The following is a 112,367-nucleotide window of genomic DNA, read 5'->3' as shown; positions in this document are numbered from 1 at the left end:
CCGAGTTGACGTTGGTCGCGGTCAGCACGGCGCCGATCGCCGGGATCTTCCGCTTGGCGAGCTCGTCGGCCGCGCTCTGCGTCTCCGGCACGCTGACGCCCATGCCGGCGACGGCCACCAGCGGGTGGTCCCCGCCGGTCATGTCCGCCAGCCGTTCCACGACGGGCCGCCAGTGGAGCTGGTTCCTGCCCTCGCTGGCGAGGACCAGCTGGATCTGCGGGGTCCGCCCGTGGACGCCGGTGGCGTTCACGGCGGACAGGGACGGGCAGGCGTTGGCCCGGCACTGCGCGGTATAGGCGCCTTCGAGGCTGCTCTTGATCTCCTCGATGGGCAGCACGCTGCTGTCGCTCGCGGTCATCGGGGTCAGCAGGCCGACCTTGACGTAGGGGACGGGGGTCTTGCCGGCGCCGGGTTCCTCCCACTGGTCGCGCACGCGCCGGTTCTCCGCGGCGATCTTCTCGGTGACCTCCTTGAGCTCGGGGCTGAAGGCGTAGGCCGTCTCGTTGACGACGCCGACGCACTCGCGGTCCCTGCCGGAGCCGGCCCACACCAGGCCCGGCTGGTCGTCGGCGCAGCGGTCCTCCCCCTCGTCCGTGCGCAGCAGCCAGAAGGCGCCGCCGGCCAGGAGGGCCAGGACGAGGACCAGCGCGGCGAGCCCCTGCCACCCCTTCCACCAGGGGGGCAGCTCGTCGAGTCGTCCGGGGGTCACGGGCATGATGCGGGCTCCTTGCGGACGGCGGTGGTCACGCGCTGCCAGGGCGCGCTCAGATGTACTTCGCGGCCTCGTGCCTGAGCCCCACCCTGCGGGGGTCGGAGTGCATGGCCAGGCTCTGGAACATCGAGCCGATGGTGTCGTTGAGTTCGGGGCGCGCGGCGGGCAGCCGGTTGCGCGCGTCGCCCGCCAGCCACAGGGCGGCCACCAGCATGGTCAGGGCCCGGCGCTCGGCGAAGGAGCGGGGGGCCAGCTCCTCGGCGACCCGGTCCACGCGCAGCGTGGCCGTCCGCTCGGGCAGGACCGGCGTACGCAGCGGTGCGGCCGTGACCGCGTACAGCTCGTAGAGCCAGGCGTCGGTGTCGGGCAGTTCCGTCAGGCTGCGGGCGAGGTGGTCGACGACGTCGTCGAGCTGGCCGAGGGCGAGCGCGTGATAGCGCACGTCCAGGGGGTGGCCGTAGAGCATGTGCCAGACCTGCAGCTGTTCGTGGGTCTCGTCCCAGCGCGAGCGGCTGCGGGCCAGCTCCTGCAGGAGCAGCAGGCGCAGCCACGGGTGCAGGACGGGCCTGCCGGACAGCGGGCGCGGGTGGGAGTTCTCCAGGTATCCGGAGCCGCGGCCGCCGCGTGCGCCGGCGTCCTGGGGGACGGGACCGACGAGCCACAGCCGGGTGCCCGTCTCGCGGGCGAGGCTGTTGCGCGTGCGCAGGCTGAAGGACTCGAGCAGGTCGGCGTCCCAGGCGGCGTCGAACTCGCGGGCGGCGGAGCACACGACGAGCGCGGCGCGCTGCTCCTCGTTCATGCCGTCCAAGAGGTCGCGCAGGATGACGCGGTCGAGCGGCTCGGCCTCGGACCCGTCGTCGGAGGGGACGGGGGTGGCGAGGATCCCGCGCAGCAGGGCCTCGCTGTCGCCGCGGCCGGGTATGCGCGCCGCCGCCTCCAGCAGCCGGCCGGCGCTCCATGCGTGACCGCGCGTCAGCCGGTGGGCCAGCGGCGAGGCCTCGGGCAGGCGGTCGGCGATCCCGGCACCGAGCTGGGAGACCTCGGCCGCGGTCAGGTCGCGCAGCTGGACGCAGTACCAGTGCCAGGAGGCGTCGGGCGGCGGGTCGGGGACGGACTGCTCCCAGTCGGCGTAGGAGGCCTCCTCGGGCGAGCGGATCCACACCCCGGCCGGCCCGCGGGCGAAGGGGCCGGGTATCCGTCCGGTGTCGGAGGCGGTGGCGACGGCCAGCAGCGGGTCGGGGGCGCCGCTCTCGTCGCGCAGCCGCACGAGCAGGTCGAGGAAGTCCCGGCCGCCCTCGGCGTCGGCGTTGTCCAGGAGGACCACGCAGTTGCGGTCGCGGCGGCGGCGTGCGTACTCGCCGCGCAGGTCGGCGAGGAACGCCTCGCACAGCCGCCGGTCCACGGCGGCCCGGTCGACGTCGGTCCCGCTCTTGCTCAGCTGGTTGAGGGCGACGAGTTCGTCCACCGGGGCGTGCGGGCCCGCGTACCAGGAGAAGCCGGTGCGCCGGGCGACGCTGAGCGGGAGCCGCGGCGGGCGGCGGATCAGCCCGGCCAGCAGGCCGATGCCGGGGATCTGCAGGAGGTTGAGGTCCTGCAGGAGGCCGGCGACGTCGGCGGCCCGGTCGGCCGCGCCGGTGCTCTCGCGGGCCTCCTGCAGGGCGCGGCGCAGCTGGTGGCCCGCCCGCCGGGAGTCGTTGGCGTCCAGCGAGAGCCCGGGGTCGACGACGAGCAGGCCCAGGGTGAGGCGGGGGAAGAGCAGGGCGGGCTGGCGGGCGAAGCGGTGAGAGAGCCCGTAGGCGAGGCGGCCCGCGACCTCGTGCGGCCGGCGCGGCCCGGCGGAGGCGAAGTCGTAGAAGGCGTGGGGGCGGTGGGAGCCGAGGTAGCCGAGCCAGGCCAGCGCCGCGGTGCGGCCGCTGCCGCGGGTGCCGACGAGCACCAGCACGGGCAGCCCGCGCCCGCCCCGCCCCGCACGGCCGTCCTGGACCATGGTGCGGCATTCCTGGTAGAGCGCCTCGATGCCCTCGATCCCCAAGGGCCGTCTCACAGGCTCCGGCACGTCATCAGCCCCCCTCGGGCCGGCGCGTGTCACCGCCGGCCGTGCGGAAAATGCTGCCACGCGGGTGCGGTTCGCGGGAGCGTTCGGTCGCAACTGATAGAGCCGCAGCCGATGGAGGGGACCGGCGGTCGGCGCCCCCGGGCGGGGGCGCCGGACCGTCAGCTCCGTGCGCTGGTCTTCACCGTGTCCTCGACCACGGCTGCGGGGGCCGCGGCGGCCCGGCGCCGGCGGGCGAGCGGGTAGCCCAGGCCCAGCAGGACGAACCAGACGGCGATGACGTAGAGGGCCACGCGGGTGTCGGAGTCCCAGGCGACCAGGACCGTCACGAAGGCGAAGGCCGCGAGCGCGATCCAGTTCGTGTACGGGGCGCCGGGCATGCGGTAGGAGGAGGCGACCGCCCGGCCCTCCGCCACGGCCCGGCGGTAGCGCAGGTGCGTCACGAGGATGATGCTCCACACCGTGATGGCGCCACCGGTGGAGACCGCCGTGATGTAGGCGAACGCGTGCTCCGGGTCGATGGCGTTGACGAGCACGCCCAGGGCCATGACCAGCGCCGAGATGACGACAGCCGTGGCGGGCACGCCGCGCTTGCTGAGCCGGCCGAGGGCCGCGGGGCCGTGGCCGTTGAGTCCGGCGGTGCGCAGCATGCGCGCCGTGGCGTACAGTCCGCCCGCGTTGCACGAGGACAGCGCCGAGGTGAGGACGACGAAGTTGACGATGCCGGCCGCCGCCGGGATGCCGATCTTGGTGAAGGCGGCGACGAACGGGCTCGTCCCGGGCTGGAACTCCTGCCAGCTCACGACCGACAGGATGACGAAGAGCGCGCCGAGGTAGAACAGGCCGAAGCGCAGCGGCAGGCTGTTGATGGCGCGCGGGATGTTCTTCTCCGGGTCCTTGGTCTCGCCCGCGGTCACGCCGACGAGCTCGACGCCGAGGTAGGCGAAGAGGACGATCTGCAGGGTCATCAAGGAGTTCCACACGCCGTGGGGGGCGACTCCGCCGTCCGCCCACAGATGGCTGACCGACGCGGTGTCACCGGCGTCGCCGAAGCCGATGATGAGCACGCCGAGGCCGATGAGGATCATGCCGATGATGGCCGTGACCTTGATGATCGCGAACCAGAACTCCAGCTCGCCGAAGATCTTCACCGAGATCAGGTTGGCGCAGGCGAGCACCACGAGGGAGATCAGCGCCGTCTTCCACTGGGCGAAGCCGGGCGCCCAGTAGTTGACGTACTGCCCGGCCGCGGTGATCTCGGCCATGCCGGTGGTGACCCACATGATCCAGTACGTCCAGGCGGTGGCGTACCCCCAGAACGGGCCGAGGAAGCGGTGGGCGTAGTCGGCGAAGCTGCCGGAGACCGGGTTGTGGGTGAGCAGCTCGCCCAGGGCCCGCATGACGAGGAAGAGCACGACGCCGGCGGCGGCGTACCAGATGATGAGGCTGGGGCCGGCCTGCGATATCGCGGTGCCGGCGCCGAGGAAGAGGCCGGTGCCGATGGTGCCGCCGATGGCGATCATCTGCATCTGCCGGGAGCCCAGGGTGCGTTTGTACCCCTCGGTGCCGGCGCCCGGGTCCCCCGTGGTTCGCGAGCTCACAGTTGTGAGGTCCTCTCTTGCCGTGACGTGTCCGCAGCGCCGTGGCGCGCCGGACGTCCTGTCAGTAAACGATCTGTCAGTACAAGATCCCTCAGGAGCGCCGTGGTGACCAGCATGTTCACCGGCTTGATCTAGAAGTAGCCTTCGCGTTTGCGGTCCTCCATGGCGGCTTCGGAGAGTCTGTCGTCGGCTCTGGTGGCGCCGCGTTCGGTGAGGCGGGAGGAGGTGATCTCGGTGATGACCTCTTCGACGGTGGTGGCGTGGGAGTCGACGGCGCCGGTGCAGGACATGTCGCCGACGGTGCGGTAGCGCACGGTGCGTATCCGGCTCTCCTCGCCGTCGCGGGGGCCGCCCCAGGTGCCGGGGGCGAGCCACATGCCGTTGCGGGCGAAGACCTCGCGTTCGTGGGCGAAGTAGATCGCGGGCAGTTCGATCTTCTCGCGGGCGATGTACTGCCAGACGTCGAGTTCGGTGAAGTTGGACAGGGGGAAGACGCGGACGTGCTCGCCGGGGGCGTGGCGGCCGTTGTAGAGCTGCCACAGTTCGGGGCGCTGGCGGCGGGGGTCCCAGCCGCCGAATTCGTCGCGCAGGGAGAACACGCGTTCCTTGGCGCGGGCTTTCTCCTCGTCGCGGCGGCCGCCGCCGAAGACGGCGTCGAAGCGGTGGCGGGTGATGGCGTCGAGGAGGGGGACGGTCTGCAGGGGGTTGCGGGTGCCGTCGGGGCGCTCGCGGACGCGTCCGGTGTCGATGGCCTCCTGGACGGAGGCGATGTGCAGGCGCAGTCCGTGGCCGGCGACGGTGCGGTCGCGGTAGGCGAGGACTTCGGGGAAGTTGTGGCCGGTGTCGACGTGCAGCAGGGCGAAGGGCAGGGGCGCGGGGGCGAAGGCCTTCAGTGCCAGGTGCAGCATGACGATGGAGTCCTTGCCGCCCGAGAACAGCAGCACCGGCCGCTCGAACTCCCCCGCCACCTCACGGAAGACGTGCACCGCCTCCGACTCCAGCACCTCCAGGTGCGCCAGGTCCCGCGGACGGCCGCTCGCACACGTGTCCCCGGAGGGGTTCTCAGGCTCCATGCCGTCCATCCTGCCCGTGCTCACCCCTCGGCGAGCACGACCACGTGGTCCTCTTCGCCGAGGGTGAGGGCTGCGGCCTTGGGCGGGTTGAGGAAGACCCCGTAGAAGGGCGGCCGGTCGCTCAGCGCGTGGAGCCGGTAGCCGATGGCGGTCTCCCCGCACTGCCGTGCCGCCTCGATGACCGTCGCGAGGTTCGCCTCCGCACCCGGGTGCAGGTAGCGGGGCGCGGGCTTGAGGTAGATCTCGGAGCCGGCGGGGTCGAAGAGGTCGGCGAGCACGTCGTGGAGGCCGGGATTCTCGGCCAGCTGGGTCAGCAGCAGGCAGACGAGCTTGGTGCTGACGATGAAGTCGTCGGCCTTGGTGACCTGGGCCACCTCGCGGTTGCTGTCGTCGTTCATCTCCGTGACGATCGAGTACGGGTCGCCCAGGCGGACCTCGATGTCCCGCAGGTGGAGCAGGGTGACCAGGGTGCGGTCGTCGGCGAGGTCGGGCGGGACGCTGTCGTCCGAGAGGACGATGACGTGCTGGTAGCCGCCCGGGCCGAGGGACTCCAGCGACCTCCTGCTGGTGGGGTCGCAGGGGCGGTGGCGGACGGTGAGGTTCTCCCGTGGAGTGTCGAGGGCCCCCACGGGCCACCGGGGTGCGGCGATGTCGAGGACGGAGCCGGGCCGGACGAACTGGTCCAGCAGGCTGACGATCTTCGGGGCGCGGGAGTTCCAGCCGATGAGCAGGGTCCGGTCGGGGGCGGGCTGAGTGCCCGGGAGACAGGAGATGGCCGTGCGGACGACGGGGACGCAGGTGTCGGCGAGGCGGATGAGCAGGTCGTCCTCGGCGAGGACGGCCACGCTGTCCCCGTGCCGGATCACGGTGTCCATAGGGGGGTTGACCAGCACCTCGCCGCCGGGCCTGCGCAGGCCGATGGGGATGCCGAGCTCGTAGGCGTGCAGCGCCTGGCCGTAGGTCGTGCCGGTCAGTGCCGGTTCGGGCTGCAGGTAGATCTCGTTGCCGACGAAGCTGAGCAGCTCGTCGCAGACCGCGGAGAGCCCCGTCTGCCGGTGCGACTGGACGACGAGCCGGACGGCGAAGTCCTCTGCGTCGACGACCAGGCCGGTCTCCCCCGCCGCGAGGCGCGCCACGGAGAGGTTGTCCGAGTTCTGCACGGCCGCGACGACGTGGGGCCGGGGGCCGCGCCAGGTGCGGTTGTTCAGCAACAGCAGCACCTTGATGACGCTGGTGTCGCTGTCGTCCCCGCCGGGTGGCAGCACCATGACCGACCGGGCGGTGTCGGGGCTCACGAGCTCGAGGTCGGCCCGCTTGAGGGGGTTGCCGGAGCGGCAGATGACGTGCGTGCGGCCGGTGTCGGGGACGCGGGTGCGGATCCGGTCCTCCATGGCGACCTTGTCGCGGTCGGCGAGGATCACCACGCACGAGCGGCGCTTGCTCTGGTTGGCCTCGGCCAGCTCGGCGACCACCGTGAAGACCTGTTCCGACCAGCCCAGGATGATGGTGTGCCCGCGCTCGACGAGCCGTGAGCGGCCCTTGCGCAGCTGCTGGAGCCGGGTGTCCAGGCCGGTGGTCATGACGCCGATGAGCGCGCTGACGATGAAGATGCCGCCGATGGTCACCAGCAGCATCAGGACCAGGAACGCCGGTCCCCCGGTGTCGCCGCCCATCGTGCCCGGGTCGAGGGTGCGCAGCATGCTCATCCAGGCCACGCCGGCCCAGCCGCCGTTGGCCTCGGTGTCCTCGTCGGTGCACAGCACCACCAGGACGGTGGTCGAGGCGACCAGCAGCAGCGAGGCCAGGGCGAGCCAGCCGATGAGGGCGGGGGTCCCGCGGTCCATGGTGGCGTCGAACCAGTACCGCAGCCGTTCCCGCAGCGTCGTGCGCGTCATGTCCCGCTCCCCCCTCGCTCCGGACGGATCATCCCAGGCGGAAAGCGTCCCGGTGGCAGAATGGGAGCGTGGACCTCCTTCCCCATTTCCACCGTGAGGTACGGGCGTTCGAGGCCGCGGCCCGCCGGGCGGCCGGTGCCGGCGGGTCGCCTCCGGTCCCCTCCTGCCCCGGCTGGTCGGTGTCGGACCTGGTCGTGCACCTGGGCAGCGTGCACCGGGGTGTCGCACACATCGTCAGGGACCGGCTCACGGGCCCGCCGGACGCCTCCGACCCGGCCTTCTCCGCCGGGCTCCCCGAGGACACCGCGGACTGGCCGCGGCCGGAGCACGCGCCCAACCTCGGGCCGCTGCCGCAGAGCCTGGCCGACTGGTTCGCGGAGGGGGCGGCCGCGCTGGAGGCGCTGTTCCGCAGCCGCGCTCCGGAGGAGCCCGCGTGGACGTGGTCGCGGGAGCGGACCACCGGTTTCTGGCTGCGGGTCCAGACCATCGAGGCGGCCGTGCACCGCTGGGACGCGGAGAACGCCCTGGGGACGCCCGGGCTGGTCGACGCCACGCTCGCGGCGGAGGCCGTGGGCCACTCGTTCGAGGTGATGGTGCCGTGGAGCCGCGCCCGCACCGCCGCCCCGCCCGGCTCCGGGGAGCGGTACCGCTTCCGTCGGACGGACGGCACCGGAGTGTGGACGGTGCGCTTCGACGGGGACGACGTCCGGTACGGGGACGACGTCCGGTCCGGCGACGGCGCCGGCGAGCGGGAGGCCTGTGACGTCGAAGTGGCCGGTACGGCTTCGGAGCTGATGCTGTTCCTCTGGGGGCGGATCCCCGCCGACCGGCTCGCGGTGCAAGGTGACCGGGACGTCCTGGACCGCTATGCCGCCCTCGTACCCCCGGTCTGAAAGCCGCGTGCGGGCCCCTCGTTCCTTGACCCCGCCCAGTGGGGGCTGATAGACCCCCGGATACCTGAACGAACGCCGGGGCTGCGGGAGTTGGATGATGGAGATCATCGACGATTTCGGTCTTCCGGTCGCCATGGTCGGCGCCGGTGAGCTCGCCGCCGCACCCTGGACCCGGGCCGGCCCGAAGTCCGTGGCCGTCGTCCGGATGACCGACCCCCCGCCGGAGCTCCACGGTGAACTGGCCCGCCGCGGCTTTGTGCGCAAGCCCTCGACCGTGACGTGGCGGGCGGCCCTCGGCACCGGCGAGGAGGAGTTCCTGCGGCGCCTTCCCCGCAAGTCCCGGCAGCGCATCCACCAGGCGCGCCGGATGATCGCGCGGGACGGCCTGCGGGAAGTCGTCGAGGACCGGATATCGCCCGAGGGCCTCGACCTCTTCCTCGACCTCTACGAGGACCGGGTGGCGCGGATGCCGTACGGCGTGGCCTTCGCCCGCAGGCACCGGGAGACCATCCTGTACGGCCCGGAGAAGTACTTCGCCGTGTTCCTGTACCGCGGGGAGGCGCTGGAGGGCGGCACGCTCGCGCTGGAGTCCCCGGACGAGAGTGCGGTCAGGCTGCGCTGGTCCGCCGTCACCGAGGCGGCGCGGCGGGCGAGCCTCCCGCGCGCCCTCTACTGCGCGACGATGCGGGTGGCCCGCGAGAAGGGCTACGCGTGGGCCACGATGGGCGACGACCCCAACCTCTACGGGCACATCCCCCGCCCGGGGCTGTTCACGTTCAAGGCGAGCATGGCCTTCGAGGCGGTCCCGTCGCAGGACTTCGCTGATCCGGCGGGCTTCGACGAGGCCGATCTGGTGCTGTCGCTGGACGCCCTGACGGACCCGGTGCTCATGCTCGGCTACGCGGACGGCGGGAACGACGGGGCGAGCGACCCCGGGGACGGCCCGGCGGGGCGCGGGCTGCGGGCGTTCCTGGTGAGCGGCTCGCCGGTGGACACCGAGCCGTACGCCGCTCCCTTCCTGTCCGGCCCGGCCGTCGTGCGGCAGCTGCCGGGCGGGCTCAGGGGGTGATCCGGCCGCTGCCGCGACCCTGCGTCGCGTCGCACCAGGCGGGGCCGGTGCCGGTGCAGCGCCGGTACGGCGGGGCCGGGACGCCCCGGGCGCGCAGCCGGGCGCCGTCGTCGAGGTGGAAGTCGGGGCGGGGCCGGCTCTCGTCGTAATAGCGGTGGAAGACGGGGGTGAGCGCGCCCGACATGGGCGGGACGATCCACGACCAGTCCGCCGGGCAGCTGCGGCCGGCGAGCTCCTCCCTGGCCAGGTGGCGCAGGAAGCGGGCGGATTCGGTGTGGTGGTCGGCGATGGTGACACCGGCGGCGTCGAAGGAGTGCAGGACCGCGCGGTTGACCTCGACGAGCGCCTGGTCGCGCCAGAGGGTGCGGGTGCTGGAGGTGTCCAGGCCGAGCCTGCGGCCGACCTCGGGCAGGATGTCGTACCGGTCGGTGTCGCAGAGGTTGCGGACGCCGATCTCGGTGCCCATGTACCAGCCGTTGAAGGGGGCCGCGGAGTAGGAGATCCCGCCGATGCGCAGCCGCATGTGGGAGATGGCGGGGACGGCGTGCCAGCGCAGTCCGAGCTCCGCGAACCAGGGCAGGGCGGGGTGGCTCAGCGGGACCTCGAGCACGTCGTCCGGGGGGAGCTCGAACATCTGTAAGGCGTTCCCCCTGGTCTGGATGATCAGGGGCAGTACGTCGAAGCGGCCGCCCGCGCCCTCCCAGCCCAGCCGGGTCGCCAGCTCGGTCAGCCCGAAGCCGCCGGGGTCTCCGGTGTAGCCGCCCTCGAAGCGCAGGTAGCCGGCGTAGCGGACGAGCTGCTCGTTCCATATGAGGACGGGCGGGCCCTCGGCGTCGTCCTGCGGGAAGACGGTGACGACCGGTCTGATCCGCCCGGCGTTGGTGGCCGTCCGTAAGTGGGCGAGGCACTCGGCGGCGACGTCCGCGGCGTTCGTGACGTGCCGGCGGTCGCGGACCCGCAGGCTCTGCCAGTAGAGCCTGCCGATGCAGCGGGCGGAGTTGCGCCAGGCGACCTTGGCGCCGAAGGCGAGCTCTTCGGGGGTGTGGCGGTAGGTGCCGGTCTCGGCGACCTGCCGGCGTATCGCGATCAGCCGGGTGTGGAGGGCGCCGTCGTCCAGCCCGGACTCGTCGTGGAACTGCCGGACGAAACGTTCTGCTTCCCCCTCGTCCACCACGGCCCGCGGGTGCCGCCCGTTTCGCTGATCGGTCGTCATCGAGCCCCCACCTTGCGCCGGCCGCGGCCGGCTCCGGCCCGGACGGCCGGGAAAAAGACCTTCGGACATGCGCGCCGGGACATCGTATGCGGCGGCTTCGCGGCGGCCAAGGAGTCTGCGGAAAGGCCTCCGGGCCGCCCCATCACCATGTCCGATGACCGCCAGACAGGCGGGCGCGGCATGGGAACAATGACCACGTGCTCGACTTCGACAGCTACTACCGGGCCATGGCCAGCCGCGACGCGCGGTTCGACGGGTCCTTCTACGTCGCGGTGACGACCACCGGCGTCTACTGCCGCCCGGTGTGCGGTTCGCGGACGCCGAAGCCGGAGAACGTGCGCTTCTTCCGGATCGCCGCGGCGGCCGAGGCCGCGGGGTTCCGGGCGTGCCGCAGGTGCCGGCCCGAGGCGGCGCCCTCCTCCCCCGAGTGGAACGTGCGCGGCGACCTGGTGGCGCGGGCGCTGCGGCTGATCGCGGGCGGCGCGGTCGACGAGATCGGGGTGGCCGGGGTGGCCCGGCAGCTGGCGGTGAGCGAGCGCCACCTGCACCGGCAGCTGGTCGCGGAGGTCGGGGTCGGCCCCCTCGCCCTGGCGCTCAACCGCCGGACCCAGGTGGCCCGGCTGCTGATCGAATCCAGTGCGCTGCTGCTGTCGGAAGTGGCCCTCGCCGCGGGCTACTCCAGCGTCCGGCAGTTCAACGACGGGATGCGCGCGGCCTTCGGCTGCTCGCCCACGGAGCTGCGCAGGGCCTGCGGGGCCCGGGCGGACCAGCCGGCGGGAGACCGGGCCCCCGGCCGGTCCGGGCCGCTGGTGCTGCGCCTGCGCTACCGGCCGCCCTTCGACGGCGCGGGCATGCTGGCGTGGCTGCGCGAGCGGGCCGTGCCCGGCGTCGAGGAGACCGAGGGCAACCGCTACCGCCGTACGCTGCGCCTGCCGCGGGGCAGCGGCACCGCCGAACTCGACCTCACCGTCGCGGCGGCCGCGCGCGGCCGGACCGGGCAGCAGCACGTGACGCTGCGGCTCACGCTCGCCGACCTGCGCGACGTGACGGCCGCCGTACGGCGCTGCCGCGACCTGCTCGACCTCGACGCCGACCCCGCGGCGATCGGTGACGCCCTGTGTCCCGACCCGTGGATCGGGGCGCTGGTGCGGGCCTCACCGGGGCTGCGGATGCCCGGGTGCACGCACGGCTTCGAACCGGCCCTGCGGGCGGTCCTCGAACAGTTCGCCTCCCTGGCGGAGGTGCGCGCGGTCTGCACGCGGATGGCCGTGCACTGCGGCGAGCCGGTCGCGGCGGCCAGCGAGGGCCGCCCCTGCCGGCTCTTCCCCTCCGCCCAGGCGCTGGCGGACGCCGATCCGGCCGCGTTCGGCCTCGCCGGGAGACCGGCGGCCGCCGTACGGGCCCTGGCCGGTGCGGTGGCCGCGGAGAAGCTGTCCCTCGAACGGGACGCCGACCGGGAGGAGACGGCGGCGAGGCTGCGCGAGCTGCCCGGCGTGAGCGAGTGGGCCGCACAGCGCATCGCGATGCACGCCTTGGGCGACCCCGACGCCTTCGCCCCGCAGGACCCGCAGGTGCGGGCCGCGGCGAAGTCCCTGGGCATCGCCGGAGGCCGCGACGCCGCCCACCTGACCGAACACGCCCGGGCCTGGCGCCCGTGGCGCTCGTACGCGGCACTGCACCTCCTGAAGTCAGCTGCGGTATCGCGCCCCTGAAAGGGGCGCGGGGCCGTGTCACATCTGCGGCTCCGCCGCGTGGGCGCGACCGGCCGCATACAGCCCGCAGCCGACCGACTGTCCACCGGGCGGAGCCCGGAACCTGAGGAGACCGGTGAACGCACACGGCATGCGCAGCACAACGCTGCCCACCCCCCTGGGCCCCTTCAGCCTGCTGACCACCGAGGACGGCATCCTCGCCGCGGGCTTCACGGCGGCCCCGGCCGCCCTCACGGCCGAGCTGCCCCCTCCGTGGCGCGGCCGCGACCCCGTGCCGGCGGAGGCACCCGAGCCGTACGCGTCCGCGCTCGCCGCCTACTTCGAGGGCCGGGTCGAGGCGATCGACACCCTCCCCGTCGTGCAGAGCGGCAACGGCTTCCACAAGGCCGCATGGCAGGCGATGCGCAAGGTCCCACCCGGCACAACGGTCAGCTACCGGCAGCTGGCCGAGTCCGCGGGCAACCCGAGCGCGGCACGGGCCGCCGGCGCCGCCTGCGCCGGCAACCTGATCCCGCTGATCGTCCCCTGCCACCGCATCCGCCGCTCGGACGGCACCCTCGGCGGCTACTACTACGGCCTCGCGGTCAAACGGTGGCTCCTGGACCACGAGAGGAGCGCGAGCGGCCGATGAGCGCGTACGGGCGGGTGCTGCGATCCGGCGACTTCGGACGGCTCTGGCTGGGCGCCTCCGTGTCGCTGCTCGGTGACGGGATGACGTTCCTGGCCCTGGCGTGGCTGGTGCTCGAGGAGGGCGGCACCGGACGGCTGGGGCTGCTGGGGGTCTGCTTCACGGCGCCGGTCGTCGTGGGCGGTCTGCTCGTGGGGCCGCTGCTCGACCGGTTCGACAAGCGGACGCTGCTGATCGCGGACAGCGTGTTCCGGGCGGCGTGCGTGGCCTCCGTCCCCCTCGCGGCGGCCGCCGGCGGGGTGCCGGAGTGGCTGCCGTTCCTGGTGGCGGCGGTCTACGGGCTGCTCAAGATGGTGCCGCTCGCCGGGTTCCCCGCCGCGATCCCGCAGCTCGTCGGGGACCGCGACCTCGACACCGCGAACGCCCTCGAATCGCTGAGCTTCAGCGTGGCGACCGTCGTCGGCCCGGCGGCGGCCGGCGTCCTGGTGGGGGCGATCGGCGCCCCCCAGGTGCTGCTCGTCGACGCGGCGTCCTATCTGGTCTTCGCGGCGCTGGTGGCGACCGTGCGCCGGCCGCTGTCGCCCCCCTCGCGAGCGGGGCGGCAGGCCGGGAAGCAGGCGCCGAAGGCGTCGCTGAAGGGCCTCGCGCGCGACCGGGTGATCGTCTCCACGACGGTCGCCTTCATGCTCTTCAACATCGCCGACGGGATGCTGATCCTGGTCGTCGGGCCGTGGCTGGCGAAGAACGAGCTGCACGGCGGCGCTCCGGTCCTGGGCGCGCTGACGGCGGCCCTGGCGGCCGGGGAGGTCCTCGGCGCGGCGGTGGCCGGCGGGGGCCGCCTCGGGCCCGCGTCGGTGCGGCTGATCGGGCTGGTCCAGACGGGGGCCGCGCTCGCCTTCCTCGCCGTGCTCGGAGCGCCCCTGGAACTCGTGGTCGGCGCCGGCTTCTTCGCGGTGGGCCTGCTGAGCGCGCCCATGACCGTATGGGCGCAGTCGCTGCGGATGCGGCGCATCCCGCCGGAGCTGCACGGGCGGGCCTTCGCCGGGCTGCGCACGCTGATGACGGGCACGGCGCCGCTCGGGGCGGTGATCGCCGCCCCGCTGCTGGCGGGCGGCAGCCTCACCGCCGCGGCCGTGACGATGGCCTGCTGCGCCGGGCTGCCGGGCCTCTATCTGCTGGTGTCCTCCACCGGCGACGGCTCCGCTCCCGCCGCTGCCGCCGGGCCGGTGCCGGAGCGGGCCGACACCCGCTGAGATGTCGTGCGCACCACCGTGTGCACCGGCGGCCGGCGCCCGAGGAAGCCGCGCAGGGCGAACTCCCAGCCGTAGGCGCCCGCCAGGGGGAAGACCACGAGGTCCCCGGCGCGCAGCCGGCGGACCCGGATGCCGCGGGCGAGGATGTCCTCGGGCGTGCACAGGGGCCCGGCGAGGGAGACGGTGGTGTCCGTCAGGGCGGGGCGGGGGCACGCGTACGGCCACCGGCCGACGTCCACGACGGCGGCGTCGAGGGCGACTTCCAGGAGGGCGGGCAGCATGAAGTGGTTGATGCCGCCGGCGAGGACGGCGAACCGGCAGCCGGCCACCTCCTTCACGTCCGTCACCTGAGCCGCGTAGTAGCCGCTGTCCGCCACGAGCCAGCGCCCGGGTTCGAGGACCACCCGGACGCCCGGCGGGGGCGGGGCGGCGCGCAGCCGGGCGGTGAACCTGCCGAGGTCGAAGGGTGCCCCGCCGCGCGGAGCGACGCCGAGGCCGCCGCCCGCGTCGAGCACGCGCAGGACGAAGCCGTGCTCGCGGGCGGCCCGTACGGCCCAGTGCAGCCGTGCCTGCACGTGGGCGGCGTGGGCGTCGGCGTCGAGGTTGTTGGACACCACGTGGAAGTGGTAGCCGACGAGGTCGAGTCCGGGCAGGGCGCGGGCGACGGCGGCCGCTTCCGGCAGTGCGTCCTCGCCGATGCCGAACTGGGTGGCGTGGCCGTCCATGCACAGCGCGCCCTGCAGCGGTGCGGTGGCCGCGTTGACGCGGAGCACGACCGGGATGCGGCGGCCGGCCCGGTCCGCTGCGGCGGCGATCCGGTGGAGTTCGAGGGTGCTCTCGGCGCTGACGAAGTCCACGCCCGTCCGGGCCAGGGCCGTCAGCATGGCGTCGGTCTTGCCGGGCCCGGTGGCGATCAGGGCCCGGGCGGAGGCTGCGCGGGCCGCCCCGGCCTCGCCCTCGGAGGAGACGTCGAATCCGTCGACGCCGGGGGCGAGCGCTTCGAGCACGGCCGGGAAGGAGTTGGCCTTCACGGCGTAGAAGGCCTCCGCCCAGTCCGGGAGCCCGGCGCGCAGCAGCGCCGCCCTGCGGCCCGCCGCGGCCGGGTCGTGCACGTACGCGCACAGCGGCTCCGGCCCGGCCTCCTCCGCAAGCCGGCGCAGCCGCTCGACGACGGGGCCGGGCAGGGCCGAGGAGGGCAGGGCCGGGCGTGCGCCGGTGCCCGGCGACCACTGCTGGGCGGGCCAGGGGACGGCCGCGGCGGGCTGGGTGGCGGCCATCAGAAGTACGTCTCCAGGGGGCCGGTGCGCCGGATGTCCAAGGTGGCGCAGTGGAAGGCGCCGCCGAAGGCCGTGTAGTGCTCGAAGGTGCAGGGGACGGGGTCGAATCCCCACTGCTCGAAGGCCTTCAGGAGCGGTGTCTGGGACCGTTCGACGACCACGTGGTCCGGGTCGAGCATGAGCACGTTCAGGCTGCTCCACGCGCTCATCAGCCCCCGCTGCATGACCGGGGTGACGACCGGCTCCGGGGGGATGAGCACGTCCCAGGAGCGGAAGACGGAGGGGAGGCCTTCCGGGTCGATGAACTCGGGGTTGACCAGGACCTTCCCGGGGGCCAGGGGCAGCAGGGAGGTGTCGATGTGCATGGCCCGCGGGTACCGCGAGACGACCTCGTGGACGCGGTAGCCCGGCCCGAGGTGCCGGCGGAGCCACTCCAGGCCGAGGGCGTTGGTGACGTGGCTGCGCTCCATGAACAGGTCCCGCCCGCAGCGCATCACGTCGGCCGCGTCGAAGACCGGTTCGGCCTCGGTGACCAGGTACGTCATCTCCTGGTCCGGGGGCGGGACCTCGTAGCCGGGGCGGTACTGCGCGTCGAGGAGGCGGGGCTTGGGGGCGGCGGTCCAGCGGGCGCCGCGCTCGAAGTACTCGGTGAGCAGGCCGCGGTAGGGCCAGGTCTCGAAGTACCGGTTGCGGTCGGCCATCGGCACTTCGATGATCTCGTCCCCGACGACGAGCAAAAGGTCGCGCGGGTTCGCGGCGGAGATGCCGTTGGCGACCGCCCAGGAGGGGGTCGCGAACGGGCGGGAGGGGTCGGGCGGGTCGGGGCGGCGTACGGTGACGTGGGCGTCGTGGAGGATGCCGATGAGCTCCTCCAGGCCGCGCTCCGCTTCCTCCACCACGTCCTGGGGCATCGGTTCGCCGGCGGAGGCGCTGAGGTGCTCCTGTGCCGCGGGCGGTACGGAGATGCGGTCGAGCACCTCCCACGACGACGTCATCGCGCCGTCGACCCTGCCGACGACGACTTCCTCCAGCGGGTCCCATTCGTTGTGCGAGGAGACCACGGGCATGAGGGGGCTTCCTTCCGTGAGGGGCGGCGGGAGGACGAGGGCGGGGCTAGCGGGTCATGCAGTTCTCGTCGCTCTCGCGGCCGCTCCGGTAGGCGATCTCCCCCTTGAGGACCTTGCGGTAGAAGCTCCAGTACGAGGTTTCGGTGACGAGGATCTTCTCCTGCATGGCGGCGTGCAGCTGCGGCACGTTCACCATGGGGACCCCCTGGTGGTAGTGGTGCGCGGTGTGCAGGTTGTTGTAGTTGGTGAGCCAGCGGGCGAAGCGCGAGGCGTGGATGGTCCGGGTGTTGCTCAGGACGTTGTCGTCGGTCTGGGTGTTCAGGCCGAAGTGCTCGGGCATCTCGATCAGGAAGTGCGCCGCCTCGCTCACGAGGAGGGCGGGGGCGAACCAGGCCAGGACGACGAACCAGTCGCGGGTCAGCACCCCTGCCGCGACGGCACCGGCCAGCAGGACGAGCAGCAGGGCGTACTCGTTCTGGACGGCCCGTCCGGCGCGGGGCCGCTCGACGCCGGGGATGGGGCGCCGGGCGGCGCCGCGGCCCAGATTGCGCAGGACGTCGGCGTAGCGGCCGGGGTGGAACGCGGCGAGGGCGAAGCCGTGCACGCTGTCGAGGCCGTGGAAGCGGTAGTTGAAGAACTCCTGGTTGCGGGGGGTGCCGAGGAAGGCGTGGTGGCGGAGGTGCTCGTACTTGTAGTGGGAGTACGAGCTGAACATGAACATCCCGCAGACGAAGCCCCAGGTCCGGTTCGCCCACCGGGCGTGGAAGGCGTGCTCGTGGAGGCACTCGTGCTGGAGCTCCACCAGGTAGGCGTACATCACGCCGAGGACGAGGACGGCGGCCGCGCAGGTGACGGGGTTGCGGAATTCCAGCAGGGCCGTCCAGCAGACCACGATCACGGCGAAGGCGACGCCGATCTTGGCCATGAAGCGCCGCGGGCGGCGCTCGAAGTACGACATCGGCAGGCCGCGCCGGGTGTCGGCGCCGCGGACCGGCGCCAGGGCCACGTCGTGGGAGCCGTCGAGGTTGAGCTGTTCCCCTTCGTGGGGAGCCGTGCGGGACATGGCTGTTCCTCCTTCTGCGAGGGGGGGCGGGCGCTCCGCGGGCTACGGATGCGCGGGGACGATCAGCCGGCCGGCCGTCAGTGCGGTGGTCACGCAGGGGGCCTGCGCGTAGGACTCCCGGCCGATCGGGTCGCGGGCGAGTGCCGGGCGGGCCGGGGAACAGGCGGCCCCGGCCTCCCGCAGGAGTGCGGCGGGCGCGCCCCTCACCCGCAGGAGCCCTCTTCCCCGGGCCTCCTGCGCACCGTCCACCAGGCAGTACGCGGCGAGCCAGCCGGGGCGGCCGTCGGCGGAGCGGCCGCAGGGGGTGAGGGAGTCGAGGAGGAGGGCGCGTCGGGGGAAGGCAGTACGGGGGAGGCGGCCCGGCGCGGCCGGGGGCCGGGTGCCGGTGGCGAAGGTGCCGTGCGGCACCAGCCAGCGGTCCGGCTCGGCCAGCAGCTCGCACGCCCGGCGAAGGTCGGCGTGGCGGCGGCCGGTCGCGGTGACGAGGCCGCGGAGGGGGAAGTCGTGCGGAGGGTAGGGCGAGGAGCATCCGCTGCCGGGCCCGCCGGCCGTGCCGTCCTCCTCCTGTGCGGCGGCGGTCAGCGCCAGCAGCGCGGCGGGGCCGAGGACGACGGGGTCGCCGGGGCGGATGTCGCCGGGGTCTGCGGCGGACGCCCAGGGCAGGGAGCGGGGCGGGCCCGTCCCGTCCTTGAGGTGGAGCACGCGGTCGCGGTCGCGGACGAGGAGGTACGTACGCGTGGACAGGGCCACGCGCCTGCCGTCGCACTTGACGTCGGTCGTGATGCGGCCGGTCTCCACGAGCAGGCCGTCCTCGCCGAGCGCGGGTGCGGAGCGGTCGCGGAGCGCGCGGTGGACGGCCCGGGCGCGGCGCCCCGGCTCCTCGCCTGTGGCGGCCGCCCCGGTCGACGACAGCCGCCAGGTGCCGGGCTCGTCGGAGGCCGCCGTCATGGCCAGCCGGGTGCGCGTCTCGCCTGCGCCGGCGTCCAGGCGCACGATGTCGTGGCTGCGGGTGACGGTGACGGCGGGGTTCACGGCGCGCACCGCAGGCGGGAGAGCCGGAGGGCCGGCGCGCACATGCCGACGTCGAACAGCAGCTGGCCGTCCTTCCCGCACAGGGCGTTGTCGCCGAACTCGGTGTGCGCGCCCGTCTCCACGACGCGGGTGAGGACGTCGGCGCGCTCGCGCAGGCGGCCGCGGACGTACTCGCCCGTGCGGCGCCCGGAGCGGATCCGCTCGCCGAGCACCAGGCGGGCTTCGAGGGCGGCGCCGGTGCGGATGCCGTCCGCGAGGCGGTGGACGAGGAGCCCGTGGCCGGCGTTCTCGACGAGCGCGTCGGTCCCGGCCTCACCGGGCCGGCACAGGACGTTCGACATGCGGGGCAGCGGCCGGTGCAGCACGGACGCGGCGCGGCTGTTGGCGGTGGGCATCGCCGCCCCGGCGGCGGCACTGGAGAGGCTGTGCAGCTGGCGTACGAGCCTGCCCTCGTGCACGATCCGCTGCCGGCCGAGGCAGACGATGCCTTCGTCGTCGGTGGCGTAGTGGGCCGGTCCGCCCTCGGCGAGGGGGTCGTCGTCCAAGGTGATCAGCTCGCCGGCGACGCGGCAGCCGAGCCGGTGGGCGAGGGCGGGCATGCCGCCGGGCGACGCCTCGGCGAAGTGGCCCGCCGCCTCGTGCAGCAGGACGCCCGCGGCCTGGGGCATGAGCACCGCCGCGCACTCCCCCGGCTCCGCATCGCGGGCCGCGTCGACGGCGGCCACCAGCCGGGCGGCCGACTCGCACCACGCCGGGTCGGTGAGCCGGGGCAGCGCCGGGCCGCGGCCGCTGCGCCCGACGGGGACCTCGTGCCCGCCGGGTGTGAGCAGGTCGCCGGTCAGCGACCAGACGCGGCGCGCCTGGGGGGCGCCGGTGCCGTGGGCCGTCCCCGCGACGACGCGGACCGAGGAGACCTGCGAGAACTGCAGGACGGCGCGGCCCCCGAAGCGTTCGCGGAGCGCGGCGAGAGCGGCCAGGACCTCGCCGTGGTCGTCCGGCGGCTCCGGCTCGGGGAGTTCGATGCGCCACGGGCCCGGCGGGTCGCCGGAGAAGATGCGCGTGCCGCGGCCCGGTCCCCGGTCGTGGCGGCCCATGCGGGTGGACAGGCGGTGGGCCGACGTCCCGCGCGGCCCGGCCGTCACCACACTGCCGACGGCCGCTTCGCAGGCGACGGTCTCCCCCGCCGGGCCGTCAGCGGGCATCGGTGCCGCCGTTGACCGGCGCCTCCAGCAGCAGGCCCATCCCCGCCAGCGAGCGGACCAGCTCCAGGCCGCGGCGGAGCGTGGTGTCCGGGTCACCGGGGTCCTCGGGGAAGACCTCGGCGATGAGCTGCCGCGCGGTGCGCCGGCCGTCGGCGCGCTCCAGCAGGTCGCGCGCGCTGCGGCCCAGCTGGATGGTCTCGATCCGGTCGCGGGCGCTCTTGCGGGTGACCACGTAGCTGCTGCCGTTCGCGCCCGCACTCTCCTGGGCCGCGGGCGCCTCGGCCGGGCCGCGCAGCATCCGGTGCAGGTCGTGCGGGAACTCGGCGCTCAGGAAGTCCCCGGCGCGGAGGGCGGATTCGGGGCCGACGTCGGGTGCCGCGGGGCGCGGGGGCGGCTCGGGCAGGTCGGCCGCGGCCAGCCGCATCATCTCGTAGCGTACGAGGGACGCGGCCGGCGAGTCCTCGATGCCGAGCCGGACGGTCTCCTCCTGGGCGAAGACCAGCAGGTCCCGTGCCTCGCTCTGGTGGCGGAAACGGGTCCCCGGCGAGTGCTCGGCGTTGTACTCCTCGATCCAGGCCACCCAGCGCTCGTACCAGTCCATGGGCGAGTCGTAGTACGGCAGCAGCCGCGGCCACAGGGACGCGAGGACGACGACGTGGCCCGAGAGCTCCTCGGCGGCGTCGATCAGCGCGTCGCCCACGTCGGGGCAGGCGAAGCGGTAGTCGGTGCAGAAGACGTCCTTGTGCTCGCGCCGGTACTGCTGGATCTGTCCCATGAGCCGGTCGGTGACGGGGATGTCGTAGTACTCGGCGGGGCGGTTGAGGGTCGGCGCGTACTGCTTGTACATGGGCGACTGGTGCAGCGGGACGAGCGTGAACAGCTGGCTGCGGCCCTGGCCCTCCTCCAGGAACTGGAAGAAGCGGGTGAGGGTCTCGGACATGGTCTCGCGGGTCTCGGTCGGGTAGCCGACGATGAAGCCGGTGACGGGGCGGATGCCCGCGGCCTTCGTCGCCCGGACCACCTCCAGGGACCGTTCGAGGTCGAGGTTCTTCCTGATCCAGCGCTGCATCTTCGGCGAGCCGCTCTCGATGCCGTAGTAGATCTCCTCGCAGCCCGCCGCGCCCATCTTGTCGAGGAGTCCGGCGTCGATGAGGTCCGTCCTGGTGCTGCAGCCCCAGGTGACGCCGAGGTCGCGGGCGATCAGGGCGTCGCAGAACTCGTGGGTCCAGGGGCGGTTGCAGGTGAAGATGTCGTGCGAGAAGTTCACGCTGGTGCGGCCGAACACGTCGCGGACGTACTCCAGCTGCCGGATGATGTCGTCGATGGGCCGCATGCGGAACTTGCGCTCCCAGAAGGGTGCGGTGGCGCAGAAGGAGCAGCGGAAGGGGCAGCCGCGGCCGACGTCCAGGTACAGGCGGGCGCCCTTGGACATGTCGTAGGCGTAGTAGGCGGGCCAGGGCAGGTCGGCGAGGTCCTGGAACAGGGGCCGTTCGGGGTTGACGACGGCCTCGCCGCCCTTGCGGTGGGTGAGACCGTGGATCCCCGAGGGGTCCTCGCCCGCGTGCAGCGTCTCCAGGAGCTCGTTGAAGGTCGCCTCGCCCTCGCCCCGCACGATGAAGTCGGCCCAGGGGAAGCGGCCGAGGAACTCGGCGCTGATGGGGGTGACGGCCGGGCCGCCGAGGCAGATCCGGGTGTCCGGGGAGCGCCTGCGCATGGCCTGCCCGAGGAGGACGGTGTGGACGAGCGAGTCCGCGTCGGTCATCAGGCCGACCAGGGAGTCGCCGGCCGCGAGTACGGACTGGGCCAGGCTGTCGTAGAGGGCGTCGTCGTTGGGGACGGCGCCGTCGAGCAGCAGCTGATTGGTCTCGACGACCTCGATCGCGGCGGGCGCTCCGGCCGCGTCGGCGGCGGCCTTGAGGGACAGCAGGCCGACGGGGACGAAGTTCTGCATGGGCGGCGGGTCGCCGGGCCGGGTCCGCAGGGACATCCCGCCGTGGTTGAGGTGCGGGCTGGTGGCGAGCGCGACCTTCATCATGAGCGCTCCCCGGCCCGTTCGCCGCGGCGCAGTTCGACGCGCGGCTCGGCCATGATGTGTTCGCGGAAGAGCTCTTCCCTGCGCAGGATGCTCTGCAGCTGGAAGTCGCTGGTGCCGCAGCCGTCGAAGGTGCCGTTGAGGATGCTGGACTGGCTCGGGCAGCGCCCGGTGCAGAAGTACTTGTCGTCGTTGATGGGGCAGCCTTCGCAGGTGTCGCGGTAGTTGTCCCAGGTGATCTTCCGGATGAGCCAGTCCTCGCTCTCCCAGATGCCGGCGAACGGGGTGAGCTGGACGTTGCCGCCGCACAGCACCTTGTTCCCGGCGCAGGTGCTGCAGGGGAAGACGTCCCCGGCGGAGTTCACGTAGCAGACGCCGCGTCCGCTCATGCAGCGGCGCGTGGCGAAGACCATGGTGTAGAGGAAGTCGAGCACCTTGCCCGCGCACAGGCCGAGGGTGCGGTCCTTCTCGCGGCCCCACTCCTCCTCGTCGATCCAGAACCGGGCGGTCCGCTCGACGTCGTGCATCGAACTGGCGAGGTCCTTGTGGAGGGCGCCGCGACCCATCGGGATGAAGGGCACGCTGCGCAGGCTGACGTCGTTCTCCTTCGCCCAGTCGATGATGACGGGGAGGTCGTCGACGTTCTCATGGGTCGTGGTGGTCATGATGCTGGTGTTGAATCCGCGGTCCCGGAGTTCGGCGAGCCGGCGGGTGACGTAGGCGAACTCGCCTTCGTTGCGGTATTTCCCCTGCCCGTGCAGGCCGTCGATGCTCATGCTGATGATGACGTCGTCCTGCGGTATGCGGGAGAGGATGCGTTCGCTGAGCGTCGTGCCGTTCGTGGCGATGCCGATGACGAATCCCAGGTCGTACGCGCGCTGCACGATCTCGCAGAAATCGGGGTGCATGGTGGGTTCGCCGCCGGTGACGATCAGCGAGAAGACGCCCATGGCCGCCCATTCGTCGAGCAGCCGCATGATGAGCTCGGTGGGCAATTCGGAGCTGCGCGCCCGGCCGCCCTCGACGAAGCAGTGCGGGCAGCGGAGATTGCAGGAGCGGGTGATCTCCAGCCACACCATGGCGGGCGCCCGGAAATGGAAATCCGTCTCCACGGAGAGTCTTTCGACGAGGTGGGCCGTGCATCGTTCGGGTGGTTCGCCCGCGCGCAGCAGGGCTTCGGCGCCCTCGTCGTACATGGCCACCGAGCCGTCCGGGAATGCGGCCAGCCAGCCGAAGTCCTCCCGGCGGTAGCGAATGACCGGCCGGGTCTTCGGCGGCAGCCGCCGGGCGTATTCGGGCGTGCAGGACGAAAGGTGCTGCAGCAACGTACCCCTCCATCGTCTCCGTCGTCGTCCGTCTCCGTCGCGCGCGGGACGGACGTGAACCGCCGGGACCCTCGCCGGTGAGCACGAGAGCCCCGGCGGTCGTCGGGTGCTCCGGTTCCCCGCTGCTACTTGGGGGTACCGACGGTGCTGGCCGTGGTGGCCGTGCGCTCTTCGATGACGGAGATCTCCTCGACGGCGCGCTCGGGCGAGTCGGGTACGGACGGCATGTCCTGGGGCGAGACGTGCAGGTGGGCGATGCGCAGGTCACCGCGGGCCCCGCGGGTCACCACGAGGGTCTCGCGCAGGTACTGCTGCTCCTCGCCGAGGGCCACCCGGCAGTGCAGGCTGACGAGGGCCGTGTCGCCGAGGATCCGGATCTCGGGCGAGAGCAGCTGGCTGCGCCGGGCCGTACCGGCGGCGAGGGTGAACACCCGCTGGAATTCCTCACGGCTGTCGATGCGGGTGGGCGACGACAGAATGAAGAAGGTGGCGTCGGGGGCGAACAGGTCGAAGTACCCCTGGTCGCTGCGGTCATATGCCGACCGGTACTCCTCGAGGAGCTGCTGGACGGCTTCCCTGGTGATGGCGCCCGCGGTCACCGTGGGCACGAAATCTATGGTCATTGAGCGATTCCCTTGTTTTTCGGCTGCTCCGGCTGCGTCGACTGCATGAGGGACCGGAAAGGGACGTCGTGCGGGAGCACCCCCAGCGGAGGCTGAGGGAGGGTACCTGCGGAGAATTTCTCATCTCGCCCTTGCACCAGATCGCAAGGCTCACCCAGTCGCTCGCTTGTTCGCTGGTACCCGACTATCATCGAGGGTGAGTTGACTGTCAATACCCGTGAACTCCCGTATAAAAGTGCCCAGTTGAGAGGTTTGATCGCGGCCCGGATCGGCGGTTTTCGGCGCGGAATCCGTTATTCAAGCCGGACGGGAATTCGGGAATCCCGTTCCGAATAGAGGACCGCCGGTCCCGGGGCGGCTTGCACCTGGCGCCACGGCGGTGTGAGGATGGCGCCATGGAACTCATGCGGTATGTCGACAACCTGCGCCAGGAACTCCTGGTCGCAGCCGAGGCGGGCGACGCGGAGACCCGCGAGGTCGCCGAGCGCCTCGTCGCGCCGCTCTCCTCCACCGTCCGGCTCGTCCTGCTCGACGCCCTGTCCGCCGCCGCGGACGAGATCACCAGCGATCTGGCGCCGGGCTCGGTCGAGGTCCGGCTGCGCGGGCTCGACCCGAGCTTCGTCGTCACCCTTCCCCCCGCCGACCACGGCCCCGGCGAGGCCGAGGGCGGCTTCGAGCGCCCGCACGCCGGTGCGGTGCCCCCGCGGCCCGCCCCGCTGCCGGTGCCGGCGGCCGGGGAGGACGGCGCCACGTCCCGCATCAACTTCCGGCCGCCCGAGCATCTGAAGGCGCGGATCGAGGAGGCCGCCGGACGCGAGGGCCTGTCGGTCAACGCCTGGCTGGTCCGGGCGGTGTCCGCGATGCTCGACTTCGACGAGCAGGCACGGCGCCCCGAACGCCGCGCACCGCGGGGCGGCCAGCACTACACGGGCTGGGTGACCTGACCCCCGGACGGCACCGGAGCATCGCCACCCTTCCGACCAGCGGGGACATCACCATGCCTGTTTTCGAGACGCCGCAGCCCATCTCCGTCTCCGTCGACCTCCAGGTCGGGGACGTCCGCCTCCAGGCCGACGAGCGCACCGACACGGTCGTCGAGGTGCGCCCGAGCGATCCGGGCAACGCGGCGGACGCGAAGGCCGCCGAGGACACCCGCGTCGAGTACGCGGGGGGCCGGCTGCTCGTCAAGGGCCCGAAGTCGCGGGCCTTCTTCGGCAAAGCCGGCTCCGTCGACGTGACGATCGGCCTGCCGTCGGACTCGGCGGTCGAGGGCACCGGGCAGATGGCCGCCTTCCGCTGCAGCGGGCGGCTGGGCGAGTGCCGGATCAAGACGTCGGCGGGCGACATCCGGGTCCAGGAGACCGGCCCGCTCACCGCCACCACCTCCCTGGGCGACGTCACGGCGGACCGGGTGCACGGCACCGCCACGATCACGACCGGGACCGGCGCGGTCCGGGCCGGCGAACTGGCCGGGCCGGCGGTGATCAAGAACTCCAACGGGGACAGCCGGGTCGGCGAGGCGGCCGGGGACCTGCGGGTGCGGTCGGCCAGCGGCAGCGTCTCCGTCGGCACGGCGCACGCGGCCCTGGAGGCCAAGACCGCTCATGGGGACATCCGCGTCGACGAGGTCGTGCGCGGCTCGATCGTGCTCGCCACGTCGAGCGGACAGATCGAGATCGGCATCCGGCCCGGCACGGCCGCGCGGCTCGACGTCCGGACGAAGTTCGGCAACGTGCACAACCTCCTGACGGCCTCCGACGGACCCGGGCGGGCCAAGGAGACGGCCGAGGTGTACGCGACCACGTCGGTCGGCGACGTGACGGTCCGCCGGGCCGGGGGCTCCTGACGCGGACGGGGTCCGGGCCGGCGGAGGCCGGCCGAGGAGCCCTCAGTCGGTCAGGGCCCACACCATCAGTCGGTCAGGGCCCGCACCACGACCCGTATGCCGCGCCACACCCAGCCCAGTGCACCGATCTCGATCGCGGTGTCGGCGGCGTCGACGGCCGTCTCGGCCCGGTCCGAACGCCGGCAAGTCGGGCACGTACGCCGCCGGAAGCTGCCGTCCCTTCCACAGCGCCTGCACGCGCCCCTGCGGTTCCACATGAACATGATCATCTCATGGGCGGCCGCAGGCCACGGGGCCGGAGCGCGGCCGAGCGGGACGTACCGGGCCGGGCAGTGCCGTGGCTGCGACCACTGCCCGGCCCGGAGGCCTCAGCCCTGCGGCACGAGTGCGGAGCGCTCGTACTCGCGCTCATGCTCGTGCTCGCAGGCGTCGTCGATCCCGTAGGTGTCCCACGCGGGGAACGGGTCGGTGGCCGGGAGCCCTTCGCCGTCCTGCACGAGGCAGCCGGCCAGGGCGGCCCGGAGCTCCTCGCTGCGCAGGCCGGTGCCGATGAAGACCAGCTCCTGGCCCTGTGCACTGTCCGCGTCCCGGACTCCGGAGGGCTCGAAGCGGGCGACGGAGCCGGCCTGCGACCACAGGCCGGTCACCCGGGGACGGCTCGCCAGGCGGAAGAATCCCTTGGAGCGCAGGATCCGGCCGTAGGACCCGCTGTCGAGGCCTTCGGTGACGAACTCCCACAGGCGGCCGGGGTGGAACGCGGCGTCCGCGCGGAAGACCGTGCTGGAGATGCCGTACTCCTCCGTCTCCGGGACGTGGTCCCCGTTGAGCTCCATGACCCAGCCGGGGGCCTGCTGCGCCCGCTCCAGGTCGAACAGCCCGGTCCCGAGCACGTCGCCGAGGGCCACGCGCCCGCGGGTGGCGGTCACGATCCGGGCGGGCGGGTTGAGCCGGGCGAGGGCGGCCCGCAGCCGTTCGGCGCTCTCCGCGTCGACGAGGTCGAGCTTGTTGAGCACGATGACGTCGGCGAATTCGATCTGGTCCATCAGCAGGTCGCTGACGGTGCGCTCGTCGTCCTCGTACTGGTCGAGCCCGCGCTCGGCGAGCCCGTCCCCTCCCTCCAGCTCGGGCAGGAAGTTGGCGGCGTCGACGACGGTCACCATCGTGTCGAGGCGCGCCAGGTCGCCCAGGGTGGCGCCGTCGTCGCGGGGGAAGGCGAAGGTCGCCGCCACGGGCATCGGTTCGGAGATGCCGCTGGACTCGATGAGGAGGTGGTCGAAGCGGTCCTCGCGGGCGAGCCGGCCGACCTCTTCCAGCAGGTCGTCGCGCAGGGTGCAGCAGATGCACCCGTTGGTCATCTCGACCAGCCGTTCCTCGGTGCGCGACAGGGCCGCCTCGCCGCCGCGCACGAGCGCGGCGTCGATGTTGACCTCGCTCATGTCGTTGACGATGACCGCGACGCGCAGGCCCTCGCGGTTGCTCAGCACGTGGTTGAGCAGGGTGGTCTTGCCCGCTCCGAGGAAGCCGGACAGGACGGTGACCGGCAGTCGGCCGCGCACGCCCGTCAGCCTTCGGGGCGCAGCAGGCCGCGCTCGTAGGCCTTGACCAGGCGCTGCGGCACCAGGTGCACGACGCCGTCGACGGTGACCGGCACGAGGTGCGGCGCGGCCGCCTTCCACTGGGCGCGGCGGTGGCGGGTGTTGCTGCGGGACATCTTCCGCTTGGGTACGGCCATGGGTTCGGGGTCCTCTCCGGTCGGTGCGGAACCGACGCTATATGAAAATGGATCCCATTACCAATTGGCCTGCTCGACGGACCCCGCCCCTCGGCGGGCGCATGCCGAAGGGCCGGTCGGCATGCGCCGACCGGCCCCTGTGTCATCCGGTGCTCTGGATCCGCATCCGGGGTCCTACCTCATCCACCGCCGTGGCAGGCGCATGAGCATGAGCAGCCCGGTCCGCATGTGCAGTCGGCGCTGTTCGCCGGGGCGGGCTCGTGAAGGGTCATGGCCGGCTGTCCTCCTTCGACGCGCGGTTACCTCGTTCCAGCGAACACCCGGCCGGGTCCGGCGACAAGAGGGGTGCACGGTCCGGCCGAACCTTGCCGCATTCACATCGCATGCCCGCCGTCACATCGCATGCCTCTCGTCACAGGGCACACCTGTGACCGGGTCACGGCTTGCGGCGGGGCTTTCCGCGCTTGGCGCCCTTGGAGCCGGCCGCGCCGCCCCGGGGGGCCTTGCCGCCCGACTTGCCGGCCGCGGGCTTGCGCTGCGCGCCGCCGCCCGTACCGGGACGCTTCTGCTTGGGCTGCGCCTTGGCCTGTGCCTTGGTCTTCTCCCGGGGCTGCGCCGCCTGGGGCAGGGGCCGGCCCCGCGAGCTGTTGACCGTACGCCCGCGGACGATCCCGATGAAGTGCTCCACCAGGTCGGTGGTCTCCTCCTGCGGCCACGACAGGGCGACGCGGGACTCGGGGGCGTCCGAGAGCGGCCGGTAGGTGAGGTCCTTGCGGTGGTGCAGGCGGGCGAGCGACTGCGGCACGACCAGCACGCCCACGCCCGCCGCCACCAGCTCGACGGCGTCCGCCGTCGTGGCGGGACGCTCGATCGCGGGCTGCCCGGGCAGCGTCTCCCAGCCGAGGACGTCGTCGAGGGGATGCAGCACGATCTCGTCCGCGAGGTCCGCCGGGGAGACCTCGTCGACCGCCGCCACGACGTGGTCCTTCGGGATCACGACCACGGTCGTCTCGGTGTAGAGGGGGATCGCGCTGAGATCCTGCCGGTCCACCGGCAGCCGTACGAAACCCGCGTCGGCGTCGCCGCGCCGCAGCGCCTCGCACGCCTCGGCGGCGGGCACCGCCACGAGCGTCAGTGGGACTTCGGGCAGCCGCTCGTTCCAGATCCGCACCCACTTCGTGGGTGTCACTCCAGGGACATACGCGAGCCGGAACGAAGGGGAATCTTCCGAGCCTGTCACCCCGCCAGGTTACCGGTCGTGGTCAGAGGTAGCTCACATGCTCGATACCCTTGACAGCATGACGTCGCACAAGACCGCCCAGACCATGAAGCCCGCGACCGCGGCGAAGAAGCTGGGTGTGTACCTCCAGGCCACCCCCGCCGAGTTCCAGGAGGGTGTCGTCTCGCGCAGCGAGCTCAACGCGCTGCAGGCCGATCCGCCCCAGTGGCTGCAGGACCTGCGCCGCAACGGCCCGCACCCCCGTCCCGTGGTGGCGGCGAAGCTCGGCGTCTCCATCGCCGGCCTGGCCCGCGGCGGGGTCACCGAGGCCCTCACGACGGAGCAGATCGACGCGCTGAAGAACGAGCAGCCCGAGTGGCTGCAGCGCGAGCGCGCCACGCAGGCCGAGGTCCGCAAGGAGGCGGCGCGCATCAAGGAGAAGAACGCGGCGCGCGACGGCCAGGACGACGGCCCGCGCTCCTGACCCCTCCGTGACCTTGGTCACCCGCTCCCGGTGAACCGCCAGCGGGTCTGGCTGTAGGGCTCCCCCTTGCCGAAGCCGAAGGCCGTGCGGGGGGCCACCGCGAAGACCAGGGCCTCGCCGGCGCCGTGGACGAACACGCCGTTCGCCACGTCGAAGTGCCACTCCGTGCCGTACTTCGCCTCCCACGCGCCGGCGAGCCGCCGCAGCCGCCGCTCGTCGCTCACCTGCACGGCCTCCCCCTCGACGACCAGGTCGCAGCCCTCCCGGAGGGTGTTGCAGCCGGTCGTGAGGGCGACGTGCGGGTTGCTCCGCAGGTTCTTCGCCTTGCGCTCCTCCGCGCCGGTGCAGAAGTGCAGCGCACCGTCCTCCCATACGCCGATCAGGGGCGTGACGTGCGGGCGCCCGTCGGGGCGTACGGTCGTCAGCCAGTACACCTCCGCCCGGGCCAGCGCGGCGACGGCGTCGCTCCAGTCCGCTGCCGTCGCCCGGGCGCTGCTGTAGCGCTCGTCCAGTGCGGTGAGGGGTTCCGTGTCGGGCATGGGCGTCTCCTCCCGGGGCCGACGGGCCGACGGGCCGACCGCCCCATGGGCCGATCGTGCCCTTCCCGCGAGGACCCTGCATCCGGTCCGGCCGGCCGCCGGGCCGGTCGCGCAGGAGATCAGCGGCGCAGGTCGCGGGAGAGGTCGATCAGCTCGGTCGCCAAGGTGATCACGACCTGTTCGCGGAACTCGTCCGGGGTCAGCTTCACCGGGGTGTCGGGGCCGGTGTGCCCGGTGATGACGCCCGACGGCGCCTCGGCCTTCGCGGCCTGCTTCTCGGATATGCCGTCGAGGGAGTGGGCCACGGCTCCGGACACCGCACTCTGCATCGACTTGGCCACGCTGAGGTCGTCGACGCAGAAGCCCACGTAGGCCGCGATCACCTTGCCCGAGTCGTCCACCACGCGGATTCCCTTGGCGATGGCGTTCCCTCCGCTCACCGTCAGCGTCGGAACGCCGTCCTCCGACTGCGTCAGGGAGAGCGTGCCACGCTCGACCGCCGGATTGGCCATGGCGTCCATGGCGTCGCTCGAGCCGCCGGGCACCTCTGCCGCACTGTGGTCCGCCATGATGCTTCCCTTCTCCGGAAGTGCCGGGACGCGCTCTCCCTGACTACCCCCGGAGCCGGGCACCGATACGCGAGGCGTAGAACCGTTCGGTGGGGCTACGCGTATCGATATGACTACTTCTCACCGCATCGGTCCCGAAGGGCCGAGGGCCGGAGTCCGGCCCGTCCCCGAGGTCCAGCAGGCCCATCGCCGGCTCGACCGGAAGGCGGCCGGGCCGGTCCGGCAGACGCAGTACACGCGCGGCGCCCTGACCGCCTACCTCTGGGCCCTGGGCCGGGGACAGGTGTCACCGGTCACCGGCGGCCGCTCCGACGAGGCCCCGGACCTGGCGGTCCTGACAGCCGAAGCGGACGCCGCACAAGCGCAACTGGAGGACTTCACGCAGCGGACGGTGCCGAGGGACTACGTCCACGGGGTGCTCGACACCCTGGCCTGGGTGTGCGGCCACAGCGACACCCGCCCCTGACCGGCCGCGCCCGGCCGAAGCGTTCATGGCTCCGGCGTCCCTTACGCGTCCCCGGCGCGCTCGACGCCCTCGACACCCTCGGCGCCTACGTCCCCGGCCGTATCCGCCTGCACACCGGCGGCCGGACGGGCACCGGCGCGGAACGTATGACGGTAGGCCGTCGGCGATACGCCCGTCTCGGCGGCCAGGTGCCGGCGCAGTGGAGGCGGCGGTTCCGAAGCCCGCTTCGGCGGCCACGCGGTCCACCGTCAGGTCGGTGGTCTCCAGGAGCCGGTGCGCGTGCCGGAGGCGCTGCTGCAGCAGCCACTGCCCCGGCGGCATGCCCACCTCGTCGCGGAAGCGCCGGCAGAACGTGCGGACGCTCATGCGCGCGTGCGCGGCCAGTTCGGCCAGGGTGAGGGGCCGGTGGAGCTGTTCGTGGGCCCATACGCGGGCCGCCGCCGTGGTGGCGGCCGTCGGCTCCGGAACCGGGCGTTCGATGTACTGCGCCTGGCCGCCTTCACGCCACGGCGGGACGACGCACAGCCGCGCCACCCGGTTGGCGATCTCGCTGCCGTGGTCCTGCCGCAGGAGGTGCAGGCACGCGTCGATGCCGGCGGCGACTCCCGCCGCGGTGAGCACCTTCCCCTCGTCATCGAACAGCACGTTCGCGTCGACCTTCACCCGGGGGAACGTCCGCTGGAAGTGGTCGGCTTCGTTCCAGTGAGTGGTTGCGGGGCGGCCGTCGAGCATGCCCGCGGCCGCCAGGACGTACGACGCCGTGCAGATCGACACGATGCGGGCGCCCGGCGGCAGGAGGGCGAACGCCGCGGCCAGTTCGCCGGGGAACCAGTCCCTCTCCTCCGCGGGGCCGCAGGTGAACGGGGGCACGACCACGGTGTCCGCCGTCCGCAGCGCGTCGGCGCCGTGCTCCCGGACAGAGTGGCGGGCCCGGTCTACGTCGACGCCGTCGTGCCGCGGGACGGGGACTCCAGCTGGTCGCTGGTCACCGACAACGAGCGGGAGTGGTATCTCGGCGGGGTGGGCGAGAACGGATACACGAGCGCACCCCTGCCCTTCTTCGACCCGCGCGCCACCCCGCACCCGCTCGCGTCCCTGATGCAGGCGATCAAGCTGAACGGCGGGCTCGACCGCTTCCGGAGCAAGGACTACGTGTACGCCACGGGCTGGCCCGGCAGCTCCCCGTTCACGCCCGTGTACGAGCAGCTGCGGCGCGACCCCGCGTGGCGGGCGCATGCCGTGGGCACAACGTGATGCAGGGAGCCCCCGGCGAACTCCTGAAGATCCTCCTGTCGGCCGCCGCCACTATGATCAACACTGGGTGACATCAACATGACAGAACGACAGGTGGGGCAGTGTCCGGCATGGAACAGCGGATTCCGTTAAGCAAGCCGACGATCGAGGACGACGAGATCGCCGCGGTCGTGGACGTGCTGCGTTCGGGCTGGCTCGCAGCGGGGCCACGGGCCGGGGAGTTCGAGGAGGCCTTCGGGGAGTTGCTGGGCGCCTCGCACGCCGTCGCCGTCGACTCCGCCACGGCGGGCCTGCACCTCGTCCTGGCCGCGCTGGGGGTCGGCCCGGGGCACGAGGTGATCGTTCCGTCCCTGACGTGGCCGTCCACGGCCAACGTCGTCGAACTTCTCGGTGCCAGGGCGGTGTTCGCCGACGTGCTGCCCGGCACGCTGCTGCTCGATCCGGCCGATGCGGCCCGCCGGATCACCCCTGACACGCGTGCCGTCATCCCCGTGCACTACGCGGGGGCGCCGGCCGACCTCGACGCCTTGCGCGCCGTGACCCGCGACCGTGGCATCACCCTCGTGCACGACGCGGCGCACGCCCTGGGCACCCGTTACGGCTCGGAGCCCATCGGCTGCGGGACGGAGCCTGCGGTCTTCAGCTTCCATCCGGTGAAGAACATCACCACCGCAGAGGGCGGCATGGTGACCGTCTCGGACGACCGGCTGGCCGAGCGGCTGCGGCTGCTGCGCTTCCACGGGATCACCAAGGACACCTGGTCGCGGCATCACGGCACGGGCCCGGTGCGCTACGAAGTGCTGGAGCCGGGCTGGAAATACACCATGCCCGACCTCCACGCCGCACTCGGCATCGTCCAGCTGCGCAAGCTCGATCGCTTCAACGCCCGCAGACGTGAACTCGCCGAGAGGTACGGGCGGCTGCTGGCCGGCTCGGAGGAGATCGACCTGCCCGAGGTTCCGCCGTACGCACACGTCCACGCCTGGCATTTGTACGCCGTACGCCTGCGGCTCGACCGGCTGGCCATCGAACGGGACGCCTTCATCGGCGCACTCGGCGAGCTGGGCATCGGTGCGGGAGTGCACTTCACCCCTCTCCACCTGCATCACCACTACCGCAGTGACCACAGGAAGCCGCCCGGCGGTCTGCCCGTCACCGAGGCCGCCGGGGAGGCCCTCGTCTCCCTCCCCCTCCATCCCGGGCTGAGCGACGACGAGCAGGACCGCGTCGTCGCGGCTGTGCGCACCCTGGTGGCACGCCACCGCCTGCCGGCCCCCGGTGATGCGCGATGACCGTGGTGCTCTTCGCCTATCACGACGTCGGCTGCCGCACGGTGGAGGTCCTCGACGACCTCGGCGTCGGCATCGCCTGCGTCTACACCCACCGCGACGCCCCGGGGGAGAACACCTGGTTCGGGTCCGTGGCCGGCACGGCGGCCTCCCTGAACATCCCCGTACGTCACGCCGACCCGCGCACCGCCGCCGAGCAGGAGCACATCCGCGCACTCGCGCCCCGTGCCCTGTTCAGCGCCTACTGGCGGCGGATCCTGCCGGCCGGCGTCCTCGCACTCGCCCCCGTCGCCGTCAACCTCCACGGAAGCCTCCTGCCCCGCTACCGGGGCCGGGCACCCGTCAACTGGCAGATCCTCCACGGCGAACGGGAGGGCGGCGTCAGCCTGCACCACATGGTCGCCGAGCCGGACGCGGGCGACCTCGTCGACCAGGAGAGCTTCCCCATCGGCGCGGACGACACGCCCGTGGACGTCCACCGCAAGCTCCTGCCGGCCACCGAGGCCGTGCTGCGGCGCAGCGCACGGCCGGTGATCGACGGCAGTGCACCGCGCTGGCCGCAGCTCGCCTCGAAGGCGACCACCTTCGGGCGCAGGCGCCCGGCCGACGGGCTGATCGATTTCCGGCACTCCGCCGAGGACGTCCGCAACCTCATCCGCGCCGTCACCCACCCCTACCCCGGAGCGTTCTGCTACATGGGTCCTCACAAGCTCACCATCCGGCGGGCCGGCTACCCCTCGCCGGAGCCTGAGCCGCTCCCCCACCCGGGCCACCGGCGCCCCGGCGAGGTCCACACGCAACCGTCCGGTGTGTTCGTGGTGTGCGGCGACGGACGCCGCCTGCGCCTGGACGAGGTCGAGCTCGACGGACGGCGGTGCGCCCCGGCGGACCTCTCCCACGTCCTGCACCACCAGGCCGTCCTCGGGCAGGGCGGCGGCGCCCGGTGAACATCCTCGTCCTCGGCGCCGGAGGCTTCCTCGGAAGCCACCTGACCCGGGCGGTCCTGCACCGCACCGACTGGCACATACGCGCCCTCGACCTGACCGCGGAACGCCTCGGCGACGTCCTGGGCCATCCCCGCCTCGCCTTCCGCACCGGAGACGTGACCGAACACGGCGACTGGATCGACCGGCAGTTGCGCTGGGCCGACGTGTGCCTGCCCCTCGTGGCCGTCGCCACGCCCGCCACGTACGTCAGCGATCCCCTGGCCACCTTCGACCTGGACTTCCAGCACAACCTCGACGTCGTCCGCCGGTGCGCGGCCACCGGTACGCGCGTGGTCTTCCCCTCCAGCTCCGAGGTCTACGGAATGTGCCAGGACGAGGAGTTCGACGAGTACGAGAGTCCGCTGGTCTACGGTCCCGCCGACAAGTCCCGCTGGATCTACGCCGCCTCCAAGCAGCTCCTGGACCGCGTCATCCACGCCCTGGCCGAGCAGCAGGGGCTGCGCTACACCCTCTTCCGTCCGTTCAACTGGACAGGCCCGGGCCTGGACGACCCGCGCCGCCACGCGCCGGGCTCCTCCCGCGTGGTCGCCCAGATGCTCGGCCACCTGATCCGGCGCGAGCCCTTGGTCCTGGTCGACGGCGGATCCCAGCGCCGCTGCTTCACCCACATCGACGACGGCGTGGACGGGCTCCTGCGCATCCTGGCCGATACCGGCGGAAAGGCCGACGGCAAGATCTTCAACTTGGGTCACCCCGGCAACGAACGATCGATCCGCGAGCTCGCGCAGAGCCTCGTCCGCGTCGTCGCCGCCACCCCCGGATACGAGGACCTCCCCGCGACCGTGCGCATCGTCGAGCAGTCCGGCGCCGAGTACTACGGGCCCGGTTACCAGGACGTCGGCCGCCGCGTACCGGCGATCCACCGGGCCAGGACGCTCCTGGGCTGGAATCCGGTCATCGGGTTCGAGGAGCTCCTGACGTCCACCGTCCGCGCGTACCTGCCCGTTACGACAGGCTCAACGCCGTAGGGCTCACCCGCCCGGAACGAGTACATGGACACGCCATGTACGCTCCCAGCCATGCGATTTTCGGCGAGTGCCCTCCTCTTCGACAGCGATGAAACGCTGGTCTCCTCCCTGCAGTCGGTCAAGCGCGTCTGGAGCAGCTGGGTCGAGTCGTACGGCATGACGCTGGAGGAGGCCATGGCGCGCGTCGAGGTGCACGGGCGGCCGGCCGCCGAGATCGCCGCCGCTCTCCTGCCCGCCGGGCAGGTCGCCGAAGGGCTCCGGCGCCTGGCCGACGCAGAGGTGGCCGACGCGCTCGACGGTGGTGTGGTGCCCGTGCCCGGCGCCGCCGGGCTGCTGGCCTCGCTGCCCCAGGACCGCTGGGCCGTGGTGACGTCCAGCAGCCGGCGCGTGGCCGAGACCCGCCTCAACCAGGTGGGCATCCACCCCAAATTCCTCATCACGTCGGACGACGACCTCGCCCACTACAAGCCCCACCCGGAGCCGTTCTTCCTGGCGGCCGAGCGGCTCGGTGTCGACCCGTCCCGGTGCATCGTCGTCGAGGACGCGCCCGCCGGTCTGGCCGCCGGGCGGGCGGCCGGAATGGCGACCATCGCCTTGACGACGACGCACCGCCGGGACGAACTCGACGCGGACGCCACCGTCGCCGACCTGACCGCCGTCTCCGCCCGGGTCGACGAGGCCGGGGAGCTGGAGGTCGTCGTCGGCTGAGCGGGCCGCTCAGCGGCCCGCCCGCTGTGCCTCCCCTACGAGACCGTCAGCTCCGCGATGCCCGTGCGGGACTCGGCCTTGGCGTCACTGCGCACCACCACCCGTACGTACCGCGCGGATTCCGCCCCGCCCCCGGCAGCGGCGTTCCGCCATCGCCGTCCGTCGGCGGACAGCTGGATGTCGTACGAGGCCGGTGCCGGGCCGCTCCAGGCGGGGGTGACCTCGGTGACGCGGACGGGCTTGCCGAGGTCGGTGGTGAGGGTACCGGACGGCCCGTCCGGGACCCAGGCCGTGGCCGTGCTGCCGTCGACGGCGGCGGCCGCGTACAGGCCGGGCTCCTCCGAGGAGGCGGTGACCGCGGTGCAGCGGGCCACGTTGCCGGTCGGGACGAGGTCGGGGCGGCGCGTCTTGAGGACGGCCGGGGCGGCCTGGGTGAGGACTTGTTCGCCCTGCGGGGTGTCGAGGGTCATGGGCGCGCCGCCGGTGAGCCGCACGGTGGTGTCGTGGGCGCCGAGCTCGATGTCGTACGTGCGTCCCTGCCAGTGCAGACCGCGCAGGGTGACTCCGCGGCCGAGCTGCGGGGGCAGCATCGGGTCGAGGCGGAGCCGGTCCTCGCGCATGCGCATGCCGGTCAGGCCGTTGGTGAACGTCTGCAGGAAGCCGCCCTTGCCGGTGAGGAAGTCGTGCGCGGGCGAGCCGGCCAGCGGGTCCTCGGCGCCCGCCTTGGCGCCGCGCGCTTCCGAGAACTGGGCGAAGGGGCCGCGGACGAACGGCCTGATGGAGCGCTGCAGGTAGGTGTACGCCGAGCAGCCCGGTTCGCCCGTGCCGGCGGCGGCGATGGCGTGGACCGAGTCCGTCATGGCGGGGCCGTCGGGGTCGGTCCGCTGGGCGTAGTAGTCGAGGGTGCTTGCCGCTGCGCCCTCGGGCATCGGCCACTCCAGGGGGTACATCAGCAGCACCGTGTCGGCTTGTTTGATCTTGCTGTCCCGGTAGCCGTCGTACTGCTGGAAGACCTTGCGCTGCGCGTCGTAGGGGATCCGGATGCGGTCGGCGATCGTCTTCCACTCCCCCGGCGCGCGCTCGCCGAGCAGCTGGGCGGCGCGGGCGGCGTTGCGCAGCGCGGTGACGGCTCCGGCGTTGGTGAAGACCGCGTCGTCGACGCCGTTGCTGTACTCGTCGGGGCCGGCGGTGTCCTTGATGGAGTAGCTGCCGTCCGTGTTGCGGTGGACCCTGCCGGCCCAGAACTCGGCGATGCCCTTCATCACCGGCCAGCCGCGCTCGCGCAGCCAGGCGGTGTCGCCGGTGGCGAGGTAGTACTGCCAGGTGGCGAGGGAGATGTCGGACTGGAGGTGGATCTGGGTGCGGCAGTGGGGCGGGTCCACGCTGTGGCACTCCCGGGCCAGGTCGCCCTTGCTGCCGCTGTTCCAGGGGTAGAAGAGCCCCTGATAGCCGAGCTTGCGGGCGTTCTCGCGCGCTCCGGGGAGGGTCCGGTACCGGTACTCGACGACGGTCCTGGCCAGTTCGGGCGAGGTGGCCAGCAGGGCCGGGTACATCCACGTCTCGGCGTCCCAGAACACCAGGCCCGCGTAGTTGTCGCTGGTCAGCCCGGCGGGGGCGATGCTGTTGGCGGCGCCCTCCCGGGTGCTGGACAGCAGCCCGTAGCGCGCGGAGCGCACCCATGCCTGCAGGTCGCGCCGGCCGGGCACCTCGATGTCGGAGCGCCACAGCCGGGCCCAGGTGGCGGTGTGGGCGCGCGCCAGGCCGTCCCATCCGCGCCGGGCGGCGCGCCGGGAGGTGTTCGTGGCGTCCTGGCGGGGGGAGCGCGAGGTGAGCGCTGTGTCGACGCCCACGTACTTGGTGAGTTCGTACGCCCGGCCCTTGCGGACGGGGAAGGTGAGGGACTGCTGTGCGCTGAGATCCTGGGCGGCGTCCGCCGGCCGGGCCTTCGCGGGGTGCACGCCGTGCCCGGCGCGCAGGGTGGAGGCGACCGCGCCGTCGGTGTCCGTGCCGTCGGTACGGAAGGCGACGTCCATGGTCCGGCCGTTCCGGTCGCCCTGGTCACCCTGGTCGCCCCGGCCGGGCTCCGCGGTCCGGTCGCCGCCCCCGGTCTGCCGGATGCGCCGGGCGCCGTGCCCGTCGATCCGGTCGGTCACGGTGGCCTCGCCGCTCCAGCGCGGCGTCATGCTCAGCCGTACGGCGCCCGCGTGCGGGTCGTTGCGGTCGGCCAGCACCTCGTAGACCAGGTCGGTCTTGCGTCCGTCGGCGGCGGTCCAGGTCAGGGACGTCCGGACGATGCCGCAGTGCAGGAAGAGGGTCTGGCGGTATCCGGAGATACGACCCGGATTCGTCGAAGAGTTGAAGGTATCGCCGTGCTCGCCGCCAGTGCCGCCGGTGCCACCGGTGCTGACGTTGAGCGTGGTCCAGGTGGGCAGGGCCGCGACGGCCTGCCGGTCCCCGGCGGTCTGCTTGTTGTGCGCGTAGAGACCGGAGACGAACGAGCCGTCGTAGCTCGGGGTGAACAGGGGCCAGCCGGTCTTGGCGCCGCTGTCGGTGTAACCGGCCCCGTTGGGCGCCACGCGCTGGCCCAGGTAGCCGTTGCCCACGTAGGCGTGGTGGGTGTCGTCGGTGTCGGCGCGGGTGGTCTCGAGAGTCCAGCCGTCGTCGGTCCGGCAGCTGCCGGAGGACGGGGAGACGGAGGTGGGGGGACGGTCGGCGGTGGGGGGTTGGGGCGCTGGGGCGGCGGCCGCGGGCGCTGCCGAGGCGACGAGCGCGCCTGCGAGCAGCAGTGCGGACAGGCGGACGGGACGTGGCCGCGCGCCGGGAGAGTACGTCATTGTTCTCCGTCGTCTTGATCTCCTGCGAGAGTCCCGCGACCATAATTTTATGAATGATAAACGTCAATACCTTCGGTAACTCGTACGAGTCTTGAAGGCTCTCCCCACTCTCCCGACCCTATCCAACCCGCCCCGCGTCCCTGGGGACTTACACGCCCGGCAGCCGTTGCCGTACCCCCTGCGCCCGGTACGTCAGCTGCACTGCCAGGTGAACATGGCGCGGTCGAAGCGGCGGGCGGCCAGGTCTTCGGGGCGTATGAGCCAGTACAGGGCACCGCAGTCGCCCCACATCATCCCGGCGTCGTCGTCCGAGTCGATCTGGGCGAGCAGCGTCCAGCGCAGCGCCTCCTCGTCGATGCGGGGGTCGTCGTTCGGGGGGTTGCCCAGGGCGGCGCGGGCGACCTCGGACTCCACGTCGTCCTGCACCGGGTCGGCGTGGCCTCCGACGAGGTGTCCCGCACCCGGGACGTCCCACAGGGCCTCCTGGAAGTCCTCGTCCCACAGCGGGTGGTCGTCAGGCATCGGCGCGAACTCCCGGTAGACCACCGGGTGCCAGGGATAGGGGGCCGTCGCCTCCACGTGCGCCGTCAGCCGTACCTCGGCGTAAGGCCGGATTCCCGCGGGGGCCGATCGCTCGACGAGGGGGACGCCCGCCGGTACGTACAGCACGCGTGCTCCCGCCCAGCTGTCGGGCTCATCGGGCAGGACCAGAGCACGGCCGTCGTCCAGCTGCCCGTCGAAGTAGAAGAAGAACAGGGTGCCGTCCGCCGGCAAGGCGATGTCGAGGGCCTCGGAGGGCAGCGCGGCGCAGTCGAGGGAAGCGATGAAGGTGAGCGGGCCGTGCCCCTCCCATACGGGCCACTCCTCGTTCTCGGGGAGCTCGGGCAGCCCGCCGAGCCGGCCGATGACCGCGTCCGCCCCCGCGTCCTCCCCCGGACCGGCCCCCTCGCCCGTGGCCTTCACCAGGCCCAGGCCCGGCCGCAGCAAGCCGATCCACCGCTCGGCGATATCGGCGGGCAGGTGTGCGCGGGCGACCGCGTGCAGGGCGTCGGTGGTGTTCTGTGTCATGGGGCGATCATGCCCGGGACCACTGACAACGGGCCGCCCGGGATCGTCAGCCCCGGCCGTACACGTGGAACCCCCTGCCGCTCTTGCGGCCGAGGAGGCCCGCCTGGACCATCCGCTGCAGCAGCGGGGGCGGGGCGTACAGGGGCTCCTTGAACTCCTCGTAGAGGGATTCCGCGATGGAGGCGACGGTGTCCAGGCCGATGAGGTCCGCGAGCTTGAGCGGGCCCATCGGGTGGGCGCAGCCCAGTTCCATGCCGGCGTCCACGTCGGCGGCGGTGGCGAACCCCGATTCGGCCATGCGGACGGCCGAGAGGAGGTACGGGATGAGCAGCGCGTTGACGACGAAGCCGGCCCGGTCCTGCGAGCGGACGACCGACTTGCCCAGGGCGGCGGCGAAGTCCTCGACGGCGGTGACGGTCTCCGGCGCGGTGTGCAGGGAGGCGACCACCTCCACCAGGGGAAGGACGGGCACGGGGTTGAAGAAGTGCAGGCCTACGACGCGGTCGGCGCGCCGGGTCGCCATGCCGAGGCGCATGACGGGGATGGAGGAGGTGTTGGTGGCGAGGATCGCCTCCGGATCCTCGACGATCTTGTCCAGAGCGGCGAAGACCTCGGTCTTCACGTCCGGGTTCTCGACCACGGCCTCGATGACGAGGTGGCGGTCGGCCAGGTCGTCGAGGCTGCCGGTGAAGACGAGACGGGCCAGGGCGTCCTCGGCGCAGGCCCGCTCCAGCTTTCCCTTCTCCACGGCGCGGGCGAGGGACGCCGTGACGCGGGCGCGTGCGGCGTGCGCGGCGGTCGCGTCCGCCTCGCAGACCACGGTGTCGAGCCCGGCGCGGGCGCAGATCTCGGCGATGCCGGTGCCCATCCGACCGCCGCCGACCACGCCGATCCGCCGGAGGGATGCACTCACGACCGCACCTCCGGCTGACAGGTGACGTGCCGGACGACCTGCCGGACGCCGTGCCGGACGAGGTGGCGGCTGTAGGCGTCGGCGGTGAAGAACGCCGGCAGTTCCTTCGCCAGCGCGGTGCGTTCGAAGATGTCGCGGGCCTGCGCGGCGTGCGCGTGCGGCAGCTCCCCGGCCAGGGCCGCGGTCTCCGCGTCGAGGTGGGCGAGCACCGTGGCGCGGTCGACCGCGCCGTGGCGTATCCACTGCCATATCTGGCACCGGGCGATCTCGGCGGTGGCGGCGTCCTCCATCAGCCCGTGGAGCGCGACGGCTCCGCTGCCGCGCAGCCAGGCGTCGAAGTACCGCAGGGCGACGGCGATGTTCGCGCGGACGCCCTCCCCCGTCGGCGGGCCGCTGATGCGGCGGACGGCGAGCAGGTCGGCGGCGCTGACGTCGACGTCGTCGCGGGTGCGGTCGATCTGGTGCGGCCGGCCGTCCAGGACCGTGCCGAAGACGTCGCGGCAGACGGGGACGAGGCCGGGGTGGGCGACCCAGGAGCCGTCGAAGCCGTCCTCGGCCTCGCGCTCCTTGTCCAGCCGCACCTTGGCGAGCGCCGCCGCGTCGGCGTCCTTGTCCCGGCCGGGCACGTGCGCCGCCATCCCTCCGATCGCATGGGCGCCGCGCCGGTGGCACGTGCGCACCAGCAGCTCGGTGTAGGCGCGCAGGAAGGGAGCCGTCATGGTGACCTCGGCCCGGTCGGGGAGGACGAAGTCGGGGCGGTGCGCGAAGTTCTTGATGACGCTGAAGAGGTAGTCCCAGCGGCCCGCGTTGAGCCCGGCGCTGTGCTCGCGCAGCTCGTAGAGGATCTCCTCCATCTCGAAGGCCGCGGTGATCGTCTCGATGAGGACGGTCGCGCGGACCGTGCCGCGCGGGATGCCCAGCAGTTCCTGGGCGAGGACGAACACGTCGTTCCACAGGCGGGCTTCGTAGCGGTTCTCGAGCTTGGGCAGGTAGAAGTACGGTCCGTAGCCGGCGTCGATCTGCCGCCGGGCGCAGTGGAAGAAGTACAGGCCGAAGTCGACGAGGGCGGCGGGGGCGGGGTGGCCGCCGACGGTGAGGTGCTCCTCCGTGAGGTGCCATCCCCGCGGGCGGACCATGATGGTCGCGAGCCGGTCGCCGAGCTCGTACCGCTTGCCTGCGGGCGTGGTGAAGTCGATGCGCCGCTCGACGGCGTCGAGCAGGTTCAGCTGCCCGGCGATGACGTTGTCCCAGGTGGGTGAGGTGGCGTCCTCGAAGTCGGCCATCCACACCTGAGCGCCGGAGTTGAGGGCGTTGACGGTCATGCGCCGCTCGGGCGGCCCGGTGATCTCCACCCGGCGGTCGGTCAGGCCCGGCGCGGGCGGTGCGACGCGCCAGAGGGGGTCGGTGCGGACGGCGGAGGTGACGAGGGGGAAGTCGAGGGCCGCGCCGGAGGCCAGGAGCAGGGCGCGGCGGCGGCGCTCCCGGAGCAGTTCGGTGCGCCGGGCGGCGAAGGCCGTGACGAGGCGGCCGGTGAAGTCCAGCGCCTCGGGCGTGAGGACCTCGTCGTGGCGGTGCCCGGGCGGGCCGAGAACCTCGACGCGAGTGGTCAGTTCGGTGGTGGGCATGCGGGGTCTCCATCGGCGGATCGGTGAGGGCGGGACGAGGACGGTCGTAGTCGTACTCGTCCTCGTCCTGCCCTCACCTGGACGTGAACCGGCGTGCGCACGCGCGTGACGCCGTGGTCCGGCCCGGTACCGAGCCGGGTGGGCCCGGCCCGCACCCGGCACGGGGCGGGCCGGGGGCTCCTAGTGGAACTGCTCCTCCTCGGTGGAGCCGCTCAGTGCGGTGGTGGAGGAGGCGGGGTTGACGGCGGTCGAGACCAGGTCGAAGTAGCCGGTGCCGACCTCGCGCTGGTGCCGGACCGCGGTGAAGCCGTCGGCCTGGGCCGCGAACTCGCGCTCCTGCAGGTCGACGTAGGCGGTCATGCCGTGCTCCGCGTAGCCGCGGGCGAGGTCGAACATGCCGTGGTTGAGGGAGTGGAAGCCTGCCAGGGTGATGAACTGGAAGCGGTAGCCCATCGCCCCGAGCTCGCGCTGGAACTTGGCGATCTGATCATCGTCCAGGGCCGCCTTCCAGTTGAACGAGGGCGAGCAGTTGTAGGCCAGCATCTTGCCGGGGAAGCGGGCGTGGAGGGCCTCGGCGAACTCGCGGGCCTGGGCCAGGTCCGGGGTGCCGGTCTCGACCCAGATGAGGTCGGCGTACGGGGCGTAGGCCAGGCCGCGGGCGATCACGGGCGCCATGCCGTTCTCGACCCGGTAGAAGCCCTCGGCCGTGCGCTCGCCGGTGCAGAACCGGGCGTCGCGCTCGTCGACATCACTGGTGAGGAGACTGGCGGCGAGCGCGTCGGTGCGGGCCACGATCAGGGTGGACACCTCGGCGATGTCGGCGGCGAGGCGGGCCGCGTTGAGGGTGCGGATGTGCTGGGCGGTGGGGACGAGGACCTTGCCCCCGAGGTGCCCGCACTTCTTCTCGGAGGCGAGCTGGTCCTCGTAGTGGATGCCGGCCGCACCGGCCGCGATCATCGCCTTGGTGAGCTCGAAGGCGTTCAGCGGGCCGCCGAAGCCGGCCTCGGCGTCGGCGACGACCGGCGCGAGCCAGTCGACGGCCGTGTCGGTGCCCTCGGCAGTGGCTATCTGGTCGGCGCGCAGCAGGGCGTTGTTGATGCGCCGCACCACCTGCGGCACCGAGTTGGCGGGGTAGAGGCTCTGGTCGGGGTAGGTGTGCCCGGCCTGGTTGGCGTCGGCGGCGACCTGCCAGCCGGACAGGTAGATCGCCTGCAGCCCGGCCCTCACCATCTGCACGGCCTGGCCGCCCGTGAGGGCGCCGAGCGCATGGACGTAGTCGCGCTCGTGCAACTGCCGCCACAGGCGCTCGGCGCCACGGCGGGCCAGCGTGTGCTCCTCGCGGACGCTGCCGGACAGCTGGACGACGTCCTCCGCGCTGTAGGTGCGCTCGATGCCCTTCCAGCGGGGGTCCGTCGCCCACCGCTGCGCCAGTGCTTCCGCCGCCGTCTGTGCCTGCGCCATGATCGTCTCCCGGTGTCGCGCTGCGGACCGTGTCCTGGACCGCGTCGAAGTTCTGTCAATCCTGCGAAGGGAAGCCGCTCTCCCTGGAAAGTCATGGCCCGCCGTGCCTCGGCCGGGTGGGCGCAAAGGCTCTCCGCCGTGCTTCCGGTCGGCTTCCACCGTGGTTACCGTCGACTTCCGCCTTGGCTCCGGTTCGGCTTCCGCCTTGGCTCCGGCCGGTTCCGTCGGGCCGCACCACGACTCTGGCAGTGGCACTGCGTGCCATCAAGCATGGCCTTCTGCCAAGTGTTGCGAATCTTCTCCGCACGTTCCGCCAAGTCTGCGAAGGTTCAATTCCCATCGGAACGCGGAGAACGGCGAGAACGGCGAGAACGCCGCCAACGCGGACAGGAGTCGACGGTGAGCAAGACGTATGCGGGAGCCCGGCTGCGCAGGCTGCGCGAGGAGCGGCGGCTCAGCCAGGCCGAGTTCGCCCGCGTCCTGGCCATATCCCCGAGCTACCTGAACCAGATGGAGCACGACTCCCGGCCGCTGACCGTCCCCGTCCTGCTGCGTCTGACCGAGGCGTTCGGCGTCGACCCCGCCTTCTTCTCCGAGACCGGCACCACCCGCGTCATCGACGACCTGCGGGAAGCGCTCGCCGACGAGATCGCCGGCGCCCGGGTCTCCCCGTCGGACCTGTCCGAACTCGCCTCGCGCCTGCCCGCCGTCGCCGCCGCCCTGCTCGACCTGGGCCGCCGCAACCAGGCCCTGACCGAGCGCCTGGCGGAGGCCGCGGACGGCCGGGGCGGCGGCAGCGGCCCGGCCGCACCCCGCTCCCTCCACGAGGAGATCCGCGAGTTCTTCTACCGCCGCCGGAACTACCTCCACGACCTCGACGTCGCCGCCGAGGAGCTGGCCGCCGGCCTCGGCATCCGCCCCGGCGGAGTGCTCCCGGCCCTGACCGCCCGCCTCACACAGCGGCACGCCGTACAGCTCGCCGCGGACTCCGGCCGCCTGCACCACTACGATCCGGCGCGCCGGACCCTGCACCTCTCCGGCCGGCTCCGCCCCGGTCAGCGGGCCTTCCGGATGGCCACGCAGCTGGCCCTGCTGGAGTTCGCCGGGGAGCTGTCCGCGCTCGCCTCGGAGGACTACGACGAGGGCTCCACCACGTGGTCGCTCGCGCGGATCGGCATCGCCAACTATCTCGCCGCCGCGCTGATCCTGCCGTACGGCACCTTCCACGCGACGGCCGAGGAGCTGCGCTACGACATCGAACGGCTCACCGACCACTTCGGCGTCGGCTACGAGACCGTCTGCCACCGGCTCAGCACGCTCCAGCGGCCGCGGCTGCGAGGCGTGCCCTTCTCGTTCGTCCGCGTCGACCGCGCCGGGAACATGTCCAAACGCCAGTCCGCGACCGGCTTCCACTTCTCCCGCGCGGGCGGCACCTGCCCCCTGTGGAACGTCTACGAGGCCTTCGCCGCTCCCGGACGCATCCACGTGCAGATCGCCGCCATGCCCGACGGGCAGCGCTACCTGTGGACCGCCCGCACCGTCACCCGCCAGCGCGGCGGCTGGGGCGAGCCCGGCAAGACCTTCGCCATCGGGCTCGGCTGCGAGATCCGGCACGCCGCCCGGCTCGTCTACTCCGACGGCCTCGACCTCGGCAACGCCTCCGCCGCCACGCCCATCGGCATGGGCTGCCGCATCTGCGAACGCCTCGACTGCCCGCAGCGGGCCGTGCCGCCACTCGGCCGCCCCCTGGCGATCGACGAGAACAGCAGCACGTTCGTGCCGTACCCGGTGGCGGACGAGTGATCACGCCGGGGGTGGAGCGGGAAGTGTGCCGTCCACGAGCCGTCTCCTTAAAGGATCCCTCTCCGGAAACGCCTGCTGTTCCACGCGATCTTCGCGACAGGCACTCGCGCTAATGTGCGCGTGTGAGTCTTTATGTAGTCGTGGGATTCGGGCCCGCCGGGGCGGCCACCGCCCGGCTGCTGGCCGGGAAGGGCCATGCGGTGCGGGTCGTCACCCGGTCGGGGCGGAGCCCGGAACCGGGCATCGAGCACGTCGCGCTGGACGCCGCGGACGGCGAGCGGCTGGCCGAGGCGGCGCGGGGCGCGAGCGCGATCTTCAGCTGTGCCGCACCGCCGTACCACCGCTGGGCGAACGACTGGCCGCCGCTGGCCTCGTCGCTCTGCGCGGCGGCCGAGGCCACCGGGGCGGTCCTGGTCATGCTGGGCAACCTCTACGGCTACGGCCCGGTGGCGGGTCCCCTGACCGAGCGGCTGCCGCTCGCCGCGACCGGCCCCAAGGGAAAGGCGCGGGCCGCCGTCTGGGAGCAGGCCCGGAAACTGCACGAGCAGGGCCGCATCAAGGCGGTCGAAGTGCGGGCCTCGGACTTCTTCGGCCCCGGCGTGACCGACGGCGGGCACCTCGCCGCGCGCGTCATGCCCCGCCTGCTGCGCGGCAAGCCGGTCTCCGTCCTCGGGGACCCGGACGCCCCGCACAGCTGGACCTATCTGCCCGATGCGGCCCGGGCCCTGGTCGAGGTCGCAGGTGAGGAGCGAGCCTGGGGAAGGGCCTGGCACGCCCCGACGGAACCCGCGCTCTCCACCCGCGAGATGACCGCCCGCCTGGCTGCCCGGGCCGGATCGGGCCCGGTCGCGGTACGCAGGCTCTCGCCGGCGGTCCTGGGCGTCGCGTCCCTCTTCTCCCCGCTCCTCCGCGAACTGAAGGAGATCCGCTACCAGTTCGACCACCCGTTCGTCACCGATTCGAGCGCCTACGAAGCCGAGTTCGCGGTACGAGCCACCCCGGTCGACGATCAGGTCGAGGCGACGGTGGCCTGGTGGCGCGAACGCCGCTGATGCGGCCCCTTTCCTGCCCGTGACCGCCCGGGCGCACGTCAGGGAAAGACCGGGAGGATCCTGCTCAGCCCGCCGGCAGGCCCACCCCTATCATCTCCTTGCCCCGGTTGACCGTCTCGTACGGGCCGGGGACTACGCGCATTCTTTCGGTGAAAGGCCAACGGGGATTTGCGACTTAAAGGTAAGTATCGAATATCTGTCGTCGCCGCGTGCGCCGCGGCGGCCATCGCGGGGGGTCTGCAGATCTCACCCAGCGCATTCGGCACGGAGGACAAGGAGCCGGAGGCCGCACAGCCGGCTGTGACACCGGCGACCGCCGAGGCGAACGACTCGGGTCGGGAGGACTTCGGCACCTCGGACACCGACGGGACGACCTTCACGAACGGCGTGATGTCGCTGGATGCGGCACCCGCGCCGAGGAAGGCCGCCGCCGCGGTGGCGGCGGCTGCTGCTGACGCGCCGCCCCAGGGCGAGGGATGGAAGCTCTCCGGCGCGACCAAGCACCTGCCGACCGGCTACACGGTCAAGTTCTACGACCAGAAGTCCGCGGACCAGTTGGCCCGCTATGCGAAGGCGTCGGCCGCGGACCTGCAGCGCATCACGAACCTGCCCTTCACCGTCGACACCAGGCCGGTGGGCTGGGACTACGTCAGGCCCAAGGGCGAGGTGGTCATCGGTCTCCTCAAGCGTCCCTGTCTGCCGCCCGCGGACGGCAGCGCCGGCAAGGGGTGGAAGGTGGTACGCGACGGATCGGGGATCAAGAATCTGAGCTGCGGATTCACTTCCTCGTCCGTCCCCGGAACCGTGACCAGCGGGCACGCGTACATCGACAGCGAGTTCTTCACCGCCGACGGCGAACCCCTGGCTTCCTGGGGCGGCGAAACGTACATGCGCAACCACGTCAGCCACGAAATCGGGCACACGATAGGGCTGACGCACGCGGATCGCAGCGCGAAGCGAGGTGACTGCGCCAAGGGCAGCGACTCCGGTGAGAAGCCGGTCATGTGCACGACCAACAGCGGCTACCAGGACAAGCGCGCGGGCTCCTACGTCCAGCAGTTCGACGTACAGGGCCTGCGCCTCCTGGCCACGGGTGCCGGCGCGGCGGTCCCTCCGCAGGGCAAGGTGACAGGAATCGGCGACAAGTGCCTCGACGTCAAGGGCGGGACGGCGGCCAACGGCACGCAGGTCCAGCTCTTCACGTGCAACGGCGGAGTGGCACAGTCGTGGATCCTGGGGAAGGACAGCACGTTCCGCGCGCTGGGCAAGTGCCTGGACAACGCGCGCAATGCGAGCACTGACGGCAACAGGATCAGCCTCTTCGACTGCAACGGCCAGGCGTCGCAGCGGTGGTCGGTGAATGCGAAGGGCCAGATCGTGCACGTCGCATCGGGCAAGGTGCTCGACGTGACCGGCGGCAAGACCGTCAACGGCACCAAGATCCAGCTGTACACCGCGAACACGAACAAGCGCCAGCTCTGGGTCACCCCGAAGTAGCCCTGACACACGCCGACGAGCGGCGTACGCCGACGCAGTGCCGGAGTACGCCGCCCCGGGGCGGGACGAGCTGCGGGGAGGCAGCCCGCGCGCTCATTTCGGGTCGCGGTTGAACTTCGACGTCGACCAGAAGTAGCCGAGCACGGTCAGGCCCAGGCACCAGGCGATGGCGAGCCACCCGTTGTTGCCGATCTCGCTGCCCAGCAGCAGCCCGCGCAGGGTCTCGATGGCGGGCGTGAACGGCTGGTACTCGGCGATCGGCTGGAACCAGCCCGGCATCGCGTCGACCGGGACGAAGGCGCTGGAGAGGAGCGGCAGCAGGATCATCGGCAGCGCGTTGTTGCTGGCGGCCTCGGCGTTCGGGCTGATCAGGCCCATACCGACCGCGATCCAGGTGAGCGCCGTGGCGAAGAGCACGAGCAGTCCGAACGCGGCCAGCCACTCCAGGGCCGTGGCGTCCGTGGACCGGAAGCCGATGGCCACGGCGACGGCGCCCACGAGGACCACGCTCGCGATCGACTGCAGCACGCTGCCGACGACGTGCCCGACGAGCACCGAACCACGGTGGATCGCCATCGTGCGGAAGCGGGCGATGATGCCCTCGGTCATGTCGTTGGAGACGGACACCGCGGTCCCGACCACGGTGCCGCCGATGGTCATCAGCAGGATGCCCGGGACGAGGTAGGCGATGTACGCGGAGCGGTCCGCACCGCCGCCTCCGCCGAGGCCGGCGCTCATCACGTCGCCGAAGATGTAGACGAAGAGCAACAGCAGCATGACCGGTGTGAGCAGCAGGTTCAGGGTCAGGGAGGGGTAGCGCCGGGCGTGCAGGAGGTTGCGGCGCAGCATGGTGGAGGAGTCGCGCACGGCGAGGGAGAGGGAGCTCATCGGACGGTCTCCTTGAACTGCTGGTTGGACTGGTCGGACTGGTCGGGGACGTCGGCGCCGCCGGTCAGGGCGAAGAACACGTCGTCGAGGTCGGGGGTGTGCACGGTCAGCTCGTCGGCCTCGATGCCGGCCGCGTCCAGCCAGTCGAGGATGGAGCGCAGCTCGCGCTGGCTGCCGTCGCTCGGGATCTGCAGGGTGAGGGACTCGTCGTCGCGGCTGACCTCGCGCAGCGCGAATGCGGCGGACTGGTACGCGGCCGGGTCGGAGAAGCGGAGGCGGATGTGCCCGCCGGGGATGAGCCGCTTGAGTTCCTCGGCGGTGCCCTCGGCGGCGATCTTGCCTTCGTTGAGCACCGCGATGCGGTCGGCGAGCTCGTCCGCCTCCTCCAGGTACTGCGTGGTGAGGAAGACGGTGACTCCGTCGGAGACCAGGTTGCGGATGATCTGCCACATGTTGTGACGGGAGCGCGGGTCGAGGCCGGTGGTCGGTTCGTCGAGGAAGATGATTCTCGGGTTGCCCACCAGGGTCATCGCGATGTCGAGGCGGCGCTTCATACCGCCGGAGTAGGTGGAGGCCGGCTTCTTCGCGGCCTCCACCAGGTCGAAGCGCTGCAGCAGCCCGGCGGCCACGCGCGTGCCCTCGCGGCGGGAGAGGTGGTGCAGGTCCGCCATGAGGAGCATGTTCTCCTCGCCGGTGATCAGGCCGTCGACGGCGGAGAACTGCCCGGTGACACCGATCGCGGCGCGCACCGCCTGCGGATCGGCGGCCAGGTCATGGCCGCCGACACTGGCAGCGCCTTCGTCGGCGCTGATCAGGGTGGAGAGGATCTTGACGACGGTGGTCTTGCCGGCGCCGTTCGGGCCGAGCAGCGCGAAGACGGTGCCTGCCGGGATGCGCAGGTCGATCCCGTCGAGGACGAGCTTGTCGCCGTAGGACTTGCGCAGGCCGATGGCGGAGACGGCGGCGGGCGGCACCTGCCCGATTCCAGGCTTGAATGCGGGCTGGGGCGTGGGCATGGACATGGGCATGGGCGTGGCGGATGAAGGCATGGGGTCCTCCTGATCGAAGGCCGGAATGGAGTGAAGGATGGACTCTCAGGCGCGGGCGCGGGCGCGGAGGACGTCGATGTTGCCATTGCGGGTCCGGGCGTGAACCTTGACGGTGTCCTCGGTCTTCTCCGGGGTCTCGGAGGCGGTGAGCGTGTTGCGCACCTGCCCGGAGCCGGAGCTGACGTCGAGCCAGGCGGCGGTACCCTCGCGGATGCCGACCTCGATGGCGCCGTAGTTGGTCTCCAGCTCGACGGTGCCGCGGGCGACTTCGGCGACGCGCAGGGTGCCATGGGCGGTCTTGGCGGTGACCGAGGCCTCGGCGCGCGCGATGTCGATGTCGCCGTGGGCGCCGCTCACCCGCAGGTCGCCGGTCGCGGCGCCGATAGTCGTGGTGCCGTGCGAATTCTTCAGGACGGCCGGGCCGTCGACGGTGCCGACGCGCACGCTGCCGGAGCTGGTGGTGATCTCGGCCTTGCCCTCGACCCGGTCGACGGTGATCGAGCCGTGAGAGGCCGTCAGATGGAGCGGCCCGGTGGTGTCGAGGCGGACGTCGCCGGCTGAGGTCTTCACGCGAACCTCGCCGAGCCGGCCCTCGCCGAGCACCTGGGCCCAGGCGCCGGTCATGTCGATGCGCGAGCCCGCGGGCAGTTCGACCGTCACGTCGACGGTGCCGGGGCGCCCGAAGGGGTTGCGCGGCTTGTGCGTCCTGACGGTCAGGACGCCGCTCGCGTACGTGACCTCGGTCTGGTCGGCCGCCCGCACGTCCAGGTCCCTCTTCGGGGTGCGGGGCCGCACCTCGACGACCGTGTCGAGGCGGTCGCCCGCGGTGAACCGGATGGAGCCGGCCTCCACGTGGGCGGTGACCGAAATCGGTTCGGGAGTGTCGAAAGAAGGCATGGCTGTACCGTCCTCATCAGTCGCTGGGCCGTCCCGCTGGTGGGACGTGGTGGGGGTGAAGTGGGGCGGGCGAGCGGGGACGCGGTTAGCGCACCCAGCCCGTGACGCTCTGTCCGATGGAGCGGGTCTTCTGCGGCGTACGCGTCCGGGTGCCGCGGTCGACCGCAGCCGACACGGCGCGCACCAGCCACGCGTTGACGGACAGGCCCTCGTGATGCGCGGCCTCCTCGGCGCGCGCCTTGAGGTGGGCCGGCAGACGCAGATTGACGCGGGCTGTCCCGCCCTCGTCGCCGTCCGCGAGGCCCGGCACCTTGAGCGGTTCGACGGGCGCAGCAGCCGCTTCCATGGCGCCGCCGTCGGCAGCCGGCAGCGTCACCACGAAAACGGGGTCGAGCCCGCGCAGCCGTACGTCGACCGAGCCGGGGGCGAGCTCGCGGGTGAGCTCGTCCATCGCGGCGGAGAGCACATTGAGCATGGTCAGACGGGTCGCCGACTCCAGAGGGGCGGTGAGCCGCTCGATCAGCTCGCAGGCTTCGTCGCCGCCGACTTCGGCGGCCACCGCGAGTTCGTGGCGGAGGGCGTCGACGTACGGGGTGAGGTCCATGACTCGATGATGGCATCACTATGGCGCCACACGCAAGCCTGGATGGCGCCTCATCGGTGACCGAGGTCTGGAGGGCCCCAAAAGGGTCCGAAGCGGCAAGGTCAAAGTTACACAGGAAGCCCATTGGACTACGGGAGCCGGAATGGCGTCACGTGGCGCCGGACGATGCTGCTTGGCGTCGCTCGGCGCCACCGCGCGGCGCCAAGCGATGCTCGCCCCCGCCCGCCAGCGAACTCACCGTGACCGGTTCCTGGTCACACGTCCCAGGCGACCGGGAGGCTCTTCACGCCGTAGATGTCCGCGGTCTCCGGGCGCAGGCCGACTTCTTCGGCCGGTACGGCCAGGCGCAGCGTGGGGAAGCGGTTGAGCAGCGCGGGGAACGCGACGCGCATTTCGATGCGGGCCAGCTGCCGGCCCAGGCACAGGTGGGTGCCGTGGCCGAAGGCCAGGTGCCCGCCGTCCTGCCGGTGGAGGTCGAGCACGTGGGGATCGGTGAAGCACTCGGGGTCGCGGTTGGCGGTGTTGTACGACAGGACGACCGTCGTGCCGGCCTTGATGATCCGGCCGCCCACTTCGACGTCCTCCAGCGCCGTCCTCATGAACGTCTTGGCGACGCTCAGATACCGCAGCAGTTCCTCCACGGCCCGGTCGGTGAGCGCGGGATCGGCGCGCAGCGCGGCCAGTTGCGCCGGATGCTGCAGCAGCGCGAAGGTGCCGAGGGCCAGCATGTTCGCGGTGGTGTCGAGCCCGGCCGCCAGCAGAATCAGACTGATCCCCTTCAGCTCCTCGTCGGTCAGATCGCTGTCGGTGAGTTCGCTGAGCACGTCGTCGGTGGGGTTGGCGCGCTTGGTGGCCACCAGCTCCGCGAGGTATCGCTGGGTCGCGGTGTAGGCCGCTATCAGCTCCTCCTCACTCGGCTCCCCGTTCATGAACGAGTCGATGTGCGCCTGGAAGGAGTCCCGGTCCTGGTACGGCACTCCCAGCAGTTCACAGATGATGATGGTGGGGATGGGCTTGGCGAACGCGGTCACCAGGTCCGCCGGCGGGCCGGTCTTCTCCATGGCGTCCAGGCAGTCGGCGGTGATCTGCTCGATGCGCTCGGTGAGCAGTCGCATCCGCCGTGCGGTGAACTTGCCCACCAGCGGCTTCCGGTAGCGCCCGTGCTGCGGGTCGTCCATGAGGAGGAACTCGCCGGGCGGTGCCGGAGGGATCTCGAAGTCGACCACGTTCAGGAGCTCCTTGCGCGAGCTGAACCGAGGGTCGGCCAGGACCGACCTGCACAGGTCGTATCCGGTGATCAGCCAGCCGGGTTTTCCGCCGGGGTGGGTGTAGCGGCTGATGGGCCCGTGCCGGCGGGCGTCGATCAGCTCCGCCGGCGGATCGAAGGGGCAGCCGGGCTGACGCGCCGTCGGCAGCGTCGTGACGGTGTGGAGGGATTCACTCATGGTCATTCCTCATCTCGCGGCATTACGTGTTCGACGCACGCCGAAAGCTACGTTGCGTTCAAAGTTCCGTCAATCACCGAAAAGGCATTTCCCCAGGTGAATCGCGGTAAATTGATGCAATGACGCTGGGAGCGAATGCAATGGTCCGTTGCAATGGGTGGCGGCGAAGGCAATACTGGCGGCATGCCAGGAGGACGATTGACCCAGCAGGACCGCCGGCGCATCGCGACCGGACTCGGCGACGGGCTCTCCTACGCCGAGATCGCCAGGCGGCTCGACCGGCCGACCTCGACGATCAGCCGGGAGGTCGCACGCAACGGCGGCCCCGGCGGCTACCGGCCCCAACTCGCGCACCAGGCGACGGTCCAGCGGGCGCAGCGCGGCACACCGGCACCCCCGCGCGCGGACGGAGCGCCGAGCGGCGCGACGGAAGAGGAGCTCATCGAGCTGGCGGTCAGGACGGGGCTGCCGAGGATGACGGCGCGCGTGCACGTCGACCTGTTGTTGTCCGAGGACGGCAGGCGCACGGCAGCCGAGCTGACCCGCAGACTGAAGGTCAGCCCGGCCTCGGTCTCCGTGGCGGTGAACTACCTGGTCGAGCACGGGTATGTCCGGCGCGAGCGCGATCCGCAGCGGCGTCGCGACATCTACGTGGTCGACGACGACGCCTGGTACCACTCGATCGTGATCAGCTCACGGCAGACGCTCGAGTCGGCGCAGGCCGCGATGGCGGCGGCGGAGACGTTCGGGCTGGACACGCCCGTGGGGCAGCGGCTGGCCAAGGTGGGGGCGTTCCTGGAGCAAGTCATCGAGGACATGATGGAGTCGGCCGACCGCTGGCGCACGCTCCTGGGGTGATGGGCCTCAGCCCCACCCTGGGGAGCCGGCCGGCCGGTTCCTGCTGCTGCTCCGGCGTCTGCAATATGGCAATGCCCCCTCGCGGGAGGGGACATTGTGAGCTACTTGGCGCGCACCTTGCGGCCCTTTGGCGGCTCGCATTCCTTCGCGGCTGCGATGAAGGGCTTGAGCGCATCATGGAGCTGATTCAGCGAGTCGGGCCCAAGCTCGATCTGGTAATACTGAACAGATGGGACCAGCCTGGTTTCGAATTCGCTGCTTCCGTCCTCGTCATCCTTCGCGGCCCCGACCCGCACTTCCATACCCGGGATTGCGAACGTGTGCAGGTGGACGTCCTCGGTCACCGTCGGATCGAGGTCGTCGTAAGCTTCAACCTTCACCCATGTCTCCTGGGTGATGGACTGGTCTCCCACCGTCAATGTTCTGCCTCCCTTCCGCACGCCCGGCTCGCTTTGCCGCGATTCGTCTACCTCAATAAATCTGGTGCCCATCAGCGCCCCTTCTCAAGACGACCAAAGCCTAACTGCTGCTGGGGAGTTGCACTCAATCGGGAAGACGCCAGGAGGCCTCTGCTGTTCCCGGACATCCTTTAGTACTCCAGCTGCAGATCGTGATCTTGCTGGTCGGGGCCGGCCGGGGAAGCCTCAGCATCCTTACGGGGGGGGTAACCCCCGACACCACCCTGACGACAGCGCATGGGTACGTCAGAGGGAAAGCCGGATGGGCCGATCCCCCCTCCGCTGGTGGGATGGTCGCCGACCGCCGCATTCGGGGGCGACGCAGTCTCGGGCCACAGCTTGAGCGCTCCCTGAACGCGCGCAACCTGAACAGAGAAGGGGTCGCCATGCATGGGTTAAGAAGGCGTCGGCGGGGCCTGCTCGTCCTGACCAGCCTTGCTGCAGCCGTCCTCGCCGCATCGACCGCGTCCACGGCGGCGGCGAAGCCGCGGCCGGCCGATCCGCTCCAACGGCAGGTGGAGGCGATCCACGACACCGGGGCCGTCGGTGTGCACGCCGAGGTGACGTCACCGGGTGCGCGCGACAGCGCGCACGCCGGGACAGCCGCGATGAACACAGAGAGGCCGATGCCGTGGGACGGCAGGTTCCGGATCGGCAGTGCCACCAAGACCTTCACGGCCACGGTCGTGCTGCAACTCGTCGGCGAGGGGAGAATGTCCCTGGAGGACACCGTCGAGCAGTGGCTGCCGGGAGTGGTCCGGGGCAACGGCAACGACGGCAGACACATCACCGTACGGCAGCTGCTGCAGCACACCAGCGGCATCCCTGACGTCAAGCCGGAGATTCCCGCGTTGAACAGTGCGAACGGCTATCGGGCCGAGCGGTATCGCACCTACACCGCCGAGGAGTTGGTGGAGCGGGCGATGCGGAACCGACCCGACTTCCCGCCGGGCCGTGGCTGGTCGTACTCCAACACCAACTACACCCTCGCCGCCATGATCACCCATAGGGTCACCGGCCGAAGTTGGGCAACGGAGGTGCGCGACCGGATCATCCGTCCACTGAGCCTGACGGACACGACGACGCCCGACACCTTCCCGTTCATCCTGGGCCCCCACGCCCGGGGCTACGCCGCGTTCGGCACCGACAGGAGCATCGACGTCACGACCCTCAATCCGAGTATGGCCGTCGGCTCCGGCTCGATCATCAGCACCGCACACGACCTGAACCGGTTCTACGCCGCGCTGCTCGGCGGCCGTCTGCTGGCTCCGGCGCAGCTCGACGAGATGACGACCACCATGCCCGCGCCCGAGCTGGGCGTGAGGTATGGACTCGGTCTTGCCGAGATTCCGTTGCCCTGCGGCGGCAGCTACTTCGGCCACCGGGGCGAACTCCTCGGCTATGTCACCTGGGGTGGCGCCACCCGGGACGGGACCCGGACCGCCGTGGTGTGCGTCACCAGTGACGGCGGCAAGGACACCCAGCAGGCCATGACCACACTCATGGGTCAGGAACTGTGCCGGACCCGCTCCTAGTACTCCAGCCGTAGTAGCAAGAACTGCTGGTCGATCGCCGAGTAGGCCGGGGAAGCGAGTCCGGACGGCGGGGAGTGGCAGGAACACGCCCGGGTCCGCGCCCGGCGCCGGCTCGCCCCCCCACTCCCGATCGGTCAGATCATGGCTCTACGGGAGGCGGGCCAGCAAATGGGCGTCGAGGAAGCCCCGCTCGGAGGCCGGGTCGTGGAGCAGCCGGGCGAACGTGACGAGCCCGGCCCCGGCCAGCAGCTCGGCGAACCTGTCCACCGGCCAGCTGTAGGCGGGCGTCACCTTGTGGTCGAAGCGGACCGGCTCCGGTCCGTCGGTCGCGAAGAACGAGACCAGGAGCAGGCCCCCTGGTGCCAGGACACGCACCTGCTCGGCGAGCAGCGCGGGCAATTCCCCGGGCGGGGTATGGATCATCGAGTAGTGGGCCAGCACGCCGCCGAGCGCACCGTCCTCGACCGGCAGGGCCTCCATCCGCGCCTCGTCGAACCGCAGCGCCGGATGGGCCCGCCTGGCGTGGTCGACCATGGCCGGGGAGAGGTCGAGCCCGAAGGCGTCCAGCCCCAGGTCGTGCAGCATGGCCGTCAGATGTCCGGGCCCGCACCCGACGTCGGCCGCCCGCGGGTTCCCCGTCCCACGCACCAGCTCGGCGAAGGTGCCGACCATGGCCCGCGCGAACGGCTGCGTCTCCAGCCGGTCAGCGAACATCGAGGCATACAGCTCGACGACCCCGTCGTAGGCCGCCCTGGTCTCGTCCTGGTGCTCCACCATGGGAACAGAAGCTAACATCCGCGCACGTTCGCAGCTTCTCCGGCCCGGTGCCGACGCGCGAGCCGCTACCGGACGACGACGCTCGGGTCGGGTCCGGCTCACCCCGATGGGCCGCGTCATGTCGTCGACCACGCCTGCACCGTGGACGGCTTCCTACGAACGGCGCCGCTCATGCGCCGCCCCGGAATCCCCGGTCCCTGGTCAGTTGCCGGTGGCGGATTTCCACGCGTCGACGTAGGAGAGGAGGTTCTTGTCGATGTCCGCCCAGTCCGGGCGGAACACCTCGACGCCCTTCATCAACGCGGCGAGCGAGGTGGCGTTGCGGTCGGTCGCCGTCACGTCCGTACGAGCCGCGAAGCCGCCGCCGACGGCCGATACAGAGCGCTGCACCTCCGGAGTGAGCAGGTAGTCCAGGAACTTCTTGGCGTTCTCGGCGTGCGGGGCGTCCTTGACGAGTCCGGCCGCGTACGGGAGGGCGAACGTGGTGGGCTTCCCGTCGTTTCCGGCAGGAAAGAAGATGCCCTGGTTGGGCATGGACTTCATGTTGGCGAAGTTCATCTGGACGTCGCCGTTGGCCACCAGGAGTTCGCCCTTGTCGACTTTCGGGGCGAGCTGGCCGGTGGACTTGGAGGGGCCGACGTTGTTCTTCTGGAGGTCCTTGAGGTAGGCCATGGCGGGGTCCTTGCCGCCGAGGTCGTGCATGGCCTTGATCAGTACGGCCGTGCCGTCGCCTGCGACACCGGGCGTGGAGTACTGGAGCTTTCCCTCGAGCTTCGGGTCGAGGAGGTCCTTCCAGGTCTTGGGCGGGGACTTCTTGAGTTCCTTGGTGTTGTAGATGAAGCAGAAGTAGTTGTTGGCGATCGAGGTCCACTTGCCGGAGGGGTCCTTGTCGCTCTCGGCGACCTTCTCCGAGCCCTGGGGCCGGTACGCCTCCAGCAGACCCTTGCCGTCGGCCTGCTGGATGAAGGGCGGGAGGGTGACGACCACGTCGGCCTTGGTGTTGGACTTCTCCCGGGCCAGGCGCTGCACCATCTCGCCGGAGCCGCCCTCCACATATTTGACCTTAATGCCGGCCTGCTTCTCGAAGTCCTTGAAGACCTTGTCGTAGAAGCCGGAGCCGTCCTCGGCCTTGAGGCCGTCGGCGCTGTAGACGGTGATCTCCTTGGCGGAGCCGGAGCCGGAGCCGGCGGTGCCGCCGCAGCCGGTGAGCACGGTGGTGAGGCAGAAGGCGCCGAGGGCGGCGGCGAGCGGGAGCGGGAGCGGCCTGAGGGAGCGGGGCATGACGTGTCGGACTCCTTCGGAAGGACCGGCGAGGACGGCCGGCCCAAGGGATGATCTAGCGGTAGGCGGCCCTCGTGCGGATCCGGGAGACGCCGGTCAGCACAAGGAGCGTCGTGGCCGTCAGCACGACGGCGAGGGCGGCTCCGGAGAAGAGCGAGCCGCGGTCGGTGGCCGCGAAGACCTTGATGGGCAGCGGCAGCCAGTCGGGCGGGTAGAGCATCATCGTGGCGCTCAACTCGCCCATGGACAGCGCGAAGCAGAGCCCGGCGGCGGCTGTCAGGGAGGGCAGCAGAAGCGGCAGCCTGACCCGCCACAGCACGCGCGCCGGGCTCGCACCCAGGCTCGCGGCGGCCTGCTCGTACGCCGGGTCGAGGCGCGCGGCGGCAGCCGTCACGGACTGGTAGGCGAAAGCGGTCACCAGGACGGTGTGCGCCAGGATCACGATGGTGGGTGTGCCGTTGAGCAGCAGCGGAGGCTTGGAGAAGGCGACCAGCAGCGCCAGCCCGACGACCACGGAAGGCACGGCGACCGGCAGCATGAACAGCACGTCCAGGACGCGGTGGAGGGGGCCGAAGCGCCGGGCGCGCCCGCGCAGGGCGTGCGCCGCGAGGGCCGCCCAGGTCCCCGTGACGAGGGCCAGGACGCCGGCGGCGAGGGCCGTGAGCAGGCTGGTGACCAGGGCGTCGAGGGCGTCGCCGCGGGCGACCTCGCGGTAGTGCTGGAAGGTCGCGCCGGAAGGGAGCGCGCCGCTCCAACCGGTGGCGAAGGAGGCGGCCAGGATCACGAGGAAGGGCAGCGCGAAGACGGGGAGGAAGACCGTACCGAAGACGGCCCACACGGCCAGTCGGCCGCCGCGGCTATGCACGAGCACGTCGGGCTCCGTCCGTGGAGGAGAGGAGGCGGTAGAGGCCGTACAGCGCCGTGGAGAGGGCGATGTTGACGACGGCGACGACGCATGCACCGGTGTAGTCGCCGTCGAGGATGGCCTTGCTGTAGACGAGGGTGGGGAGGGTGGTGACTCCCTTGGCGCCGGTGAAGAGCACGATCCCGAACTCGTTGAGGCACATCACCAGCACCAGCGAGCCGCCGGCGGCGAGCGACGGCAGCGCCTCGGGCAGGATCACCCGGCCGACGATCCGCGGCGCCTTCGCACCGAGCGACGAGGCGACTTCGATCTGTGCGGTCTCCACTTGCGAGAAGGCCGCGAGGAGGGGGCGCATCACGAAGGGCGTGAAGTACGTGATCTCCGCGAGGAGTACGCCCCAGGGGGTGTGCAGGAAATCGAAGGGGCCGCTCGCCGCGCCGGTCGCCCCGGTCCACAGGCCGTTGGCCAGGCCTGCGGAGCCGTAGACGAAGAGGAGGGCGAGGGTGATGAGGAAGGAGGGGAAAGAGAGGAAGACATCGATGAACCGGCTCAGTGCCCTGCCGCCGGGGAAGGGCACGAAGGCGATCACCAGGGCGAGGGCGAAGCCGAGGACCAGCGAGCCGGCGGTGGCGCCGACGGCGATCAGGATGGTGTTGGTGAGTGCGTCGCGGAAGGCGCTCTGCGCGAAGACGTCGCCGTAGGCGGCGAAGGAGAGGGCGTCGCCGTCCGGTGCGAGGGACTCCTGGACGACGAGGGCGAGGGGGTAGAGGAAGACGAGGCCGAGGACGGCCACGGGCGGTACGGCCAGGAGCCAGGTGTAGGCGCGCGGGCCCCGGTGGTTCGCTGCCGCCGGTCCGTCGTGGCGGAGGGGCTTCCCCCGGCCCTGCCCCTCGCCGGTGGCGGCGAGGGGCGTCCGGGCCCGCTGCCGGACGCCGGACATGGGCCGGGCGCTAGCCATGGGCCGCGTCCGTCATGGCCGCGGCCGTGTCCGGGCCCGTTCTGTCCGGGCCCGTCGTGTGCGCGCCCTTCGCGTCCGGGCTCCTCGCGTCCGCACCCCTCGCGTCCGGGTTCCTCGCGTCCGCACCCCTCGCGTCCGCGCCCGCCGGGAGCAGGACGGCGTCGTGCGGGGCGAAGTGGACCGTGATCGCGGTGCCCGGACGGGGTGCTTCCCGCAACTCCCGGACGTCCGCCGTGACGCGCTCGCCCGCCACGTCGACGTACAGCCGGTGCGTGGCGCCGCGCCACTGGACCTCCGTGACGGTGCCCTGCAGCGCGTTCGGGCCGTCGCCGAGGCCGACCAGGTGCGGGCGTACGCACAAGGTGGCCGAGGCGCCCGGCGCGGCGGGGCCGGGCCGGACCTCCAGGGGCGTGCCGGTGAAGTCGGCGCCGTCCTCCGTGACCGTCACCGGCAGGAGGTTGGCCTGGCCGACGAAGGAGGCGGTGAACTCCGTGCGAGGGTTGCGGTAGAGCTCCCGCGGGGTGGCGCAGTCCTGGAGGCGGGCGCGGTCCATGACGGCGATCCGGTCGGCGAGGGTGAGCGCTTCGGACTGGTCGTGGGTGACGTACAGCATCGACATGTGCGGCAGTTCGCGGTGCAGCCGGGCGAGTTCGGCGAGCATGCCGGAGCGCAGCTGGGCGTCCAGCGCGGACAGCGGCTCGTCGAGGAGGAGCACGCCGGGCCGGATGGCCAGGGCACGGGCGATCGCGACGCGCTGCTGCTGACCGCCGGACAGCTCGCGGGGGTAGCGCCTGGCGTACGCGGCCATGCCGGTCATCTCCAGGGCCTCGTCGACGCGTGCCGCGATCTCCGCGCGCGGCGCCTTGCGGGCCTTCAGGCCGAAGGCGACGTTGGCGTCGACCCGCATGTGCGGGAAGAGCGCGTACTGCTGTACCACCATGCCGACGCCGCGCCGGTGCGGTGCGAGGCCGGTGACGTTCCGGCCGCCGATGAGGACCCGGCCGGCCGACGGCTGGACGAAGCCGGCGACGGCCCGCAGGGCGGTGGTCTTGCCGGAGCCGGACGGGCCCAGCAGGGCCATGACCTCGCCGGGTCCGACGGTCAGATCGAGCCCGTCGAGGACGACGTTCTTGCCGTAGGTGACCGTGACGTTTTCAAACCTCACGCCGGTGTCGTCCCCGCTCCGCCCGGTGGACGTTCCCGCCGCCGTTCCCGCCGACGTCCCCGCCGATATTCCCGCCGCCGTTCCTGTCATCATGACGCCGCCTCCGCGCGGGCGAGCAGGCCGGGCAGGTCGGCGACCGAGGCGAGGACATGGGTGGCGCCGGAGGCGCGCAGCGCCTGCTCGTCGTGGGCGCCGGTGAGGACCCCGGCGACCACCGAGGCGCCGGCACGGCGGCCCGAGAGCATGTCGTACGAGGTGTCGCCCGCCACCGCGATCCGGTCGACCGCGTCGGCAGCCCCGGTGCGCACCAGCGCGGTGAGGACCATGTCCGGGTACGGGCGTCCCCGGCCGCCCGCGTCGGCGGGGCAGAGGGAGAGGTCGGCCAGCTCGGTCCAGCCGAGGGCGACGAGGATGGCGTTCTGGGTGACGCGGGAGAAGCCGGTGGTCAGCACCACGGCCCGGCCCTCGGCGCGCAGCCGCTCGACGGCCTCCCGGGCACCGGGTACGGGCGCGCAGTGCCCCGCGGCCACCAGCCGGCCGTACGCGGCCTCGAACTCGGTGTTGGCCCGCTGGGCGGCCGCCTCGTCACCGGCGAAGAGGTGACGGAAGACAGAGATCTTGGACTCGCCCATCGTGGCGCGGACGTAGGCGAGTTGCTCCTCGTACGCCGCCGTGCCGGGCTCCACGCCGAGCCGGCCGACGGCCGCGCCGAAGGCCTGCTCGACGAGGCCGTCGTCGACGACGGTCGTGCCCGCCATGTCGAGGACGACGAGGGAGTGGACGAGGGAGTGCTTGATCTGCTCGGTCCGCGTGCGGGGGGCACCGTGCCCGGTCCGCGTGTCGTGGTTCTCGGTCAACGCTCTCACCAGCCCAGTTCGTCAGCGGTCGTCTCGGCGATGGCCGGGGAGCACGTCATGCCGCGCCCGCCCGGCCCGGTCACCAGCCAGATGCCCTCGCGGACCTGCTCGCGGTGGACGATCCGCGCGGTGTCCAGGCACTGGGCGTAGACCCCGGCCCAGCGCCGCCGGATCCTCGGCAGCGGGCGGCCGAGCAGGGTCTCGGCGACCCCGGTCAGGTGCGCGTAGGGGCCCTCGTCGACGTCGAAGGCGAAGGGCGCCTCGTACTCGTGGGTGTCCCCGATGGTCAGGCCGCCGTCCGCGCGCTGGACCATCAGCAGCTGCATCTTGTGCCGGCCGGCCACCGGCGGCTGGGCCTGGGCGGCCGCCAGGGCGTCGAGCGCGGCACCACCGTAGGCGGGGTAGTAGCGGAAGCTGTCGGCGTCGGCGACGGAAGTGGTGAGCTCCTCGCCCAGCGGCTCGGTCTGCATCATCTGCAGTCGCACCCGGCGTACGGGCAGTGCGGGCGCCAGTTCCCGGACCAGGCCGCCCAGCCAGGCGCCGGTGCAGAGCACGACGGCGTCGCCGGTGTGCACGTCGCCGTGGTCGTCGCGGACGGCGCGTTCGCCGACGACCTCGCGCACTTCACGCCCGGCGAGGAAGGTGTAACGGCCGGACTCCAGCAGCGCGGCGCGCAGCGCCCGCTGGGCGGTGCGCGGTTCGACGGCGGCATCGCGCTCGCACCACAGGGCGCCGGCGAACTCGCCGCGCAGGGCGGGGTTGCGGTCACGGGCCTCCTCCGGCGTGAGGAGCGCGAAGCCGCGGGCGGCGGCGTCGGGTCGGGCCAGGGCGGCGCGGGCGACGGCCAGCTCGGCGTCGTTGGTGACGGCCGTCAGGGAACCGTTGGCGCGGAAGCCGAGGCCGGGGACGGCCGCGCCGATCTCCTGCCACAGCTCGCGGGCGCGCAGGGCCGTCGCCAGCTCCTCGCCGCCCGCCCGGCCGCTGACCCAGATGAGGCCGAAGTTTCGCACCGAGGCGCCTCTGGCCTCGGCCTCGCGCTCGATGTGGACGACCTCGTGGCCGCGGTTGACTGCCTGCCAGGCGTGCATGGTGCCCACCACGCCGGCTCCGACGACTATGACTCGCATGACTCGAACAGTCGTCGGGGGCGGTGTCGGGACAGGGGCCGTACGGCGACGGGACGGTGAACGCGGCGGCAAACTTGGACCAGACCCGTTACCTTCTCGTGACCTACGAGAAGGTAAATGCCTCAGCCTGCCCTCTCAGCGCTCCGCGCTCAGGTGCGTCGTGAAGGAGAACCGGTCCCCCCGGTACAGCGACCGCACCCGCTCCAGCGGCCTGCCCTCCGTGTCCCGCGACACCCGGTGGATCAGCAGCATCGGCAACGCGGGCGGCGTCCCGATCAGCAGTGCCTCGCGGGGCGTGGCGAGCACGGTCTCCAGCCGCTCGTCCGCGTCCCCGAACCCGATGCCCAGGCGCTCGCGCAGATAGCCGTAGAAGGAGGAGTCCGGCTCGAAGTCCGTATCGAGTCGCGGCGCCCGCTCCACCGCCACGTACGTGCTCTCCAGGCCGACCCGTTCATCGTCCGCGAGCAGTACGCGCTCCATGTGCCACACGAGGGCACCCGGTTCGACGCCGAGGTCGGGGGCGAGCGCCGCCGGGCAGGCGAGCCGGTCCAGCCCGATGAGGCCACGGCCGGGACGGCGCCCCTGGCGGCGGACACCCTCGGTGTAGCTGGCAAGTGCGAGGGGCTGCTCCATCTTCGGTCCCGCGACGACCGTCCCGCGGCCCATACGGCGCAGCCGGCCCTCCAGCAACAGCTCACGCAGGGCCTGCCGCACGGTTTCGCGCGACACCTCGAAGCGCACGGCCAGTTCACGTTCGGTGGGCAGCAGCCCGCCTTCACCCAGCTCGTCCAGGAGCGCGGCGATGTGCGTCTTGACGGCGTAGTACTTGGGGATCCGGCCGTGCTCGGGGATTCCCGCGCGGATGGGGGCGCCGGGCGAGGGGTCGGCCATGTATCGCGTGTAGTCCACGCCGCGATCCTCGCACGCACGCCGACGCGAGCGACGCGACGCGGCAGCCGCCGCGCCACCGGCAGATGGACCGCGCCGGCGCCGGCGGGCGGGGCTTCCCATCGATCCGACCGGCCACAAGGCCGGATACGACAAGAGGCAGGACCGACGCCCTCGGTACCGTATGAGCCCGGCCCCGATCGCGTCGGCGTCGGCGTCGTAGAACGGGGCCGCTTCATGGGCAGCGAACAGGAGCTGGCGGACGCCCAGCGGCGGCACTGGCAGACCACCTACACCACCCACCCCGGCATGTACGACGGGCAGCCCTCCGCCCCGGCCGTCCATGCCGCCGAGGCGTTCCGCGCGGCCGGCTCGATCAACGTGCTGGAGCTGGGGGCCGGGCACGGCCGCGACGCCCTGTACTTCGCCCGCGAAGGCTTCACCGTCCAGGCCGCCGACTTCAGCGCCACCGGCCTGGAACAGCTGGAGGACGCCGCCCGCGCCCACGTGCTGCTGTGCATGGCCCTGTCCACCAAGGAGATCCACGCCCTGGCCGGCGAGGTCCGCCGCGTGCTGCGGCCCGGCGGGGTGTTCGTCTACACCGTCCGCCACACCGGGGACGCCCATTACGACACGGGGACGGCCCACGGCGACGACATCTTCGAACACGGCGGCTTCGCCGTGAACTTCTTCCCTCGCGACCTGGTCGACGACCTCGCCGATGGCTGGACCCTGCGGGGGGGTACACGCTTTCGAGGAAGGCGACCTGCCCCGCCGCCTGTGGCGCGTCACCCAGAGCCTGCCCCGATGACCGCCTCCCCGGTACCGGCGGCCAGGGCGAAGAAGACACCGCGATGATCCGCAGCGTTCTCGTCTCCCGGGCCTCACGGATGACATAGTCACGACGGAGAACTGCCAGGTAACCGCATTATGGCCTGGTCGCGGTACAGATGATGTACCGCCATGTCTCCTGGTGCCGGTATATCTCCACCCCACTCATCGCGTTGACCAGGCTGTCGCCGCGGCCCACGGCGCACGCAAGCGCATAGGGCAGCCGGCCGAGCACCGAGAAGCACCGCAGCATGGGCAGGACCTTCTCCGTCGCGTCATAGGCCGATTCGACGACGAAACCGGCCTGCTGGAGCAGCCGCTCCAGGCGCCCGTGGGTCATGGTGAGCATGCCCGGCATGCCGGAGAGCTCACAGACCCTGAGCAGCGCGGACCGCGCCTGCGGCAGCAGGTGGGCCTGCGGAGTGCTCGAATACTCGGACATCACCAGCCTTCCGCCGGGGCGCAGGACCCGGAAGAACTCGGCGAGCCCCTGCAGGGGGTCGGAGGAGTGGACGAAGGACTCCATCGTGTAGACGCCTTCGAAGGAGGCATCGGCGAACGGAAGGGCGTGGTAGTTGGCCAGGAGGAAACGCGTGCGCCTGCCCGGCTCGCCGGCACGGGCCGAGCGCTGCCGCGCGATGGCGACGTCCGGCTCGATCCCGTCGATCCCGGTGATGTACACCCCGCCGGCCCGTGCAATCGTGCGCGCTGTGTCGCCGACCCCGCACCCGGCATCGAGCACCGGCGATTCCGGAGGCAGGGCCAGCTTCCGGGCCACGACGAGCTCCATGCGCCGCATGGCCGCCGTGAATCCCCAGGGTGAATGGCCCGGCTCGTACCAGCCGAAGTGGCGCGTGCGACCGAGCAGTGTCGCGTACCCGAAGCGTGACCCGAACGCCCGGTAGTACGGCATGACGTGTTGCCGGTAGTGAACATCGGTCACGTGCGCCATCGCTCCAGCCCCTAGTCAGTGGCCCCGTACCGCCCGGGGTCTTCACGGAGAGCAACGACCGGGCGTGCCCCCGAGTCACACGGCACCCTGGTTCGCCGTTCGTCAACGGCGGGCCGCCCATACCGCTTCGAGGTGCGGGAGGCGGGGCGCTACGCCAGCCTGGGACATGAGGCTTAAGGATCCTGGGACGCCGCCGGACGGCGGGGGATGCGCGCCTGCCCGTCCCGTCCCGTCAACCGGGGCCGCCGCCCCGGCCCGGCCCGGCCAGTGGATCACACGGCAGCAGTCACTCGCGATGACCTAGGAGGACGATATGGGTAAGCCAAGCACGCTGGAGCTCCTTGCTGAGTTTCTCAACAGCCTGAGCTCTGAGAATCTTGAATGGGTGAACAAGAACCTGACGCAGGAGCAACAGGAGCGACTGCCCGCCCTGGCCATGGCGACGACTGTGGAGAAGAGCATCAGCCTCGACCTGAATCACCAGGAGCAAGGTGGCGGGGCGACAACGCCCGATAGCGTGATCGAGTCGATCAAGGCCGGCAAGCTCTCGGTGTGACGGGCAGGGAACAGGCCGCCACATGCTCCTCTACCGCACCGTCCTCGAGGCAGCGATGCAGACCTCCCCCCAAGGTGAACAGGCTCGCTACGACACCATCCAACTCCTTGACCAGGCTGCGGAGCGGGCCCGACGCTTCGCAGACCTCAGCCGGCGACTACGACACGACGCGACGGAGGCCTACGACTCGGCTCCAAGCAGGCTTGACGAAGACGAAGGCGTACTAGGGCAGGTCCGACGGGTCGCGTGACCTGGCTGTGCTGACGTCGTTCCGGTGGGCGTGGGGCGAGGCGATGTGTCGGGTCGGGAGTGGGCCCGGCTTGAGCCGCACTTACCGAAGGCCACGGGACGGGGCGGGCGGTGGGCATGCCACCGCAAGGTGATCAACGGGATCTTGTTCCGGCAGCGGACCGGCATCCCGGTGCGACGCCCCGCAGATGATCCCGGTCCTGGACCGTATCCGTGTCCCGCGCCCGGCCGGAGGGCATCCGAGAACGCGCCCGGACCACGTCTGGGCGATAATGCGTACAGTTCCCGCCGCAACCGCCGTCACCTGCGGCGACGGCAGATCCGGCACACGATCCCCGAACGCCGGGATCAGCGGGCCAATTGTCAAAGGCGCGGAAGCCACGGCGGCCGACCCACTGGCTTCGACCAGGCCCGCTACGCACGCAGGAACGAAGTTGAACGAACCGTCAACGATCTGGCTCTGGCTCTGGCTTCGGTGAGTGCCTGCCGGAGCGTCTCTTGTGGCCGTCACCCCGCCCCCGGGAACGCCCCGACACCAGGGAACGCCCCGGCGACACTGGGCTGAGAGCCCAAACCGAGCAAGCCGTTCAGCGTCGCCCCGACACCAGCCGTAATGGGGTCGACCGCGTCGACGACGCCGCCGAGGAGGGCGCTAAGGCGCGTCCGAGGGGTTGGGCGGTGATGCGACCGTGGGCGTCGTCCTGGAGGAGCGGTCGCCCACGAGTGTCCCCAGCAGGAACCCGGCGTATCCGGCCAGCAGGAGCAGCAGGATGCGTCCGCTGCCGCTGTCGTCGGTCCGTGGATAGAGTCCGTCGGCGGCCAGGACGAGGGCGACATCGAGGAGTTGCCCGACGACCACGACGGCGATGCCAAGACGGATCCCGTACCGGGCCGGGAGCAGCCGGCCGGTCAGGACGCCGACGCCTGCGAAGGCGGTCGCGACCGCCGCCGCGGCCGGTGTGGCCGGAGCGTGGGCGAGCGTGGGCGCCAGGGCTGTGACCCCCGCCGAGGCGGCTATCCAGATCACGAGAGCCCCTGCCGTCTCGGGCCACACGTGCGCCAGCCGTCGCTTCCACATCGAGCCGCACCGCCGTTCCTCTACCATGTAGCGATCGCTACATACGCTACACGTCGGTCGTTCAAGGAGGAAGCACGTGTCCCGTCGCGAGGAGCTGCTGAGCGCCGCCATGCGTTACGTGGGGGAACACGGCCTTGCGACGCTCACCCTGCGGCCCCTGGCCGCTGCGTTGGGCACCAGCGACCGGATGCTCGTGTACCACTTCGGCAGTCGCGAGCGGCTGGTGGTGGCGCTGCTGGACCGGGCATTCGCCGACCTTGCCGCCCTGCGGCAGGGCTGGCAGGGCGGCAAGCCGTCCGATCTGGTGCGCGTGCTGTGGCAGGCCTTCACGGAACCCGGGGTCCGTGCGGCCCACCGGCTGTATCTGGAAGCGGCTTCACTGGCCGGCACGGACGAGCTGTGGCGTGAGCATTTGATGCCGCCCACGTCGTCCTACCTCCGCGCTGCGGAGCAGTGGCTCGTTGAAGCGGGAATGCCCCCCGCTGTCGCCCCGAGCGCCGCCCGCCTCGCTTCCGCAGCCCTGGACGGTGTGCTGCTGCAACTGGGCGTCGACGGGGACCAGGCCGCGGCAACGGAAGCTGTGGAGTTGCTGGCCCGCCAGCTCGACCACCTGACCGACTGAGTTCACCCAACTCCTCGGGCACGCCCGGCGCCAGACCCGGGCGCCCGTCACGCGGGGGCCAGTAAACGGGCCGGCGAGTTCGACTCACGCCAGGGCGATCTCGGCGACCTTGGAGCGGACGTAGGCGCGGGCGGTGACCGGAGGGTGGGGCACCCTGCCGATCGGGGCGGGGATTGACGCGACGAGCGTGTCCGGATCGCAGTCGTAGAAGTAGACCAGGGACAACAGTTCCTCGGACGTGGCGTCGGTGGGCGGGGCCAGTACACGGTGGCGGCCGGAGCGCCAGCGGTCGCCGGTCCAGCGGGCCATCAGGTCACCGATGTTGATGGTGAGCGCCTCGGGGTCGTAGGGGGCGTCCTGCCAGCCGTCGTCCTGCGTGTGGATCTGCAGACCGCCCTTGCCCGGTTGCCGGTCGAGGACGGTGACGGTCCCGAAGTCGGTGTGCGGACCGACACGGAACTGGCCCGGCCGCGGCGCCCCTGCGGCACTGATGGCGGGATACCAGTTGAGGGTCAGGGTCCAGTCGGGGTGGGTGGTGTGACGAGTGAAGAAATCGAGCGGTTGGCGCAGGGCTACTGCCAGGAGTTCCAGCAGTTCGCCGGCCAGCACCCGCATGGCACGTACGTACTGTGCGACGAGGGAGCGCAGTTCCGGGGGCTGGGAGGGCCAGGACCGCGGCAGAAGTCCGGGCTCGGGGCGACCGGCCGCGGTGTCCCATGGGGCGGGGGCCGCTGACCAGGTTTCCACCAGGTCGGGTGGCGTCATCAGGCCTTCGGCCCGGCCGGCGGCCACCGCTCCCGGACCGCTCCAGCCGTAGTGGCCGAGCGTCTCCGCCAGGAACGGCTGCTTCACGTCGACCGGCTGGTGGAAGAAGACGCGGGCCGCGGTGCGGATCGCGGCGGGCAGGTCCGGGTGGACACCATGACCGGTGACGAGCAGGAACCCCGCCCGCTCAAGCGCCTGGTCGACGAGCGTGGCGAGACGGTCCCGGTCCTGGTCGTCCCCGCTTCGCCAGAGCGAGAGGTCGATGGTGGGAATGGTGGGAATGGTGGAAGCGCTCACGATGCCCTTCTCCTCCTTTGCCCTTCCCTCTGCGGGGGAAGGCGGTCCGGCCATGGTCGTTCGAGGAACGCGCACCACCCAGCCATCCCCTGGGAAACGGTAGGAACAGGCAATTTCCGGCGGTGAAACGGGAGAACGCGACAGGCCCGGGGCGCACCGCCGGGGTCAGGCCCCTATCGTCGGGACCTGTCGTGGGGAGCACGACGCAGCGGTGAACTCACGGGAGGTCACACATGGTGGGCTCGGGCACCTTCGACGCTCTGGACCTGGGGCTGCTCCAGGCCCTCCAGTTCGACGGACGCGCGGCACTGAGCCGCATCGCGCGCCGGCTGGGCGCCTCGGAACGCACCGTGGCCCGCCGCTACAGCCGCCTGCGCACGCTGGGCCTGCGCGTCGTCGGCCAGCCCGTCCCGGCCCGGGTAGGGATGACCCGCTGGTTGCTGCGCATCCACTGCGCTCCCGACTCCGCAGCTTCCGTCGCCCAAGCCCTGGCCCGTCGGCCCGACACCAGTTGGATCTCACTGGCCTCCGGGGGAACCGAGCTGTACTGCGCCCTCACCACCCCTACGCCGTACGAGCGCGACGCGCTGCTCCTCGACAAGCTGCCCCGTACCCCGCACCTGGTCGGCGTCGGAGCCCACTGTCTGCTGCGCCTCTTCACCGGCATCACCAGCACGTGGTACGCCAACGGGCTCCCGTTCGGTGCGGCTCACGGCCACGAAGGCGGTGCTTTGGCATCGGCCTCTCGATCCGATGAGCATCCCGAGCCCGTGGCCCTGGATGTCACAGACCGAGCCCTCTTCACCGAGCTGGCCAAGGACGGCCGTGCCGGCCTGCCCGAGCTGGCTGCGGCCACCGGTCGTTCGCCCTCGAGCGTCCAGCGCCGCCTCGAACGACTTCGGGACCAGGGCGCACTGGACTTCTCCGTGGACTTCGCACCCCGGCACCTCGGCTACGACCTGGTGACCCACCTCTGGCTTCAGGTGGCCCCCGGCCACGTTTCGGCCGTCGGCCGTGCCCTGGCCACTCACCCCGAAATCGCCTTCGCGGCCGCCACCACCGGCCCGCACAACGTCGTGGCCAGCGGGGTCTTCCGCGGCAGCCACGACCTCTACCACTACCTCGACCACCGCATCGGCTCGCTCCCCGGCATCCATGCCGTCGAGACCGCCCCCATCCTCCGCGAGGTCAAACGACTCACCGTCAGCACGTGAAGCGGCCTGCGGGCGTTGCCATGGTGGGGTGCCCCGGAGCGACCGTGTCCCGTCCGGGCACGCGCGGAGCGACCGGTTCAGTGAGGCTGGTTCACCGGCCGGCGGATGTTCGGCCTGTGTGGGCGGATCCGGCCAGGTGCGGTGTAGCGCCTCAGCCGGCGGTAAGCCTGGTGCTGCACGTCTATCGCGTTGTGGGTCCAAGTGCGCCGCCATAAGGTCATCGGCATGTCTCTACGTCTTCGTATGCGTCAAGCACTGCCGGAAGCGATGCGCGCCCGTGACAAGGCCGCGGTGAGCGCCCTGCGCGCAACACTTGCTGCGCTGGACAACGCTGAGGCAGTGCCCGTGGACGAAGGTGAGCTCCGCGGCCTGCCCCTTGAGCAGTCGCCGGTTGGTGTCGGCGTCACCGAAGCAGCGCGGCGTGAGCTGAGCGAGCTCAGTGTGCTGGATGTCGTGCGTGCCGAGGCCGCCGAGCGACTGGAGGTTGCAGCGCAGTTGACGGCGCCCGCGCACGCTGACCGAGCTGCGCGGCTCCGCGCGGAGGCCGCCGTGCTGCTTGGCTTCCTCGACGGTCCCGGCACCGCGTAGGAAACGGCGTTGCATCGCAGCCGAAGTGACGCAGGAGCAGGGCTGGGAACAGGTCATGGCCCGGATCGCGGGCCGGTTCGGGCGGGTTGAGCCCCGGGCGGCCGCCCGCGCCTACCTGCTCGGGCTGGTGTCGGGTATCGAGCGCAAGAACTACTGGCGGCCGGCCGAGCAGGCCGGGCACGCCCGGCCCCGGCCGATGCAGCGCCTGCTGCGCTACGCCCGCTGGGACGCGGATGCCGTCCGAGACGACGTCCCCGTTGTCCCGGCCAGCGGGTGAGCAGTACTCGATGCACGGTAAAGTCGGCCTCGGTGGCCGCTCTGACACTGACCGGTTACGGCCGTACAAAGGACGAGTGGGCCCCGCTCAAGGCGCACAACGGCACCTTCACCGCGGCCGCTCCCGGCGGCAGCGACGTGGAAGTCGTCGGCGACAACACGGCGTTCTGCGCCGGTGACGCGGGTGCGCCGCTCTTCCGCACTTCCGGGGACACCGCGCAGATCACGTCAGTGGCCTCCCGCTCCGACCAGGGCGGCTGCTTCGGCATCGATGCGGCGCAGACGTCCACCAAGGGCGTGGCCGCCCGTACCGACGACCTCGCCTCCTGGGTGGACGCCACCGTCAAGGCCGCTCCTGTCGTCGACTTCAACGGGGACGGCATCGAGGACATCGCCATCGGCGACCCGAAGGCGACCGTCAGCGGCAACGCCGAGGCCGGTGCCGTGCGCGTCGTGTACGGCGGTGGCAAGGGCAGCATCCAGCTCGACCAGAGCCTGTCCTTCGTCCCGGGTGCGGCGGAGGCCGGTGACCGCTTCGGTCAGTCGCTGGCCACGGTGGACTACGACCAGGACGGCTATACCGACCTCGTCGTCGGTGTGCCGTACGAGGATGCCGGGTCCGTCGCGGATGCCGGCATGGTGTCCGTCGTCTACGGCTCCGCCGGCGGGCTGGGCAAGGGCCGCGCCGCCGAGGACTTCGTGCAGGGCCAGGGCAACGGCGCGCTGAAGGCGTCGGCCAACGAGAAGGGCGACATGCTCGGCTACTCCCTCGCGGCGGGGCAGACCCGCGAGGGCGATCCCTTCATCGTGATCGGTGATCCGGGCGAGGCCATCGGCGCCAAGGAGGACGCGGGCAACGTCCTCTACGTGCGCGGCGGCACCAACGTGTCCCTGACCCAGGAAGCCGGCATGTCCGGCGGCCTGGAGGCCGGCGACAAGGTCGGCTCGTCCGTGGCCGCCGACGCGAACAACATCGCGATCGGCGCACCGGGCGAGGACATCGACAAGGCCACCGACGCCGGTGCCGTGTGGGTGCTGTCGCACAGGCGCGGAGCGGACGGCAAGCCGGCGCAGCGGGCGAACATCAACCAGAACGACGACAAGGTGTCCGGCGGCTCCGAGAACGGCGACGTCTTCGGCACCTCCGTCGCCCTGGTGGAGAACGGCCCGAACGGGGACTCCATCCTCGCCGTGGGCGCTCCGGGCGAGTCGGTCACCAACGCGAACAAGGTGGACGTGAAGAACGCCGGCACCGTGTTCACGTTCAAGATCCCCGCCTCCGGCGGCTGGTCGCAGTACCAGGTGATCAACCAGGACCAGCCGGACGTCATCGGTGGCATCGAGACGGGCGACCGGTTCGGTGACACGCTCCACGCGATCAACCTGTCGCCCAGGACCGCTCCCACTTGGCAGTCGCTCCAGCTCGCCGTGGGTGTCCCCGGCGAGACCCAGGGTTCGGTGACCGCCGCGGGCGCAGTGCAGACCATGACCCTCCTCGGTGCTCCCGGCCCGCACAACGACGTCCTGTACGCCGGCCACAACGGCGTCCCCGGCACGCCGGGCGCCAACCAGCGGATCGGCCAGGCCGTCGGCGTCTCGCCGACCCACATCTACGTGGGCATGCCGACCGGGCCGCACGCGCAGGGCGCGGCGTACGCGGTGCCCTGGCAGAACGTCACCTCGTACGACGCTTCCGGCACCGACCAGCCGGCGACGGTCTATCAGCCGGGCAAGGACGGCATCCCGTCCGGCGGCAAGGCGTTCGGAGCCACGATCCGGTAGGCGGCGCCTCGGATGACGCAAAGCAGTGGGCCCCGTCCTCCGTAGGGAGGGCGGGGCCCGGATCCGTGGGCCGAGGCCTTCAGACATCCTTCAGGATGCGACTGTCACCGGCCGGAGGCCGAGCCGCGGGCAGCCCGACCGCGTAGTGCACGAACTCATGAACGAGCTGGAAGCCGGTCTTCGCCGCCAGGCGGCGGCTCGGGTGGTTGTCGCGGGAGCAGGTCCAGGACGGGATGCGGCCGCGGGCGGTGACGTCCTTGCAGAGCGCCTGGACGCAGACGGAGGCCAGGCCCCGTCCGCGCTCTTCCGGGAGGGTGGCGACGGCGATGTCCTCGTACCGGCTGCCGACGAAGAAGGAGCAGGCCAGGGAGAGGAGGGCCCCGTCACAGAAGGCGCCCCAGCAGCGGCCGGAGGCCGCGAGCCCGGCGGGGCCGCCCCAGCCGGCGCTGAGCCACGCCATGTCCGGTCCAAGAGTTCGGAGAGCCCGGGCGTCGCGGGGCAGGAGACGGCGGACGGATATCTCAGGGCCGAGGCGCACGACCGGGGACGGGTCGCGGCGGACCCGGATCATGCGCTCCCAGGGAACGACGCGGTGGAAGGCGGCGCCGAGGACGGGCAGGAACCTGTCCGGCGCGGCCACGTAGTGACCGGCCAGGAACCTCAGGTCCCCGGGATCCGTCGAGCGTGGGTCCCCGGCCAGGATGGCGTGTCCTGCGCAGGAGACGGCGACGGCACGCGGCCCGGACGGGTCGTCGGCCCACCAGCTTCCGTGACCGGTGAGGGCGACGTGCTCGGGCAGCGCTCCCAGCCCGGGGCGGCCGGCGGGGAACCAGGGAGGCCGTGGTCCGGCCGGGAGGGCGGCGCCGTGGAGACGTTCGACCAGCATCACATCGCTCCGGGGTACGTGTTGCGGGCGGAGCAGCAGCGATCCGCGGTTGGGCGGGGGCTGCTGTGCGAGCGTGAAGAGGCGTCAGCGACAAGGCCGGCGGAAGCCGGCATGCGCTGTGCCAGGTGATACCGGCCGGGGCACATCGGGCGCGGCCGGGGCCTCAGTGATGAGGGATGCGCTCAGCGCACCATGTGCGAACAGCGCGCGGAACCGGGCAGCGCCGTATGAGGCGGCCGGTCGTCGTGGCGCAGGTGGCTGTACACGAGCACCATCCAAGGAAGCCCCGCCCCCGGACGCAATCGACACGCCACATCCCTGACGCCGTCCTGACGCACGTCGGCGCGTCTCTGCTGGTGGACCACAGTGTTCGAACTGCGTCAAGAAGCAGGCGATCGTCTTCCCCACTCCCACGGCCATTTGTTCTACTAGTGTGCAAACAAATGGAGGTACTCTCATGCCGCAGTCACGAGCCGCGACCGTCCGCCGAACGGCTGTTTCCGTCCTGCCGCCCCTGATCGCCGCTGCCGCCGTCCTGTCGGTGTTCCTGTCCGTACGTAACCGGCTTCCCGACCGGATAGCCACCCACTTCGGAGCCGGAGGGGTTGCCGACGACTTCTCAGGCCAATCCGCCTTCCTTGCCACGGCGTTGGGGCTTCTCCTGGCCGACGGCGTGCTCTTCGGTGGACTCACCTACTGGACACGGCCGAACCCCGACGCCCAGCGCGTGCTGGCCGTCATCGGCGGCGCCGTCGCCGTGGTGACCGGATGGCTGGTCGTCGCGGCGCTGGTGGCCAACACCGACGTCGACGACACCTCATCCGTCACCCTGCCCGGAACGCAGGCCGCACTCGCCTTCGGGGCGGCGGCGCTCTACGCGGCGATGGGCTGGCTGATCTGCGGCAAGGCCGGGGAGACGGAGACCGTCTCCGGGCCGTCCGCCGATGTCGCACGCCTCCCGCTCGGCGACTCAGAGACCGCCGGCTGGACGCGCATTGCCGGTTCCCAGGCCCTGCCCGCCACCGGGGCCCTGGTCCTGGCCGCCGGCATCGTCGTCGGGTTCACCACCGGATGGGTGCCCGCTCTGCCGCTCCTGGTCACGGGAGCACCCATGGCCCTGCTGACGGGCGCCCGGGTCACCGCCGACCGGCGCGGCATCACCGTCACCCCCTCGATCGCCCCCTGGCCGCGCCTCAACGTGCCCCTGCAGCGCATCGCGGAGGTCACGCACCGTCCCGTCCACCCGCTGCGCGACTTCGGCGGCTGGGGATACCGTGCCCGGCCGGGAGCCAGCGGCATCGTGCTGCGCTCCGGCGACGCCATCGCCGCCCGGCTGACGACCGGCAGCGAGTTCGTCGTCACCGTGGACGACGCCGCCACCGCGGCCGCGCTGCTCAACACCCTCGCCGAACGCGAGCGCCGTACCGCCACCGGGGGGTGACCGTGCTCTTCCGCGTCGACCCGTCCTCGCCGCTCCCCCTCAGCGACCAGATCACCGCCTGCGTCCGCGGCGCCATCGCCGACGGCACCGTAGGCACCGGCGAACGCCTGCCCTCCGCACGCGACCTCGCCGCATCCCTCGGCGTCAATATGCACACCGTCCTCCGCGGCTACCAACGACTGCGCGAGGAGGGTCTGCTCGAGCTGCGCCGCGGTCGCGGCGCCGTCGTCACCGGAGGATCGACTGCCGGGCGGGCCCGCCTCGTGGCCCAGGCGCATCGCCTCGTGGCCGACGCCCGCGACCTCGGGCTGAGCAACGAGGACGTGCTCGCCCTCGTCCGGAAGTCACTCACCGATGGAACCTGAACTTCCGTATTAGGCGAGGGAGTTCCTGAAGACCACCCGGCGCACCGCCGGCATCATCGCCGTCCTGACCGCCGCCGCTGTCTGCGTCACCGGCGCCACGGCCGCCGCGGCGCCGAGCACGGCCTCACACACAGACCGTGAAAGCCGCCCCGGCCAAGCCGGCCCCGAACGCCGCCGAGGACGGCAAGGCCGTCTTCCAGGGCCTGTTCTTCGGGCAGGGCAAGGTCGGTGTCCAGCTCGTCAAGAGCCCGCTTCAGCGACATGCGCAACGAGCTCGCCAAGGGCGGCACCAAGGACTCCGCGCGCGTCGCCCGGATCGTCACCGACGCCGTCGACGCCAAGTACCCCGGCTTCTTCGCCTCGTTCGGCAAGAAGGCGCGCAGCGGCGACCCGCGCAAGGTCGAGGCCGCGGTCAACGACGCGCAGGCCAAGCTGCTGTCCATCGCCAAGAAGTCGGATGCCAAGGACACCGCGCAGCCGGTCCAGAACGGCCAGATGTGCGGCACCGTCGTGGCCGTCGCCGGCGCCGTCGTCCACATCGCCGCCGTGACGGCCGCGGCCGCCGCGGTCACCGTGACCGTCGCGGTCGGCGCCAACTTCGTCAAGGCCAAGAACTGGTTCTGGAGCGTGGCGCCCCAGGGCGACGACACCGCCTCGGCCACGACGAGGCCGTCGCCACCGTGACGAAGATCCTCAAGGCCGCCTGACCCGGGCGCGGCTGAGGGAACACCCTTTCCGTGGGCCGGGCGACGCCGGCCGCCCGGCCCGCACCGAGCCCGACACCCAACCCCACATTCGGCCCCAGACCGCCACGCCAACGCCAACGCCACGACCGGGATGACGACGTGAAACGCCCCCAAGGGACCGCACGGGTCCGCCACTTCCTTCGCAAGGCCACGGACGGGCCTGCTCCACGCCGCGTCCAGGTGTCCGGCCGCTCGTTCCTGGCCGTCGCGGCCGTCTGGAGCGTGGCGGTCCTCTACGTGGCCGAGGTCCACGTGCCCAAGAACGTGCTCTCCCTGCCCGGCCAGAAGCAGGTCCGCTCCACGGTCACCAACGTCGCGCCGCAAGGGTGGGCGTTCTTCACCAAGTCCCCCCGGGACGTGGAAGTCCTGCCCTACGGGCAAACCGCCGACGGCAGCTGGACCTCCCTGGCGCTCACCCCGCACTCCAGCCCCCGCAACACCTTCGGCCTCGACCGCGCCTCCCGCTCGCAGGGCATCGAGATCGCCCTCCTGCTCAACCTGGCCGAGAAGAAGGACTGGAAGGAGTGCGAGGAGGACCTCGCCGGCTGCCTGGCCGGCGCCCGGCCCTCCCGCACGGTGAAGAACCCCTCGCCCGAGCCGACCGTCTGCGGCCGCGTCGCACTCGTGCAGGAGAAGCCCGTGCCGTGGGCCTGGCGCGACCTCGTCGACCAGCGCACCACCCCCGAGCGCCACCTCGCCATGGATGTCACATGCTGAACACGCCGCCCCGCCGCACCCGCCGCACCCGCGGCATCCCCCTGCCCTGGGCCAACGCCTACGGCCTCGCCCGTACCCTGCTCGCCCTCGGGACCGCCGGCACCCTGGCCTTCAGCAGCACGGCGACCCTCTTCCGGCCCGTCGTCACCATCGGCGAGTACCCGCTGTGCAAGGGCATGGCGCCGGGCGGCGCCTTCTGCCTCGTGCCGCGCGGGCAGTTCGACCTGCTCCGCTGGCTGTGCGTCGCCGTCCTGCTGCTCGTCGCGTCCGGCTGGCGGCCCCGGATCACAGCGCTGCCGCACGCCTACGTCAGCTTCAGCGTCTTCTCCGGCATCGCCATCGGCGACGGCGGCGACCAGATCACCTGGATCCTCTCCCTGCTGCTGTCCCTCGTCGCGCTCGGCGACGGCCGCCGCCGGCACTGGCGGACACCCGCACCCCGTACGGACGACGAGCCCGCGTCCCGCGCCACGCGCTTGTGGGCCCTCCTCGGCGCGAGCGCGTGGACCGTCGCCCGCCTCCAGATGGCGATCCTCTACTTCCAGGCGGGCGCGGCGCACAGACCCTGATGGGCTTCGGCTCCGAGGCACTGGATTTCCAGAGCGCCCAAAGGAAGTGCTGGTCGGCGCGGTCTCCGAAGGCGAAGTACCACCCCGGCCGTCCGGTCAGCGGGTGGCGAGGAGCTCGAGCGTGTCGATCACGCGGTTCGAGAAGCCCCACTCGTTGTCGTACCAAGCGACCACCTTGATGTGGCGGCCGTCGACGCGTGTGAGGGCCGAGTCGAAGATCGACGAGGCGGGGTTGCCCGTGATGTCGGACGACACGAGCGGGTCGTCCGAGTACTCGAGGATGCCGGCGAGCGGCCCCTCCGCTGCGGCGCGGTACGCCGCCAGCACGTCGTCGCGCGTCACATCGCGGGCGACGGCCGTGTTGAGTTCGACGATCGAACCCACCGGCACCGGTACGCGGATCGAGTCGCCCGACAGCTTGCCGTCGAGGTTCGGCAGCACCAGGCCGATCGCCTTGGCGGCGCCGGTCGTGGTCGGCACGATGTTGACGCCGGCAGCCCGGGCGCGACGGGCGTCGCGGTGCGGACCGTCCTGCAGGTTCTGCTCCTGCGTGTAGGCATGCACCGTCGTCATAAACCCGTGCTCGATGCCGGCGAGTTCGTCAAGGACAGCAGCCAGCGGCGCGAGCGCGTTGGTGGTGCAGGAGGCGTTCGAAACGATCGTGTGCACGGCCGGGTCGTAGGCGTCGGTATTGACCCCGAACGCGAGCGTGACGTCGGCGCCGTCCGACGGCGCACTGACGAGCACCTTCTTCGCGCCCGCGTCGAGGTGGGCTCGGGCGGCCTTGGCCGAGGTGAAGCGACCGGTGGCTTCCAGGACGATGTCGACGCCGAATTCGGCCCACGGCAGCTGCGCCGGTTCGCGCTCGGCCAGCACCGTGATCCGACGGCCGTCGACGACGAGGGCGTCCCCGTCGACGGTCACCGGACGCCCAAGCCGGCCGGCCGTGCTGTCGTAGGCGAGCAGCCGGGCGAGCGTGGCGGGCTCCGTCAGGTCGTTGACGGCGACGATCTCGAGGACGCTGTCGCGCTCCAGCAGTGCGCGCAGCACATTGCGTCCGATGCGGCCGAATCCGTTGATGGCGATGCGAGTCATGAGTGATGTCCTTTCCCTTCGCCACCAGGCTCGCCCGCGGCTCGCGCCGCCGACAGTGGCGAGATCGCCACAGTTCAAAAGGATCCCGCCACGGATCCCGCCACCGTGCTACTCGCCCAGGGTGAAGGTGCGCCGGTACTCGCTCGGTGTGGTGCCGAGGACGCGCTGGAAATGCAGGCGCAGGTTCGCACCCGTGCCGAGGCCGACGTCGGCGGCGATCTGTTCGACGCTGCGCTGCGAGCGCTCGAGCAGTTCGCGGGCCAGGTCGATGCGGGCGCGCATCACCCACTGCATCGGCGTGTAGCCGGTCTCCTCGACGAAGCGCCGCGAGAACGTGCGCGGCGAGACCCCGGCCTGCCGCGCCAGTATGTCGAGGGTGAGGGGCTCGCCGAGCTGGTGCAGCGCCCACTCGCGGGTGTCGGCGAACCGCTCGCCGAGCGGCTCGGGGACGCTGCGCGGCACGTACTGGGCCTGGCCGCCGCTGCGGTAGGGGGCCGCGACCAGGCGGCGGGCCGCGTGGTTGGAGGCGGCCACTCCGAGGTCGCCGCGCAGGATGTGCAGGCACAGGTCGATGCCGGAGGCGGCGCCGGCCGAGGTAAGCACGCTGCCCTCGTCGACGAACAGCACGTTTTCGTCGACTTGGACGAGCGGATGCCTGGCCACGAGCTCCCGCGTGTAGTGCCAGTGCGTGGTGGCGCGCCTGCCGTCGAGCAGGCCGGTGGCGGCGAGCGCGAAGGCGCCCGTCGAGATGGCGGCGAGCCGCGCGCCCCGGTCGTGGGCGTCGATCAGTGCGTCGACAACGCCCTGCGGCGGGTCGTCGCGGTCCGGGAACCGGTAGCCGGGGATGAAGACGATGTCGGCCCACGCAAGCGCGTCGAGGCCGTGGGCGACGTAGTACGACAGGCCGTCGCCACCGGTCACAAGACCGGGTGTGGCCCCGCACATCCGCACCTCGTACGGCATGCTCGCGCGGGTCGTGAAAACCTGCGCAGGAATTCCGACATCGAGCGGCTTCGCGCCCTCGAGCACAAGGACGGCGACGCGATGGAGGCGGGAGGCTGGCACAGGAAGAGGTTACGTGGGGGTGACTTCGATACGCCCACTGCGCGGCTGACAGCCGGACGCACGCACGCTGAAACCGAAACAGCGTCCGGCCGCACGCATCGAGAAGTCCTGCGGGGCGCGGACAGGGGTCAGGCCGTCACCATCGCGTACGTTCCGGTGCCGTCGGGCTTACCCATGCTGTACTGGCGGAGGGGTTGGTTCTCGGCGTTGCGCTCGTGCCCGATCATGTACCCGGTGAACTTGTTCTGGACGCCGATCCTGTCCGAGCCGGGGACGTCGCGGTAGACGTAGAAGCGCTGGAGGTCGTCCGTCTTGCAGTTGACCTGCTGCAGGGGAGCTCCTTCGACCGATGCGGTGCTTTCTGCGACGGCCAGGCATTTTTTGCTCGCGCGGTTGACGATGACGTGCTCGGCGATTCCGCCGTTCTCCGGTCCGCGGCACACCTGCCACTGGGCCTGGTTGCCGATGCCGCGCGCCGCGCGCAACTGGACATTGGCGCCCGGCGCGAAGTTGGGTGCCGTCCAGAACAGGGAGCCGTCCGGCGTACCGATCTTGTAGTAGCCCTGGTCGCAGGTGAAGCCGGGCGGCATGGTGGATCCCGGAGGCCAGTCGGCGGGATTCTTCTTTTCCGCGCGTGTCGTTCCGGTCGGCGCGGCCGTGTTGTCCGCCGCCGGTGTGTGTGCCGCCGGCCGTGCGGCCGCGGTGCCGCAGCCGAGCAAGTCCTGCGCCTTCTTCATGATGCTGTTGGAGGGGACGGCGTCCTGACACCGGACGGCGCCTTCCTCCAGCGTGGTGAAGGTCGTGTAGGTGCCGCTGTCGGGCCCTTCAACCCACTTGGTGGTGAAGGTTCCGTTGCCCTGGTCGACGCGGTTGCAGTTGAGGCTGCCGTACTGGCCGGTGACCTTGCGCGTTCCCTCGTAGAGGCCGTAGTAACCGGGCCTGCGGAAGTCCCAGGAGATGGATTTGGACTGGCTGCTGGTGGTGGAGGAGGACATCTGCACGTTCAGGCCCAGGCTCGCCCCGACCTGGCCGAGCACTCCGACCTGGAAGGTGCCCTCGATGTTGACGGAGAGGCCGACCTGGACCGTGACCACACTCTGCGTACTGGTCTCGATGGTCTGGGAGCCCGTCGACCCCTCGGTGACGTACCAGCCCTTGAAGTGCGTGATCGTCGGCTCTACTTGTGCGCTCTTGATGAACGGGTACCGCTTGCCGAGATCGGCGGACGTACAGGCTTCTCCGAGCTTCGGCTGGTCGGCGGTGGTGGCGGGCTTCGGATGCCCTGCCGCGGCGGCCGGGCCGGCCATGGCCGTCAGGGTGGCGAGCGTCGACGTAGCGGTCACGGCGAGGGCGATCAGCCCTCTGGCCCAGCGGTCGGAAGATCTTAAGTGATTCATCATGCCCTTTCCATGGCCGGGCGCTCTGCCGCCCCAGGCCGAAGCCCTGCTAGTTGGGTGGGGGAATGGTGCTCAATCGAGGTGAACTTAGCGTCGGCATCGCGGAGTGGCGATGACGGAATCAGCCGGTCCGGGACGAAATCCGTAGCCGTTAATGGGCTGTTCTGCAGCCTAGCCTTGCCCGGGCTCATCACGGTTTTCGGCGGAGCTGTGTTCCACCGCGACCATCCCGGGGATGGGCCGTTCAGTCGTGAACCTGCTGCCGTCACCCCGATGACCAGCGCTGTCAGACGAGCCGCTCATCACTGGCCGGCGTGGTCGACCGCCATCAAGCAGTCACGACATTCGGCCAACTTGTGCATTCCGAAAACCGGGCGCCTTCGCGAGCGACGACCTGGCTGTTTATGCACTTGCGTGAACAGCCCTACGAACGACGGAGGCAGACCATCGCCGGCACGACGAAGGGAATCCAGCGAAGGCGGCGCCCGCCCCAGAAGCTCTGTCCGAGCCGGAAGCAGGCATTTCGATTGAGGAGACCATGCCGAAGGCAGGTTGACCGACCCCCGAAACGCGATATCACTGACGCTGCACCTCGCATCAGGCAGCGATACCTGCCCGAGCAGAGGCAGGCCCACCCGAGGCCTCATCTGCTCGGCTCGGAAAAATCCCCTGTGAACCGCAATCAGGCGCGGTTACCGGACCGGCCGTGCGCTCGAGCACCGGAGCCGGCCGTCGTTTGAACAGACCAGGCGCGTAGCGGCACGGAACGACAAGCTCACCTGCCGCCGCCGTGCTGAGCAATCCGCAGCTGACGGCCCACCACGCCCGACGGCCGGCCCGGCGGCGACAGGACGAGCCCCGAGCATCGGTACGGGCACGGAGACCGCATCTACCGCAAAAACAATGGAGAGGGGACGAACATGTCCTTACCAGGTTTACGTCGCGACCACGGAGGGCGGGACCGAAAGCCGAACAGGCTGCGCCGTTCCCTGTCCTGGGCGACAGTGGCCGCGACGGCAGCCGCTGTCGCACTCGGTGGCACAGCGGCGGCCGCCGCCGCGCCCGCACATCCTGCCGACCGCGGGAGCGCCGTCACGAAGGGCACGGCGGAAAACGCGGAAAACGCCGTCACGTCCAAGATGACCAGGGCACGGGTGACGGAGCTGGTCACCAGAACCCCGGACCACGCGGGCAACGTCAAGGTGCGGCTGGCCAACGGGAAGACCATTCCCATCCCGGCGGCCGACAAGGACCTCGTGATGCGCCGCGCCGCCCAGCAGGCCAAGGCTCACCTCAAGGGCACCGTCGACATCGAGTGCGGCATCTCCTACATCGAGCTCAAAGAGAAGCCCAACCGACACCCGGTCGCCATTCGGACAGGGTTCATGCTGCACAACATGACAGCCGTCGGCTTCACCTGGCTCGCCACCATCAAGGGGCCGGACTACTCCGACGAGTACATCGATCGCGGCTCCCCGGTCCTCGGCGACAGCTGGGAAGGCAGCTATCGGAGCGATAAGGACCAGGCCGAGGGAATCTACACGGCCATGGTCGACGCCGACCGATCCAATGTCGTGCTGTCGAACGGTGAAGTCTGCCACGGCATGGGGACGGCAACGGACACGCGGCACCTCATCAAGCCGAAGGCCGCATGCCTGAAGACGGCGGCGGCCAATTCCGGCGACGGGTGGATCCTGAACAACACCGAACCGGTCCCGCACCGCAACCGGACCGACCCGACCAGCCCGGCCGATACCCGGGCGGCCGGGGCGCAGGCTTGCCTGCGACGCTCGCTCGGCTCGGGCAGCGATCCTACGACGGACCCCACCGGCTGGGAGGACGCAAAGGATTTCGTCGCCAAGCACGCGCCCGGAACCGCGATCTCCCGGTGCCACCTGATCGCCAACATCCTCGGCGGGAAGGGGCAGGTAAAGGACGGCGGACGGGCCAACCTCGTCCCCTGCTGGCAGGTGGGGATGAACACCGGAACACCCAGCATGCGGACCTATGAGAAGAAGGTACAGGACGCGGTTGCGGAGCCCAGCATGGGGCCGAATGATGCGGTCTTCTACCAAGTGTCGCCCACCTACAAGGGCGGTGACAGCACGATCCCCACGGGCGTCATCATGAGCGCCGCGGTTCAGCGGGCGGACACATCGGAGCAGCTGCTGTTCGTCACCGCCATCCTCAACACCCAGGCCAAAAACGGGCTCAACCTCGGAAACTGATATGACCTGATGCACATCACAGGGAAGCCGGAATGAGTCGTACCACCCCGCCGCGGCCAGTCGACATCACGGCTGTCTTCCCTCAACCGGCTCCACCGGCGCGCACGGCGACCCGGTTGCCTCCACGCGCCGGGGCGCCGTCGCCGCACGACAGCTCAGTCGGCGGGCCGCTGCTGCGGCCCGCCGACGAGCCGTGGCCGGCGCACCCTCATCATGGTCAGTTGCGTCCCGATCACTCCTATCGCCGGACGCTGCGCGCCGGCACGGCCGGCCACCTGGGCCGCCGCGACCAGGCCACATATCCTGCGACACCGGAGTTTCTCAGCGCACCAGCCTCAGTACCCTAGGCCCATCACGCTGAGTAGTTCGCCATTAAGTTGATAGTCCGTCAGCAAAGTCAGCGTCAGTATCGCCACAGACCGCTGCCGACCGCCAGAGTCCACCGAGATCCAATACCCCCTTCATTACCGCTGACCTGCGAAAACGCAGGTCAGCGAGCTAACCGTCCGTCGCTGAAGGAGCCTCCTGTGAAAATGCTCATCAACGTCTCGGAACTCGACATTCTCGCAGGTCAGAAGGACAAATGAAGTTGGCAGGTCAGCAAAAGGTCAGCAAGGGCCACGGCGGCAGCCACTAACCGGTCCCATAACGACGACTCCGCCGAGGCCGACCATAAGTCACCGTAACCGCTGCCCCGGTGGCCGCTGAATGCAGCTGGCGAAGCGGCCGGAGACCCACGGCCCCCACCCTGGCCCAGGAATCCCGAGGCCGGCCGTCCTCTACCCCCAGAGCCCGGCGGTTGTCCGTGGACTGTGGTGTCCGAAAACTCGAACTCGCCAGCGCTGCCCGCCAGGCCGGAGCACACGCGGAGCTGGAGGTGAGAGCGCCGGACGGCTCCTGGCGGCGGATGTGCTGACCAGCAGCCCGGCCGGGACATGACGGATGGCGCTGGAGGCCCAGCTTTCCCCGATCACCGCCGCGGACGTCACCGAGCGCACCGAGCGGATGGACGCGTACGGCGTGACCTGCTGCTGGTTCAGCGACCGGGCCCGCCCGCCCTGGCTCGGCACCGTTCCCTCCGTGCGGCTGGTCACCACGGAGGGCGGCGGTCGCCGAGGGCCTGGTGAAGTTCACAGGGTGCTCCTGGGAGGCGGTGCCTCAGGTGCTCGTCGTCGACTTCCTGCGCTGGGTGTTCACCTGCCGGGTCTTCCCCCACGTCCCGCGCGTCCGACTGGGCCTTCCGCAGCGCCAGCTTGCCCAGGTCTGGACGGCGCTGCAGTACATCGCGGCCGAGGACGCCTACCTGTGGCGGGAGGAGAATCGGCAACGCGAGGCGGCCAAGCAGCAGGCGCGGTGGAAGGAGAAGGCGGCGCGAAGGCGGGCCGACATCGACCGGAAGAATGCCGCCTCCCACCGGGCTGCGCTGGAGCGGGCCGCTGCCCCGAGGCGGACGCGCGTCGGGCGAACCTCGGGCCCGCCAGGGCCCAGTGGCACAGCAAACTCATGCGTCGGCCGGGCGTGGAGCAGGCGGTGGAGGACCTGACGCGCCGGGGCGCCGTCTGGTCCGATCAGCGCGGTCCCGCCGCCCTGTCCCGGTATCCGGGCTCGTGAGAGGCGAGGCGTTCCGGCTGCTGGCGGGGGGTGCTGCTGTTCGAGACGGCCGCCGAACAGCAACGTTTCGACCGAAACACCCGGCGCCGCCGCAAAGTCCCCATCGACAGCTGGCGCATGGAAGAGATCCAACCGGTACCGGACAAGGCAGGCACGGCCGCAGCGCCCGCGCCGCCGACTCTCCCATGCCCCCGACCTACGGACGGCCCATGCCGCTGCGCAAGACCGGAGCTCACCGCGATCATCCTGGGCAGCCCCCACCCGGCCGAACCCGCCGAGCAGATGACTCCCGCCAGCGCCATCTACACCGCTTCGTGCCGGGCCTGCGGTGGTTCGTACGACAAGCCGTGGCGCCGCTGCACGTCCTGACCGGTCATTGCGTTCAGGCAGCGTCCAGGTCGCGGAGGGGGGAAGCCTACACCGATCCGAACTGCCTTGGCAGGCACCAAGGCGCGGTCCGACATGCACTACGCGATCCGCGGGCGACGGCAACCGCTAGTTGGCAGCGTCGCCCGACGGAGCGAAGCCGGTAGGCCGAACCGGTGGCCACGGCCGGACTGTGCCCCCGGCCGGGACCATCGTGGGATGCCAGGCCACGACGACGGGCTCGGCAGGAAGCGCTCATGGTGTACGAAGTGATGACGGCGAGGTTCCATACCGAGCTGGATGCCCGCTGGTCGGTGTTCTTCGATCACCTCGACGTGCCCTACGTCTACGAGCCGGAAACCTTCCAGGCCCCCGACGGCACCGTGTGCACGCCGAACTTCTGGCTCCCGCGCGAGCGCCTGTGGTTCGTCCCCAAAGCGGATACTCCCCCGCCGTGGTGGGCACGGTTCGCCGCCGCCAGCAACCAGGGCTACGTCTGGGATCCATGGGCGCGCTGCGACGACGAGCAGTCCATCGATCCGGCGCCGTTCGAGGTCGGTGAACAGTGGCAGGGCCAGGCCCTGCTGTGCCTGGGCGGGATCCCCGACGGATACGCCCGGTCCCAGGACCCCATCAGCGGCGGCCCGTGGCACCGTCACGACCTGGGCATGCACTCCGAGGGCGACTTCCCCTACCGGTGGACCCTGTGCCCGGAGTGCGGGACGTTCGGCGCCACCTTCTGGGGCTACACGGAGCAACTGCCGTGCGGGTGCATCGGCGACCGCGTGCGCCACAAGGTCGCCAACGCCGCCGACGGACGGCTGCTCGCCGCCTACCTAGCTGCCGCGCACGAGCACCTCGGCACCGACCCGCAGCCGTCCGGGCTGTCAGTCATCCGCGAAGCCCTGGTGTGCCAGGAGGGCGCCAACCTCGCCGCGGAGCGCTGTACCCAGCAATGCCGGTCCGTCGGCGAGCAACTGCGCGCTGAGCTCCCCGCCGACGCGTACGTGGACGAAGCGGCCGAGGACGCGAACGCCCTGTGTGGGGAATGCCCGGGCTTCGTGTGCGTCCAGTGCGGCCGACAGCCGTCCGCCGCGGCCGGTGAGGCGTGCCGGCCGTGCGAGCCTCTCCCGCTGCTGACCTACCTCCGGGCCCGGCAGGTGCTTAATGACAAGGCCGCTGAGGCCGGGCACGCCGCCCGGCGGTCGGCACGCGAGATCAACACCCTGCTCAACCGCGCCACGCGGGTACGGCACCGGGGTGAGTCGTCCATGGAGCAGCTGGCGCAGGCCCTGACGCTGGTGGACCGGTGGATCGCCGATCCGTCGCAGATCCCGCAGACGGGGACCGCTCACCGTCCTGTGCTGTCCGAGGAGGAGCTCGAGGCGCTGCACGGCAAGGAACTGAACCAAGTGCTCAGCCAGTGGGTTGGGCCGCTCGCCGCGGCCACCGGCGAACGGATCCCGCTGTTGCAGCTGTGGCTCAATGACGTGATGGGCGTGGAGACGCGCAGCGAGGCGGGCGACGAGCAGCTGCGTGAAGGGATCTGGCACGCGCAGGCGTGGGTGCAGGACCCGGCATCCTACCGCGAGCATCTGCGCGCCGCCCAGGCGAAGGTGGAGCCGGGAGGCGTGCCCGAGCCGATGCGCATCCGGCCGGCCCTTGCGGAGTCGACCTGCAACCTGTGCACCAGCCCGGTGAGAGAAGGCGATATGGTCGGTCGGCTCCACGCGCCGGCCGGGCGCCGGTTCGCCCGGATGGGCTGGCTGTGCACACACTGCCTGTACGACCGCCGGGCCAAGCCCCGCCGACTGGACGTGCTCCTGCGTATCTTCCACCAGACCTTCTCCGGTGACGGAGTACGGCTGAACGGTGCCGAGGCGGAAGCACTGCTGCGCTGGCTGCTCGAGGCCCTGCCCCCGGTTGAGACCGATCAGGAAGCGGCACAGGAAGCGATCACGGCGCTCGGGCACGGCATCGACACCCAGGAGACCTCGCTCCTGCTGCGCTACGAGCCCGTCCAAGCCGTCGTCCGCACCCTGCACCAGGCCACCAATCCCAAAGTTGCAGACCCACCGAACGCCGTGCTCAACGCCGTAGCCCAGCACCTGGCGGAATGGCGCGACAACCCCCAGCGCCTGGGCCCCGCCCACTACACCAGCCGCACGGCGTGGCGGCACGCGATCCTCGAGCAGACCGCCCAGCCCACCGTGCTGTCCCAGCGCGGCGGCCCCTTCCCCGTGTAACCGGCGTACACGAGCACCCTGGCTGTCTGCAGCCCGGACCGGCCCGGGCCGCACGCGCCCACCGCTCCCTTCTGGGCAACGGGCACGAGCGGTCAACGCAGACGTTCCAACACGGCCCCTGCCAGCTCTGTGTCGATTTAGCTTGGTTCGGCTGGTTGTTCCTCTTCACCGGGTTCCGCGCTCTGAGGGGGCGTGTGGTGGAGGTCGAAGGGGCCACCGCGTACGGAGAGAATGGTGGGGCGTGTGGCTTTCTGTAGCACGACGGCCCGGAATCGCGGGCCGGCTCCGTACTTCCATGCCTCGACGTTCTTCGGGTTGGCCTGCCATTCGTCCAGGTGCTGGGCGATCGCCTGGAGCATCTCCGTGTCCCGCGTGGAGGTCCGCGGGGTGGGGTCGGCCTGCTGGAGGAGGGCGACGATGGTGTGGGCCGTCGTGGAGGCGAGCCACGTGGTGGCTTTCCCCTCCTCGACACTGGTCCGCAGGCGCTCGAGGGTGCGGTGGAGCGGATCGGCCAGCCAGGGGCCGGTGGCGGGAAGGTGCGGCACCTCCCTGAGGCACTGCGCTGGAGCGGTTTCCCACCCGAGTCCCGCATCTGACGGCCGATACCGCCGACTGCACCTCTGCCTCATGGGGCCGAGCAAACCAATGCCCGGAGCCACTTCAAGACGTCCCGCGGCCACGGGATCTTCACATACTGGTCCCGCCCGAAGCCGACGTGCCGGGGCCAGAGAAGACCGTCACGGCCAAGGTAGAGCCAGCCCTCGTCGGTGGGGATGTAGGTGATGTCGCCGCACCAGCGGGTGTCGAGCGCGGTCGGGTCGGGCTGGAAGTCGCGGCCGACAAGGTCGGGCCGGACGGCTGCCCGCGGGTCGGGGATCCCGGGCGTGGTCCACGGCTGTGCTTCCACCTCAAGCCGGGCAGCTACGACACACCTCGTTGGTCGCGGTGCTGGAACAGGTCAAAACCTTCTACGTCGGCGAGCCGGTGGTGCTGGTGTGGGGCGGGCTGTCCGCACACTGGAGCCGGGACATGCGCGCCTGGGTGGCGGACCAGGACGGGCTCACCCTGGAGCGGCTGTCCGCCTACGCACTCGAACTCAACCCGGTGGAACTGCTGCGGTCGGCCATCAAGACCTGTGAACTGGCCAACCTCGCCGGCGGCCACCTCGCCGACGCCGCCGAACGCGGCATCCACCGGGTCTGCTCCAACGAACAACTCCCCTGGTCCTTCCTCACCTACACCGGACCGACGATCCACCTCCAACCACCACAGAACTAACGAAAACCTCAGTAGGGGGCGCGGAAGCACCGGCCGTGAGCTCCACCTCGCAGGCTCACAAGTGGCCTCGCATACATGCGGAAATGGGGTGCGAGGCTTCAAAGCCTCACAGCTGCAGGAGGTTGGAGACAAAGGCCCACCGCCTACAGGTCACCAAGGAGCCTTGAGCCGGGGAGGCAGCGAGGCTGCGACAGTCGAAGCCGACTCTGAGGCGTGGCCCCTGCTGCCCCTGGGGGCCGATGGTCCTCAGCGGAGGTGAGACTTGGCGTATCTCGCCCCAGGTTGATCTTGTATCAGGCATGATATGGCAGGACTTGACCACAGCATGACATGTGAGACCCAGGAGGGCTCCTTCTTGAAACCTGTACACAAGGCCCGCAGACGAGCCGCCAGCGCGTTTGCCGTGCTGACAGCCACGCTGGCAATGCCTGCGTCGCCGGCGGCAGCTGACACCCCCGCCCCGCGGGCGCACTCCTACATCCTGCCCGCCGATACCCCCGTGCCGTCCCTGAATGAGCTTCGGAGTGAGGTGGGGCAGAAAAAGCTCGACGCCGCCGCAAGGGAAGCGGCCACCCCAAGACTGCCTATGGAGACGGTTGGCCCCGACTCGATTTACAGGGCCAAGAGCAGGACGCCTTCGGTCATCGCGCCGCCGACGGCACCTTCGATGAAGGGGTTCATCAAGGGTGCCACCTACCCCGACCCTCCCCGGACGATAACCCTTGATGAATGCAAGAAAAACATAGGCAGCAACAATCGCGCCTACTTCAAGTCCCGTTTCGCCGTCTGCATGGGATTTAAGCTCCTGCAGATTTACTCCTCAGACAAAGGGACTCCAATAGGCAGCAGCTGGACATGGCTTTACATCAGGGGCTCAGTTCCGGAAAATAACTCGCGAACTGTTCAATTCGACTACGATTTCACCGATTTCACGCGAGTCGGCAAAACGCAGACGGATTTGCTGAAATACAAGATCGAATACGCCATGTCGGGCATCGAGCCGGCGGGCGCGTCGGTTTCTAATGGCGGCAATATGCCGCAGGCTCCGACAAGTTTTGACGCACTGGCGGGCATGCGACCGGCACACTTCCTGCACACGGTCACTGTGGCGAGCGGTCAAGGTCAAGGCCTCGACGACCTCGTATACGGCGTCTACAACCCTCGAATCAAGGCAATCCTCCCTCCCTATAACATCGGCGACGGCGAGCTCCCCTTCGCCTTGCCTCCGCGGTGGGACACTGCAAAATATATTAACCCGAAGGGTGGTGCCGCATTTAGCTTTATGCCCACGCTCCCCTACAGTGCCGACGATTCGGCTCTTGAGCGGGGAGTGGCGCGCCATATTCGCGACGCCTACGAGCGCCCCCACAGCACTAAGCCGGATTTTCTAGGCAAAACCATCCCAGGGCGGCTGCCGTCACACCCACTGCACCGCCTTTATCACAACAAGGACAGGAAGAATAAAAACCGCAGCACCGCAATTGCAACTTGCGTTCGATACTTCGGCGAGGATTACGCCAAGGATAGCGACGGAACAGGGAAGAAGGACTGCGACGAGTTCCCGTTTGCCACTAGCTACGAAGGGGCCGCACAGGCGGAGTTCAACTCCGACGCCAAGCGCGACAACTATTCCGCACTCCCTCTCAACAATCGAGAGAATCGGGCAGCAGGAATAATCCTCGGGCAGTTCCTCAAGAAAAACAGAGTAGTTGACGGCTGGAAAGACCTCAAGGAAGGAACCAAGGAGTACGACGGATACATGGTGGATATAGTCGACCGCAAGGTGGACTATGAGACTCAACTGATCAACAAGAACAGTAACAAGTGCCTGGAGATCGACGGTTCGAGTACACAGAATGGCGCTCGTGCCCAGCAGTGGGAATGCAAGGGGCAACCGGGTGCCGAGTGGGTCCTGAAGCCGGATCCGGGCGGCTTGTTCTGGAACATCGTCAATCAGAACAGCGGAAAGTGCCTGGAAGTTGCAGACTCGCGCGTAGATAATGGCGCTCCCGTGCAGCAATGGGATTGCGCGGGAAACCAAACCCAGAAGTGGGACAGGCTTTGGACTCGCGGCGACGAGAAAGTCTTCAGGAACGCGAACAGTGGCAACGTCCTGGAGATCGATAATTCCAGCACGTCGAACGGAGCCCTGGCTCAGCAGTGGCAAAATAGTGGCCAGCCCTCTGCGTATTGGATCGAGGGGAGCGATGGCGATGACGGCGACATTGAGGAAGACTGAGGGCCCACATGGCAAAGCTGTCGCATGAGCAGGATCTGAACGTCTTCGTAACGCACTACAGCTTCAGTATCCAGGAACTCGAAGATGAACGTGTTCCGATTCCTTACCCGGAGGGTTCGGAAGGCGGGGAGTTCGTTCGCCAGTTCCCGATGCGTCTCGACCTAGAGAGTGCAGGGCACACTCATACGGCATCCGTGAAGGTCGAAGTCTGGGGTTCCCCTCCGGAGCTTGCAGATCGTGGGGCCTGGGACAAGATTGCCGAGGCCGCGATTGAGTCACCGACTGGAGAGCTTGCCGTCTGGAGTGACGGGCTCGACGATCAGATCGACCTTGGTGCACCGGGCCTTTGGCACGTCCGGGTTGCGGTAGCTGGCCGTGAGGAAGTGGAGCGGCAGGCACTGGTCGTCGGCGCCGTGGAAGGAGTCGAGCACTGGCTTCTCCAATTCTGGCCCAGAAAGCCCTGATCCGCTGAAGCCCTGCGGTCCTTCCAACGGATGACTGACCTGCCCGGACAGAAAGACTGATCCTGGCCAGCCTGCGGTCACCCGTTCCTGCAGGCGCAGATGCCCCCACCTCAAGTCCGTGAGGCGGGGGCATCTGCTGTGGATAATGAAGGGGACGATGGCCGCTGCCGGTCCTCTTGGGAGGTGCGACCGTTGCCGCATCGTGGACCGGGTGAACAGACGCTGCACCGACGCCTCGCCGTCACGAGGAAGCCGCCGCGCACGGGCATCAGAGCGATTGCCCTGCAGGTACGAGTCCGGTTTCGCGGCTGACGTCGTGGTTGTGATCACTGCGGGCTCTCTTGGATGGCGGCTCGGGCCGGGTCGGCTGCGGCGGTGAGCTGGCGAAGGGCGCTGTAGTAGACCTCATGGTCGACCACGGCGGGCAGGATCGCGGCTCGACGAAGCTCGCGCTGCGAGCTGGCCGCCAGCCCCCGAGGCCAGCGGCCAGCCCACCCCGCTGTGGGTCAGCGCCAGGACTTCGACGCCACCGCCCGGCCGTGCGCGTCCCGCAGTGTGGCGGTGTCGCGGTCGTTGTTCCACACGTACGCCCGCGAGTTCCAGTACACGTCGGCGGCGGTGTCCCGGCCCGTCCCGGTGTGGACCTTCACCGACTTGTACGCGCCGAGCTTCAGATGCAGCCGGTAGGTGTGCCGCTCCGCGTCCGAGATCGTCCAGCCGGTCAGGTCAACCGTCCGCCCGCTCCGGTTGGTGACGGTCACCTATTCCGCATTCAGCGACGCGTTGGAGCGGGTCTCCTTCCCCGGGCTGTCGTACTGGACCGCGCCGAAGACCACTGGCGGCTGCGTGGCCGCAGAAGCGGGCACGGCACCTCCGCCGAGCGCGGCCAGGCTGATAGCTGCTGCTGCGGCGGCACGAGAAGCTAACTGGGACATCAAACCTCCTGGATCAACCCCCGGGGCATCCGGGGACGATCACTCTGACGGCTCGAGGCCCCGCCTGGCAGACGATCACCCAGCGTGTTACCCAACACCAACAATCACACTCCGTTCCCTGCTACCGGCGCACACCAATCGGCGCACAAGGTCCTCAGATGCGCTGCTAGTGCCCTGACCGGGAAGGTTGGCCGGGTTGGTGGTTCCGGCGGTTGGATGTCCGCAGACGTCCGTCCGACCGCTGGGGGTGTGGTGGCTGAGCCTGTTCGCGTGCGCAGACTGACCGACCAGGAGGGGCAGAAGCTGCAGCAGATCGTGCGCCGGGGCAGCACCAGTACGGTGCGCTACCGGCGTGCGATGATGCTGCTGGCCTCGGCCGGCGGCAACCGGGTGCCGGTGATCGCGAAGCTGGTGCAGGCCGACGAGGACACCGTCCGGGATGTGATCCACCGGTTCAACGAGATCGGCCTGGCCTGTCTGGACCCTCGGTGGGCGGGAGGCCGTCCCCGCCTTCTCAGTCCTGACGACGAGGACTTCGTCGTGCAGACGGCCACCACCCGCCCGACCAAGCTCGGTCAGCCCTTCACCCGCTGGTCCATCCGTAAACTCGCCGCCTACCTGCGGAAAATACACGGCCGCGTCATCCGGATCGGCCGCGAGGCGTTACGGTGCCTGCTCGCCCGCCGCGGCGTCACCTTCCAGCGGACCAAGACCTGGAAGGAATCGCCCGACCCCGAGCGTGACGCGAAGTTGGACCGCATCGAGGAGGTGCTGGAGCGTTTCCCGGACCGTGTCTTCGCGTTCGACGAGTTCGGGCCGCTCGGCATCCGGCCCACCGCCGGATCATGTTGGGCCGAGCAAGGCCGGCCCGAGCGGCATCCGGCGACCTACCACCGCACCCACGGGGTGCGCTACTTCCACGGCTGCTACTCGATCGGCGACGACACCTTGTGGGGCGTCAACCGCCGTAAGAAGGGCGCCGCGAACACGCTGGCCGCGCTGAAGTCGATCCGTGCCGCCCGCCCGGGCTGCGCCCCGATCTACGTGATCCTGGACAACCTGTCCGCCCACAAAGGCGCCGACATCCGTCGCTGAGCGAAGAAGAACAAGGTCAAGCTGTGTTTCACCCCGACCTACGCCTCTTGGACGAACCCGATCGAAGCCCACTTCGGACCACTGCGGCAGTTCACCGTCGCCAACTCCAACCACCGCAACCACACCGCGCAGACGCGCGCCCTGCACGCCTACCTGCGCTGGCGCAACAAGAACGCCCGCCATCCCGACGTGCTGGCCGCCCAACGACGCGAACGCGCCCGCATCCGCAGCGAGAAGGGCATCCGCTGGGGCGGACGCCCGCTCGCCGTGGTTGCATGACCAAGCGACCCGGTGATCTACCTAGCTGTTCGTCAGGTCCTTGGCCATGACCTGTTCCCTACCCGTGCCATCAGGCAGGAGGTCACCCGGCACACCGGTGTCCGTGAACCCGTGGCGCTCGTAGAGAGCGGCAGCCCTCTTGTTGTCCGGCATCACAGACAAACGCAGAGACTTGGCACCTCGCTCTGCAGCCCACCGTGCAACCTCCCGGATCAGGCAGTCGCCGACCCCTCTGCCGCGGGCCGCGGGACTGACCCACATCGAGATCAGCTCAACGCTGTCCTCTGCCTGCTCAACTGGAACGCCGCTGGCCATCCCCGCAGGACGACCGTCAACTACCGCAACGACATTGTGTGCGCCGGGAATCTCCAGACGGGCACGCCAGCGGTCTTCGCGATCATCAGCTCCCTGCCACTGGGCAAGCGTCGACCCGAACGCGTAGGGCGCCTCCGCCAGGGCTGCCTGCCGCAGTTCCCGCCAGATCGGCCAGTCGTCTGATTCCAAAGTGCGCAGTTCAATCATGCCGCAGACCCTGCCGTACTGACGGAAGCGGCAGCAACGGGATAACGTCCGATCTTCGTGCCAGACCGGTGAACCTATGCGGTCACAGCACTAGGTCCAGCATGACCACCGGGGTCAGCCGCCGTCACGGGCCCATCGTGGAGGGGCTCATCTTCCCCAGCCGGTTCGTCGGCGGTCCTATGAAGCCGCAGTCGGCGGTCTCGGACCCACCGCCGCGACCGCACGGAGAGCTCTCTGCCGCCTCGATCAACCACATTTCCAAGCTGGCCTTCGATGTCTGGGAGGACGCTTCCACCGTTACCCGGCATCAGCGCGCTCAGGCCACCCGCGGGATCCTTCAGTACCTGTCCACTCACCCGGGCCAGACCTGGCAGGAGCGGTGGGATGCCAGCCCCCTGGGCAAGGGACTGATCAAGGCGAACAGTCTCGGTGCCCGCAGGACGACCGGCCTCGCGGTCACCCCCGGGGTCCGCACGTTGTTCTGTCTCCGCGTCGTCCAGCCCTCGATGCTGGCCTTTCGGCAGAACCAGCTGAACAACTTCACGCCCCTGTTCATCTCCGCGCAGAACGACCCGCTGCTGGTCACCTTCGAAGAGCACATCGCCGCACAGGAGCTGCGGCTCAAGCACCAGCGGGAGGCCGTGCTCGACATGTGCACGCTCCTGACCTACCAGGGCGTTGCGCTGGCTGACGTCACGCCGGAGTCGATCCTCCAGTACGCGCACGACAACCGGCTGGCCCGCTGTCGTCTCCAGCCCGGGCAACCGGCCTCCAACCGCTTGTTCGGGCATGGCATGTGGACGGCCCTCATCACGATGGGACGGTTCCCGGCCTCCACGCCGACGACCATGCGGGCGGCGATGATGCGCGGCCAGCGGACCATCGAGGAGCTCGTCGACCAGTACGGGGTCCGCGACCAGGCCGTCCGCGGCCTGCTGATCGACTACTTCGGTCGGCGCCGAGCGGACCTCGACTATTCCAGCCTGAAGCAGCTCGCGCTCCTGCTGGTCAAGCACTTCTGGGTGAAGATCGAGCAGCTCAACCCCGGCCAGCAGGGACTGCGGATCGCACCAGACCTCTATACGCGCTGGCGCGAGACGATCCGTCTCAAGGACGACGGCACCCACCGGAGGGGCCAAGACGACATTGTCATCTCGGTCCGCAGCTTCTACTACGACCTCCACACCTGGGCCGCTGCCGAACCCGAACGCTGGGCCGCCTGGGTCGCGCCGTGTCCCGTTCCACCTGGTGAATTCCATGGCCTGGGCGTCCGCCGGCGGAAGGGGACCGAACGCTCCGCGGACCGCACCCGGCAGCGCCAGCCCCTCTTGCCCGTCCTGGTCGAGCACGTCGAGTCCCGCTACGACCATGCCCGGCTCCTACTCGAACGCGCCGACCAAGCCGCCGAAGGAGAGGAGTTCACACACGCCGGCACCGCTTACCGCCGGGTGATCAGCGAATCGGACCAGAAGCGGCTCCGGCACGGCGACGCCGTTCCCACCCGCGTGCTGAACCTGGCCTTTGGCGAGCTGAGGCATATCGGCACAGAGGAGGAGGCCGCCTTCTGGGACTGGGCAGCGGTGGAGACCCTGCGGCACTCCGGCGTCCGCATCGAGGAGCTCTGCGAGCTGACCCATCTCAGCATCCGCCAGTATCAGCGCGCGAACGGCGAGGTCATCGCCCTGCTCGTCATCGAACCGTCCAAGACCGACCGCGAGCGCGTCATCCCGATGTCGGCCGAGCTGTTCCACGTCATCGCTTCGATCATCCGGCGTCACGCACGGCGAGGAAGGCCGATTCCGCTGGTCAGTCGTTACGACCCGCACGACAAGGTCTGGAGTGCGCCGATGCCCTTCCTCTTCCAACGCCAGAACGGAGCGATCGGATCGAAGATCTTCAACCCCGGCACCATCCAGAAGATGATCAGCCGACGCTGTGAGGACCTGGCCGAGACCCACCCTGGTTTCCGGGGGCTGAAGTTCACTCCGCACGACTTCCGGAGGATCTTCGCCACCGAGCTGGTCAACAGCGGCCTGCCCATCCACATCGGCGCCGCGCTGCTGGGGCACCTCAGCATTCAGACCACTCGCGGCTACGTCGCCGTCTTCGACGAGGACGTGATCCGCCACTACCAGGCCCACCTCCACCAGCGGCGCCAGGTCCGGCCCTCGGAGGAGTACCGGGACGCCACCGAGCAGGAGTGGACCGAGTTCGAGGAGCACTTCGACCGCCGCAAGGTCGAGCTCGGCTCCTGCGGACGTCCCTACGGCACCCCCTGCCAGCACGAACATGCCTGTATCCGCTGCCCGATGCTCCACGTCAATCCCAAGATGCTCGTCCGGCTCACCGAGTTGGAAGCCGACCTTCTACACCGCCGGGCACAAGCCGAAGCCGAGGGCTGGATCGGTGAGATCGAAGGTATCGACCTCACCCTCACCTTCCTCCGCGCCAAGCGCGACGAGACCCAACGCCGAGCCCAGCGCCCAGCTGTCCACCTCGGCATCCCCACGCGCCACCGTCCGCAGGAGTCCGAATGACCTTCCCCAGGATGTCGTCCCGTGCAGCACCGCCGTGTGCCCAGAGCTCATGCCAGGTAGCGGGCTCCGGTCGCGAGGAGGTCGTCATAGAGCGCCGACGGCGGATCCGCCTTTTGGAGGTGTTCGGCGGCCAGGCGCATGTGCTTGAGGTTCTGTGCGACGGTCCAGTCGCGGCCGCCGCATCGGTCGATCAGCTCGGCGACCGCAGCGACTTCCTCCTCGCCGGGATTGCCCTGGCCCGCGTAGTAGGCGGCGAGGCGCTCGCTGTCGCGGTGCCCGGACGCAAGGGCGACTGTGACCATAGGCGTCATTTTGCGGCGCCGGATGTCGCCGCCCGACGCCCGTCCCCTGTCGAGCGTCGGCCACACGTCCGTCAGATCGTTGTGGTACTGCGCGGCCATCCCGAAGTGGAAGCCGTACTCCCCGACGGCGTCCACCTGCTCGCTGGTGGCGTCTGTGAACAGGACAGGCAGGCAGAACACACCACGCAGGCCGTCCGCTGCCTTGGCCTGGTTTACGGCGACGGCCTCCTCCAGGGACGTCCCAACCCGCCCCTCCTGCCCGGTGTCGCGCGCTTGCCCAGCGCACAGGCGGCTCCAGCCCTCACTCATCATCCGAAGCGCCTGGGGGGTACGGGGGTGGCTTTGCTCGCCCAGGTGAGAGAAGGCCAGCCCCAGAAGGGCGTCGCCCACCATGAGCGCGCATTCGGTGCCGTAGGCCGCCCACAGCGCCGGCCTGCCGCGGCGCACGGGATCCCGGTCGAGGATGTCGTCGTGGATGATCGAGGTGTTCACCAGGAGATCGCCGACGACCGTGGCGGCGACTCCCCGTTCGACGGGCCCGCCGTCGACACCCGCGCACAGCAGAGGAAGCACCAGACCCCGGCGTCCGACACCGCCGCGCTGGCCGATGACCGGTCCGCCACCCTTGCCAGCCCAGCCGTAGTGGTAGCGAACGGCTTCCACCAGCGGTGCGGGCAGGCGCTCCACCACGCTTCTGACGGCCGGATCGATGATCTTCCCTCCTGCGTCGAAGATCTCCTCAGCCGTACGGTCACCAGACCGCGGGTCGGAATGCACGCCGGCGCTCCTTCACTTTCCAAGACGTGGGGTCGACGCCCAACGGATCATGGTCGGCTAACGAGACGCCAGTGCCAGATGACACGGCACACCCCGACCCAGGAGAGCCACGGCGTGGCTGGCGGGGGCTCCGTCGATCACGGTGGCCTCGTTGACGAAGTAGGACCCCACCGTCACCGTCGATGAGCTCGAACCAGGCGTCCCCGGCCACGGCACGGCGACTGCCGACGTGGTCAACGCACCTCAGTAGGCCGCCCTGTGCGAGCCAACCGCGAGGTGTGCTCGGCACGCTCTCTCCCCATCCGGCCGGGACGTGAACAGCCCCTCGGCCTCGCGAGCGAAGCCCCAGAAGTCGCCGTCCTCCTCGTCCGAGGTCAACGCCTACTTCTACCCCTCGCCGCCTCGCCCTCATGTTTGCACCGCTCCCATGAGAACGCTGATCCCGCCGGCACCGGGTGATCTGCCTGGCAGCGGCTGGCGCCGTCGCCACCCCTGACCCCATCCCATCTATCTCGGAGGCCCTTTGACGAGCCACATACCCCCGTTCACTCATGAGAGTGAAGTGCAGAGAAGCACGGGCGAATATAAGATCAAGCCGATTAAGAAGAGGGTCCGAGAGCTCCTCGGCTACCCATATCCGGCCCGCATCCCGAAGGACGTCTTCGTCGAGCAGTGGGTGGGCATCTCGAGGGATGAATTCCATCGAGCGAAAGATGCCGACGTCAAGTACATGCGCAACCGGCATCCGCTCATCGACATGGGCTGGTCGCGCAGTGACTGCATCCGCTATTTGGCCGCGCTCGGGCTCGCCGACACCCCGAAATCAAGCTGCCTGGGCTGCCCCTTCCACGGAAACGCCCAGTGGAGGCACATCCGCAACACCTCACCCGCGGAGTGGGCGGACGTCGTCGCATTCGACGCCGCGATCCGCAAGGGCAACGCCCGCGCCAACGCCACCGGCAACCGCCTGCTCGGCGAAGCGTTCCTCCACCGCTCCCGCCTGCCTCTTGACCAGGCCCCGATCGACCACGTCACCGCCGCCGAATGGGCCGCCCTCCAGCAACAACCCGGCGCATCCGGGGTGGATGCCGAGGAGCTGGAACAGGGCGTGGAGAACGGATGCTCCCCGTGGGCGTGCCGCGGCGCCGAAACGGAGGACGTACAGAGCGACTTCGGGCTGGCCGCATGATTGTTGTCGATCTCTTCGCCGGCCCAGGCGGGTGGTCACACGCGCTGTCCCTGCTCGGCATAAGGGACGTGGGGCTGGAGTGGGACGCCTGGGCGTGCAAGACGCGCGCGGCTGCTGGACAGTTGACCATTCGCACCGACGTGGCGCTGTATCCGGTCGCCCCCTTCGTCGGAAAGACCGCGGGGTTCATCGCGAGCCCGCCCTGCCAGGCGTGGTCGATGGCCGGCAAGCGCCTCGGCCTGGTCGACCAGCCCCTCGTTCACCAGGCCGTCGCCGACCTCGCCCGCGGCCTCGACACCCGCACCGGACTGCTGAGCGCGTGCCGGGACCAGCGCTCCCTGCTGGCCGCCGAACCGATGCGCTACCTGTACGCGCTCAACCGGGCCGGCGAGCCGGAGTGGGTGGCCATGGAGGAGGTCCCGGACGTCCTGCCGCTGTGGAAACAGTACGCCGTGATCCTGCGCGGCTGGGGCTTCTCCGTGTGGACCGGGATCCTCAACGCGGCCGACTACGGCGTGCCGCAGACCAGGCGGCGGGCGATCCTGCTCGCCTCTCGCGTCCGCACCGCCGAACCGCCGGCCCCTACCCACGCGAAAGTCGCCGAGCCGCAGACGCTGTTCGGGCCCGGTCGGGCACGGTGGGTGTCCATGGCCGAGGCGCTCGGCTGGGGCGCCACCGACCGTCCCGTCCCCACCGTCTGCGCCGGCGGCGGCCCCGGAGGGGGTCCCGAGCCCTTCCCTTCCGGCTCCCGAAAGGCCCTCGCCGACGCCCGAAGCCGCGGAACCTGGAGAGACCACGCCACCGTGGCAAGCGTCGTCTTCCCGTCGCGGCGCCAGGGCTCGGAGTCGACCGTGCGGCACGGCGCTCGCGAGCACCGGCACGCCCACGCCTCCGCCCCCGCGGTCGAGGCGCAATGGTCCTGGTCGCTGCGCAGCAACAGCCAGGCCAACGCTACGGTGCGGCGTGCGGACGAACCGTCCGGGACGCTGTTTCTCGGGCATCGCGCGAACGAGTGCCTGTGGGTGCCCGAGCCGGTGCCCGGCGGGTCCGGTGCGGCAGTACAGGTGCCGGAGTCGGTGCGGATCACCGCGGCCGAGGCAGGGGTGCTGCAGACCTTTCCCGCCGACTATCCGTGGCAGGGGAACAAGGGGCAGCAGTTCTCCCAGATCGGCAACGCGGTCCCGCCCCGGCTCGCCGTGCACTTGCTCGCCCCGCATCTCGGCAAGGCCCTGAGCCGCGACGACTTCACCCTGGCCGCCTGATGGCCCGCCCCGAACCGCCGCACGAGGAGATCAGCCTGGAGGAGCCCGCGCCCCCGCCGGCCGTGCACTACGCCGAGCAGGCCCTGCTCGGAGCGCTGCTCCTGGAGCCGCACCGCCTCCAGGCCGTCACCGCTCTCACGCCCGAGCACTTCGGCGATCCCGCGCACAGTGCCCTCTTCGCGGCCATGCGCACCGTGCCGGCTCCCGCGCGCCGGTAGCCGCCCGGGCCGGGCCGCCCCGCGTCGCCGGTCTCCCCGCTTCCTCCGCACAGCGCGTCACCCGATGACCCCACCGCCCGGCCGACCCGTTCGGCCGGGCCCCGCGAATCGAGCACCCATGCCAGATCCCACCCTCCAGGCCCGCGTCCGGCTCGGCCGACACCCCGAGCACCCCGACGCCGTGACCGCCACCACCGCCGGCACCGACACCTACACGGCCCGTGCCCTGCTCAGCGTCCACGGCTTCCGCCCCACCGACGAACACACGATGATCCTGGCCCGAATCGACCACGAGGAGCCCTACTACGCCGACCAGGCCGCCCACGCCCTCCAGGAAGCAGGCGTCACCGTCGAGGTCACGCCCAGCCTGCGGGATGACATCAACAGCGAGTGGACCTGGCTCGACTACCCCATGCACTGGCTGAACCGGGACGAAAACCGCGCAGTCTCCAACGAGGCCCAGAAGATCCACGACGACATCACCTCCGGCCGCCTCGTCATCCACGCCCACGCCCACGACGGCTGGACCCACGTCGCGGTCGGCACCTACCGAGGCGGCAAAAGCATCCACCTCCACGGCGAAGACCACCTGCGGCAGGTCGCCCTCGTCTACGACACCCCCACCGAAGCCGTCGCGGCATTTGAGCGCCTGTACGGCGACGCCGTCCGTCCCGGCCCGGCGCCCGCCACGGAAACCGAGCAACAAACCGCCAGGGCCCTGGCCACCACAGCCACAACGGCACCTCCGCCCGCCCTGCCCGAGGCGTCACCAGAGCCGCGACGGCCGGCAGCGGAGACCGTCCCGGTGTATGCCGCCGAGGCCGGCGACCACGAGGCCCTTCTGAACGACTTCCTCGCCTCGCAGGCTGGCTGGGAGAAGGTGAGGACCTGGGACGAGAGCACGACCATCGCCAACCACGAATCCCTGACCCTGCGGGCTCTCTTCGACCACGACGCCGACGACCGCGACGTCAAGTGGGCGTTCGCCGCTTACGAAACGCCGGTCAGCGACCTCTTGTGGCACGGCACAGCCACAGCCTCCACCCCGGCCCAGATCGTCGGCACCTTTCTGAACTCCATGGCCTCCGAAAACGCCTGGGGCCGCGGCCCATCCACCAGCCGCACCGAGACCGCCATCGCCGAGGCGGCCCGGCCACTCGCCGACGCGGGCTGGCAACACGCCATCGACGGCCGCTACATCACCTGGCAGGCTCCCGGCACGCACGCCGCCGGCGTACAGTTCGACGCCTTCGCCGCCCAGCAGACCAACAGCCCCCTTCCCACGTGGACCATCTGGGGCGGCCACGCAGTCCACCAGCCGAACCGGGAGCTCCACCTGTCCGCGAACGCCCCGGCAGCCCTGGTGCAGGACCTCACCTTCGAAATGGCTCAAGGGCAGGGACTGCGACAGCCCGCCCGGCCAACACGCCCTACCCTGCCCGTCGCGGCACCTCGGCTCCCCTCACCTGTCTCTTCGCCCGGCAAAGGGGCGCGCGCCCGGTGACGAACGAGGGCGACTGGGTCCTCGACCGAATACCGGTGAGAACACCCGCCTGTGACAGCCGCCATGTGGGAGCACCGACGTTAGGTGCTCTTGAGCAGTTACGGAGCGGTCCGCATCGTGATCACGGTGAGGACCGTTCCTTTTTCTTGTCGTGGCTGGGAGCAGGATCGGTGGTGCGGGCGCGTGTCCGGTTGGCCCATGGCTCCGTGGCTCCAGGCGGGACTGTTCGCTGTGTGATTTTCCTGTCTGTGTGAGGTCTCTCTCACTGGCTGGTCAGGTGGCCTGCAGGAGTCCAGATGCCGAGCGGTCTCGTCGGTCGTCGGCGGGTGGGCCGTCGGCGGGGTGGATGGCCGTCGGGTGGGATGGTGGCGAGCCAGCGGTCGATCTTGCGGCGGTTGGCGTGAGCGAGTTGGAAGGCCAGCAGCAAGGTCTGGGCGGCGATGCCGCGGATGCGGCGGGTGCCGGCTTGCTCGATCGCCTCGTGGAGCGGGTCCTTGGCGAAGCCGTTGAAGCCTTCGACGCTGTTTCGGAGCCGGAAGTAGACGCGCTGCCAGTCCGGGCTGCCGTAGGGGAGGGCTTGGTGGTGCTGGGCTCCGGCTTCGGGCGGGATGGTGATCGACTGCTGGGCGCAGATTTTGGCCGGTCCGGCGGGACTCGGCTTCGGGTCGGCCAAGGGCAGGCGAGGATCGCGGCCGAGACTGGAGGCTTTGAGCAGGCACTGGACGCGTCCGGCGGCAGCGGGGCAGGACATGCGCTGGTGTCCTTCGTGCTCGGGGTGCTGTTTGGGGACGAGCTGGAACGGGAGCCGGGCGGCGATGCGGCGGATCCACGTTTCCTGGTCGATGGCCTCGCTGTGGAGGTCGCTGGTGGCGGTGACCAGGGCTTTCGGGAGAGCGGGGCAGTACCACGTGCCCTCGATGAGCTGGGCTCCGGCTGTGCCTGCCTGGAGGCCGAGCTGGTCTTGGCGGTAGTCGAAGACGAGTCGGTAGCCGAGGGCGCGGGCGGGGAGCTGGAAGTCGTCGGGGGCGGTGTTGTTGTAGGCGCGGTCGCCGGCGAGGAATCCGGCCGGGTGGCCGCGGCGGCGGACGTCGGCCAGGACCCGGATGGCGTTGGGACCGGGTGCGTGGCCGGGTCTGTCCAGGGTGAAGCCGGTGACCACGGCGGGCGGGACACGGGGGTCGGCGGTGCCGTCAGGGCGGGGTGTCCCGTCGCGGTGGGGGTTGCGGGCGATCGCGAGGGTGGCGTCGTAGCCGAACATCGCTTTGGCGGCGGTGCGTTTCCGCTTGCTGTTCTTCTTTGGGTTCGGGGCGGGGAGGGTGTCGGGGTCGCGGTGGTCGCCTTCGCGGACGTACCAGCCGGCGTCTGGATCGGTGGCCAGGTCCGGGCCGGTGGTGCGCAGGCCGCGCGAGTAGGTGCGCACGGGGGTCGCGTCGAGGGCGGTGGAGCCGTCCCAGTGTGCGTCGAGGTGGAGCCGCAGCCGGGTGAGGGAGGCGTCGACGACAGCGTTGCCGGTCCGCAGCAGGAGCGCGGCGTGCTGCTGCAACGCGGCGGGGTCGGCGGCAGCCTGGAGGCGGCGGGCGGTGGCCTTGTCCAGGCGGTGGTTCTTCGGCAGCGGCGAGGGGTCCATGGCGTCGACGAGCCGGTGGAACAGGCGACGGACCACGGCGTATCCGGCTTCGAAGCCGTGGGCGTCATCGGGGCGTTCGGGGATGCCGAATCGCTCGCGCATGCCGGGGCTGATGGCCCAGTGCAGGATGGCGGTGGTGCGGTCGAGCAGGACCTGCCCGTCATGCCGATCGGCGCAGATCTGCATCCCGGCGAGCAGACCGTCCACGCTCAACAGCCGCGGCCGCCCGAGGTCCTGGTGCAGGAGGCCGGTGAGCTCGGAACGTACGGACGGGTCGCAGACGTCGGCCAGGGCCTGTTCGACATCGGTATCGGCGATACGCGCCTCGCGCGGGAGGGTCCGCTCGTGCGCGGGTGGGCGGTTCACGGTGTTCCGTCCCGCAGTTGTTCGCCTGCTTCGAGTGCGGGGACGGGGCGGACGAACGGCGTGATCCTCGACAGGGCGTGCAGCGTGTCGACCCCGGCCGCCGCGACGATCACCGGCAGCCGCACGCCCTCATCGATCAGCCCGACCAGCCAGGTCGCGCGGGCCCGGCCCTGCACCAGCGGTGGGCAGGCAGGGTCCTTGGCGGTGCGGGCGAGGAAGTTGGTGACGGTGTTCTTCGCCCGCGCGTGCGAACGGGGACGGGACAGCCAGGCCGCGGCGCCCGGCACGGCCGCTTCCCGGGCGGCTTTGGCCAGGACGGCCTCCCAGGGACGGCGGCAGAGCAACAGTCTCGCCCGGCGGCCCCGCACGTTGACCGCGACGGCGCCGTTGTCGGCGGCACGGACATCGTGCGCCCGCAGGGGCACGACCTCGGGTGAGTCCAGGCCGCAGCCCAGACCGAGGGCGAGCAGGACTTGGCAGCCGTGCCGCAGTTCGGCCGTGGGCTGTGCGAGGGCCCAGGCCCACAGTGCGGCGGTCTCGGCCGCGGTGTAGGGGCGCGAGGCGTTCGAGGCCGAGAGCTTGACCGGGCGGCCGGTGGCAAGATCGGGGCCGGTCACCGCCTCACGTAACTTCAGCAGTCGGAACGGTAGTTGGCGCGCGTCGCCTCCGAGGCGGTGGGGCAGCCCATCTGGATGAACCGCTCGATCAGCTCCTTCGACAGCCACACCTCGGCGGTGGCGGGCATGCCCTCGGCATCGGCGAACAGCGCCAGCTTCGTCAGCGGGCCCAGCAACTCCCGGGCGGTGTAGGGCAGCAGGGGATCGGCGTCCTTGACCACCGTCTTCACGAGCGGGGCGACCCGTCCCCATGCAAGCGGGACCGGGCGAGGCGTGTAGTTGTCGATGTACCGCGAAATGACGGACCGCCACAGATAGACACCGGCCGGAAGATCGCTAATCGATTCGCACGCTACCTGATTAGCACCTTGCGGTAGGGCCGAACCGGCAGATACCGGTGGGGGACACTGAGCGGCGTGCCCGGAGACTCCTCGCGCGCGCTTGCCCCGCGCACCTTCGTCCTCGACGGCCAGTGGCCCGATGCGGCCCTAGCCGGGCATCACGGCGCTCGCGTAGCCCAGGCTCTCGCCCGCCGCCTCGCCGCCGCCATGCGCGAACGCGGCCTCAGCGCCAACCGCCTCGCCGCCGCCTCCGGGGTCAACCGGCAGACCATCGCCAACGTCCTGGCCGGCGCCACCTGGCCCGACCTGCTGACCATCGCCAGCCTGGAGGCCGCGCTGGACGCTGAGCTGTGGCCCGGCCGCCGCCCCTGAACGCGACGCATCCGGGAAAGATCGCATTCGGTGCCTCCCTCACGCGAGGGCAGGCGGATTCCCCATAATCGCGACCCGACCGCACAAGGGCGCGGGTAAGGTGGGCCGTGACACAGGAAATCCGGTCCTGACAGGTCTGGGAAATCCCTGGTCACTGGCCTCCACCGGGCCCTAATCCCGGTGGAGGCCGCCCCGTCTCCGGCACACACTTGCCGCGCGGAAGCGGGAGCTGTGGATTCACACGTCGACCGCCCTGATCATTGAACCGGGACGGCCTGATAGGACTTGTCATCAAGGTTCTTGCGGATCAATCCGGATCGTGCGAATTCATCCAGGCTTGTCCGCAGGCTCTTCAGGTTGTCTATCTCCAGCAGTTCCGCGATCTCCGCGGCTTTCCAGTGCCGCTCGGGCTGCTGCCCCAGCAGCTGAACCACCTGGTCCTTGCGGGTCAACCCGGCGCTCTCGCTCTGCCCCTCCGACTGGTGATCGTCTACCTCGCCCTGACCAGCGGGTCTTCCCTTGGGGCGAGGCGCGTTGTGCTGCTTCAGGTACTCGACGTCCGCCTTGACCTCGACGAGCCGCCGGGCTGCCTTGAGCCGCTCGCGCATGAGACGCACCTGTTCCTGCAAGCCAGCGACACCCTCCTCCAGCTTGACCACGAGCTTTTAAGGGTGGAAAGCGAAAGGGATGGATCCTTTCTATTCGGACTGTCCTTTCTGGTTGCTCTCTCGGCGGCAAGCAGAGGAAACCATCCCGGAAAGAGGTAAGTCAGGTTTCTCGCGGCGGAAAGGTAACTTGTCAAGGTAACCGCCGTGCGTGCAGCCAGGCCGATTGCATCCTCGTGTTGGATGCCGTGATCGATCCCGCCGTTGAGGCCACCGGCACACAACGCCGGAAGACAGGGCCCGTGGCAGGCTTACCCGGTGCCCTGCGAGTAGCGACGAGTTGACGGTGGGTCAGTCGGCGATCTCTTGAACGGCGAGGTCACCGAGGCCGCCGGGAGCGGGCAGCGGTGTCTGTTCCGGGTGCGCGCGGAGCCCCTCGAGGACGATAGCCAGATAGCGTCGCCACAGCCCAGAGGGGCCGGGAAGGGCCATGACTGCATCGATCATCGCGGCGATCGGTGCGATGTCGGCCTCGGTGACACCGTCGCGCAGCGCGCCTTGGCTGCGGGCCCGAGCCACGAGGCCCTCGCAGTGCGAGGCGATCTCCCGCCGCGCCTGAGTCAGGCCGGTGCCCTCAGTAGCGTCGTGGCGCATCAACTCGCGCAGCCCGCGGTTGCAGGCGGCCCGCTCCAGGGCTCTCTCAAGGAACCCGGACAGGGCGGCGAAGGCGTCGTCCTCGGCAAGGGCCTGCCGCGCCATCGCCGCGATCTCGCCGAGCTCTTCGGCGAAGACGCATTCCGCGAGCGCCTGCTTGTCGGGGAATTTGCGGTAGACCGTGCCGACTCCAAGCCCGGCGTGGTGCGCGACGTCATTGAGCGTGGCCTGAAGCCCACGTGCGGCGAAGACCTCGCGTCCGGCTTGCAGGATGCGCCGGCGGTTGAGCTCGGCGTCCCGCCTCAGCGGACGGGCCCCTGCCGCGACAGATTCCTGGCCTTCCTGCTGCCTGCCCATGACCGCCTCTTCCTCCGACATGACTGGATCATAACCGGATAGATGATATCCGGTTCGTGGTACGGTTCCTCGAGTAAGCGGATATGGCGTATCCGAATGGTGTGGGGGCGCCGTTTTTCACACGGGCCCCACAGCCCGGAGGGGAAGGAGAACCAGGGATGCAGACCGTGGTCATCACCGGAGGAACCGACGGGCTCGGCAAAGGGCTCGCACTGCACTACCTGCGCCAGGGAGCGCGCGTACTCGCCGTCGGCAGCACGCCCACCAAGGGCGAGGCCCTCCTGGCAGAGGCGGCAGCCGTCTCGGCCGCTGACCGAGTCGCCTTTCTGCAGACCGACCTGACCTCGGTCATGGCGACCAAGGAACTCGTCGCCGAGATCGAGAGCACCTGTCCCTCAGTGGACAAACTCATCCTGTGCGCCCAGCGTTACCGGCTCTTCGGCGCCCGCACCGTCACCCGCGAGGGCTTCGAGCACAGCTTCGCTCTCGCCTACCTGAGCCGGTACGTCCTCAGTCACGGCCTGCGCAAGGCGCTGGAATCCGCGCCGCGACCAGTCATCATGAACGTCGGCACCCCCGGCGTCCCCCTGGGGCGCATTCACTGGGACGACCTGCAACTGACGCGCCGCTACAGCGGCTTCAAGGCCACCTTGCAGTCCTTCCGCGCCAACGACTTGCACGGTGCGGCCTTCGCCGCCCTGTATGCCGACACCCCGATCCGATACATCGGCTACAACCCTGGTGTGGTGTCCACCGGCATGCCCAACCACCTTCCACAGCCGCTGCGCGCCCTCACCAAGGCGTCCCTCGCCGTGCTCGCCGCCTCCGTGCCGAAGGCTGTCAAACCGATGGCCCGTCTACTCGACGAACCTCCGGCCGGCCCCTTCGCCATTTACCGCACCACCCGCCAGCTGTCCCTGAAGGGCCCTGCATTCGACCAGGACGACGCACTGCGCCTGCACCGCCTCACGCAGGACCTGGTCGGCGCAGCTTGGGGTTGGCCTTGAGGTAGACGAGCAGTTTGTTCTTCTGTGGCGGGCAGACGCAGGCGAAGTTCCGCAGGCGCTGGTACGCGCGGTAGGTCTTGCGCTGGACTTTGCTGATGTCGTCGCCGAGTCCCAGCAGGGCCTGGTCGACCTCGGCGTACAGCTCCTCCATCGCTCCCTCGGCCGCACGAGCACCGGGTGCTGCGGGCTCACTCGCCCGGCGGGCCCGCGGCACTGCCGTCTGAGCGGCGACAGAGGCGACGGTCTCCAGGCCGAAGTGCTCAGTGCCGAAGAAGCGGTAGCGGACCAGGTCTATGCTGCGCCGGTGCTCGCGGATGGCGTGCACGTCGTAGCGGGTGAAGTTGCCGGCGACGCAGATCAGCCTCGGCGCGCTCCACAGGACCTGGGCCGCGACCGCTGCCCCGAGCCGGTCGCGGACCAGGTGCCCGAACTCCGCCTTGTGGTCCACGAGCCACGAGAGGTAGAAGAGCCCCTGGTTGATCACGCCGGCATCCGTCGCGCGCTTGAACTCGACGACCACCGGAGCACCGTTCTCATCGATGCCCAGGGTGTCGATCCGGCCGCCGTGCACAGGCCCGGTGCTGTATTCGCTCGCCAGGAACCGCACGCCAAGCATCGCCTCGAGGTTGGCCTCGACAAGATCCTGCACATCAGCCTCGGCCTCAGCAAGATGTGACGTGACCTCCGTCACGCTGCCCTTCGTGTGGAACAGCTTCAGCCCGACACCTCCCCCTCCTCGGTTTTCGAGATCAACGTCGGCAGGGGCAGCTTTATTTCGCTGACGTCGTCACCCAGCCGCCGCGTGGTCTCTCCTTTTAGCCAACGGAGTCGGCGGAGCCCAATGCGCACCGCGACCACGGGGGCACGAGGACGAGACATTCCGGCTACGGGCCAGGGGGCGGCGCTGCGGAAGCGGCCGCTTGCCGGGCCGTACGTTCTGTGGCCTTCACATCTGCCGCATCACTGCGGCGCAGAACTACGATTTTGAGAACAGCCAGGAGGCTCGGTCCACAGAGGCCAGCGGCCAGCCAGGGCTGTGTCGGTGCCACTGCCACTCCGGCACCAAGCAGCGCCAGCGCGAGCACCGCCCCGGTGATCAGCCCGCTCATGCGGAACACGTGGTTGCGACGCTTCTCCGCGTCCCGGGCAGCCCGCTCGCCCTCCGCCTTAGCCAGGGCTGCGGCCCGCTCGCGCTCAGCTTCGGCGCTGGCGGCTTCCTGCTCGGCACGGAGTCGCTGATTGTCCAATTGCTTCAGCCGGACTTGATGTTCGCGCTTGAGCTGAGGCTCCAGGGCCTTCAGTGCAACTTCGAGCTTCTCCGGGCCGAGGACGTCACCCCACTTCGCAGCGATGCCGAGTCCTGCGCTGATGAGCGGATCTTCTTGTGGCGCCGGCAGGCTTTCGGCCGGTCCTGTCGTCATCCCCGCGCCCCTCCACCGTCAGACCCCACTGGTTCAGTCTCCTTCTCAGCCGACTCAGGTGGTGGGCCTAGTCGAAGAAACAGACGCGCTAGAGCGTCGTTCAGCGTCGCGGCAGCCGGAGCCGCGTCCTCATCCGCGACAGAGGGCTCCGGGTCCGAGGGCAAACTGTCGCCTTCCGCCCTAACCAGCATGGCTCCGGACCCTAACGCTGGGTCCATCTCTCTCCGCGATGCCGCATCAACCAGATCGCGGCGCATCGACTGATAGGCATCCGACACGGCTTCCGCAACCAGGCTCTCGGGCGTGTAGTAGCCGCCGCTTCTCACCGGGTCTGCACTGAGCGTTGCCGGGCTCGCGGGAGTCTCCGGCGTAAACCTGCGGAGCGAGTTGAGTACTGCTTCCACGCTCTCCGGCCGATGCTTGGGATCCTTGGCCAGCAGACGCAGGACCAGCTTGTCCAGCTCGGCCGGAACAGTCGGACGGAAGTTGCTGGGCGGTGCAGGCACGGCATGCATCGTGCTCCACAAGAGCTGGCCCGGTTCCGGATCCCGCCCGAACGGCGCAGTCCCCGTCAGCATCTCGTACATCACACAGCCAAGCGCGTACACATCAACGCCAGTGTCCTGTGGCCCCGAAGTGGCCTGTTCAGGGGCCGCGGGCAGCGGGACGTCGGCGTTGAGATCATCCATCTCCGCCGTGTCACTGAGCAGCGCGACACCGAAGTCCAGCACCTTCACGTTGCCGGAATCCTCGATCACGATGTTCGCAGGGTTGAGATCGCGATGAACAACATCCCTGTTGTGCGCAGCACGTAGCGCGAGAAGGATCTGCTCGGTGAGCGCCACCACCTTCGGCAGCGTCGGCAGCACGTCCCTGGTCACTTCTGCCAGGGTTCGTCCGCGTACCAACTCCGACACCACGTACTCGACAGGCCCGTCGCTCGTGGTGTCGCTCTTGAAGTCGTACAAGGCAGCAATGTGAGGTTCGTCCACGTCCGCCAACCGCGCGGCTTCCTCCTTGAACCGGGCAGCCACATCGGCCTGTGCCCGCAGTCCACCGTGGCGGCGCAGCAGCTTGATGGCCACCTCTTGCCCATGGCTCAGGTCCCGCCCTACCCAAACTTCGAGGGCACGGCTGTCGGCAAGCCGCCGAACCAACTCGTAGCGACTGTTGAGCACTTCGCCGCTCTCCACCGATCTCCCCCCTCTGCCCCCCCACAGAGCGTAACGCCTCATGACCAAGGTTGAAGTGCAGTCGACACTACCCGCGTCCGGACAGACGACCATCGGTAGTCGTGCCAGATCTCGCGGCAACGGAGGGCGAAGGACCGGTCCGTCACAGCCCATGCGCCCGACAGGGTTTCGTGGCACGACGACCGCATCCCTGCGCAGCGGATCACGATCAGAAATCGCTGTAGCGTGTCAATGAACGAGCGCTTGAATCCGCGAACCTGCGGGGACGACCTGCGTCCAAGTTGTAGGCGACGATCGTCGTCGCGACCTCGGCATCAAGATGGTCGGCGTCGCAGATCTCGTACGTGAGGTTGAACGTCGCGGCGCCGGCCTTGAACGATCCAGACGTGTACGCCGACAGGTTCGCCCCTGTGCGAAGAGCGGCTCGGTAAGGGCCCGCAGAAAAAGCGTCGGCGAGCACCGTGAGCCGCGGCGTCAAGCGCCAGAACGCGCAAGCTGATTCCCGGCGGGCCCGAACGACCTCGTGCGTGGTTAGAGGTCATCTCAAATGGCGCTCCTGGCCCAGCTTTTAGGTCGGGCACTTACGTGGGGGCGGTGTCGCTCATTGGAACCGTGTGCAAGGTCGGGACGTTGAAGCAGCATGATGATGATGTCGGGACTGCTGACCATGGCGGTGTTAGTGCTTGTCCCCTTCATGCTGGCGTCGGTCCGGCACGTACTGGTCCGAGTCGGGCGCCCCAAGTGGCTGTGCCGCCTCCTGCGGGCTCGGACGCCCAGCAGCGGGGTGGGTGTCGGCGCCACAGTCACCGATGAGCTGCATGCGTTCTTGAACGCCAACAAGCGTGTGCAGCTTGAGCGGCGCCAGGAGCAACTGGTACTGCGAGATGACACGCTCGACGGCGCTCCACCGCAGATGGGGATCGACCTGGACGCAGGGACAGCGGTTGTCCGTAAGCGCCATTGAAAGACTGGCTCACGGCGTGAGCCTGCGGTAGCAGATCAGGGTGGCCGCGATCCCAGCGAAGGCCAGGAAATGTTCGGCCTTGCGCTCGTAGCGGCGGTGCAGGCGTCGACAGCCGGCCAGCCACGCCACCGTCCGCTCCACGGTCCAACGGTGGCGTCCCAGCCGATGGGAGGTCTCGATGCCTTTGCGGGCGATGCGTGGTGTGATGTTGCGGGAACGGAGCCACCTGCGAAGGCGGTCGTAGTCGTATCCCTTGTCGGCGTGGAGTTTGTCGGGCCGCCGCCGGCGGGGTCCGCGTCGAGAGCGGATCGGCGGAATCCCCCGCACCAGCGGTTCCAGGCCCTGGCTGTCGTGGGTGTTCGCGGCGGAGACGCCGATCGAGAGAGGCAGACCGGTCCGCTCGGTAATCAAGTGGATCTTTGATCCCTTCTTGCCGCGATCTACAGGATTCGGACCCGTGAGGTCCCCCCTTTCATGGCCCGCATGTTCACCGAGTCGATCGCACACCGGGACCAGTCCAACTCACCCCGGGCACCGAGTTCGTCCAGCACCAAGCGGTGGAGCTTCCCCCAGACCCGGGCTCGGCTCCAC

Annotated in this window: 104 protein-coding genes and 5 pseudogenes (2 of these 109 only partly in view); 47 read left to right on the top strand and 62 right to left on the bottom strand. The window is 70.6% G+C overall.

Features of this window, described 5'->3' with window-relative positions; all coding sequences use genetic code 11:
* The 5 genes from FGW37_RS30150 to FGW37_RS30130 all read right to left on the bottom strand — a co-directional run.
* Positions 1 to 715: the 5' end (the start) of an ABC transporter substrate-binding protein gene (locus tag FGW37_RS30150; protein WP_179083957.1), read on the bottom strand. 836 nt of this gene lie to the left of the window's left edge; the window shows 715 of its 1,551 coding nt (coding positions 1-715); its start codon is at positions 713 to 715; its stop codon lies beyond the left edge, outside the window.
* Between the two features lie 49 nt (positions 716 to 764).
* Complete coding sequence (locus tag FGW37_RS30145; RefSeq protein ID WP_179083956.1) at positions 765 to 2,768, bottom strand: hypothetical protein; 2,004 nt, start codon at positions 2,766 to 2,768, stop codon at positions 765 to 767.
* 158 nt (positions 2,769 to 2,926) lie between these two features.
* The gene (locus FGW37_RS30140) at positions 2,927 to 4,294 is read right to left on the bottom strand and encodes an amino acid permease (protein WP_179084996.1); all 1,368 of its coding nucleotides are present in this window, start codon (positions 4,292 to 4,294) and stop codon (positions 2,927 to 2,929) included.
* 203 nt (positions 4,295 to 4,497) lie between these two features.
* Complete coding sequence (cysD, locus tag FGW37_RS30135; protein WP_179083955.1) at positions 4,498 to 5,439, bottom strand: sulfate adenylyltransferase subunit CysD; 942 nt, start codon at positions 5,437 to 5,439, stop codon at positions 4,498 to 4,500.
* Positions 5,440 to 5,459: 20 nt separating this feature from the next.
* Positions 5,460 to 7,334, bottom strand: a complete 1,875-nt coding sequence (locus FGW37_RS30130; protein WP_179083954.1) for a CASTOR/POLLUX-related putative ion channel — start codon at positions 7,332 to 7,334, stop codon at positions 5,460 to 5,462.
* Positions 7,335 to 7,402: 68 nt separating this feature from the next.
* Between FGW37_RS30130 and FGW37_RS30125 the strand changes: the two genes are divergently transcribed.
* Together FGW37_RS30125 and FGW37_RS30120 are read left to right on the top strand one after the other, a co-directional pair.
* Entirely contained in the window at positions 7,403 to 8,227 is an 825-nt protein-coding gene (locus tag FGW37_RS30125) for a maleylpyruvate isomerase family mycothiol-dependent enzyme (RefSeq protein WP_179083953.1), read from the top strand.
* Positions 8,228 to 8,321: 94 nt separating this feature from the next.
* Complete coding sequence (locus FGW37_RS30120) at positions 8,322 to 9,296, top strand: hypothetical protein (RefSeq protein WP_179083952.1); 975 nt, start codon at positions 8,322 to 8,324, stop codon at positions 9,294 to 9,296.
* On the opposite strand, the gene FGW37_RS30115 is transcribed toward FGW37_RS30120, so the two are convergent.
* Positions 9,286 to 10,509: a nitric oxide synthase oxygenase gene (locus FGW37_RS30115; protein WP_179083951.1), complete on the bottom strand. Its 1,224-nt coding sequence runs from the start codon at positions 10,507 to 10,509 to the stop codon at positions 9,286 to 9,288. The two genes, FGW37_RS30120 and FGW37_RS30115, sit on opposite strands and share 11 nt — an antisense overlap.
* A gap of 197 nt (positions 10,510 to 10,706) precedes the next feature.
* Here FGW37_RS30115 and FGW37_RS30110 point away from each other — a divergent pair, with 197 nt between their 5' ends.
* From FGW37_RS30110 to FGW37_RS30100, 3 genes are all read left to right on the top strand, one after another.
* The gene (locus FGW37_RS30110; RefSeq protein ID WP_246430641.1) at positions 10,707 to 12,221 is read left to right on the top strand and encodes a DNA-3-methyladenine glycosylase 2 family protein; all 1,515 of its coding nucleotides are present in this window, start codon (positions 10,707 to 10,709) and stop codon (positions 12,219 to 12,221) included.
* A gap of 130 nt (positions 12,222 to 12,351) precedes the next feature.
* A complete protein-coding gene (locus tag FGW37_RS30105; protein WP_179083950.1) occupies positions 12,352 to 12,852 on the top strand; it encodes a methylated-DNA--[protein]-cysteine S-methyltransferase in 501 nt (166 codons plus the stop codon).
* The gene (locus FGW37_RS30100) at positions 12,849 to 14,102 is read left to right on the top strand and encodes an MFS transporter (protein ID WP_179083949.1); all 1,254 of its coding nucleotides are present in this window, start codon (positions 12,849 to 12,851) and stop codon (positions 14,100 to 14,102) included. The genes FGW37_RS30105 and FGW37_RS30100 overlap by 4 nt, the downstream gene beginning before the upstream one ends.
* On the opposite strand, the gene FGW37_RS30095 is transcribed toward FGW37_RS30100, so the two are convergent.
* The 8 genes from FGW37_RS30095 to FGW37_RS30060 all read right to left on the bottom strand — a co-directional run bounded on the left by FGW37_RS30095 (position 14,018) and on the right by FGW37_RS30060 (position 23,723).
* A complete protein-coding gene (locus tag FGW37_RS30095; RefSeq protein ID WP_179083948.1) occupies positions 14,018 to 15,379 on the bottom strand; it encodes an alanine racemase in 1,362 nt (453 codons plus the stop codon). The two genes, FGW37_RS30100 and FGW37_RS30095, sit on opposite strands and share 85 nt — an antisense overlap.
* A complete protein-coding gene (locus FGW37_RS30090; protein WP_179083947.1) occupies positions 15,379 to 16,446 on the bottom strand; it encodes an amidinotransferase in 1,068 nt (355 codons plus the stop codon). The genes FGW37_RS30095 and FGW37_RS30090 overlap by 1 nt, the downstream gene beginning before the upstream one ends.
* 46 nt (positions 16,447 to 16,492) lie before the next feature.
* A complete protein-coding gene (locus tag FGW37_RS30085) occupies positions 16,493 to 17,509 on the bottom strand; it encodes a fatty acid desaturase family protein (RefSeq protein WP_179083946.1) in 1,017 nt (338 codons plus the stop codon).
* 42 nt (positions 17,510 to 17,551) lie between these two features.
* Positions 17,552 to 18,541: a hypothetical protein gene (locus FGW37_RS30080; protein WP_179083945.1), complete on the bottom strand. Its 990-nt coding sequence runs from the start codon at positions 18,539 to 18,541 to the stop codon at positions 17,552 to 17,554.
* Positions 18,538 to 19,743, bottom strand: coding sequence for a metallopeptidase TldD-related protein (locus tag FGW37_RS30075; RefSeq protein ID WP_179083944.1), 1,206 nt, complete (start codon positions 19,741 to 19,743; stop codon positions 18,538 to 18,540). The genes FGW37_RS30080 and FGW37_RS30075 overlap by 4 nt, the downstream gene beginning before the upstream one ends.
* The gene (locus tag FGW37_RS30070) at positions 19,733 to 21,778 is read right to left on the bottom strand and encodes a radical SAM protein (RefSeq protein WP_179083943.1); all 2,046 of its coding nucleotides are present in this window, start codon (positions 21,776 to 21,778) and stop codon (positions 19,733 to 19,735) included. Before FGW37_RS30070 ends, FGW37_RS30075 begins: the two co-directional genes overlap by 11 nt.
* Positions 21,775 to 23,100 carry a radical SAM/SPASM domain-containing protein gene (locus tag FGW37_RS30065; protein ID WP_179083942.1) on the bottom strand — a complete coding sequence of 442 codons (1,326 nt, stop codon included), beginning with the start codon at positions 23,098 to 23,100 and terminating at the stop codon, positions 21,775 to 21,777. The genes FGW37_RS30070 and FGW37_RS30065 overlap by 4 nt, the downstream gene beginning before the upstream one ends.
* Before the next feature lie 125 nt (positions 23,101 to 23,225).
* Entirely contained in the window at positions 23,226 to 23,723 is a 498-nt protein-coding gene (locus FGW37_RS30060; RefSeq protein WP_058043217.1) for a YybH family protein, read from the bottom strand.
* A gap of 395 nt (positions 23,724 to 24,118) precedes the next feature.
* Here FGW37_RS30060 and FGW37_RS30055 point away from each other — a divergent pair, with 395 nt between their 5' ends.
* Both FGW37_RS30055 and FGW37_RS30050 read left to right on the top strand, forming a co-directional pair.
* Positions 24,119 to 24,667 (top strand): hypothetical protein, encoded by a 549-nt coding sequence (locus FGW37_RS30055; RefSeq protein WP_179083941.1) that lies wholly within the window; start codon positions 24,119 to 24,121, stop codon positions 24,665 to 24,667.
* Between the two features lie 53 nt (positions 24,668 to 24,720).
* Positions 24,721 to 25,569 (top strand): DUF4097 family beta strand repeat-containing protein, encoded by an 849-nt coding sequence (locus FGW37_RS30050; protein WP_179083940.1) that lies wholly within the window; start codon positions 24,721 to 24,723, stop codon positions 25,567 to 25,569.
* Positions 25,570 to 25,634: 65 nt separating this feature from the next.
* On the opposite strand, the gene FGW37_RS30045 is transcribed toward FGW37_RS30050, so the two are convergent.
* From FGW37_RS30045 to FGW37_RS30030, 4 genes are all read right to left on the bottom strand, one after another.
* Entirely contained in the window at positions 25,635 to 25,826 is a 192-nt protein-coding gene (locus FGW37_RS30045; RefSeq protein WP_179083939.1) for a hypothetical protein, read from the bottom strand.
* Between the two features lie 111 nt (positions 25,827 to 25,937).
* On the bottom strand, positions 25,938 to 27,125 hold the full coding sequence (locus tag FGW37_RS30040; protein WP_179083938.1) for a GTP-binding protein: 1,188 nt from the start codon (positions 27,123 to 27,125) through the stop codon (positions 25,938 to 25,940).
* Between the two features lie 5 nt (positions 27,126 to 27,130).
* Entirely contained in the window at positions 27,131 to 27,301 is a 171-nt protein-coding gene (gene rpmF, locus FGW37_RS30035; protein ID WP_179083937.1) for a 50S ribosomal protein L32, read from the bottom strand.
* Between the two features lie 436 nt (positions 27,302 to 27,737).
* Positions 27,738 to 28,541 (bottom strand): LysR family substrate-binding domain-containing protein, encoded by an 804-nt coding sequence (locus tag FGW37_RS30030; RefSeq protein WP_179083936.1) that lies wholly within the window; start codon positions 28,539 to 28,541, stop codon positions 27,738 to 27,740.
* 58 nt (positions 28,542 to 28,599) lie between these two features.
* Here FGW37_RS30030 and FGW37_RS30025 point away from each other — a divergent pair, with 58 nt between their 5' ends.
* Positions 28,600 to 29,004 (top strand): DUF5997 family protein, encoded by a 405-nt coding sequence (locus FGW37_RS30025; RefSeq protein WP_179083935.1) that lies wholly within the window; start codon positions 28,600 to 28,602, stop codon positions 29,002 to 29,004.
* A gap of 17 nt (positions 29,005 to 29,021) precedes the next feature.
* Here FGW37_RS30025 and FGW37_RS30020 read toward each other — a convergent pair whose 3' ends face one another.
* A complete protein-coding gene (locus FGW37_RS30020) occupies positions 29,022 to 29,543 on the bottom strand; it encodes a pyridoxamine 5'-phosphate oxidase family protein (RefSeq protein WP_179083934.1) in 522 nt (173 codons plus the stop codon).
* A 119-nt stretch (positions 29,544 to 29,662) separates the two neighbouring features.
* On the bottom strand, positions 29,663 to 30,112 hold the full coding sequence (locus FGW37_RS30015; RefSeq protein WP_179083933.1) for a hypothetical protein: 450 nt from the start codon (positions 30,110 to 30,112) through the stop codon (positions 29,663 to 29,665).
* Between the two features lie 109 nt (positions 30,113 to 30,221).
* Between FGW37_RS30015 and FGW37_RS30010 the strand changes: the two genes are divergently transcribed.
* On the top strand, positions 30,222 to 30,578 hold the full coding sequence (locus FGW37_RS30010; RefSeq protein ID WP_179083932.1) for a hypothetical protein: 357 nt from the start codon (positions 30,222 to 30,224) through the stop codon (positions 30,576 to 30,578).
* A gap of 41 nt (positions 30,579 to 30,619) precedes the next feature.
* Here the strand turns inward: FGW37_RS30010 and FGW37_RS30005 are convergent.
* Positions 30,620 to 31,814: pseudogene (locus FGW37_RS30005) on the bottom strand (GlxA family transcriptional regulator).
* 128 nt (positions 31,815 to 31,942) lie between these two features.
* Between FGW37_RS30005 and FGW37_RS30000 the strand changes: the two are divergent.
* Genes FGW37_RS30000 through FGW37_RS29985 form a run of 4 tightly spaced genes read left to right on the top strand, consistent with a single transcriptional unit; the run spans position 31,943 to position 35,804 of the window.
* Positions 31,943 to 33,124: a DegT/DnrJ/EryC1/StrS family aminotransferase gene (locus FGW37_RS30000; RefSeq protein WP_179084994.1), complete on the top strand. Its 1,182-nt coding sequence runs from the start codon at positions 31,943 to 31,945 to the stop codon at positions 33,122 to 33,124.
* Positions 33,121 to 34,068 (top strand): formyltransferase family protein, encoded by a 948-nt coding sequence (locus FGW37_RS29995; protein WP_179083931.1) that lies wholly within the window; start codon positions 33,121 to 33,123, stop codon positions 34,066 to 34,068. The genes FGW37_RS30000 and FGW37_RS29995 overlap by 4 nt, the downstream gene beginning before the upstream one ends.
* Positions 34,065 to 35,096 (top strand): bifunctional UDP-4-keto-pentose/UDP-xylose synthase, encoded by a 1,032-nt coding sequence (locus FGW37_RS29990; protein ID WP_179083930.1) that lies wholly within the window; start codon positions 34,065 to 34,067, stop codon positions 35,094 to 35,096. The genes FGW37_RS29995 and FGW37_RS29990 overlap by 4 nt, the downstream gene beginning before the upstream one ends.
* 51 nt (positions 35,097 to 35,147) lie before the next feature.
* Positions 35,148 to 35,804, top strand: a complete 657-nt coding sequence (locus FGW37_RS29985) for an HAD-IA family hydrolase (RefSeq protein WP_179083929.1) — start codon at positions 35,148 to 35,150, stop codon at positions 35,802 to 35,804.
* A 35-nt stretch (positions 35,805 to 35,839) separates the two neighbouring features.
* Here FGW37_RS29985 and FGW37_RS29980 read toward each other — a convergent pair whose 3' ends face one another.
* The 5 genes from FGW37_RS29980 to aceA all read right to left on the bottom strand — a co-directional run bounded on the left by FGW37_RS29980 (position 35,840) and on the right by aceA (position 43,705).
* Positions 35,840 to 38,638, bottom strand: a complete 2,799-nt coding sequence (locus FGW37_RS29980) for a discoidin domain-containing protein (protein WP_179083928.1) — start codon at positions 38,636 to 38,638, stop codon at positions 35,840 to 35,842.
* Between the two features lie 192 nt (positions 38,639 to 38,830).
* Positions 38,831 to 39,706 (bottom strand): YwqG family protein, encoded by an 876-nt coding sequence (locus FGW37_RS29975; RefSeq protein ID WP_179083927.1) that lies wholly within the window; start codon positions 39,704 to 39,706, stop codon positions 38,831 to 38,833.
* A 46-nt stretch (positions 39,707 to 39,752) separates the two neighbouring features.
* Positions 39,753 to 40,619, bottom strand: a complete 867-nt coding sequence (locus tag FGW37_RS29970; RefSeq protein ID WP_179083926.1) for a 3-hydroxybutyryl-CoA dehydrogenase — start codon at positions 40,617 to 40,619, stop codon at positions 39,753 to 39,755.
* Entirely contained in the window at positions 40,616 to 42,244 is a 1,629-nt protein-coding gene (aceB, locus tag FGW37_RS29965; RefSeq protein ID WP_179083925.1) for a malate synthase A, read from the bottom strand. Before aceB ends, FGW37_RS29970 begins: the two co-directional genes overlap by 4 nt.
* 180 nt (positions 42,245 to 42,424) lie before the next feature.
* Positions 42,425 to 43,705, bottom strand: coding sequence for an isocitrate lyase (aceA, locus tag FGW37_RS29960; RefSeq protein WP_179083924.1), 1,281 nt, complete (start codon positions 43,703 to 43,705; stop codon positions 42,425 to 42,427).
* Between the two features lie 399 nt (positions 43,706 to 44,104).
* Between aceA and FGW37_RS29955 the strand changes: the two genes are divergently transcribed.
* From FGW37_RS29955 to FGW37_RS29945, 3 genes are all read left to right on the top strand, one after another.
* Complete coding sequence (locus tag FGW37_RS29955; protein WP_179083923.1) at positions 44,105 to 45,508, top strand: short-chain fatty acyl-CoA regulator family protein; 1,404 nt, start codon at positions 44,105 to 44,107, stop codon at positions 45,506 to 45,508.
* Between the two features lie 122 nt (positions 45,509 to 45,630).
* A complete protein-coding gene (locus FGW37_RS29950; RefSeq protein WP_179083922.1) occupies positions 45,631 to 46,560 on the top strand; it encodes an NAD-dependent epimerase/dehydratase family protein in 930 nt (309 codons plus the stop codon).
* Between the two features lie 300 nt (positions 46,561 to 46,860).
* Complete coding sequence (locus FGW37_RS29945; protein WP_246430640.1) at positions 46,861 to 48,057, top strand: ricin-type beta-trefoil lectin domain protein; 1,197 nt, start codon at positions 46,861 to 46,863, stop codon at positions 48,055 to 48,057.
* Between the two features lie 93 nt (positions 48,058 to 48,150).
* Here the strand turns inward: FGW37_RS29945 and FGW37_RS29940 are convergent, their stop codons facing one another.
* From FGW37_RS29940 to FGW37_RS29920, 5 genes are all read right to left on the bottom strand, one after another.
* Positions 48,151 to 48,945, bottom strand: a complete 795-nt coding sequence (locus tag FGW37_RS29940) for an ABC transporter permease (protein WP_179083920.1) — start codon at positions 48,943 to 48,945, stop codon at positions 48,151 to 48,153.
* Positions 48,942 to 49,961: an ATP-binding cassette domain-containing protein gene (locus FGW37_RS29935; protein WP_179084993.1), complete on the bottom strand. Its 1,020-nt coding sequence runs from the start codon at positions 49,959 to 49,961 to the stop codon at positions 48,942 to 48,944. The genes FGW37_RS29940 and FGW37_RS29935 overlap by 4 nt, the downstream gene beginning before the upstream one ends.
* Positions 49,962 to 50,039: 78 nt before the next feature.
* Positions 50,040 to 50,891 (bottom strand): DUF4097 family beta strand repeat-containing protein, encoded by an 852-nt coding sequence (locus FGW37_RS29930; RefSeq protein ID WP_179083919.1) that lies wholly within the window; start codon positions 50,889 to 50,891, stop codon positions 50,040 to 50,042.
* Between the two features lie 85 nt (positions 50,892 to 50,976).
* Positions 50,977 to 51,495 carry a toxin-antitoxin system HicB family antitoxin gene (locus FGW37_RS29925; protein ID WP_179083918.1) on the bottom strand — a complete coding sequence of 173 codons (519 nt, stop codon included), beginning with the start codon at positions 51,493 to 51,495 and terminating at the stop codon, positions 50,977 to 50,979.
* A gap of 254 nt (positions 51,496 to 51,749) precedes the next feature.
* The gene (locus FGW37_RS29920) at positions 51,750 to 52,940 is read right to left on the bottom strand and encodes a cytochrome P450 (RefSeq protein ID WP_179083917.1); all 1,191 of its coding nucleotides are present in this window, start codon (positions 52,938 to 52,940) and stop codon (positions 51,750 to 51,752) included.
* A 183-nt stretch (positions 52,941 to 53,123) separates the two neighbouring features.
* Here FGW37_RS29920 and FGW37_RS29915 point away from each other — a divergent pair, with 183 nt between their 5' ends.
* Complete coding sequence (locus FGW37_RS29915) at positions 53,124 to 53,798, top strand: GbsR/MarR family transcriptional regulator (RefSeq protein WP_179083916.1); 675 nt, start codon at positions 53,124 to 53,126, stop codon at positions 53,796 to 53,798.
* 101 nt (positions 53,799 to 53,899) lie between these two features.
* Here the strand turns inward: FGW37_RS29915 and FGW37_RS29910 are convergent, their stop codons facing one another.
* Positions 53,900 to 54,289 carry a hypothetical protein gene (locus FGW37_RS29910; RefSeq protein ID WP_179083915.1) on the bottom strand — a complete coding sequence of 130 codons (390 nt, stop codon included), beginning with the start codon at positions 54,287 to 54,289 and terminating at the stop codon, positions 53,900 to 53,902.
* A gap of 353 nt (positions 54,290 to 54,642) precedes the next feature.
* Between FGW37_RS29910 and FGW37_RS29905 the strand changes: the two genes are divergently transcribed.
* A complete protein-coding gene (locus FGW37_RS29905; RefSeq protein WP_179084992.1) occupies positions 54,643 to 55,791 on the top strand; it encodes a serine hydrolase domain-containing protein in 1,149 nt (382 codons plus the stop codon).
* 147 nt (positions 55,792 to 55,938) lie between these two features.
* Here the strand turns inward: FGW37_RS29905 and FGW37_RS29900 are convergent, their stop codons facing one another.
* The 8 genes from FGW37_RS29900 to FGW37_RS29865 all read right to left on the bottom strand — a co-directional run bounded on the left by FGW37_RS29900 (position 55,939) and on the right by FGW37_RS29865 (position 63,712).
* Positions 55,939 to 56,568, bottom strand: a complete 630-nt coding sequence (locus tag FGW37_RS29900; RefSeq protein ID WP_179083914.1) for a class I SAM-dependent methyltransferase — start codon at positions 56,566 to 56,568, stop codon at positions 55,939 to 55,941.
* Between the two features lie 201 nt (positions 56,569 to 56,769).
* Positions 56,770 to 57,849, bottom strand: coding sequence for a 2-aminoethylphosphonate ABC transporter substrate-binding protein (locus tag FGW37_RS29895; protein ID WP_179083913.1), 1,080 nt, complete (start codon positions 57,847 to 57,849; stop codon positions 56,770 to 56,772).
* Between the two features lie 55 nt (positions 57,850 to 57,904).
* Complete coding sequence (locus FGW37_RS29890) at positions 57,905 to 58,720, bottom strand: ABC transporter permease (RefSeq protein ID WP_179083912.1); 816 nt, start codon at positions 58,718 to 58,720, stop codon at positions 57,905 to 57,907.
* Positions 58,707 to 59,672, bottom strand: coding sequence for a 2-aminoethylphosphonate ABC transporter permease subunit (locus FGW37_RS29885; RefSeq protein WP_179083911.1), 966 nt, complete (start codon positions 59,670 to 59,672; stop codon positions 58,707 to 58,709). Before FGW37_RS29885 ends, FGW37_RS29890 begins: the two co-directional genes overlap by 14 nt.
* On the bottom strand, positions 59,665 to 60,837 hold the full coding sequence (locus FGW37_RS29880) for an ABC transporter ATP-binding protein (RefSeq protein ID WP_425506619.1): 1,173 nt from the start codon (positions 60,835 to 60,837) through the stop codon (positions 59,665 to 59,667). Before FGW37_RS29880 ends, FGW37_RS29885 begins: the two co-directional genes overlap by 8 nt.
* An 89-nt stretch (positions 60,838 to 60,926) precedes the next feature.
* Positions 60,927 to 61,595: a phosphonatase-like hydrolase gene (locus tag FGW37_RS29875; protein ID WP_179084990.1), complete on the bottom strand. Its 669-nt coding sequence runs from the start codon at positions 61,593 to 61,595 to the stop codon at positions 60,927 to 60,929.
* Between the two features lie 104 nt (positions 61,596 to 61,699).
* Positions 61,700 to 62,821 (bottom strand): TIGR03364 family FAD-dependent oxidoreductase, encoded by a 1,122-nt coding sequence (locus FGW37_RS29870; protein ID WP_179083910.1) that lies wholly within the window; start codon positions 62,819 to 62,821, stop codon positions 61,700 to 61,702.
* A gap of 135 nt (positions 62,822 to 62,956) precedes the next feature.
* Positions 62,957 to 63,712: a GntR family transcriptional regulator gene (locus FGW37_RS29865; protein ID WP_179084989.1), complete on the bottom strand. Its 756-nt coding sequence runs from the start codon at positions 63,710 to 63,712 to the stop codon at positions 62,957 to 62,959.
* A 234-nt stretch (positions 63,713 to 63,946) separates the two neighbouring features.
* Between FGW37_RS29865 and FGW37_RS29860 the strand changes: the two genes are divergently transcribed.
* The gene (locus FGW37_RS29860) at positions 63,947 to 64,567 is read left to right on the top strand and encodes a class I SAM-dependent methyltransferase (RefSeq protein ID WP_246430639.1); all 621 of its coding nucleotides are present in this window, start codon (positions 63,947 to 63,949) and stop codon (positions 64,565 to 64,567) included.
* Positions 64,568 to 64,637: 70 nt separating this feature from the next.
* On the opposite strand, the gene FGW37_RS29855 is transcribed toward FGW37_RS29860, so the two are convergent.
* Positions 64,638 to 65,483 carry a class I SAM-dependent methyltransferase gene (locus tag FGW37_RS29855; RefSeq protein ID WP_425506618.1) on the bottom strand — a complete coding sequence of 282 codons (846 nt, stop codon included), beginning with the start codon at positions 65,481 to 65,483 and terminating at the stop codon, positions 64,638 to 64,640.
* Positions 65,484 to 65,805: 322 nt separating this feature from the next.
* Between FGW37_RS29855 and FGW37_RS29850 the strand changes: the two genes are divergently transcribed.
* The 3 genes and pseudogenes from FGW37_RS29850 to FGW37_RS29845 all read left to right on the top strand — a co-directional run.
* The gene (locus tag FGW37_RS29850; RefSeq protein WP_179083908.1) at positions 65,806 to 66,048 is read left to right on the top strand and encodes a hypothetical protein; all 243 of its coding nucleotides are present in this window, start codon (positions 65,806 to 65,808) and stop codon (positions 66,046 to 66,048) included.
* Positions 66,049 to 66,322: 274 nt separating this feature from the next.
* Positions 66,323 to 66,418 (top strand): annotated as a pseudogene (locus tag FGW37_RS34265) (IS5/IS1182 family transposase); the annotation flags it as partial.
* A gap of 40 nt (positions 66,419 to 66,458) precedes the next feature.
* Positions 66,459 to 66,754 (top strand): annotated as a pseudogene (locus tag FGW37_RS29845) (IS5/IS1182 family transposase); the annotation flags it as partial.
* A gap of 195 nt (positions 66,755 to 66,949) precedes the next feature.
* Here FGW37_RS29845 and FGW37_RS29840 read toward each other — a convergent pair.
* A complete protein-coding gene (locus tag FGW37_RS29840; protein ID WP_179083907.1) occupies positions 66,950 to 67,375 on the bottom strand; it encodes a hypothetical protein in 426 nt (141 codons plus the stop codon).
* Positions 67,376 to 67,451: 76 nt separating this feature from the next.
* Between FGW37_RS29840 and FGW37_RS29835 the strand changes: the two genes are divergently transcribed.
* Complete coding sequence (locus tag FGW37_RS29835) at positions 67,452 to 67,997, top strand: TetR family transcriptional regulator (protein ID WP_179083906.1); 546 nt, start codon at positions 67,452 to 67,454, stop codon at positions 67,995 to 67,997.
* Between the two features lie 84 nt (positions 67,998 to 68,081).
* Here the strand turns inward: FGW37_RS29835 and FGW37_RS29830 are convergent, their stop codons facing one another.
* Positions 68,082 to 69,059, bottom strand: coding sequence for an isopenicillin N synthase family dioxygenase (locus tag FGW37_RS29830; RefSeq protein ID WP_246430638.1), 978 nt, complete (start codon positions 69,057 to 69,059; stop codon positions 68,082 to 68,084).
* 233 nt (positions 69,060 to 69,292) lie between these two features.
* Here FGW37_RS29830 and FGW37_RS29825 point away from each other — a divergent pair, with 233 nt between their 5' ends.
* From FGW37_RS29825 to FGW37_RS29810, 4 genes and pseudogenes are all read left to right on the top strand, one after another.
* Entirely contained in the window at positions 69,293 to 70,273 is a 981-nt protein-coding gene (locus FGW37_RS29825) for an Lrp/AsnC family transcriptional regulator (protein ID WP_218650614.1), read from the top strand.
* A 267-nt stretch (positions 70,274 to 70,540) separates the two neighbouring features.
* Positions 70,541 to 70,861 (top strand): GatB/YqeY domain-containing protein, encoded by a 321-nt coding sequence (locus tag FGW37_RS29820; protein ID WP_179084986.1) that lies wholly within the window; start codon positions 70,541 to 70,543, stop codon positions 70,859 to 70,861.
* 55 nt (positions 70,862 to 70,916) lie between these two features.
* Positions 70,917 to 71,114: pseudogene (locus FGW37_RS29815) on the top strand (IS701 family transposase); the annotation flags it as partial.
* Positions 71,115 to 71,170: 56 nt separating this feature from the next.
* Complete coding sequence (locus tag FGW37_RS29810; RefSeq protein ID WP_179083904.1) at positions 71,171 to 72,919, top strand: FG-GAP-like repeat-containing protein; 1,749 nt, start codon at positions 71,171 to 71,173, stop codon at positions 72,917 to 72,919.
* Positions 72,920 to 72,998: 79 nt separating this feature from the next.
* On the opposite strand, the gene FGW37_RS29805 is transcribed toward FGW37_RS29810, so the two are convergent.
* The gene (locus FGW37_RS29805; protein WP_179083903.1) at positions 72,999 to 73,805 is read right to left on the bottom strand and encodes a GNAT family N-acetyltransferase; all 807 of its coding nucleotides are present in this window, start codon (positions 73,803 to 73,805) and stop codon (positions 72,999 to 73,001) included.
* A gap of 457 nt (positions 73,806 to 74,262) precedes the next feature.
* Between FGW37_RS29805 and FGW37_RS29800 the strand changes: the two genes are divergently transcribed.
* The 5 genes from FGW37_RS29800 (at position 74,263) to FGW37_RS29780 (ending at position 77,643) form a co-directional block, all read left to right on the top strand.
* A complete protein-coding gene (locus FGW37_RS29800; protein ID WP_179083902.1) occupies positions 74,263 to 75,246 on the top strand; it encodes a DUF1648 domain-containing protein in 984 nt (327 codons plus the stop codon).
* A gap of 2 nt (positions 75,247 to 75,248) precedes the next feature.
* Complete coding sequence (locus FGW37_RS29795; RefSeq protein ID WP_179084985.1) at positions 75,249 to 75,611, top strand: GntR family transcriptional regulator; 363 nt, start codon at positions 75,249 to 75,251, stop codon at positions 75,609 to 75,611.
* A 261-nt stretch (positions 75,612 to 75,872) separates the two neighbouring features.
* The gene (locus FGW37_RS29790; RefSeq protein WP_179083901.1) at positions 75,873 to 76,295 is read left to right on the top strand and encodes a sporulation delaying protein family toxin; all 423 of its coding nucleotides are present in this window, start codon (positions 75,873 to 75,875) and stop codon (positions 76,293 to 76,295) included.
* 161 nt (positions 76,296 to 76,456) lie between these two features.
* The gene (locus FGW37_RS29785; RefSeq protein WP_246430637.1) at positions 76,457 to 77,074 is read left to right on the top strand and encodes an SdpA family antimicrobial peptide system protein; all 618 of its coding nucleotides are present in this window, start codon (positions 76,457 to 76,459) and stop codon (positions 77,072 to 77,074) included.
* The gene (locus FGW37_RS29780) at positions 77,068 to 77,643 is read left to right on the top strand and encodes a hypothetical protein (protein ID WP_179083900.1); all 576 of its coding nucleotides are present in this window, start codon (positions 77,068 to 77,070) and stop codon (positions 77,641 to 77,643) included. The genes FGW37_RS29785 and FGW37_RS29780 overlap by 7 nt, the downstream gene beginning before the upstream one ends.
* Positions 77,644 to 77,739: 96 nt before the next feature.
* Here the strand turns inward: FGW37_RS29780 and gap are convergent, their stop codons facing one another.
* The 3 genes from gap to FGW37_RS29765 form a co-directional block, all read right to left on the bottom strand.
* Entirely contained in the window at positions 77,740 to 78,738 is a 999-nt protein-coding gene (gap, locus tag FGW37_RS29775) for a type I glyceraldehyde-3-phosphate dehydrogenase (RefSeq protein WP_179083899.1), read from the bottom strand.
* A gap of 108 nt (positions 78,739 to 78,846) precedes the next feature.
* Entirely contained in the window at positions 78,847 to 79,803 is a 957-nt protein-coding gene (locus FGW37_RS29770) for a GlxA family transcriptional regulator (protein ID WP_179083898.1), read from the bottom strand.
* Between the two features lie 128 nt (positions 79,804 to 79,931).
* A complete protein-coding gene (locus FGW37_RS29765; RefSeq protein WP_246430878.1) occupies positions 79,932 to 81,200 on the bottom strand; it encodes an RICIN domain-containing protein in 1,269 nt (422 codons plus the stop codon).
* Positions 81,201 to 82,204: 1,004 nt separating this feature from the next.
* Here FGW37_RS29765 and FGW37_RS29760 point away from each other — a divergent pair.
* From FGW37_RS29760 to FGW37_RS29750, 3 genes are all read left to right on the top strand, one after another.
* Complete coding sequence (locus FGW37_RS29760; protein WP_179083897.1) at positions 82,205 to 83,428, top strand: DNA/RNA non-specific endonuclease; 1,224 nt, start codon at positions 82,205 to 82,207, stop codon at positions 83,426 to 83,428.
* Between the two features lie 1,123 nt (positions 83,429 to 84,551).
* Positions 84,552 to 84,971, top strand: a complete 420-nt coding sequence (locus tag FGW37_RS29755; RefSeq protein ID WP_179083896.1) for a hypothetical protein — start codon at positions 84,552 to 84,554, stop codon at positions 84,969 to 84,971.
* 691 nt (positions 84,972 to 85,662) lie between these two features.
* Positions 85,663 to 87,651: a hypothetical protein gene (locus FGW37_RS29750; RefSeq protein WP_179083895.1), complete on the top strand. Its 1,989-nt coding sequence runs from the start codon at positions 85,663 to 85,665 to the stop codon at positions 87,649 to 87,651.
* A 137-nt stretch (positions 87,652 to 87,788) separates the two neighbouring features.
* Here FGW37_RS29750 and FGW37_RS29745 read toward each other — a convergent pair whose 3' ends face one another.
* Positions 87,789 to 88,196, bottom strand: coding sequence for a hypothetical protein (locus tag FGW37_RS29745; protein WP_179083894.1), 408 nt, complete (start codon positions 88,194 to 88,196; stop codon positions 87,789 to 87,791).
* 400 nt (positions 88,197 to 88,596) lie between these two features.
* On the opposite strand from FGW37_RS29745, the gene FGW37_RS29740 reads away from it, so the two are divergent.
* The 3 genes from FGW37_RS29740 to FGW37_RS29730 all read left to right on the top strand — a co-directional run bounded on the left by FGW37_RS29740 (position 88,597) and on the right by FGW37_RS29730 (position 91,632).
* Positions 88,597 to 88,929, top strand: a complete 333-nt coding sequence (locus tag FGW37_RS29740; protein ID WP_246430877.1) for a transposase — start codon at positions 88,597 to 88,599, stop codon at positions 88,927 to 88,929.
* A 304-nt stretch (positions 88,930 to 89,233) separates the two neighbouring features.
* Complete coding sequence (locus FGW37_RS29735) at positions 89,234 to 91,168, top strand: RICIN domain-containing protein (RefSeq protein ID WP_179083893.1); 1,935 nt, start codon at positions 89,234 to 89,236, stop codon at positions 91,166 to 91,168.
* 8 nt (positions 91,169 to 91,176) lie between these two features.
* On the top strand, positions 91,177 to 91,632 hold the full coding sequence (locus tag FGW37_RS29730) for a hypothetical protein (protein ID WP_179083892.1): 456 nt from the start codon (positions 91,177 to 91,179) through the stop codon (positions 91,630 to 91,632).
* 506 nt (positions 91,633 to 92,138) lie between these two features.
* Here FGW37_RS29730 and FGW37_RS33570 read toward each other — a convergent pair.
* A complete protein-coding gene (locus tag FGW37_RS33570) occupies positions 92,139 to 92,393 on the bottom strand; it encodes a lamin tail domain-containing protein (RefSeq protein ID WP_246430636.1) in 255 nt (84 codons plus the stop codon).
* On the bottom strand, positions 92,394 to 92,567 hold the full coding sequence (locus tag FGW37_RS33565) for a hypothetical protein (protein ID WP_246430635.1): 174 nt from the start codon (positions 92,565 to 92,567) through the stop codon (positions 92,394 to 92,396). It abuts the gene before it with no gap.
* 252 nt (positions 92,568 to 92,819) lie between these two features.
* Here FGW37_RS33565 and FGW37_RS29720 point away from each other — a divergent pair.
* Positions 92,820 to 93,941: pseudogene (locus tag FGW37_RS29720) on the top strand (IS630 family transposase).
* A gap of 21 nt (positions 93,942 to 93,962) precedes the next feature.
* Here FGW37_RS29720 and FGW37_RS29715 read toward each other — a convergent pair.
* Entirely contained in the window at positions 93,963 to 94,463 is a 501-nt protein-coding gene (locus FGW37_RS29715) for a GNAT family N-acetyltransferase (RefSeq protein WP_179083891.1), read from the bottom strand.
* A gap of 101 nt (positions 94,464 to 94,564) precedes the next feature.
* Between FGW37_RS29715 and FGW37_RS29710 the strand changes: the two genes are divergently transcribed.
* On the top strand, positions 94,565 to 97,000 hold the full coding sequence (locus FGW37_RS29710) for a tyrosine-type recombinase/integrase (protein WP_425506617.1): 2,436 nt from the start codon (positions 94,565 to 94,567) through the stop codon (positions 96,998 to 97,000).
* A gap of 47 nt (positions 97,001 to 97,047) precedes the next feature.
* Here FGW37_RS29710 and FGW37_RS29705 read toward each other — a convergent pair whose 3' ends face one another.
* The gene (locus FGW37_RS29705; protein WP_179083890.1) at positions 97,048 to 98,079 is read right to left on the bottom strand and encodes a polyprenyl synthetase family protein; all 1,032 of its coding nucleotides are present in this window, start codon (positions 98,077 to 98,079) and stop codon (positions 97,048 to 97,050) included.
* A gap of 562 nt (positions 98,080 to 98,641) precedes the next feature.
* Between FGW37_RS29705 and FGW37_RS29700 the strand changes: the two genes are divergently transcribed.
* The 4 genes from FGW37_RS29700 (at position 98,642) to FGW37_RS29685 (ending at position 102,252) form a co-directional block, all read left to right on the top strand.
* A complete protein-coding gene (locus tag FGW37_RS29700; RefSeq protein WP_246430634.1) occupies positions 98,642 to 99,268 on the top strand; it encodes a hypothetical protein in 627 nt (208 codons plus the stop codon).
* Complete coding sequence (locus FGW37_RS29695) at positions 99,265 to 100,530, top strand: DNA cytosine methyltransferase (RefSeq protein WP_179083888.1); 1,266 nt, start codon at positions 99,265 to 99,267, stop codon at positions 100,528 to 100,530. The genes FGW37_RS29700 and FGW37_RS29695 overlap by 4 nt, the downstream gene beginning before the upstream one ends.
* Entirely contained in the window at positions 100,530 to 100,748 is a 219-nt protein-coding gene (locus FGW37_RS29690) for a DnaB-like helicase N-terminal domain-containing protein (RefSeq protein ID WP_179083887.1), read from the top strand. Before FGW37_RS29695 ends, FGW37_RS29690 begins: the two co-directional genes overlap by 1 nt.
* A 118-nt stretch (positions 100,749 to 100,866) precedes the next feature.
* Complete coding sequence (locus tag FGW37_RS29685) at positions 100,867 to 102,252, top strand: DUF317 domain-containing protein (protein WP_179083886.1); 1,386 nt, start codon at positions 100,867 to 100,869, stop codon at positions 102,250 to 102,252.
* Positions 102,253 to 102,514: 262 nt separating this feature from the next.
* Here the strand turns inward: FGW37_RS29685 and FGW37_RS29680 are convergent, their stop codons facing one another.
* Genes FGW37_RS29680 through FGW37_RS29670 form a run of 3 tightly spaced genes read right to left on the bottom strand, consistent with a single transcriptional unit; the run spans position 102,515 to position 105,092 of the window.
* On the bottom strand, positions 102,515 to 104,245 hold the full coding sequence (locus tag FGW37_RS29680) for a hypothetical protein (protein WP_179083885.1): 1,731 nt from the start codon (positions 104,243 to 104,245) through the stop codon (positions 102,515 to 102,517).
* Positions 104,242 to 104,862, bottom strand: a complete 621-nt coding sequence (locus tag FGW37_RS29675) for a hypothetical protein (protein ID WP_179083884.1) — start codon at positions 104,860 to 104,862, stop codon at positions 104,242 to 104,244. The genes FGW37_RS29680 and FGW37_RS29675 overlap by 4 nt, the downstream gene beginning before the upstream one ends.
* A gap of 14 nt (positions 104,863 to 104,876) precedes the next feature.
* Complete coding sequence (locus FGW37_RS29670) at positions 104,877 to 105,092, bottom strand: hypothetical protein (protein WP_179083883.1); 216 nt, start codon at positions 105,090 to 105,092, stop codon at positions 104,877 to 104,879.
* A gap of 186 nt (positions 105,093 to 105,278) precedes the next feature.
* Between FGW37_RS29670 and FGW37_RS33560 the strand changes: the two genes are divergently transcribed.
* On the top strand, positions 105,279 to 105,575 hold the full coding sequence (locus FGW37_RS33560; RefSeq protein ID WP_246430633.1) for a helix-turn-helix domain-containing protein: 297 nt from the start codon (positions 105,279 to 105,281) through the stop codon (positions 105,573 to 105,575).
* Between the two features lie 257 nt (positions 105,576 to 105,832).
* Here the strand turns inward: FGW37_RS33560 and FGW37_RS29660 are convergent, their stop codons facing one another.
* On the bottom strand, positions 105,833 to 106,234 hold the full coding sequence (locus FGW37_RS29660; protein ID WP_179083882.1) for a hypothetical protein: 402 nt from the start codon (positions 106,232 to 106,234) through the stop codon (positions 105,833 to 105,835).
* A gap of 297 nt (positions 106,235 to 106,531) precedes the next feature.
* The gene (locus tag FGW37_RS29655) at positions 106,532 to 107,212 is read right to left on the bottom strand and encodes a TetR/AcrR family transcriptional regulator (RefSeq protein ID WP_246430632.1); all 681 of its coding nucleotides are present in this window, start codon (positions 107,210 to 107,212) and stop codon (positions 106,532 to 106,534) included.
* Positions 107,213 to 107,349: 137 nt separating this feature from the next.
* Here FGW37_RS29655 and FGW37_RS29650 point away from each other — a divergent pair, with 137 nt between their 5' ends.
* Positions 107,350 to 108,198 (top strand): SDR family NAD(P)-dependent oxidoreductase, encoded by an 849-nt coding sequence (locus FGW37_RS29650; protein WP_179083881.1) that lies wholly within the window; start codon positions 107,350 to 107,352, stop codon positions 108,196 to 108,198.
* Here the strand turns inward: FGW37_RS29650 and FGW37_RS29645 are convergent.
* The 4 genes from FGW37_RS29645 to FGW37_RS29630 form a co-directional block, all read right to left on the bottom strand.
* Entirely contained in the window at positions 108,158 to 108,889 is a 732-nt protein-coding gene (locus FGW37_RS29645; RefSeq protein ID WP_246430631.1) for a DUF5655 domain-containing protein, read from the bottom strand. The genes FGW37_RS29650 and FGW37_RS29645 overlap by 41 nt on opposite strands.
* 193 nt (positions 108,890 to 109,082) lie before the next feature.
* Positions 109,083 to 109,619, bottom strand: a complete 537-nt coding sequence (locus FGW37_RS29640; protein ID WP_179083880.1) for a hypothetical protein — start codon at positions 109,617 to 109,619, stop codon at positions 109,083 to 109,085.
* The gene (locus FGW37_RS29635) at positions 109,616 to 110,812 is read right to left on the bottom strand and encodes a serine/threonine-protein kinase (RefSeq protein ID WP_246430630.1); all 1,197 of its coding nucleotides are present in this window, start codon (positions 110,810 to 110,812) and stop codon (positions 109,616 to 109,618) included. The genes FGW37_RS29640 and FGW37_RS29635 overlap by 4 nt, the downstream gene beginning before the upstream one ends.
* 208 nt (positions 110,813 to 111,020) lie before the next feature.
* On the bottom strand, positions 111,021 to 111,290 hold the full coding sequence (locus FGW37_RS29630) for an acyl-CoA thioesterase family protein (RefSeq protein ID WP_179083878.1): 270 nt from the start codon (positions 111,288 to 111,290) through the stop codon (positions 111,021 to 111,023).
* A gap of 162 nt (positions 111,291 to 111,452) precedes the next feature.
* Between FGW37_RS29630 and FGW37_RS29625 the strand changes: the two genes are divergently transcribed.
* On the top strand, positions 111,453 to 111,776 hold the full coding sequence (locus tag FGW37_RS29625) for a DUF6191 domain-containing protein (protein ID WP_179083877.1): 324 nt from the start codon (positions 111,453 to 111,455) through the stop codon (positions 111,774 to 111,776).
* A 9-nt stretch (positions 111,777 to 111,785) separates the two neighbouring features.
* Here FGW37_RS29625 and FGW37_RS29620 read toward each other — a convergent pair.
* Positions 111,786 to 112,367, bottom strand: a protein-coding gene (locus FGW37_RS29620) for an IS5 family transposase (RefSeq protein ID WP_246430876.1) whose coding sequence is annotated in 2 segments (ribosomal slippage) — positions 111,786 to 112,244 and positions 112,247 to 112,367 — 795 coding nt in all; it runs 215 nt beyond the window's last position. Because the reading frame shifts where the segments join, the coding sequence is not laid out codon by codon here.

Origin of the sequence: Streptomyces rectiverticillatus (genome assembly GCF_013394065.1) — a bacterium.
Lineage (GTDB): Bacteria > Actinomycetota > Actinomycetes > Streptomycetales > Streptomycetaceae > Streptomyces > Streptomyces rectiverticillatus.
This window is presented reverse-complemented; position numbering and strand designations above follow the sequence as displayed.

Coding starts and splice junctions, on each gene's coding strand:
- FGW37_RS29905 (WP_179084992.1), top strand. CDS start 54,643: ATGCATGGGTTAAGAAGGCGTCGGCGGGGCCTGCTCGTCCTGACCAGC.
- FGW37_RS29780 (WP_179083900.1), top strand. CDS start 77,068: ATGCTGAACACGCCGCCCCGCCGCACCCGCCGCACCCGCGGCATCCCC.
- FGW37_RS30070 (WP_179083943.1), bottom strand. CDS start 21,778: ATGATGAAGGTCGCGCTCGCCACCAGCCCGCACCTCAACCACGGCGGG.
- FGW37_RS29625 (WP_179083877.1), top strand. CDS start 111,453: ATGATGATGATGTCGGGACTGCTGACCATGGCGGTGTTAGTGCTTGTC.
- FGW37_RS30020 (WP_179083934.1), bottom strand. CDS start 29,543: ATGCCCGACACGGAACCCCTCACCGCACTGGACGAGCGCTACAGCAGC.
- FGW37_RS29870 (WP_179083910.1), bottom strand. CDS start 62,821: ATGCGAGTCATAGTCGTCGGAGCCGGCGTGGTGGGCACCATGCACGCC.
- FGW37_RS29650 (WP_179083881.1), top strand. CDS start 107,350: ATGCAGACCGTGGTCATCACCGGAGGAACCGACGGGCTCGGCAAAGGG.
- FGW37_RS29840 (WP_179083907.1), bottom strand. CDS start 67,375: ATGTGGAAGCGACGGCTGGCGCACGTGTGGCCCGAGACGGCAGGGGCT.
- FGW37_RS29805 (WP_179083903.1), bottom strand. CDS start 73,805: ATGCTGGTCGAACGTCTCCACGGCGCCGCCCTCCCGGCCGGACCACGG.
- FGW37_RS29935 (WP_179084993.1), bottom strand. CDS start 49,961: ATGCCCACGCCCCAGCCCGCATTCAAGCCTGGAATCGGGCAGGTGCCG.
- FGW37_RS29765 (WP_246430878.1), bottom strand. CDS start 81,200: ATGAATCACTTAAGATCTTCCGACCGCTGGGCCAGAGGGCTGATCGCC.
- FGW37_RS29790 (WP_179083901.1), top strand. CDS start 75,873: ATGCGCAACGAGCTCGCCAAGGGCGGCACCAAGGACTCCGCGCGCGTC.
- FGW37_RS30140 (WP_179084996.1), bottom strand. CDS start 4,294: ATGCAGATGATCGCCATCGGCGGCACCATCGGCACCGGCCTCTTCCTC.
- FGW37_RS29825 (WP_218650614.1), top strand. CDS start 69,293: ATGGTGGGCTCGGGCACCTTCGACGCTCTGGACCTGGGGCTGCTCCAG.
- FGW37_RS30100 (WP_179083949.1), top strand. CDS start 12,849: ATGAGCGCGTACGGGCGGGTGCTGCGATCCGGCGACTTCGGACGGCTC.
- FGW37_RS30060 (WP_058043217.1), bottom strand. CDS start 23,723: ATGACCATAGATTTCGTGCCCACGGTGACCGCGGGCGCCATCACCAGG.
- FGW37_RS30015 (WP_179083933.1), bottom strand. CDS start 30,112: ATGGCGGACCACAGTGCGGCAGAGGTGCCCGGCGGCTCGAGCGACGCC.
- cysD (WP_179083955.1), bottom strand. CDS start 5,439: ATGGAGCCTGAGAACCCCTCCGGGGACACGTGTGCGAGCGGCCGTCCG.
- FGW37_RS29865 (WP_179084989.1), bottom strand. CDS start 63,712: ATGGCCGACCCCTCGCCCGGCGCCCCCATCCGCGCGGGAATCCCCGAG.
- FGW37_RS29710 (WP_425506617.1), top strand. CDS start 94,565: ATGACCACCGGGGTCAGCCGCCGTCACGGGCCCATCGTGGAGGGGCTC.
- FGW37_RS30050 (WP_179083940.1), top strand. CDS start 24,721: ATGCCTGTTTTCGAGACGCCGCAGCCCATCTCCGTCTCCGTCGACCTC.
- FGW37_RS29910 (WP_179083915.1), bottom strand. CDS start 54,289: ATGGGCACCAGATTTATTGAGGTAGACGAATCGCGGCAAAGCGAGCCG.
- FGW37_RS30085 (WP_179083946.1), bottom strand. CDS start 17,509: ATGTCCCGCACGGCTCCCCACGAAGGGGAACAGCTCAACCTCGACGGC.
- FGW37_RS29655 (WP_246430632.1), bottom strand. CDS start 107,212: ATGTCGGAGGAAGAGGCGGTCATGGGCAGGCAGCAGGAAGGCCAGGAA.
- FGW37_RS29975 (WP_179083927.1), bottom strand. CDS start 39,706: ATGACACAGAACACCACCGACGCCCTGCACGCGGTCGCCCGCGCACAC.
- FGW37_RS29730 (WP_179083892.1), top strand. CDS start 91,177: ATGGCAAAGCTGTCGCATGAGCAGGATCTGAACGTCTTCGTAACGCAC.
- FGW37_RS29915 (WP_179083916.1), top strand. CDS start 53,124: ATGCCAGGAGGACGATTGACCCAGCAGGACCGCCGGCGCATCGCGACC.
- FGW37_RS30075 (WP_179083944.1), bottom strand. CDS start 19,743: ATGCCCGCTGACGGCCCGGCGGGGGAGACCGTCGCCTGCGAAGCGGCC.
- FGW37_RS29920 (WP_179083917.1), bottom strand. CDS start 52,940: ATGAGTGAATCCCTCCACACCGTCACGACGCTGCCGACGGCGCGTCAG.
- FGW37_RS29800 (WP_179083902.1), top strand. CDS start 74,263: ATGCCGCAGTCACGAGCCGCGACCGTCCGCCGAACGGCTGTTTCCGTC.
- FGW37_RS30045 (WP_179083939.1), bottom strand. CDS start 25,826: ATGTGGAACCGCAGGGGCGCGTGCAGGCGCTGTGGAAGGGACGGCAGC.
- FGW37_RS33565 (WP_246430635.1), bottom strand. CDS start 92,567: ATGTCCCAGTTAGCTTCTCGTGCCGCCGCAGCAGCAGCTATCAGCCTG.
- FGW37_RS29900 (WP_179083914.1), bottom strand. CDS start 56,568: ATGGTGGAGCACCAGGACGAGACCAGGGCGGCCTACGACGGGGTCGTC.
- FGW37_RS30105 (WP_179083950.1), top strand. CDS start 12,352: ATGCGCAGCACAACGCTGCCCACCCCCCTGGGCCCCTTCAGCCTGCTG.
- FGW37_RS29715 (WP_179083891.1), bottom strand. CDS start 94,463: ATGATTGAACTGCGCACTTTGGAATCAGACGACTGGCCGATCTGGCGG.
- FGW37_RS29735 (WP_179083893.1), top strand. CDS start 89,234: ATGGCAGGACTTGACCACAGCATGACATGTGAGACCCAGGAGGGCTCC.
- FGW37_RS29940 (WP_179083920.1), bottom strand. CDS start 48,945: ATGAGCTCCCTCTCCCTCGCCGTGCGCGACTCCTCCACCATGCTGCGC.
- rpmF (WP_179083937.1), bottom strand. CDS start 27,301: ATGGCCGTACCCAAGCGGAAGATGTCCCGCAGCAACACCCGCCACCGC.
- FGW37_RS29820 (WP_179084986.1), top strand. CDS start 70,541: ATGCGCGCCCGTGACAAGGCCGCGGTGAGCGCCCTGCGCGCAACACTT.
- FGW37_RS29980 (WP_179083928.1), bottom strand. CDS start 38,638: ATGACGTACTCTCCCGGCGCGCGGCCACGTCCCGTCCGCCTGTCCGCA.
- FGW37_RS30090 (WP_179083947.1), bottom strand. CDS start 16,446: ATGCCCGTGGTCTCCTCGCACAACGAATGGGACCCGCTGGAGGAAGTC.
- FGW37_RS30025 (WP_179083935.1), top strand. CDS start 28,600: ATGACGTCGCACAAGACCGCCCAGACCATGAAGCCCGCGACCGCGGCG.
- FGW37_RS29875 (WP_179084990.1), bottom strand. CDS start 61,595: ATGGCGGGCACGACCGTCGTCGACGACGGCCTCGTCGAGCAGGCCTTC.
- FGW37_RS29860 (WP_246430639.1), top strand. CDS start 63,947: ATGGGCAGCGAACAGGAGCTGGCGGACGCCCAGCGGCGGCACTGGCAG.
- FGW37_RS29850 (WP_179083908.1), top strand. CDS start 65,806: ATGGGTAAGCCAAGCACGCTGGAGCTCCTTGCTGAGTTTCTCAACAGC.
- FGW37_RS29695 (WP_179083888.1), top strand. CDS start 99,265: ATGATTGTTGTCGATCTCTTCGCCGGCCCAGGCGGGTGGTCACACGCG.
- FGW37_RS29925 (WP_179083918.1), bottom strand. CDS start 51,495: ATGGACCTCACCCCGTACGTCGACGCCCTCCGCCACGAACTCGCGGTG.
- FGW37_RS30095 (WP_179083948.1), bottom strand. CDS start 15,379: ATGGCCGCCACCCAGCCCGCCGCGGCCGTCCCCTGGCCCGCCCAGCAG.
- FGW37_RS29640 (WP_179083880.1), bottom strand. CDS start 109,619: ATGACGACAGGACCGGCCGAAAGCCTGCCGGCGCCACAAGAAGATCCG.
- FGW37_RS30130 (WP_179083954.1), bottom strand. CDS start 7,334: ATGACGCGCACGACGCTGCGGGAACGGCTGCGGTACTGGTTCGACGCC.
- FGW37_RS30115 (WP_179083951.1), bottom strand. CDS start 10,509: ATGACGACCGATCAGCGAAACGGGCGGCACCCGCGGGCCGTGGTGGAC.
- FGW37_RS30055 (WP_179083941.1), top strand. CDS start 24,119: ATGGAACTCATGCGGTATGTCGACAACCTGCGCCAGGAACTCCTGGTC.
- FGW37_RS30010 (WP_179083932.1), top strand. CDS start 30,222: ATGACTACTTCTCACCGCATCGGTCCCGAAGGGCCGAGGGCCGGAGTC.
- FGW37_RS29895 (WP_179083913.1), bottom strand. CDS start 57,849: ATGCCCCGCTCCCTCAGGCCGCTCCCGCTCCCGCTCGCCGCCGCCCTC.
- FGW37_RS30120 (WP_179083952.1), top strand. CDS start 8,322: ATGATGGAGATCATCGACGATTTCGGTCTTCCGGTCGCCATGGTCGGC.
- FGW37_RS29685 (WP_179083886.1), top strand. CDS start 100,867: ATGCCAGATCCCACCCTCCAGGCCCGCGTCCGGCTCGGCCGACACCCC.
- FGW37_RS29995 (WP_179083931.1), top strand. CDS start 33,121: ATGACCGTGGTGCTCTTCGCCTATCACGACGTCGGCTGCCGCACGGTG.
- aceA (WP_179083924.1), bottom strand. CDS start 43,705: ATGGCGCAGGCACAGACGGCGGCGGAAGCACTGGCGCAGCGGTGGGCG.
- FGW37_RS29690 (WP_179083887.1), top strand. CDS start 100,530: ATGGCCCGCCCCGAACCGCCGCACGAGGAGATCAGCCTGGAGGAGCCC.
- FGW37_RS29930 (WP_179083919.1), bottom strand. CDS start 50,891: ATGCCTTCTTTCGACACTCCCGAACCGATTTCGGTCACCGCCCACGTG.
- FGW37_RS30000 (WP_179084994.1), top strand. CDS start 31,943: ATGGAACAGCGGATTCCGTTAAGCAAGCCGACGATCGAGGACGACGAG.
- FGW37_RS29985 (WP_179083929.1), top strand. CDS start 35,148: ATGCGATTTTCGGCGAGTGCCCTCCTCTTCGACAGCGATGAAACGCTG.
- gap (WP_179083899.1), bottom strand. CDS start 78,738: ATGACTCGCATCGCCATCAACGGATTCGGCCGCATCGGACGCAATGTG.
- FGW37_RS29750 (WP_179083895.1), top strand. CDS start 85,663: ATGGTGTACGAAGTGATGACGGCGAGGTTCCATACCGAGCTGGATGCC.
- FGW37_RS29885 (WP_179083911.1), bottom strand. CDS start 59,672: ATGGCTAGCGCCCGGCCCATGTCCGGCGTCCGGCAGCGGGCCCGGACG.
- aceB (WP_179083925.1), bottom strand. CDS start 42,244: ATGCCCACCACCGAACTGACCACTCGCGTCGAGGTTCTCGGCCCGCCC.